The organism is Streptomyces sp. NPDC079020, from assembly GCF_044542225.1.
In the GTDB taxonomy this organism is placed as follows: domain Bacteria; phylum Actinomycetota; class Actinomycetes; order Streptomycetales; family Streptomycetaceae; genus Streptomyces.
This window is the reverse complement of sequence record NZ_JBITUB010000002.1, coordinates 1-115,343: the sequence shown is the minus strand read 5'-3', so window position 1 is coordinate 115,343 and position 115,343 is coordinate 1. Positions and strand designations below refer to the sequence as shown.

At 71.7% G+C, this 115,343-nt stretch carries 93 protein-coding genes, 2 pseudogenes and 1 riboswitch; of the genes and pseudogenes, 65 read left to right on the top strand and 30 right to left on the bottom strand.

All coding sequences use genetic code 11. From position 1 onward, the window contains the following. Window positions 1-62 precede the first annotated feature (62 nt). On the bottom strand, window positions 63-1,178 hold the full coding sequence (gene gcvT / locus ACIGJO_RS04525; protein ID WP_351863765.1) for a glycine cleavage system aminomethyltransferase GcvT: 1,116 nt from the start codon (window positions 1,176-1,178) through the stop codon (window positions 63-65). A gap of 156 nt (window positions 1,179-1,334) precedes the next feature. Continuing rightward, window positions 1,335-1,432, bottom strand: a riboswitch (glycine riboswitch). A gap of 158 nt (window positions 1,433-1,590) precedes the next feature. Here gcvT and ACIGJO_RS04520 point away from each other — a divergent pair. The 11 genes from ACIGJO_RS04520 (at window position 1,591) to ACIGJO_RS04470 (ending at window position 13,324) form a co-directional block, all read left to right on the top strand. Then, window positions 1,591-2,265, top strand: coding sequence for an AAA family ATPase (locus tag ACIGJO_RS04520; protein WP_399951998.1), 675 nt, complete (start codon window positions 1,591-1,593; stop codon window positions 2,263-2,265). 200 nt (window positions 2,266-2,465) lie between these two features. Then, window positions 2,466-3,236: an enhanced serine sensitivity protein SseB gene (locus tag ACIGJO_RS04515; RefSeq protein ID WP_399951995.1), complete on the top strand. Its 771-nt coding sequence runs from the start codon at window positions 2,466-2,468 to the stop codon at window positions 3,234-3,236. Window positions 3,237-3,465: 229 nt separating this feature from the next. Further along, a complete protein-coding gene (locus ACIGJO_RS04510) occupies window positions 3,466-4,209 on the top strand; it encodes an enhanced serine sensitivity protein SseB C-terminal domain-containing protein (RefSeq protein WP_399953188.1) in 744 nt (247 codons plus the stop codon). A gap of 217 nt (window positions 4,210-4,426) precedes the next feature. After that, window positions 4,427-6,097, top strand: coding sequence for an ABC transporter substrate-binding protein (locus tag ACIGJO_RS04505; protein WP_399951992.1), 1,671 nt, complete (start codon window positions 4,427-4,429; stop codon window positions 6,095-6,097). Between the two features lie 85 nt (window positions 6,098-6,182). Beyond that, the gene (locus ACIGJO_RS04500) at window positions 6,183-7,187 is read left to right on the top strand and encodes an ABC transporter permease (RefSeq protein ID WP_266924064.1); all 1,005 of its coding nucleotides are present in this window, start codon (window positions 6,183-6,185) and stop codon (window positions 7,185-7,187) included. 1 nt (window position 7,188) lies between these two features. Further along, the gene (locus tag ACIGJO_RS04495) at window positions 7,189-8,151 is read left to right on the top strand and encodes an ABC transporter permease (protein ID WP_399951988.1); all 963 of its coding nucleotides are present in this window, start codon (window positions 7,189-7,191) and stop codon (window positions 8,149-8,151) included. Window positions 8,152-8,157: 6 nt separating this feature from the next. Next, window positions 8,158-9,150: an ABC transporter ATP-binding protein gene (locus ACIGJO_RS04490; protein ID WP_399951986.1), complete on the top strand. Its 993-nt coding sequence runs from the start codon at window positions 8,158-8,160 to the stop codon at window positions 9,148-9,150. Beyond that, window positions 9,147-10,319 (top strand): ABC transporter ATP-binding protein, encoded by a 1,173-nt coding sequence (locus ACIGJO_RS04485; RefSeq protein ID WP_399951984.1) that lies wholly within the window; start codon window positions 9,147-9,149, stop codon window positions 10,317-10,319. The genes ACIGJO_RS04490 and ACIGJO_RS04485 overlap by 4 nt, the downstream gene beginning before the upstream one ends. Window positions 10,320-10,337: 18 nt before the next feature. Then, window positions 10,338-11,006, top strand: a complete 669-nt coding sequence (locus tag ACIGJO_RS04480; RefSeq protein ID WP_399951982.1) for a trimeric intracellular cation channel family protein — start codon at window positions 10,338-10,340, stop codon at window positions 11,004-11,006. A 55-nt stretch (window positions 11,007-11,061) separates the two neighbouring features. Next, window positions 11,062-11,937 carry a thioesterase family protein gene (locus ACIGJO_RS04475; protein ID WP_399951979.1) on the top strand — a complete coding sequence of 292 codons (876 nt, stop codon included), beginning with the start codon at window positions 11,062-11,064 and terminating at the stop codon, window positions 11,935-11,937. A gap of 217 nt (window positions 11,938-12,154) precedes the next feature. Beyond that, the gene (locus ACIGJO_RS04470; RefSeq protein WP_399951976.1) at window positions 12,155-13,324 is read left to right on the top strand and encodes a cysteine desulfurase family protein; all 1,170 of its coding nucleotides are present in this window, start codon (window positions 12,155-12,157) and stop codon (window positions 13,322-13,324) included. Between the two features lie 74 nt (window positions 13,325-13,398). On the opposite strand, the gene ACIGJO_RS04465 is transcribed toward ACIGJO_RS04470, so the two are convergent. Continuing rightward, window positions 13,399-14,112, bottom strand: coding sequence for an N-acetylmuramoyl-L-alanine amidase (locus tag ACIGJO_RS04465; RefSeq protein WP_399951973.1), 714 nt, complete (start codon window positions 14,110-14,112; stop codon window positions 13,399-13,401). 61 nt (window positions 14,113-14,173) lie between these two features. Between ACIGJO_RS04465 and mnmA the strand changes: the two genes are divergently transcribed. Continuing rightward, window positions 14,174-15,307, top strand: a complete 1,134-nt coding sequence (gene mnmA / locus ACIGJO_RS04460; protein WP_399951970.1) for a tRNA 2-thiouridine(34) synthase MnmA — start codon at window positions 14,174-14,176, stop codon at window positions 15,305-15,307. Between the two features lie 11 nt (window positions 15,308-15,318). Here the strand turns inward: mnmA and ACIGJO_RS04455 are convergent. Further along, a pseudogene (locus tag ACIGJO_RS04455) lies at window positions 15,319-15,516 on the bottom strand (alpha/beta hydrolase); the annotation flags it as partial. A gap of 251 nt (window positions 15,517-15,767) precedes the next feature. On the opposite strand from ACIGJO_RS04455, the gene ACIGJO_RS04450 reads away from it, so the two are divergent. Next, complete coding sequence (locus tag ACIGJO_RS04450; protein WP_399951968.1) at window positions 15,768-16,328, top strand: hypothetical protein; 561 nt, start codon at window positions 15,768-15,770, stop codon at window positions 16,326-16,328. A 250-nt stretch (window positions 16,329-16,578) separates the two neighbouring features. On the opposite strand, the gene ACIGJO_RS04445 is transcribed toward ACIGJO_RS04450, so the two are convergent. Beyond that, window positions 16,579-16,776, bottom strand: coding sequence for a hypothetical protein (locus ACIGJO_RS04445; protein WP_399951965.1), 198 nt, complete (start codon window positions 16,774-16,776; stop codon window positions 16,579-16,581). Window positions 16,777-16,960: 184 nt separating this feature from the next. Here ACIGJO_RS04445 and ACIGJO_RS04440 point away from each other — a divergent pair, with 184 nt between their 5' ends. Both ACIGJO_RS04440 and ACIGJO_RS04435 read left to right on the top strand, forming a co-directional pair. Then, window positions 16,961-17,695, top strand: coding sequence for a DUF6879 family protein (locus tag ACIGJO_RS04440; RefSeq protein WP_399953185.1), 735 nt, complete (start codon window positions 16,961-16,963; stop codon window positions 17,693-17,695). Window positions 17,696-17,724: 29 nt separating this feature from the next. Next, window positions 17,725-18,567, top strand: a complete 843-nt coding sequence (locus ACIGJO_RS04435; protein ID WP_399951962.1) for a helix-turn-helix domain-containing protein — start codon at window positions 17,725-17,727, stop codon at window positions 18,565-18,567. Here the strand turns inward: ACIGJO_RS04435 and ACIGJO_RS04430 are convergent. Next, entirely contained in the window at window positions 18,564-18,767 is a 204-nt protein-coding gene (locus ACIGJO_RS04430; protein ID WP_399951959.1) for a DUF397 domain-containing protein, read from the bottom strand. The two genes, ACIGJO_RS04435 and ACIGJO_RS04430, sit on opposite strands and share 4 nt — an antisense overlap. A 3-nt stretch (window positions 18,768-18,770) precedes the next feature. Then, the gene (locus ACIGJO_RS04425; protein WP_399951956.1) at window positions 18,771-19,625 is read right to left on the bottom strand and encodes a helix-turn-helix domain-containing protein; all 855 of its coding nucleotides are present in this window, start codon (window positions 19,623-19,625) and stop codon (window positions 18,771-18,773) included. 280 nt (window positions 19,626-19,905) lie between these two features. Between ACIGJO_RS04425 and ACIGJO_RS04420 the strand changes: the two genes are divergently transcribed. Next, a complete protein-coding gene (locus ACIGJO_RS04420) occupies window positions 19,906-20,370 on the top strand; it encodes an ATP-binding protein (RefSeq protein ID WP_399951953.1) in 465 nt (154 codons plus the stop codon). Window positions 20,371-20,687: 317 nt separating this feature from the next. Here the strand turns inward: ACIGJO_RS04420 and ACIGJO_RS04415 are convergent, their stop codons facing one another. After that, window positions 20,688-21,488, bottom strand: a complete 801-nt coding sequence (locus tag ACIGJO_RS04415; protein WP_399951950.1) for an alpha/beta fold hydrolase — start codon at window positions 21,486-21,488, stop codon at window positions 20,688-20,690. A 167-nt stretch (window positions 21,489-21,655) separates the two neighbouring features. Next, entirely contained in the window at window positions 21,656-21,991 is a 336-nt protein-coding gene (locus ACIGJO_RS04410; protein WP_399951947.1) for a DUF427 domain-containing protein, read from the bottom strand. Between the two features lie 77 nt (window positions 21,992-22,068). Between ACIGJO_RS04410 and ACIGJO_RS04405 the strand changes: the two genes are divergently transcribed. The 16 genes from ACIGJO_RS04405 to ACIGJO_RS04330 all read left to right on the top strand — a co-directional run bounded on the left by ACIGJO_RS04405 (window position 22,069) and on the right by ACIGJO_RS04330 (window position 43,100). Further along, window positions 22,069-22,608: a TIGR00730 family Rossman fold protein gene (locus ACIGJO_RS04405; protein ID WP_399951945.1), complete on the top strand. Its 540-nt coding sequence runs from the start codon at window positions 22,069-22,071 to the stop codon at window positions 22,606-22,608. Between the two features lie 46 nt (window positions 22,609-22,654). Next, window positions 22,655-23,344, top strand: a complete 690-nt coding sequence (locus tag ACIGJO_RS04400) for an SDR family oxidoreductase (protein WP_399951942.1) — start codon at window positions 22,655-22,657, stop codon at window positions 23,342-23,344. A gap of 25 nt (window positions 23,345-23,369) precedes the next feature. Continuing rightward, the gene (locus ACIGJO_RS04395) at window positions 23,370-24,395 is read left to right on the top strand and encodes a methionine synthase (RefSeq protein ID WP_399951939.1); all 1,026 of its coding nucleotides are present in this window, start codon (window positions 23,370-23,372) and stop codon (window positions 24,393-24,395) included. Between the two features lie 32 nt (window positions 24,396-24,427). After that, window positions 24,428-26,647, top strand: coding sequence for an NAD-dependent DNA ligase LigA (gene ligA / locus ACIGJO_RS04390; protein WP_399951936.1), 2,220 nt, complete (start codon window positions 24,428-24,430; stop codon window positions 26,645-26,647). Between the two features lie 422 nt (window positions 26,648-27,069). Beyond that, window positions 27,070-29,409, top strand: coding sequence for a putative bifunctional diguanylate cyclase/phosphodiesterase (locus tag ACIGJO_RS04385; protein ID WP_399951933.1), 2,340 nt, complete (start codon window positions 27,070-27,072; stop codon window positions 29,407-29,409). A 111-nt stretch (window positions 29,410-29,520) separates the two neighbouring features. Next, window positions 29,521-29,817: an Asp-tRNA(Asn)/Glu-tRNA(Gln) amidotransferase subunit GatC gene (gene gatC / locus ACIGJO_RS04380; RefSeq protein WP_003966094.1), complete on the top strand. Its 297-nt coding sequence runs from the start codon at window positions 29,521-29,523 to the stop codon at window positions 29,815-29,817. A gap of 6 nt (window positions 29,818-29,823) precedes the next feature. Continuing rightward, on the top strand, window positions 29,824-31,326 hold the full coding sequence (gatA, locus tag ACIGJO_RS04375) for an Asp-tRNA(Asn)/Glu-tRNA(Gln) amidotransferase subunit GatA (protein WP_399951930.1): 1,503 nt from the start codon (window positions 29,824-29,826) through the stop codon (window positions 31,324-31,326). Continuing rightward, window positions 31,323-31,562: a hypothetical protein gene (locus ACIGJO_RS04370; protein WP_266924111.1), complete on the top strand. Its 240-nt coding sequence runs from the start codon at window positions 31,323-31,325 to the stop codon at window positions 31,560-31,562. Before gatA ends, ACIGJO_RS04370 begins: the two co-directional genes overlap by 4 nt. A gap of 16 nt (window positions 31,563-31,578) precedes the next feature. Further along, complete coding sequence (gene gatB / locus ACIGJO_RS04365; protein ID WP_399951927.1) at window positions 31,579-33,087, top strand: Asp-tRNA(Asn)/Glu-tRNA(Gln) amidotransferase subunit GatB; 1,509 nt, start codon at window positions 31,579-31,581, stop codon at window positions 33,085-33,087. A gap of 36 nt (window positions 33,088-33,123) precedes the next feature. After that, entirely contained in the window at window positions 33,124-33,363 is a 240-nt protein-coding gene (locus ACIGJO_RS04360; RefSeq protein WP_399951925.1) for a hypothetical protein, read from the top strand. 166 nt (window positions 33,364-33,529) lie between these two features. Further along, entirely contained in the window at window positions 33,530-35,644 is a 2,115-nt protein-coding gene (locus ACIGJO_RS04355; RefSeq protein WP_399951922.1) for a phosphocholine-specific phospholipase C, read from the top strand. Between the two features lie 256 nt (window positions 35,645-35,900). Further along, the gene (locus ACIGJO_RS04350; protein ID WP_399951919.1) at window positions 35,901-38,171 is read left to right on the top strand and encodes an MMPL family transporter; all 2,271 of its coding nucleotides are present in this window, start codon (window positions 35,901-35,903) and stop codon (window positions 38,169-38,171) included. Further along, window positions 38,149-38,703, top strand: a complete 555-nt coding sequence (locus tag ACIGJO_RS04345) for a GNAT family N-acetyltransferase (protein WP_399951916.1) — start codon at window positions 38,149-38,151, stop codon at window positions 38,701-38,703. The genes ACIGJO_RS04350 and ACIGJO_RS04345 overlap by 23 nt, the downstream gene beginning before the upstream one ends. A gap of 61 nt (window positions 38,704-38,764) precedes the next feature. Next, on the top strand, window positions 38,765-39,466 hold the full coding sequence (locus tag ACIGJO_RS04340; protein WP_399951913.1) for a hypothetical protein: 702 nt from the start codon (window positions 38,765-38,767) through the stop codon (window positions 39,464-39,466). Between the two features lie 234 nt (window positions 39,467-39,700). After that, on the top strand, window positions 39,701-39,874 hold the full coding sequence (locus ACIGJO_RS04335) for a hypothetical protein (RefSeq protein ID WP_399951910.1): 174 nt from the start codon (window positions 39,701-39,703) through the stop codon (window positions 39,872-39,874). 106 nt (window positions 39,875-39,980) lie between these two features. Continuing rightward, window positions 39,981-43,100 (top strand): AAA family ATPase, encoded by a 3,120-nt coding sequence (locus ACIGJO_RS04330; RefSeq protein WP_399953182.1) that lies wholly within the window; start codon window positions 39,981-39,983, stop codon window positions 43,098-43,100. Here ACIGJO_RS04330 and ACIGJO_RS04325 read toward each other — a convergent pair. The 3 genes from ACIGJO_RS04325 to ACIGJO_RS04315 form a co-directional block, all read right to left on the bottom strand. Continuing rightward, window positions 43,076-43,381 carry a DUF6191 domain-containing protein gene (locus ACIGJO_RS04325; protein ID WP_399951907.1) on the bottom strand — a complete coding sequence of 102 codons (306 nt, stop codon included), beginning with the start codon at window positions 43,379-43,381 and terminating at the stop codon, window positions 43,076-43,078. The genes ACIGJO_RS04330 and ACIGJO_RS04325 overlap by 25 nt on opposite strands. A 36-nt stretch (window positions 43,382-43,417) precedes the next feature. After that, complete coding sequence (locus ACIGJO_RS04320) at window positions 43,418-44,635, bottom strand: PQQ-dependent sugar dehydrogenase (RefSeq protein WP_399951905.1); 1,218 nt, start codon at window positions 44,633-44,635, stop codon at window positions 43,418-43,420. Window positions 44,636-44,730: 95 nt separating this feature from the next. Next, window positions 44,731-45,687 (bottom strand): aldo/keto reductase, encoded by a 957-nt coding sequence (locus ACIGJO_RS04315; protein ID WP_399953179.1) that lies wholly within the window; start codon window positions 45,685-45,687, stop codon window positions 44,731-44,733. A 175-nt stretch (window positions 45,688-45,862) separates the two neighbouring features. On the opposite strand from ACIGJO_RS04315, the gene ACIGJO_RS04310 reads away from it, so the two are divergent. From ACIGJO_RS04310 to serA, 6 genes are all read left to right on the top strand, one after another. Continuing rightward, a complete protein-coding gene (locus tag ACIGJO_RS04310; protein ID WP_399951902.1) occupies window positions 45,863-46,813 on the top strand; it encodes a 2-hydroxyacid dehydrogenase in 951 nt (316 codons plus the stop codon). A 346-nt stretch (window positions 46,814-47,159) separates the two neighbouring features. Beyond that, complete coding sequence (locus ACIGJO_RS04305) at window positions 47,160-49,988, top strand: putative bifunctional diguanylate cyclase/phosphodiesterase (RefSeq protein ID WP_399951899.1); 2,829 nt, start codon at window positions 47,160-47,162, stop codon at window positions 49,986-49,988. Between the two features lie 216 nt (window positions 49,989-50,204). Beyond that, window positions 50,205-52,076, top strand: a complete 1,872-nt coding sequence (locus tag ACIGJO_RS04300) for an acetolactate synthase large subunit (protein ID WP_399951896.1) — start codon at window positions 50,205-50,207, stop codon at window positions 52,074-52,076. Window positions 52,077-52,098: 22 nt separating this feature from the next. After that, window positions 52,099-52,626, top strand: a complete 528-nt coding sequence (gene ilvN, locus ACIGJO_RS04295; RefSeq protein WP_073727039.1) for an acetolactate synthase small subunit — start codon at window positions 52,099-52,101, stop codon at window positions 52,624-52,626. 114 nt (window positions 52,627-52,740) lie between these two features. After that, window positions 52,741-53,742, top strand: a complete 1,002-nt coding sequence (gene ilvC / locus ACIGJO_RS04290) for a ketol-acid reductoisomerase (protein ID WP_399951894.1) — start codon at window positions 52,741-52,743, stop codon at window positions 53,740-53,742. A gap of 301 nt (window positions 53,743-54,043) precedes the next feature. Next, complete coding sequence (gene serA / locus ACIGJO_RS04285; RefSeq protein ID WP_399951891.1) at window positions 54,044-55,636, top strand: phosphoglycerate dehydrogenase; 1,593 nt, start codon at window positions 54,044-54,046, stop codon at window positions 55,634-55,636. 78 nt (window positions 55,637-55,714) lie between these two features. Here serA and ACIGJO_RS04280 read toward each other — a convergent pair whose 3' ends face one another. Beyond that, window positions 55,715-56,752 (bottom strand): helix-turn-helix domain-containing protein, encoded by a 1,038-nt coding sequence (locus ACIGJO_RS04280; RefSeq protein ID WP_399951888.1) that lies wholly within the window; start codon window positions 56,750-56,752, stop codon window positions 55,715-55,717. Between the two features lie 501 nt (window positions 56,753-57,253). Between ACIGJO_RS04280 and ACIGJO_RS04275 the strand changes: the two genes are divergently transcribed. The 4 genes from ACIGJO_RS04275 to ACIGJO_RS04260 all read left to right on the top strand — a co-directional run bounded on the left by ACIGJO_RS04275 (window position 57,254) and on the right by ACIGJO_RS04260 (window position 62,174). Then, a complete protein-coding gene (locus tag ACIGJO_RS04275; RefSeq protein ID WP_399951885.1) occupies window positions 57,254-59,740 on the top strand; it encodes a Tox-REase-5 domain-containing protein in 2,487 nt (828 codons plus the stop codon). Window positions 59,741-59,813: 73 nt separating this feature from the next. Continuing rightward, window positions 59,814-60,566: a hypothetical protein gene (locus tag ACIGJO_RS04270; RefSeq protein WP_399951882.1), complete on the top strand. Its 753-nt coding sequence runs from the start codon at window positions 59,814-59,816 to the stop codon at window positions 60,564-60,566. Next, window positions 60,563-61,099 (top strand): hypothetical protein, encoded by a 537-nt coding sequence (locus ACIGJO_RS04265; RefSeq protein WP_399951880.1) that lies wholly within the window; start codon window positions 60,563-60,565, stop codon window positions 61,097-61,099. Before ACIGJO_RS04270 ends, ACIGJO_RS04265 begins: the two co-directional genes overlap by 4 nt. 31 nt (window positions 61,100-61,130) lie before the next feature. Then, the gene (locus ACIGJO_RS04260; protein WP_399951877.1) at window positions 61,131-62,174 is read left to right on the top strand and encodes an FAD-dependent oxidoreductase; all 1,044 of its coding nucleotides are present in this window, start codon (window positions 61,131-61,133) and stop codon (window positions 62,172-62,174) included. Between the two features lie 64 nt (window positions 62,175-62,238). On the opposite strand, the gene ACIGJO_RS04255 is transcribed toward ACIGJO_RS04260, so the two are convergent. Next, complete coding sequence (locus tag ACIGJO_RS04255; RefSeq protein WP_399951874.1) at window positions 62,239-63,387, bottom strand: PucR family transcriptional regulator; 1,149 nt, start codon at window positions 63,385-63,387, stop codon at window positions 62,239-62,241. Window positions 63,388-63,568: 181 nt separating this feature from the next. On the opposite strand from ACIGJO_RS04255, the gene ACIGJO_RS04250 reads away from it, so the two are divergent. Together ACIGJO_RS04250 and pruA are read left to right on the top strand one after the other, a co-directional pair. Beyond that, the gene (locus tag ACIGJO_RS04250; protein WP_399951871.1) at window positions 63,569-64,495 is read left to right on the top strand and encodes a proline dehydrogenase family protein; all 927 of its coding nucleotides are present in this window, start codon (window positions 63,569-63,571) and stop codon (window positions 64,493-64,495) included. Window positions 64,496-64,546: 51 nt separating this feature from the next. Further along, entirely contained in the window at window positions 64,547-66,178 is a 1,632-nt protein-coding gene (pruA, locus tag ACIGJO_RS04245; RefSeq protein ID WP_399951868.1) for an L-glutamate gamma-semialdehyde dehydrogenase, read from the top strand. Between the two features lie 120 nt (window positions 66,179-66,298). Here pruA and ACIGJO_RS04240 read toward each other — a convergent pair whose 3' ends face one another. Next, window positions 66,299-67,000 carry a nitroreductase family protein gene (locus tag ACIGJO_RS04240; RefSeq protein WP_399953177.1) on the bottom strand — a complete coding sequence of 234 codons (702 nt, stop codon included), beginning with the start codon at window positions 66,998-67,000 and terminating at the stop codon, window positions 66,299-66,301. Between the two features lie 205 nt (window positions 67,001-67,205). On the opposite strand from ACIGJO_RS04240, the gene ACIGJO_RS04235 reads away from it, so the two are divergent. Further along, on the top strand, window positions 67,206-68,285 hold the full coding sequence (locus ACIGJO_RS04235; protein WP_399951865.1) for a S1 family peptidase: 1,080 nt from the start codon (window positions 67,206-67,208) through the stop codon (window positions 68,283-68,285). A 171-nt stretch (window positions 68,286-68,456) separates the two neighbouring features. On the opposite strand, the gene ACIGJO_RS04230 is transcribed toward ACIGJO_RS04235, so the two are convergent. From ACIGJO_RS04230 to ACIGJO_RS04220, 3 genes are read right to left on the bottom strand one after another with little or no spacing between them, the layout of a single operon-like run. After that, window positions 68,457-69,662, bottom strand: coding sequence for a 1-acyl-sn-glycerol-3-phosphate acyltransferase (locus ACIGJO_RS04230; RefSeq protein WP_399951862.1), 1,206 nt, complete (start codon window positions 69,660-69,662; stop codon window positions 68,457-68,459). Continuing rightward, the gene (locus ACIGJO_RS04225) at window positions 69,662-70,522 is read right to left on the bottom strand and encodes a phosphatidate cytidylyltransferase (RefSeq protein ID WP_399951859.1); all 861 of its coding nucleotides are present in this window, start codon (window positions 70,520-70,522) and stop codon (window positions 69,662-69,664) included. Before ACIGJO_RS04225 ends, ACIGJO_RS04230 begins: the two co-directional genes overlap by 1 nt. Beyond that, the gene (locus ACIGJO_RS04220; protein ID WP_399951857.1) at window positions 70,519-71,091 is read right to left on the bottom strand and encodes a CDP-alcohol phosphatidyltransferase family protein; all 573 of its coding nucleotides are present in this window, start codon (window positions 71,089-71,091) and stop codon (window positions 70,519-70,521) included. Before ACIGJO_RS04220 ends, ACIGJO_RS04225 begins: the two co-directional genes overlap by 4 nt. 414 nt (window positions 71,092-71,505) lie before the next feature. Here ACIGJO_RS04220 and ACIGJO_RS04215 point away from each other — a divergent pair, with 414 nt between their 5' ends. The 6 genes from ACIGJO_RS04215 to ACIGJO_RS04190 all read left to right on the top strand — a co-directional run bounded on the left by ACIGJO_RS04215 (window position 71,506) and on the right by ACIGJO_RS04190 (window position 80,291). Beyond that, window positions 71,506-71,637 (top strand): hypothetical protein, encoded by a 132-nt coding sequence (locus tag ACIGJO_RS04215; protein WP_329945885.1) that lies wholly within the window; start codon window positions 71,506-71,508, stop codon window positions 71,635-71,637. Between the two features lie 579 nt (window positions 71,638-72,216). Next, window positions 72,217-73,260, top strand: coding sequence for a 3-isopropylmalate dehydrogenase (locus ACIGJO_RS04210; RefSeq protein ID WP_399951853.1), 1,044 nt, complete (start codon window positions 72,217-72,219; stop codon window positions 73,258-73,260). A 255-nt stretch (window positions 73,261-73,515) separates the two neighbouring features. Next, window positions 73,516-74,619, top strand: a complete 1,104-nt coding sequence (locus ACIGJO_RS04205; RefSeq protein ID WP_399951850.1) for a branched-chain amino acid aminotransferase — start codon at window positions 73,516-73,518, stop codon at window positions 74,617-74,619. A gap of 650 nt (window positions 74,620-75,269) precedes the next feature. After that, entirely contained in the window at window positions 75,270-76,877 is a 1,608-nt protein-coding gene (gene cimA, locus ACIGJO_RS04200; RefSeq protein ID WP_399951847.1) for a citramalate synthase, read from the top strand. A 767-nt stretch (window positions 76,878-77,644) separates the two neighbouring features. Beyond that, complete coding sequence (locus ACIGJO_RS04195; RefSeq protein WP_399951844.1) at window positions 77,645-78,619, top strand: LacI family DNA-binding transcriptional regulator; 975 nt, start codon at window positions 77,645-77,647, stop codon at window positions 78,617-78,619. A 283-nt stretch (window positions 78,620-78,902) separates the two neighbouring features. Then, window positions 78,903-80,291 (top strand): hypothetical protein, encoded by a 1,389-nt coding sequence (locus ACIGJO_RS04190; RefSeq protein WP_399951841.1) that lies wholly within the window; start codon window positions 78,903-78,905, stop codon window positions 80,289-80,291. Window positions 80,292-80,492: 201 nt separating this feature from the next. Here the strand turns inward: ACIGJO_RS04190 and ACIGJO_RS04185 are convergent, their stop codons facing one another. Then, window positions 80,493-81,119 carry a hypothetical protein gene (locus tag ACIGJO_RS04185; RefSeq protein ID WP_399951838.1) on the bottom strand — a complete coding sequence of 209 codons (627 nt, stop codon included), beginning with the start codon at window positions 81,117-81,119 and terminating at the stop codon, window positions 80,493-80,495. A 271-nt stretch (window positions 81,120-81,390) separates the two neighbouring features. Between ACIGJO_RS04185 and ACIGJO_RS04180 the strand changes: the two genes are divergently transcribed. Both ACIGJO_RS04180 and ACIGJO_RS04175 read left to right on the top strand, forming a co-directional pair. Further along, window positions 81,391-82,206, top strand: coding sequence for a S1 family peptidase (locus tag ACIGJO_RS04180; protein WP_399951835.1), 816 nt, complete (start codon window positions 81,391-81,393; stop codon window positions 82,204-82,206). A gap of 97 nt (window positions 82,207-82,303) precedes the next feature. Continuing rightward, on the top strand, window positions 82,304-82,825 hold the full coding sequence (locus ACIGJO_RS04175) for an SMI1/KNR4 family protein (protein WP_399951833.1): 522 nt from the start codon (window positions 82,304-82,306) through the stop codon (window positions 82,823-82,825). Between the two features lie 220 nt (window positions 82,826-83,045). Here the strand turns inward: ACIGJO_RS04175 and ACIGJO_RS04170 are convergent, their stop codons facing one another. Further along, window positions 83,046-84,272 carry an MFS transporter gene (locus ACIGJO_RS04170; RefSeq protein ID WP_399951830.1) on the bottom strand — a complete coding sequence of 409 codons (1,227 nt, stop codon included), beginning with the start codon at window positions 84,270-84,272 and terminating at the stop codon, window positions 83,046-83,048. A 95-nt stretch (window positions 84,273-84,367) separates the two neighbouring features. Between ACIGJO_RS04170 and ACIGJO_RS04165 the strand changes: the two genes are divergently transcribed. The 3 genes from ACIGJO_RS04165 to ACIGJO_RS04155 all read left to right on the top strand — a co-directional run bounded on the left by ACIGJO_RS04165 (window position 84,368) and on the right by ACIGJO_RS04155 (window position 87,018). Beyond that, window positions 84,368-84,835, top strand: coding sequence for a winged helix-turn-helix transcriptional regulator (locus tag ACIGJO_RS04165; protein ID WP_399951827.1), 468 nt, complete (start codon window positions 84,368-84,370; stop codon window positions 84,833-84,835). A 157-nt stretch (window positions 84,836-84,992) separates the two neighbouring features. Then, window positions 84,993-86,006, top strand: coding sequence for an NAD(P)/FAD-dependent oxidoreductase (locus ACIGJO_RS04160; protein WP_399951824.1), 1,014 nt, complete (start codon window positions 84,993-84,995; stop codon window positions 86,004-86,006). 286 nt (window positions 86,007-86,292) lie between these two features. Next, window positions 86,293-87,018: a DJ-1/PfpI family protein gene (locus ACIGJO_RS04155; protein WP_399951821.1), complete on the top strand. Its 726-nt coding sequence runs from the start codon at window positions 86,293-86,295 to the stop codon at window positions 87,016-87,018. 320 nt (window positions 87,019-87,338) lie between these two features. Here the strand turns inward: ACIGJO_RS04155 and ACIGJO_RS04150 are convergent, their stop codons facing one another. Next, complete coding sequence (locus tag ACIGJO_RS04150; protein WP_399951818.1) at window positions 87,339-87,959, bottom strand: YceI family protein; 621 nt, start codon at window positions 87,957-87,959, stop codon at window positions 87,339-87,341. A 440-nt stretch (window positions 87,960-88,399) separates the two neighbouring features. On the opposite strand from ACIGJO_RS04150, the gene ACIGJO_RS04145 reads away from it, so the two are divergent. Further along, complete coding sequence (locus tag ACIGJO_RS04145) at window positions 88,400-88,933, top strand: hypothetical protein (RefSeq protein WP_399951815.1); 534 nt, start codon at window positions 88,400-88,402, stop codon at window positions 88,931-88,933. Window positions 88,934-89,015: 82 nt separating this feature from the next. On the opposite strand, the gene ACIGJO_RS04140 is transcribed toward ACIGJO_RS04145, so the two are convergent. After that, window positions 89,016-89,675: a peptidoglycan-binding protein gene (locus ACIGJO_RS04140; RefSeq protein WP_399951812.1), complete on the bottom strand. Its 660-nt coding sequence runs from the start codon at window positions 89,673-89,675 to the stop codon at window positions 89,016-89,018. Window positions 89,676-89,926: 251 nt separating this feature from the next. Between ACIGJO_RS04140 and ACIGJO_RS04135 the strand changes: the two genes are divergently transcribed. The 5 genes from ACIGJO_RS04135 to ACIGJO_RS04115 all read left to right on the top strand — a co-directional run bounded on the left by ACIGJO_RS04135 (window position 89,927) and on the right by ACIGJO_RS04115 (window position 96,535). Next, window positions 89,927-91,117, top strand: coding sequence for a DUF4185 domain-containing protein (locus ACIGJO_RS04135; RefSeq protein ID WP_399951809.1), 1,191 nt, complete (start codon window positions 89,927-89,929; stop codon window positions 91,115-91,117). Between the two features lie 366 nt (window positions 91,118-91,483). Continuing rightward, a complete protein-coding gene (locus ACIGJO_RS04130) occupies window positions 91,484-93,313 on the top strand; it encodes a hypothetical protein (RefSeq protein ID WP_399951806.1) in 1,830 nt (609 codons plus the stop codon). 51 nt (window positions 93,314-93,364) lie between these two features. Beyond that, window positions 93,365-94,168 (top strand): hypothetical protein, encoded by an 804-nt coding sequence (locus ACIGJO_RS04125; RefSeq protein ID WP_399951803.1) that lies wholly within the window; start codon window positions 93,365-93,367, stop codon window positions 94,166-94,168. Next, entirely contained in the window at window positions 94,161-95,483 is a 1,323-nt protein-coding gene (locus ACIGJO_RS04120) for a radical SAM protein (protein WP_399951800.1), read from the top strand. Before ACIGJO_RS04125 ends, ACIGJO_RS04120 begins: the two co-directional genes overlap by 8 nt. A gap of 2 nt (window positions 95,484-95,485) precedes the next feature. Further along, the gene (locus ACIGJO_RS04115) at window positions 95,486-96,535 is read left to right on the top strand and encodes an NAD(P)/FAD-dependent oxidoreductase (RefSeq protein ID WP_399953173.1); all 1,050 of its coding nucleotides are present in this window, start codon (window positions 95,486-95,488) and stop codon (window positions 96,533-96,535) included. 146 nt (window positions 96,536-96,681) lie between these two features. Here the strand turns inward: ACIGJO_RS04115 and ACIGJO_RS04110 are convergent, their stop codons facing one another. The 9 genes from ACIGJO_RS04110 to ACIGJO_RS04070 all read right to left on the bottom strand — a co-directional run bounded on the left by ACIGJO_RS04110 (window position 96,682) and on the right by ACIGJO_RS04070 (window position 108,017). After that, the gene (locus ACIGJO_RS04110; RefSeq protein ID WP_399951797.1) at window positions 96,682-97,575 is read right to left on the bottom strand and encodes a siderophore-interacting protein; all 894 of its coding nucleotides are present in this window, start codon (window positions 97,573-97,575) and stop codon (window positions 96,682-96,684) included. 102 nt (window positions 97,576-97,677) lie between these two features. Next, on the bottom strand, window positions 97,678-99,480 hold the full coding sequence (locus tag ACIGJO_RS04105) for an ABC transporter ATP-binding protein (protein ID WP_399951794.1): 1,803 nt from the start codon (window positions 99,478-99,480) through the stop codon (window positions 97,678-97,680). Further along, entirely contained in the window at window positions 99,477-101,213 is a 1,737-nt protein-coding gene (locus ACIGJO_RS04100) for an ABC transporter transmembrane domain-containing protein (RefSeq protein ID WP_399951791.1), read from the bottom strand. The genes ACIGJO_RS04105 and ACIGJO_RS04100 overlap by 4 nt, the downstream gene beginning before the upstream one ends. Next, window positions 101,210-102,037 (bottom strand): ABC transporter ATP-binding protein, encoded by an 828-nt coding sequence (locus tag ACIGJO_RS04095; RefSeq protein WP_399951788.1) that lies wholly within the window; start codon window positions 102,035-102,037, stop codon window positions 101,210-101,212. The genes ACIGJO_RS04100 and ACIGJO_RS04095 overlap by 4 nt, the downstream gene beginning before the upstream one ends. Window positions 102,038-102,173: 136 nt before the next feature. Continuing rightward, window positions 102,174-103,172, bottom strand: coding sequence for a FecCD family ABC transporter permease (locus ACIGJO_RS04090; RefSeq protein ID WP_399953170.1), 999 nt, complete (start codon window positions 103,170-103,172; stop codon window positions 102,174-102,176). A 77-nt stretch (window positions 103,173-103,249) separates the two neighbouring features. After that, entirely contained in the window at window positions 103,250-104,341 is a 1,092-nt protein-coding gene (locus ACIGJO_RS04085) for a FecCD family ABC transporter permease (RefSeq protein ID WP_399951785.1), read from the bottom strand. Window positions 104,342-104,388: 47 nt separating this feature from the next. Beyond that, window positions 104,389-105,480: an iron-siderophore ABC transporter substrate-binding protein gene (locus tag ACIGJO_RS04080; RefSeq protein ID WP_399951782.1), complete on the bottom strand. Its 1,092-nt coding sequence runs from the start codon at window positions 105,478-105,480 to the stop codon at window positions 104,389-104,391. Window positions 105,481-105,783: 303 nt separating this feature from the next. Further along, window positions 105,784-106,641: a helix-turn-helix domain-containing protein gene (locus ACIGJO_RS04075; protein WP_399951779.1), complete on the bottom strand. Its 858-nt coding sequence runs from the start codon at window positions 106,639-106,641 to the stop codon at window positions 105,784-105,786. A gap of 155 nt (window positions 106,642-106,796) precedes the next feature. Next, complete coding sequence (locus tag ACIGJO_RS04070; protein ID WP_399951776.1) at window positions 106,797-108,017, bottom strand: glycoside hydrolase family 64 protein; 1,221 nt, start codon at window positions 108,015-108,017, stop codon at window positions 106,797-106,799. A gap of 442 nt (window positions 108,018-108,459) precedes the next feature. On the opposite strand from ACIGJO_RS04070, the gene ACIGJO_RS04065 reads away from it, so the two are divergent. The 3 genes and pseudogenes from ACIGJO_RS04065 to ACIGJO_RS04055 form a co-directional block, all read left to right on the top strand. Continuing rightward, window positions 108,460-112,350: an endo-alpha-N-acetylgalactosaminidase family protein gene (locus ACIGJO_RS04065; protein ID WP_399951773.1), complete on the top strand. Its 3,891-nt coding sequence runs from the start codon at window positions 108,460-108,462 to the stop codon at window positions 112,348-112,350. 263 nt (window positions 112,351-112,613) lie between these two features. After that, entirely contained in the window at window positions 112,614-114,974 is a 2,361-nt protein-coding gene (locus tag ACIGJO_RS04060) for a polysaccharide lyase 8 family protein (protein WP_399951770.1), read from the top strand. Window positions 114,975-115,163: 189 nt separating this feature from the next. Further along, window positions 115,164-115,343 (top strand): annotated as a pseudogene (locus ACIGJO_RS04055) (methylmalonyl-CoA carboxyltransferase); the annotation flags it as partial.

Here is a 115,343-nt window from a genome sequence, read left to right as displayed (position 1 = left end):
CGGTGGTCTTACGGTGTGAGACGCGATTACGTCACTTCCGGGACGGCGCGATGCCCGGGATGTCACTTCTCGCGCTTGTAGAACGGCAGCGCGACGACCTCGTACGGCTCGTGCGTGCCGCGGATGTCCACGCCGACACCCTCGGTGCCGGGCGCGGCGAACGCCGCGTCCACGTACGCCATGGCGATCGGCCTGCCCAGGGTGGGCGACGGGGCGCCGGAGGTGACCTCGCCGATCACCTCACCGCCCGCGACGACCTGGAATCCGGCGCGCGGGACCCGGCGGCCCTCGGCGATCAGGCCGACGAGCTTGCGGGGCGGGGCGGTCTCGGCCCGCGCGGCGGCGGCCACGAGGGCCTCGCGCCCGACGAAGTCGCCCTCCTTCTCGAACTTCACGACCCGGCCCAGGCCCGCGTCGAACGGGGTCAGCGCGGTCGTCAGCTCGTGCCCGTACAGCGGCATGCCCGCCTCCAGGCGCAGCGTGTCGCGGCAGGAGAGCCCGCAGGGGATCAGGCCGTGCGCCGCACCGGCCTCGGTGAGTGCCCGCCACAGCTGCTCGGCGTGCTCGGGGGCCACGAACAGCTCGAAGCCGTCCTCGCCGGTGTAGCCGGTACGGGCGATCAGCGCGGGCACCCCGGCGACCGTGCCGGGCAGGCCCGCGTAGTACTTCAGCCCGTCCAGGTCGGCGTCCGTGACGGCCTTCATGATCGCGGGCGACTCCGGACCCTGCACGGCGAGCAGCGCGTACGCGTCACGGTCGTCACGCACCTCGGCGTCGAAACCGGCCACCCGGTCCCGCAGCGCGTCCAGCACGGTCTGCGCGTTGCCCGCGTTGGCGACGACCATGTACTCGGTCTCGCCCAGCCGGTAGACGATCAGGTCGTCCAGGATGCCGCCGTCGCTCCCGACGATCATCGTGTAGCGGGCGCGGCCGGCGCCGACGGTGGCGATGTTGCCCACCAGCGCGTAGCTGAGGAAGGCGGCGGCCTGCGGCCCGGTGACCGTGATCTCACCCATGTGGGACAGATCGAAGAGACCCGCCCGGGTGCGTACGGCGTTGTGCTCGTCGCGCTCGCTCGCGTACCGCAGCGGCATGTCCCAGCCGGCGAAGTCGGTCATGGTGGCGCCCAGCGAACGATGCAGGGCGTCCAGGGCGGTGAGACGGGGGGCGTTGCTCATGGATTCGGCTCCAGGGCATGACGACAGAGGACGATCCCTCCCCATCTGTCATCGGAACCTGAGAGGTTCGCCGAAAGGCCCTGAAGGGGTCAGCCCTCGCCGGGTTCGGCTTGCACCTTGGGTGGAGCCGCCGGGCGGCTCGCTTTTCAGATCTGCCTCATCCACGCGGTACGGGGCCTGAGAGATTCAAGGGAGGAACTTGCTCCTTCGGCGCCCGGCACACACAGTGACCGGAACTCTCCCGCGCGGATTCAAACGGCCGGTATGCAGTTGGCGGGGTCATCATCGCACGCCTTGCGGAAGAGTGGGGCGTCCGGTCTCCCACCGACACGGGCAGCGGGCCTGGTTGTGCCGCATTACCTTTTCTTTACACTTCTTGGGCAGGTGTGGGTGACCCGACAGGGGGAGGGCGATGGACTTGCAGCGGTACGCGACGACCGCGGGGGTCGCGCAGGGCGCGATGCCCGCACAGCCGGGCGCACCCGCCCGGGAAATGCTGGGCACGCACGCGCCGGTGGTGCGTGACCTCCGGGGGCGCGCCGGGCGCAGCCCGCACAGCCTGGACTTCGCGTCCGGCGATCTCGTGGTGGTCTCCGGGCTGCCCGGAAGCGGAAAGTCGACACTGATCCGGCGGGCCGTCACGGACCGCGCCATCGATTCCCAGGACACCCGGGACACCTGGGCCGGGGCCCTGCCCCGCTTACTCCCGTACGCCCTCTACCGCCCGCTGGTCCGGGTGGCCCACTACTACGGGCTGTGGCGGGCGCTCCGCTCCGGCGAGTCCGTCGTGGTGCACGACTGCGGCACCCAGGCCTGGGTGCGCCGCTGGCTGGCCCGGGACGCCCGGCGACGGGTCCGCACCCTCCACCTCGTCCTGCTCGACGTCACGCCCGAGGTGGCGCGGGAAGGGCAGCGCGAGCGCGGCCGGGGCGTCTCCGGTTACGCCTTCGCCCGGCACCGGCGCTCGGTCGGCCGGCTGCTGCACGACACGGAGCGGGGTCTGCTGCCCCCGGGATGTGCCTCGGCGGTGCTGCTGGACCGTGAGGCCGCGGGGGTGCTCGGCCGGATCTCGTTCGCGGACGAGTAGGGCTCGCGGGGCGTACGGGGAGAAGCGGGGCGGGCGTCACGCGCGCGCCCCGTTCGCAGACGCACAGCCACCGGGTGCCCGCCGGGATGTCCGGCCGCCGGACGCCGGACGGGCACACCGCCGGGCAGGCCGCCGGGCGGTCGACCCGGGAGGCTAGGGTTTCCGCCGGAACGCACGGTCGAGAGAGGGACACAGGGGCAGTGGACATTCCGGTACCGGCACAGACACATCCGCGCCAGGGATGGCCGGCCAATGAGCTCGAAGAGGTGCTCGCCGCCTCGATCGGAGTCCCGGAGGCGGGCGGCCGGATCGTCGAGGTGCTCGGCCGCAGCGCGCTCTGGGTGCCGCTGCCCAACGGGGGCAGCCCCGAAAGCCCCGATCTCGACCTGCCGATGATGGAGATCGACGGCGTCGCCCATGTCCCCGTGTTCAGCTCCGAATCGCAGTTTCTCAGCTGCGTCGGTACTCAGATGTCCTTCACCGTGGCGCCTGCCCGGGAATTCGCCCGCGGACTGCCGCCGCAGGTCGGAATAGCCGTGAACCCGGGCGGCGCGGTCGGTGTGCCACTGCCGCCCCCCGCCGTCGCCGAGCTCTGCCGGGCGGGCCGCACACCCCTGGACGGGCCCGCGAGCGGTGCCCGGGTCCGCCTGTTCGAGCCGGACTGGCAGGAGGAACCCGTCGACTTCCTCGCCGCGGTGGCCGGGGAGTTCCAGGAGAGCGGCGTGGTCAGCACCGCCCGCCGGACGCTCGCCAGCATCGAGGGCGGCGACCCCGTCCTCTTCATCGGCGTCGAGTTCGCCGACTGGGACGGCGCGGGACAGAGCGCCCCGATGGACGCGCTGGGCCGGGCGCTGGGCCGGGTCCAGGTGCCGTGGCCCGTCAACCTGGTCCTGCTCGATGTGGCCCAGGACCTCGTCGGCGACTGGATGCGGGAGAAGGTCCGGCCGTTCTACCGGCGTGAGGGGCACTGACCCCACCGCCGGAGAGGGTGCCGGCCGCACCCGGGGCCGGGGTCAACCGCCGTTGCCGGGTGGCGACGTCAACCCGTGGCGTCAAGTCGGTGTCAGTAGCGGCGCATAAGCTGGTTTGATGGCGGGGTCGCTCCCGTGTGCCCGGGAGCGGCGACGCGACACAGCGGATCGATGAGGGGCGGAACACAGGGTGAGTGCAGGCACTGCGGCGGCCGGACAGGTCGAGCACATGCTGCGCCAGGTGACCCCCGGGCGCTACGACGCCTACGAGGCGCTGCTGGCGGCCCTCGCCGATGGCCGGATCTGGATGCTCCTCTGGCACGGCACGGCCGGCTCGCCGGACGCCCAGTACGGGAACATGGAGATCGACGGCATGGGCTACGCCCCGTGCGTGACTTCCGCCCAGGAGCTCTCCGCCAGCGGGTGGAACCGGGCCCACGAGCTCGTCACCGGCCGTGACATCGCCCGCGCCCTGTTCCCCGACCGCTGGGGAATCTGGCTCAACCCGCATGCCCCGGGCGGCGGCGTCGGTATCCCCTGGCTGGATCTGCGCCGCATCGCCACCGGCCTGGACCGGCTGCCCGCCGGGCCCCTGCGGCTCTCCGACCCCGCCGTCGACATCCCCCAGTTCTACGCGCTGCTCACGCAGAACGCCCACCGCACCCCGGCGGTCCGCTCGCTGCGCCGCGCCTGGGTGCATCCCGCCGTCGGTGTTCCGTACCTCGCGATCGGTCTCGATCTCTACGACACGGGCCGCGCCTCCGTCGACTCGGTGCGCGAGATGATGCGGCAGTCGATCGGCGCGGTCCCCGAGGGGCTGCCCGTCTCCACCGTCGCCATGTCCGACGAGTACGACCCGGTCGCGATGTGGCTGCGCGCCAACTCCCGCCCGTTCTACGACCGCGAGGCGCACGCCCCGGGCCCGCCGCCCGCCGCCGTGCCCGGCTACGGATACCCGCCCCAGCCCCGTTGAACTGCGACGAGCGCGACGTCCGGTAAACGGACGTCGAACACCCCTCGATGTCCGGCCTGTTGACTGCCGACGTGAGGATGTCCCGGAACTGGACGGTTTGTTAACTGTCCGGGTCTCGACTAGGTCTCACCGTTATCCGGACTGTTCTCTTGCGGTGGGCACCGTCTGTAGTGTGCGGCCAACAAACCTCACCACAGGGCGAACCAGGGGTGGACCCATGCGAATATTCAAGTCCCGGGCTGTCCGGGCGATCACGGCAGCGGTCGCTGTCGGTCTGATCGCCACGGGCTGTTCCAGCGAGCGGGACGAGGGCGGCTCCAAGGGGGGCGACAAGGACACCTTCGTCTTCGCCGGAGCCGGTGACCCCAGTTCCCTCGACCCGGCGCTCGCGAGCGACGGCGAGACCTTCCGCGTCACCCGTCAGGCCTTCGAGGCGCTCCTGGAGCACGAGCCCGGTGGCAGCAAGCTCGTCGGCGGCCTCGCCGAGAAGTGGTCGAGCGACCCGGCCGGCAAGGTCTGGACGTTCAACCTTCGCCAGGGCGTGAAGTTCCACGACGGCGAGGCGTTCAACGCCGCCGCGGTCTGCGCGAACTACGACCACTGGTTCAACTGGAAGGGCACGTACCAGTCCAGCGCGGTCTCCTACTACTGGCAGACCATCATGGGTGGGTTCGCGAAGAACGAGGACGCCGAGGCGCCCAAGCCCAACTACAAGTCCTGCACCGCCAAGGACGACAACACGGCCGTCATCGAGGTGAACGAGCCCTCGGCGAACCTGCCGGGCGGGTTCTCCCTCCAGGCGCTGGCGATCCACTCGCCGAAGGCGATCAAGGAGTACGAGAAGCAGGACGCGTCCGCCAAGGGCGACGCGATCACGTACCCCAAGTACAGCCAGGAGGCCGGCACGGTCGCCGGCACCGGCCCGTACGAGATCGTGAAGTGGAACAAGGGCAACAAGGAGGTCTCCCTGAAGGCCTTCGACGGCTACTGGGGCAGCAAGGCCAAGGTGAAGAACCTGGTCTTCCGCACCATCTCCACCGAGGAGACCCGCCGCCAGGCGCTCCAGGCGGGTGACATCGACGGCTACGACCTGGTCGCGCCGGCCGATGTGACGACGCTGGAGAAGGAGGGTTACGAGGTCCCGACCCGTGACGTCTTCAACATCTTCTACCTCGGCATGAGCCAGTCGGCGAACCCGGCGCTGAAGAAGCCCGAGGTCCGTCAGGCGATCACGCACGCCATCGACCGCGAGAACCTCGTCAACACCCAGCTGCCCGAGGGCGGCAAGGTCGCGACCCAGTTCATGCCCGACACGGTCGCCGGCTTCTCGGACAAGGTGAAGACGTACCCGTTCGACACCGCCAAGGCGAAGGACCTCCTCAAGCAGGCCGGTGAGGAGAAGCTGAAGATCGACTTCTGCTACCCGACCGAGGTCACCCGCCCGTACATGCCTGCCCCGCAGGACATGTTCGAGCTGATGAAGGCCGACCTGGAGAAGGCCGGCATCACCATCGTCCCGAAGGCCATGAAGTGGGCCCCGGACTACCTGGACGCCACCGAGGCGGGCTCCTGCGCCCTGCACATGCTCGGCTGGACCGGTGACTTCAACGACGGCTACAACTTCATCGGCACCTGGTTCGCCGGGCCCGACAAGCAGTGGGGCTTCAAGGACCAGAAGGTCTTCGACGCCGTGAACGCCGCTTCCAAGGTCGTCGACCCGGCCGCCCGCACCGAGGCCTACAAGAAGGCCAACGAGGCGATCGCGGAGTACGTGCCGGGCGTGCCGGTCTCGTCGTCGCCGCCGGCCATCGCGTTCGCCAAGAACGTCAACCCGCCGAAGGTCTCCCCGCTGACGCAGGAGAACTTCGCCGAGGTCTCCTTCAAGTAATCGCACACCAGCGGGTCCGCCCGGCCACAGCAACCAGGTGGCCGGGCGGACCCGCATAGACGTACGTGAGAAAGGGGCATGCGGGGTGCTGCGACTCGTCGTCAGAAGACTTCTCCAGCTCATTCCCACCCTGCTCGGCCTGTCGGTCCTGCTGTTCCTCTGGCTGAACCGACTGCCCGGCGGACCCGCCTCAGCGATCCTGGGTGAGCGGGCGACCGAAGCCGAAGTAGCGAGAATCAACCGGGCACTCGGGCTCGACGAGCCGGTCCACGTCCAGTACTGGCGGTTCCTGAAGCGCATCTTCGAGCTCGACCTCGGAACCTCCACCCAGACCGGCCAGCCGGTGTGGGACGAATTCACCCTGCGCTTCCCGGCAACCGTGGAGCTCAGCGTCGCCGCGATCCTGATCGCCGTGGTCGTGGGCATCCCGATGGGTTACCTGGCGGCCAAGCACCGCGGTGGCTGGCTGGACGTCGCCTCCGTCTCCGGATCGCTGCTCGGCATCTGCATCCCGGTCTTCTTCCTGGCCATGCTGCTGCGCGGGATCTTCTCCGTGGAGCTGGGCTGGTTCCCGAGCCAGGGCCGGCTCACCACCGGACTCGACGCCACCGACATCACCGGGTTCTCCGTCCTGGACGGGTTGCTGACCGGCGAGTTCGACGCGAGCTGGGACGCGATCATGCACCTGATCCTGCCCGCCGTCGCGCTGGCCTCGATCCCGCTCGCCGTCATCGTCCGGATGACCCGCGCCAGCGTCCTGGAAGTGCTCGGCGAGGACTACATCCGCACCGCCGAGTCCAAGGGCCTGGACAAGCGCGTCGTGCGTGGCCGCCATGTGCTGCGCAACGCCCTGCTGCCCGTGATCACCGCGGTCGGCCTGCTGACCGGCAGCCTGCTGTCCGGTGCGGTGCTCACCGAGTCCGTCTTCGACTTCGGCGGCATCGGATCCTTCATCCGTACCGCGATCGACGGCCGCGACTACCCCGTCCTCGTCGGGTTCATTCTCTTCATCGCGATGGTGTACGTGCTGATCAACCTGCTGGTCGACCTCGCGTACAGCATCATTGACCCGAGAGTGCGGGTGCACTGACGTGACGATCCTGACCAACAAGGCAGACAAGATCGACCGCCTCGCCGAGCTGACCCAGAGCTCCGAGACGGTCGCCGGTACGAGCCTGTGGCGCGAGGCGTTCCGCCGGATGCGCTCCAGCAAGATGGCGATCATCGGCGCGGCGATCATCGCCACGTTCGTCCTCGTCGCCGTCGTCGGGCCGATGCTGGCCCCGCACGGCGCCACCGCGCAGAACTGGCGCAGCGAAGTCTTCCCCAACCAGGGCAAGTTCGTCGGCATGCGCGGCGAGAACTGGTTCGGGCTGGACCACCTGGGCCGGGACATGTTCTCCCGCTGGCTCGTCGGAGCCCGGCAGACGCTGCTCGTCGGTGTGGTCTCCATGCTCATCGGCCTGATCATCGGTGCGCTGGTCGGTGTGCTCTCCGGCGCCGCCGCCACGCTCGGCGGCAAGGCCGGGCAGCGCGTCGACACCGTGATCATGCGCTTCACCGACATCATGCTGTCGCTGCCGTCGCTGCTGCTCGCCGTCTCCATCGCCGCGGTCCTCGGCCAGTCGCTGACCACCGTGATGATCGCCGTGGGCGTCGTCCAGATCCCCATCTTCGCCCGCCTGCTGCGCGGTTCGATGCTGGTCCAGGGCGGCGCGGACTATGTGCTCGCCGCGAAGGCGGTCGGTATCCGGCGCAAGCGGATCGTGCTCACGCAGATCCTGCCGAACTCGCTGAGTCCCGTGATCGTCCAGGCCACCCTGAGTCTGGCCACCGCGATCATCGAGGCCGCGGCCCTGTCCTATCTGGGCCTCGGCAACCCCGACCCGGCCGTCCCCGAGTGGGGCGTGATGCTCTCCCAGGCGCAGCGCTTCTTCGACAACGAGCCGATGATGGCCGCCTATCCGGCCGTCGGGATCATCGTCACCGCTCTCGGCTTCACTCTGCTCGGCGAGGCCATGCGCGAAGCCCTCGACCCGAAGTTGCGAGGCTGAAGTCCCATGTCACTGCTCTCCGTTGAGGAACTCAGCGTCACCTTCACCGCCCGCGGCCGCAAGGACGCCACGGCCGTGGACGGCGTCTCCTTCGAGGTCGACCAGGGTCAGGTCGTGGGCCTGGTCGGCGAGTCGGGCTGCGGCAAGTCCGTCACCTCGCTCGCCCTGATGGGCCTGCTGCCCCGCAAGGGCGTGCGCGTCGGCGGCCGTGCGGAGTTCGACGGCCAGAACCTGCTGACCATGAACGAGCGCAAGCTCCGCGATCTGCGCGGCAGCCAGCTGGCGATGATCTTCCAGGACCCGCTCTCCTCGCTGAACCCGGTCGTCCCCATCGGGATCCAGGTCACAGAGATCCTTCAGCGCCACCGCGGGCTGAAGGGCGAGAAGGCCCGCAAGGAAGCCGCGTCCCTGCTCGACCGGGTCGGGATCCCCGACCCGGACCGGCGGCTCAAGGAGTACCCGCACCAGCTCTCCGGCGGTATGCGCCAGCGGGCGCTGATCGCCATGGCGGTCGCCTGCGCCCCCCGGATGCTGATCGCCGACGAGCCGACGACCGCCCTGGACGTGACCATCCAGGCGCAGATCCTGGAGCTCCTGAAGGAACTGGTCGACCAGGAGGGCACCGCCCTGCTGATGATCACGCACGACCTCGGTGTCGTCGCCGGTCTCTGCGACGAGGTCAACGTCCTGTACGCCGGACGGGCGGTGGAATCGGCGGGCCGCCGCGAGCTGTTCGCCCACCCCACCCACCCGTACGCGCACGGGCTCCTCGGCTCCATCCCGCGGCTGGACGCGCCGCGCGGCGAGCCGCTCAACCCGATCCGCGGGTCCATCAACGACAAGATCGCCTGGGCCGACGGCTGCGCGTTCGCACCCCGGTGCGACCACTACACGATGGAGTGCCTCACCGGCACCCCCGAACTGACCGAACCACGCACGTCCGGACACCAGGTGCGCTGCGTCAACCCGGTCCTGCCCAAGGCGGAGGTCCCGGCATGAGCCTTCTCGAACTGGACGGCGTCAAAGTCCACTTCCCGGTCAGGAAGGGCCTCCTCTTCGACCGTACGGTGGGCCATGTCTACGCGGTCGACGGCGTCTCGCTGAGCGTGGAGGCCGGCCAGACGTACGGGCTGGTGGGCGAGTCGGGCTGCGGCAAGACGACGCTCGGCCGCGCGGTCCTGCGGCTGAACGACATCACCGAGGGCGGGGTCGTCTTCGACGGCACCGACCTGGCGAAGCTGCCCTCCGAGGAGATGCGGGTCTTCCGCCGCCGGCTCCAGATGGTCTTCCAGGACCCGCTGGGCAGCCTCAACCCCCGGCAGAACATCGAGTCCATCCTGGCCGAGGGCATGGCCGCCCACGGCATCGGGAAGGACCGGGCGGAGCGCCGGGAGAAGATCGAGTCCATCCTCGCCAAGGTCGGCCTGCCGTCCAACGCGATGTCCCGCTACCCGCACGAGTTCTCCGGCGGCCAGCGCCAGCGCATCGGCATCGCGCGGGCACTGGTCCTGGAGCCGGACGTGATCATTTGCGACGAGCCGGTGTCCGCGCTGGACGTCTCGGTCCAGGCGCAGGTGATCAACCTGCTGGAGGAACTCCAGGAGTCGCTGGGCCTGACCTACCTGGTCATCGCGCACGACCTCGCCGTGGTCCGGCACATCTCGGACGTCATCGGGGTGATGTACCTCGGCGGGCTCGTCGAGGAGGCCCCGAGCGACGCGCTGTACGCGGGGCCCCGGCACCCGTACACCAAGGCGCTGATGTCGGCGGTCCCGGTGCCCGACCCCGAGGTCGAGGACCGCCGCGAGCGGATTCTGCTCCACGGCGACCTGCCCTCCCCGGCGAACCCGCCGGCCGGCTGCCGGTTCCACACCCGCTGCCCGTGGGTGCAGGACACCAAGTGCGCCACGGAGCGTCCGCCACTGCTGGACACCGGCGACGGGCACAAGGTGGCCTGCCACTTCACGGCGGAGATCGAGGCCGGGACGGTCAGGCAGACCCTGGCCACGGGCATCGAGGCGGTCGTCGGCACGGGAACGGTGGCGGCCGAAGCGGTGGAGACCGCGGAGGGCGACGCACCCGGGACCCCCGCGGAGAAGCCCGCGAAGGTGCCGGGGCAGGCCGACGCGCCTGCCGCCCGGCCGGCGGAGGACAGCCCGAAGGGGTAGTACCGGCACAATTGGCCGGTGCTCAACGAACTGTTCACGCCCTCCGTCCAGCACGCGCTCGACATCGCCGGGATCTTCGTCTTCGCGATCTCGGGCGCGCTGCTCGCCGTACGCAAGAACTTCGATGTCTTCGGCATCGCGGTGCTCGCCGAGGCGACCGCGCTGGGCGGGGGGCTGTTCCGTGACGTGATGATCGGCGCGATCCCGCCGGCCGCCTTCACGGATCTCGGCTATTTCACGACGCCGCTGCTCGCCGCCGTGCTGGTGTTCTTCCTGCACCCCCACGTCGAGCGGATCCAGGTCGGCGTCAACGTCTTCGACGCGGCGGGGCTCGGCCTGTTCTGCGTCAGCGGCACGGTCAAGGCGTACGACTACGGTCTCGGCCTCACCGCGTCGGCGGCGCTCGGCCTGGCCACCGCGGTCGGCGGCGGTGTGCTGCGGGACATGCTGGCCAACGAGGTGCCCTCGCTGCTGCGCTGGGACCGGGACCTGTACGCGGTGCCCGCGATCGTCGGCGCCGTCATGGTCGTGCTGTGCATCCGCTTCGACACCCTCAACGCGTTCACCAGCGGTACGGCGGTGATCACCGCGTTCGTCCTGCGGCTGCTGGCGATGCGTTTCCACTGGCGGGCCCCGCGCGCCTACAACCGGCGTTCGGCCACGGCCGAGGACAGCGGGGCGAGCTGACGGGCAGCCCAAGAAAGCTACCGCTCAGTAATGCGATCGGTGTACGGTGCATGGCATGGCACAGGCAGCAGCGCAGGCGGCGCGGAGCACACAGACCGCGCAGGCGACCATCGGGGACAGCGAGTTCGACCGCGACACCGCTGTCACACTCCGCGGGGAAGGCGTCTACGACGCCGAACTCTCCGCGGGCTGGACCATCATCCGCGCCGTCAATGGCGGCTATCTGCTGGCCCTGCTCGGCCGGGCCCTGGGTGACGCGCTGCCGCACCCGGACCCGTTCTCGGTCTCCGCGCACTACCTCACCGCCTCCGTGCCCGGCCCCGCGGTGATCAGGACCCAGGTCGTCCGGGCGGGCCGCGGCCTCTCCACCGGATCGGCCTCCCTCTTCCAGTTCGCGGACGACGGTACCGAGGTCGAGCGCATCCGGGTCCTCGCCACCTACGGCGATCTGGACGCCCTCTCCGACGAGGTCCGTACGTCGGCCCGGCCACCCGCCATGCCGCCCCGGGAGCACTGCCTCGGCCCGGCCGACGGCCCCGCCCCGATCCCCGGCAGCTCGGCCATCACCGAGCGCCTCGACATGAGGCTCGACCCGGCGACGGTCGGCTGGGCCGTCGGCGCACCGTCCGGCAAGGGCGAGATGCGCGGCTGGTTCGGCCTGGCGGACGGCCGTGACGCGGACCCGCTGTCCCTGCTGCTCACCGTCGACGCGCTGCCGCCGACCTCGTTCGAGCTGGGCCTGAAGGGCTGGACCCCGACCGTCGAGCTCACCGCCCACATCCGCTGCCGCCCGGCCCCGGGCCCGCTGCGGGTCTCCATCACCACGCGCAACCTCGCGGGGGGCTTCCTGGAGGAGGACGCGGAGGTCTGGGACAGCGCGGACCGTCTGGTGGCCCAGTCCCGTCAGCTGGCGAAGGCCTCGCGTGGCTGAGGTGCCGCGCCGGCCCGCTCCGGCGGTGTCAGCGCCCCCGGCGCCCCCCGGCCGTACCCTCCCGGCGCCACCGCCGTACCCGTCCGCGTGACGCGTCCGGGCGTCCCCTCGCGTGCTGTCCGCGCTCTTCGCGAACCGTCCGTGAACCGGGCGCGGACGCCGGGTGTGCGACGCACCGGCGTCCGTCCCGCCGGGGGCTCGTAGAATCGAGCCCACCATGGCCTACCTCGACCACGCAGCGACCACTCCGATGCTTCCGGAGGCGATCGCGGCGATGACCGCCCAGCTCGCCGTCACCGGCAACGCGTCCTCCCTGCACGCCGCCGGGCGCCGGGCCCGCCGCACCGTCGAGGAGTCCAGGGAGACCCTCGCCGACGCCCTCGGCGCACGCCCCAGCGAGGTGGTTCTCACCTCCGGCGGCACCGAGGCCGACAACCTCGCGGTGAAGGGCCTCTACTGGGCCCGCCGCGACGCCGACCCCCGGCGCACGAGGGTCCTCGCGGCCCCCGTCGAGCACCACGCCGTCCTGGACGCCGTCGACTGGCTCGCCGAGCACGAGGGGGCGGCCGTCGAATACCTCCCCGTCGACCGCCACGGGCGGGTGCACCCCGAGGACCTGCGCGAGGCCGTCCTGCGCAACCCGGACGACATCGCGATGATCACGGTGATGTGGGCCAACAACGAGATCGGCACCGTCATGCCGGTACGTGAACTGGCTGCCGTCGCCCGCGAGTTCGGCATCCCCATGCACGCCGACGCGGTACAGGCCTTCGGCCAGCTGGAGGTCGACTTCGCGCGGTCCGGGCTGTCCGCGATGACCGTCAGCGGACACAAGATCGGCGGCCCGTTCGGGATCGGCGCGCTGCTCCTGGGCCGCGAGTACACCCCCGTACCCGTGCTGCACGGCGGCGGGCAGGAGCGTCATGTGCGCTCCGGCACCCTGGACGTGCCCGCCGTCGCCGCGTTCGCCGTCGCCGGCCGGCTCGCGGCCGAGCGGCGCGAGGACTTCGCCCACCGCGTCGGCGCGCTCCGGGACGACCTGATCACCGCCGTGCGCCGGGCCGTACCGGACGCCGTGCTCGGCGGCGACCCGGACCCGGGCGGGCGCCTGCCGGCCAACGCCCACTTCGGCTTCCCCGGCTGCGAGGGCGACTCGCTCCTGCTGCTGCTGGACGCACAGGGCATCGAGTGCTCCACCGGTTCGGCCTGCACCGCAGGGATCGCCCAGCCCAGCCACGTCCTGCTGGCCACCGGCACCGACCCCGACCTGGCCCGGGGCACCTTGCGCTTCTCGCTCGGCCACACCACCACGCGGCAGGATGTCGAGGACCTCGCACGCGCCATCGGCCCGGCGGTGGAGCGCGCCAGGACCGCGGGACTCAGCTGAGGGCCGGGGCCGTTGCGCGGCCCCGCCCGGGATCACGCGCCCGGGATCACGCGCCCGGGATCACGCGCCCGGGATCACGCGGCTCCGGAGCCCGAGGGCTTCGCGGACTTCGCTGGCCCGGCCGTCGCGGCCCGCCGCACCAGCTTCAGATAGCGGTCCCAGTCCCAGTGCGGACCGGGGTCGGTGTGGTCCGTGCCGGGAACCTCCACATGCCCGATGATGTGTTCGCGGTCCAGCGGGATGCCGTACCGCCCGCATATCGCGGCCGTCAGCCGCGCCGACGACTCGTACATCTCCTTCGTGAGGTCCCCGGGGCGGTCCACGAAGCCCTCGTGCTCGATGCCGACGCTGCGTTCGTTGTACGACCTGTTCCCCGCGTGGTACGCCACGTCCAGCTCACGGATCATCTGCGCCACATGGCCGTCCTTGCGCACCACGTAGTGCGAGGCGGCGCCGTGGGCGGGGTCCTGGAAGACCCGGACCGCGCTGGCGAAGCTGCCCTGGGTCACATGGATGACCACACGGTCGATGCCGTAGTCGTCGGGGCGGTCCGCACGCCGCCAGTTCGCCTCGGAGGCCGCGACCCACCGGGCGTCCGCGTAGTCCAGCTCGCCCTGCCTGCGGGGCTTCTCCACGCCGGGCACCCGCCACCAGACGCGCCTGAGCTCGTCGCGGGCGAGCACGACGGCACCCGCCGCCGTCACTCCGCCGCCGATCATGAGGGCGCGCCTGCTGATGCCCGGCGCGGGCCCCTTCCGCGAAGCCCGGCCGTTTCCCTTGGTCCCCATGTGAGCGACAACGCATATCCGCGAGCGTTCGGTTCCCGGCGACCCGTACCCTGGAGAGGCTATGACTCAGACTTCCCAGCGCCCCCTCCGAGTGCTCGCCGCGATGTCGGGCGGTGTGGACTCCGCCGTCGCCGCGGCCCGCGCCGCCGAGGCGGGCCACGACGTGACCGGTGTGCACCTAGCCCTGTCCGCGAACCCGCAGTCCTTCCGTACCGGGGCGCGCGGCTGTTGCACGATCGAGGACTCCCGCGACGCCCGCCGCGCGGCGGACGTCATCGGCATCCCCTTCTACGTCTGGGACCTGGCGGAGCGCTTCCGCGAGGACGTCGTGGAGGACTTCGTCGCGGAGTACGAGGCGGGCCGCACCCCCAACCCGTGCCTGCGCTGCAACGAGAAGATCAAGTTCGCCGCGCTGCTGGACAAGGCGCTCGCGCTCGGCTTCGACGCCGTGTGCACCGGCCACTACGCCACGGTCGTGCTCACCGAGGACGGCAGCCGCGAGCTGCACCGCGCCTCCGACATGGCCAAGGACCAGAGCTACGTCCTCGGCGTCCTGGACGAGAAGCAGCTCGCCCACGCGATGTTCCCGCTCGGCGACACCCTCACCACCAAGGACGAGATCCGGGCCGAGGCCGAGGCCAGGGGCCTCGCCGTGGCCAAGAAGCCCGACAGCCACGACATCTGCTTCATCGCAGACGGCGACACCCAGGGCTTCCTGGCCGACCGTCTCGGCGGCCCGGCCGAGGGCGACATCCTGGACGAGTCCGGCACGAAGCTGGGCACCCACGACGGTGCCTTCGGCTTCACCATCGGCCAGCGCAAGGGCCTGCGGATCGGCCACCCCGCGGCGGACGGCAAGCCGCGCTACGTCCTGGACATCTCCCCGGTGAACAACACCGTCACCGTCGGCCCGGTGGAGGCCCTGGACGTCACGGCACTGACCGCCATCAAGCCCCGCTGGTGCGGCACGCCCCCGGTGGGCCCCGGCACCTACACCGTCCAGCTCCGCGCCCACGGCGGCGAGACCGAGGCCGGCGCCGAGCTCGTGGACGGCACACTGCACGTCACCTTCACCGAGCCGGTACGGGGCGTGGCCCCCGGCCAGGCGGTCGTGCTGTACGACGGCACCCGGGTGGTCGGCTCGGCCACGATTGCGACGACGGCGAGGCGCGAGCGGGTGTCCTCGCCCTCCTGAGCGGCCGGCGGCTACGCCCGGCAGGCGTACACGTCCTTGGCGAAGAAGGCCGCCAGCACCGGGGCGATGACCGGGGGTGCCACCTCGCGCGTCTGGCCCGTCAGGGTGCGGTGGCGGGCGCGGGGCAGCGCGTCCGCGAGGCTGCGGGCCGTGTCGCGGGCCTGGAGGGGGCTGAAGCCGCCGACGACGACCATCGTGCGTGCGGTGACACCTACGGCTTCGAGCTCTCGGACGACCGCGTCGAGGCGGAGTGGCTGCACGCCTACCCCAAGGGGACGCGCGAGAGCTGGTTCCCCGCAGCAGCGACCAACGACAGCTGTTCACCCATGCAGTGCATTCTGGCACCCGCCACCGACAACGCCGGTGCCCTCCGCGCACGTTGAAGCGGGCCACGCCCCCGGCCGAGACCTCAGCTGCAGTTACACTCTGTCGCCAGAGGAACACGGGGATGGGAGTCACAATGTTGGTCGAATTACTCGCGGGAGCTGTGTTCGGGTTCCTCGGCGGGCTGATGACAGCCTGGCGCATCGCAGCCAAGGGGGCCGTACTGGCATGGCTGGACGACCTCCGCGACATCGTCAAGGTACGCAAGACCGACCGCCGCAAGAAGCAGGCAGTCCGCCACACGAAGCTTGACCAACAACTGGTGGCAGATGCCTTGGCCAAGGAGGCAGAGCGAAAGAGGGTCCGCCGGGCGCACTCCGAGCTCAAGAAGGCCCTGCCCGTCGTGAACGAGGCCGTACGCACCTACACGGATAGCACCTTGGTCGACATGAAGGTGTTCATAAGCCAAACATTCCCGCGCGAGACGTCCGGAGCCGAAGCATCCGCCGAACTTGCGAAGTTTGAGCACCATCTCGTTGTGATCGAACAGTTGAGACAGCAGGTCGAATCTCTCTCCGGCCTGGGCGTCGACCTCGCCTGCCCGGTGAAAGATTGGAGCCGGGCGGACTTTACCCACCTCAGCGTCCTGGCAGGCAAGATCGACAAGGTAACCAAGGATTACGCCCTCAAGCTGTAGCGCTCCCCACCGTCAACGCCTGGTCACTCGACCCGGACAACCATCGCGAACGACGTACGCAGCCGCCGGAACGACTTGTGACCGCTCCGCCCGGTGTGACCCATGCACTCGACGTCGACCGGCTCCGCATCGGTCGAGGGCGTCGCCTGCCAGTCACACCACAAACACTCTGCCTCGAACGTGACTTCGGTGTCCGGGTGTTCAGTGATGCGGTGCAGGACGTACCGGTACGCGGCCCGAACCACCCCGGTCACGTGTGCCGGCCCGAACGGTGACGTCCGATCTCCACGTTGGCGTCGGTCACCTTCGACCAGTTGCCGACCCTCGCCGCTTCGGTTCGCTCACCGGCCAGCGCGCCACACACGTCACAGTTCCGGTCAGGTTTCGGCGGCTCGGGGGAGTCCACCAGGTACACCGGGGCCGCCATCGTCGTCTTCGCGTCGTCCATGGAACGCGACGCTAGAGAGCACGACCTGGGTACACCATCCAATGTTCTCGAATGTTCGCGCACACCAGCGGAATGTTCGCGCATGGTCCCACGTGGCGTCAGGAATCCTGTACTGGCGAAGAGGGGTACCGGCAATGATGTGCCGTACAGGCAGGAGCACGTGGACTGGAAGGACGTGGGGACAGTGGCGCGGAACCTCCGCTTCAACGGCACAGGCTCAGGTGGGGGCGGATGCCCTGCCGTACATGAGGACTTGGACAGCGGCGAGGTGATCGTTCACGGCACGCCCCTCACCGACCCCGAAGATGTCGCCCAGCTCCAGCACCTCAACACCGGAGAGGTACCGATCGTGGTGCCCCGGGAACTGCTGGTGGACTTCGCCCCGAAGACCCGGAGGCCGCGCATCATCGACCTGGACGCGTTCGGGAGACTGTTCGAGACGTTCGAGCACACGGCTTGGCGGCTGGAGACGCGCCGCCGGTTCGCGTCCGATGAAGCCACTGAGACGTACGCCCAGTTCGCTGCGGGGCAACCCGTTGAGTGGGACTACAACGACGGGTGGTGCCAGAACGTCCGGACACAGACGGGGCACGGCAAGCGGTTCGAGCGGGTCCGGGTCGTCGACGCTCCGCCGACTCCAGGGCAGCTGTACCTGCTCGACAACGCGAAGCGCAACTGCGCCGCCGGGGAGGACATCCGGAACCTCTGGCGCACCGATGCCGACCGGCTGCGCCTTCCCGCCGAAGACTTCTGGATCTTCGACTCACGGCTCGTGGCACTCCTCAACTTCGACGACGCCGACGACCTCGTCGATGTCGAGCTGATCACCGAGCCGGCTGAAGTGAACCGCTACGCCCAGGCCCGGGACGCGGCATGGCATCACGCGATCCGGTACGACGCCTTCGCAGCGGCTCTCTGACCGCCCTGCGCGGCAGTTAGCGTGGACCGGTGAGCACAGACTTTCAGAAGGCACGGGACGCCCTCGGGATACGTCTCCGGGAGCTTCGCACCACGGGCCCCCGGGGTCGGCTCACCGGTCCGCAACTGGGCGAACAGCTCGGCTGGCCCCACTCCAAGATCTACAAGCTGGAGAACGGGCGGCAGACCGCGAATGCCGAAGACCTCCGAGCGTGGGCGGAAGCCACCGGACGGCCTGACGCCGCTCCCGAACTCCTCTCCCGACTCAAAGGGCTTGAGTCCCACGTCCGTTCATGGCGGCGCCAACTCGCCACGGGACACCGGCCGGTTCAGGACGCGATCACCGCCGAGCACGCCCGAACCACCACCCTGTACATCTGGGAGAACGCTCTCATTCCAGGGATGGTCCAAACCCCCGACTACGCCCGCGCGGTGTTCACCCGGCACGCCCGGCTGATGCGTTCTCCCAGGGACACCGAAGAGGCTGTACGGGCCCGGGTTCGGCGTCAGGAAGCGTTGTACGACTCCGGGAAGCGACATCGGATCATCATGTGGGAAGGGGCGCTGCGCGCCCTCGTGTGCTCTCCTGCGGTGCTGGCCGCCCAGCTCGACCGGCTGTCCGGCCTCATGGGGCTCGACACGGTGGAGATGGGAATCGTCCCGTTCGCCGCGCCGCTGAAGATCCACCCGGCGAATGGATTCTGGATCTACGACGACAGGCTGGTCATCGCCGAGGACTGGCACGCGGAACTCTGGATCGACGACACCGACAGCATCGCCGTCTATCGGCGCACATGGAATCTGCTCCGTGAATCTGCCGTCTTCGGTGTTGATGCCCAGCGGATCATCACGGCAGCCGCTCGTCCCCGCTAGCTGAGGCCGGGCTTCTGAGCCTTCACCCTGAGCACAAGCGCGCGCAGCGCGGCCCGGTTGGTCCGCATGACGACCGCCGGGTTCTCGCTCTCGCGGATCGCGATGCTGTCCGCGCCTGCTGCGGCTACCTCGACGCAGTTGTTCCCTCCTGCGTCGGAGAACGATGATTTCACCCAGTGCAGGCCGGACACGTGAGGCACCTCTTACAGCTCCCTGACGACGGAGTGGATGAAATCTCTGGACTTGGTGGGAGTCAACGCCACCTTCTCGACCAAGTCCAGTCGCGTGCGGAAGTTGGCCAGTTGTGTGGGGGAGTCGATGAACACCGCGCCGGTCGGTGAGTCCATCTGCACCGTGTCCAGATGGTGATTGGGCGCCTCCGCGTACAAGACCGAAGAGTCGCCGAGGAGTGGGAACCCGCCGACCGCGAACGGGATGACCTGGAGCGTGACGTTGGCGCGCTCACTTGTGTCCAAGAGGTGCATGAGCTGGATGCGAGCAGCGTCGCGACCTCCGAGTTGCATCCTGATCGCGGCTTCATGGATCACGCCGGTGTACGGGGTTGGGTGGTCCTCCATGATCACGGATTGGCGGGCCAAGCGGTGTGCCACCCGCAGTTCGACTTCGAGTCGTGGCAGAGCCGGCAGGAAGAGCTGGAAGACGGCACGTGCGTGGTCTTCCGTGTGGAACAGACCAGGCAGGTGCGCTGTCTGGACTGTGCGCAGGCGTACGGCGTAGCGCTCCAGCGCTGACACATCCAGAAAGCCTGGCGGGATCTTGCCTCGGTATTCCTCCCACCAGCCCGTCCTGCGACCGCCGGTCAGCCCTGCCAACGCGTCGAGCAGGTCCGGATCACCGCATTCATAGATGCTGCCCAGGCGCCGTAGGCGCTCTTCGCTGATGCCGAACCGCCCAGCTTCCACGTTGGAGATGACTGTTCGGTCAGTGCCCAACAGGCCAGCGGCTTCCGGGGCCGTCATGCCTGCCGCCTCGCGGAGCCGCCGCAACTCGGTACCGAATCGGCGCTGGAGGATGGTGGGGGTATGCCGTGGTGCCATGTTTCCTCTCCTGGGTTCGCGCACAGTGTGTCCAGCTGGAGTCTCCCCGGCCCGGCGAATCCGAAGAGTTAACTCTTCGGAGTGACTTGGTAGCACGGTTATGAATCTGCCCCCTACTCTGTGATGAGCGCCACTCGCTCATCGTTACGGCGGAGTGCACCGGTCCACGCTGCCCACCCAGGAAGGCGGGCCCCGGACCGGCGTTGCCACCGTCCACCAGCGGCAACCACCCGTGGCGCACGTCCACTCGCCCCCACTCGCACGCACCCAGGAGGTGCCCGTGAGGACTGAACCAACTCCCTCCACCCCGTACATCCCCCACCCCGCCCCCATTCCGTTCGCCGCGCCCTGGAAGTACGAACTCGCCTTCCCCTGCGACCCACGCAGCCCCCGCATCGCCCGCACCGCCCTCCGTGCCATCCTCGGTGCCCACGAGTTGACCGAACTCAGTTACCGCGCCGAACTGTTGACGTCCGAGCTGACCACCAACTCCGTCCGGCACACCAAGGGCCCCGCTGCCGTACGGCTCCAGTGGCGGCACCCCGTACTGCGGATCAGCGTGTGGGACATGGGCCCGGACCTGCCCAAGCCGTACGTCACACCCGCCGATCCCCACGCGGAGGCCGGACGTGGCATGGCCATCCTTGAACTCGTCGCCGACCGCTGGGGCGGGTGCGCCATAGGAGAAGGGGAGTACGGGCCGGGCGGCAAGACCGTCTGGTTCGAGCTCGCACTCGGCGCCTGACCGGCCCTCGTGGTCAGCGCCTGGTCGAGTCGCCGCCCACCGGCAAGAGGCGAGCGGTGGGCCGCTCTGGATGCCGCAGTGAGCGGGTCATTGGGTACGCGGGCGTCGTGGCGCCCGCACCCGTCGCGGCATGGCGAGGCATTCCGCCGACAAGTGCGTCGGGTGCTGCCGACGCCGATCAGCGAGAGCGGCTGTTTGCCGACGCCGAGCACAGCTGTGGCGCGGTGCCTCCGGTGATCCCGGTGGCGTTTCCGCTTCTCCCGTACAGCCGAGGCTGTTCCTGATCACACGCGTCGTGATTCAGGACGCCCTACGGGCTACGCCGCCCGGCCGGCGTACACATCCTTGGCGAAGAAGGCCGCCAGTACCGGGGCGATCACCTGGGGTGCCACCTCGCGCGTCTGGCCCGTCAGGGTGCGGTGGCGGGCGCGTGGCAGTGCGTCCGCGAGGCTGCGGGCCGTGTCGCGGGCCTGGAGAGGGCTGAAGCCGCCGACGACGACCATCGTGCGTGCGGTGACGGACGCCAGCCGCTCGGCCGGGAGCGCGCCGTTGCCCAGGATGGCGTCGTCGTACGCGAGGGTGTGCGCCAGCGACTCCAGGCCGGGCCACATCGGTGCCCGCCGCATCCGGGCGATCATCCCGGCCGTGACGCCGGTGGTGGACAGGTGCAGCTCCACGGCGCCGCCGAGATCCCCGGCGGACAGTAACCGGTGCAGCCGGTCCGTGTGGCGGGCCTTGTGCACCAGGCCGGAAGGGCCCGGGGTGTACGGGGGTTCGTAGACCGCGAGCAGATCCACCGGCAGCCCCGCCGCCTGCGCCTCCAGGGCCAGGGCCCCGCCGGACAGCATGCCGAAGACCGAGACCCGCTCGCCCACCGCGCCCGCGACCGCGGCCAGGTCCTCGATCTCCCGCCGCACCGCGTACCGCCCGCCGTCACCGCTGGCGCCCCGGCCCCGGCGGTCGTACGTGACGACGGTGAAGTGCGGTGCCAGCAGGGCCGCGAGGGGCGCCTCGGTCGCCGCCGTGCTCAGCGCCCCGCCCACCAGGACCACGGGGGGACCGTCGCCCTGGCGGCGGTAGGCGAGCGGGGTGCCGTCGGCGGAGAGAGTCTTGTCCATGTGACGGCTGACTCCGGCGGCCGCGAGAACTCATCGCCGCCGCCGGAGAATTTCCGTGGGAAGTTTCCCAGGGGCGCCCCGGCGCACGGTTTCTGACACTCTGTCGGCCGCGTTCGCGGGCCGGCCGCCGCTCGCCGCACCGGGTCCCCGGCGGCCGTCCCGGGCTGTTACCCGGCCACCGGCTCGGTCGCGTAGAAGCAGAAGTGGTCCTTGATCGCCGCGACTTCGGGCTTCGGGTCGGGATAGGCCCAGACGAGATCGGCGGCACCCGGCACCGACCAGTAGGAGGCGTCGCCCTTGAACGGGCAGTGGGTGCTGGTGTCCGACGCCGTGAGCAGCTCGGTGCGGACGTCCTGGGGCGGCAGGTAGTAGCGGACCGGACAGCCCGTCTCGCGCAGCACGAGCGGGTGGCGGCTCTCGGCCAGCACCTGACCGTCGTGCACCGCCCGGACGTGCTCGGTGGCCGGCTCGACGGTGATGCGGTGTCCTGGAGTGGAAGTCATGTCTGTTGCAGCGGTCCGGTGGCCCGAATTCTTCCCCGGGCCCGGGGGCTGTCGGCGGCGGACCGTACGGTGGCTCCATGAACATCTGCGTCTTTCTCTCCGCCGCCGACCTCGACGACTGCTACACCGAGCCCGCCCGGGAGTTCGCCGAGCTGCTCGGCAGGGGCGGCCACACGCTGGTCTGGGGCGGTTCGGAGAGCGGGCTGATGAAGGTCGTCGCCGACGGGGTCCAGGAGGCGGGCGGGCGGCTCGTCGGGGTGTCGGTGGACTTCCTGGCCGACCGGGCCCGGACGAACGCCGACGAGATGGTGATCGCCCGCGATCTGGCCGAGCGCAAGGCGCTGCTCCTGGAGAAGGCGGACGCGGTCGTGATCATGGTCGGGGGGACCGGGACGCTCGACGAGGCCACCGAGATCCTGGAGCTCAAGAAGCACGGCAAGCACGCCAAGCCGGTCGTCCTGCTGAACACGGCGGGCTTCTACGACGGTCTGCGCCAGCAGTTCCAGCGCATGGAGGACGAGGGGTTCCTGCCGCTGCCCCTCACCGACCTGGTCTTCTTCGCCAAGGACGGTGTCGGCGCACTCGCCCACCTGGAGGAGTCCGCCGGGCGGCGGTGACCGGGCCGCCCCGCCCCGCCGGGGCCGGTGATGGGAGGATCGCCCCATGTCTACCCACCTCATCACCGGTGCCGGTTCCGGCATCGGAGCAGCCGTCGCCCGCCGTCTCCTGGAGCGCGGTGACGAGATCGTCCTGCTGGCCCGGGACGCGGGCCGGGCCAAGGAGCTCGCCGCCCTGTACCCCGGTGCCCGTACGCTCGTCGGGGATCTCGGCAACCCGGACCGGCTCTCCTGGGCGTTCGGCCAGCAGTCGGTGCCCGAGCGGATCGACACGCTGCTGCACATCGCGGGAGTCGTGGAACTCGGGCGTGTGGGTGAGCTCACCCCCAAGGCCTGGCACTTCCAGCTCAACGCCAATCTCGTCGCCCCCGCCGAGATCACCCGCCTCCTGCTGCCGCAACTGCGCGTCGCCCAGGGGCATGTGGTCTTCGTGAACTCGGGCGCCGGGCTCCAGGCGCACGCCGAGTGGGGCGCGTACGCCGCGAGCAAGCACGGCCTGAAGGCCCTCGCCGACTCGCTGCGCCACGAGGAGCACGGCAATGGGGTCCGGGTCACCTCCGTCTACCCCGGGCGCACCGCCGGCCCCATGCAGGCCAAGGTCCACCAGCAGGAGGGCAAGGAGTACGACGCCGCCCGGTGGATCGACCCGGAGTCCGTGGCGACCACGATCCTGATGGCGCTCGACCTCCCGCGCGACGCCGAGGTCAACGACCTCACCGTCCGCCCCGGACGCTGAGGTCCCGCACCCGTAGGCTTCCCGGGTGAGCGAGAAGAGCAAGTTCAGCGGGTGTCCGGCGACCGGGGTCGGGTCCATGCCCGGGGGAGACGCGCGGGAGGCGGCGAAGACCGTCACCGGTTCCTTCGCGGACGGTCAGGGGATGCCGCATCTGGCGGAGCTGCCGGCCCGCGGTCCGGGCGCGGACATGATCGGGCGGACCATCGGGATGCTCGTCGAGATGTACGGCCATGTCGAGCCGAGCGGCTGGCGGATCAGCGACCGGCCGGGCCGTGACACCAAACGGGCCCGGTCCTGGCTCGGCGAGGACCTGGACGCCCTGGAGGAGTTCACCCAGGGGTACGAGGGGCTGCTCAAGGTGCAGGCCGTCGGTCCGTGGACCCTGGCCGCGGCCCTGGAGCTGCGGGGCGGCGAGGCCATGCTCGGTGACCCCGGCGCCTGCCGCGACCTGGCCGGGTCGCTGGCCGAGGGGCTGCGCGCGCACCTGGCCGACGTACGCCGCCGGGTGCCCGGAGCCCAGGTCGTGCTCCAGCTCGACGAACCGTCCCTGACCGCCGTACTGCTGGGGCGGGTCCGGTCCGCGAGCGGCTACCGCACCTACCGGGCCGTGGACCGCCAGGTCGTCGAGGGCGCCCTGCGCGAGGTGCTCGCGGTGCGGGGCGACGGGCCGGGGACCGTCCACTCCTGCGCCCCCGAGGTGCCGTTCGCGCTGCTGCGCAGGGCCGGTGCCGACGGGATCTCCTTCGATTTCTCCCTGCTCACCGAGCGTGAGGAGGAGGCGATCGGGGAAGCGGTCGAGGGCGGCACCCAGCTGTTCCTCGGAGTGGTGCCCGGCACCGATGCGGGCTCGGCCGGATTGTCGGACCCGGGCGGTAGCGTCATGGGGGTCAGGACGCTGTGGAGCAGGTTGGGGCTGAATCCGGGGACTCTCACCCAGTCCGTCGTGATCACTCCGTCGTGCGGGCTCGCGGGGGCATCTCCCGCGTACGCCCGCGCCGCGCTCGCCCACTGCGCCAGGGCGGCGAGATCGCTCGCAGACAACCCTGAGTGATGGGGACGACGGGCCAACGGGAGGACGGGATGATGGCCGGCGAACACCGGGCAGAGCAGTCGGGCACCGTGCCGGCGGACGCGCGGGAGCAGCACGCGCAGCTGGCCGAGCAGGTCGAGGAGCACCGCTTCCGGTATTACGTGAACGACCAGCCGGTCGTCAGCGACGCGGAGTTCGACCGGATGATGCGCACACTGGAGGGTCTGGAGGACCAGTACCCCTCGCTGCGTACACCGGACTCCCCGACCCAGAAGGTCGCCGGCCCGTACCGCACGGAGTTCACCTCCGTGGAGCACCGGGAGCGCATGCTCTCCCTGGACAACGCGTTCGACGACGAGGAGCTGGCGGCCTGGGCCGAGCGCGTCGCCAAGGACGTCGGCACCACGGACCACCACTTCCTGTGCGAGCTCAAGATCGACGGGCTCGCCGTCAACCTCACCTACGAGAACGGCCTGCTGACCCGCGCGGCGACCCGCGGCGACGGCCGCACCGGCGAGGACATCACCCCCAACGTCCGGACGATCTCCGAGATCCCGCACCGGCTGAAGGGGGACCGGATCCCGGCCCTCGTCGAGATCAGGGGCGAGGTCTTCTTCCCGATGGAGGGCTTCGAGGAGCTCAACGCCCGTCTGGTGGCGGCCGAGGACAAGCCCTTCGCCAATCCGCGCAACGCGGCGGCGGGTTCCCTGCGCCAGAAGGACCCCAGAGTCACCGCGACCCGGCCGCTGCACATGGTGGTGCACGGCATCGGTGCCCGCGAGGGCTTCGGGATCGACCGCCTCTCGCACGCCTACGAGCTGCTGCGCGAATGGGGCCTGCCCACGGCCCGGCACAACAGGGTCGTGGACACGCTCGACGGCGTACGGGAGTTCATCGCGTACTTCGGCGAGAACCGGCACTCCGTGGAGCACGAGATCGACGGCGTGGTCGTCAAGCTCGACGAGATCCCGCTCCAGGGCCGGCTGGGCTCGACCTCGCGCGCCCCGCGCTGGGCGATCGCCTGGAAGTACGCCCCGGAGGAGGTCAACACCAAGCTGGTGAACATCCGGGTCGGCGTCGGCCGCACCGGCCGGGTCACCCCGTACGCCCAGGTCGAACCGGTCGAGGTGGCGGGCTCCGAGGTGGAGTTCGCCACCTTGCACAACCAGAACGTGGTCAGGGCGAAGGGCGTCCTGATCGGCGACACGGTGGTGCTCCGCAAGGCGGGCGATGTCATCCCGGAGATCCTCGGCCCGGTCGTCGATCTGCGCGACGGCACGGAGAAGGCGTTCGTGATGCCCTCCGAGTGTCCCGAGTGCGGCACGGAGCTGCGCCCCATGAAGGAGGCCGACATCGACCTCCGCTGCCCCAACGCGCGCTCCTGCCCCGCCCAGTTGCGGGAGCGGATCTTCTATCTGGCAGGCCGCAAGAGCCTGGACATCGACCACTTCGGGTACGTCGCGGCCGCCGCACTGACCAGACCGCTGGAGCCCGCCGAGCCGCCCCTGCTGGACGAGGGCGATCTCTTCGGGCTCACCGTGGACCGGCTGTTGCCGATCCGGGCCTATGTCCTCGACCAGGACAGCGGACTGCCCAAGCGCGACCCGAAGACCGGCGAGGAGAAGATCGCGACGGTCTTCGCCAACCAGCAGGGCGAGCCGAAGAAGAACGCCCTCGCGATGCTGGAGGGGATCGCCGCGGCGAAGCAGGCTCCGCTGGCCCGGATCCTGACGGGGCTCTCCATCCGTCATGTCGGCCCGGTGGCCGCCCAGGAGCTGGCCCGTCAGTTCCGTTCCATCGACCGGATCGACGAGGCCTCCGAGGAGGAGCTGGCCGCCGCCGACGGGGTCGGCCCCATCATCGCCGACTCGGTGAAACGGTGGTTCGCCGAGGACTGGCACCGCGAGATCCTGCGCAAGTGGCGGGAGGCCGGAGTCCGGATGGAGGACGAGGGCGCGGGACCGGACGAGGGTCCGCGGCCGCTCGAAGGGCTCACCGTCGTCGTCACCGGCACGCTGGCCTCGTACACCCGGGACGGCGCGAAGGAGGCGCTGCAGAGCCAGGGGGCGAAGGTCACCGGATCGGTCTCGAAGAAGACCGCCTTCGTGGTGGTGGGGGACAACCCCGGCTCGAAGTATGACAAAGCGGTGCAGCTCAAGGTGCCCGTGCTCGACGAGGACGGCTTCGCCGTGCTGCTCGGGCAGGGGCCGGAGGCGGCGAAGGAGGCCGCACTGCCCGGCGCGGAGGAGGCGGCACCGCCCGCCGGCGGGTGACCCGGACGGCGGGCGGGGCCGTACGGGTGGTCCGCGGTGGCCGCCCGTACGGGGCGGGCGGGGCGGAGGGATCGGTTCCGGGCATCTCGAACACGACAGCGATCGAGATGTCTTCGAGACGACATCGAGACACCTGACAGGCGTGGCGGCCGATCAGGGGGGAAGAAAACGGGCCAGAGGGGGCGAGTGGCGACGGGGAGGCCCGAATGGCCGACCGCTGCCACCCGTTCGGCGCATATCAGAAGGTGACGGGTGGTCGGCTCGCATTCGGGCAAGAGCTGTAGAGCGCTGCCCGTGGATGCCCTTCGCGGCCTACTGTTGAGACGTGCGCCTGCCGTGCACGGCCGCTCGACGGGCCGTGATGGGCACGAGAGCGGGGGCCATCGTGGGACATCGGCACCGCCGGCTGTGAGAGGGACGGAATGAAACCGACCGAGAGCGCCGCACCGGTGGCGCGGCTGCAAGGTTTCGTCGGCCTCACACCCAAAGTGGGTGCCGTCGTCGTGATGATCGCCGCCGTCCAGCTGGCGACCGGCTTCTACCGCACGGTGCGCGAGGGCCACGCGCTCTTCCCGGACGGCTCCGCGGGCTGGTCCCTCGCGCTGCTCACCGGGGTCGTCGTCGGCCACCTGGTCGCGCTGGGACGCGACCGCTGGTGGGGCGGCACCGGCTCCGGGGCCGCCCTGACCCTGGCCGTGCTGCTGCTCTACGGCTGGGTGGCCGCGGGCCTGGTCAGCACGGTCGTCGTGGTCCTCGTCGGGACGGCCCGGCGGCACCGCTGGTGGCAGGGGCTGCTGCACGGAGCGGTCGACATCCTGGGTATCGGCGCCGCCGCCCTCGTCCTCGCCGCCTTCGGCGAGGTCCCGACCGTCGAGAAGCCCTGGCAGCCACCCGACTGGGGCATCGACGCCGTTCCGGAAGTGCTCCTGGCCGCCTCCACGTATCTCCTCGTCACCCGGGTACTGCTGTGGTACGCGCGGGCACCGCAGTGCGGCGGGCTGCCCACCATCGCCCGGACCGCGCTCCTGCGCCAGGGCCTCGTCGCCGTCGCCCTGCTCGGTATCGCCCCGCTGATCTGCGTCGTCGCGATCGCCATGCCCGTACTGCTGCCGCTGTTCGCGGTTCCCCTGATCGCCCTGGACTCCACGCTCTGGATCGCCCGCGCGCGGGCCGAGGAGCAGCTGCGGGACCCGTTGACCGGGCTGCCCAACCGGCAGTGGCTGCTGGAGCGGACCTGGTCGGCGCTGGAGGACGCCGAGAGCGTGGGCACCAGGTCCGCGCTGGTCCTGATCGACCTCGACCGCTTCCGTGCCGTCAACGACACCCTCGGCCATCTGGCGGGGGACCGGCTGCTGCTGCAGATAGCGGACCGGCTGCGGCTGGCCCTGCCGCGCGGCGCGGAGGCCGCCCGCCTGGGCGGGGACGAGTTCGCCGTGCTGCTGCCCCAGGCCGACTCCACCACCAGCGCGCAGCGGGTGGCCCGCCACCTGGTCGCGGAGCTCTCCTCGCCGCTCGACCTCGACGGCCTCACACTGGTGCTGGAGGCGAGCGCCGGGGTCGCCGTCTACCCCGACCACGCGCTGGACGCCGAGGGACTGCTCAGGCGCGCGGACGTGGCCATGTACCAGGCCAAGCGGGACCGTACGGGTGTCGAGGTGTACGAGTCCAAGCGGGACAGCAACACCCCCGACCGGCTCGGCCTGCTGGGCGACCTGCGGCGCGCGCTGGACGCCGGCGAGGTGGAACTCCACTACCAGCCCAAGGTCCGCTTCGACGGGCAGGTCGCCGGCCTGGAGGCGCTGGTGCGCTGGGTGCATCCGGAGCGCGGCAGGGTCCCCCCGGACGAGTTCATCGCGATCGCGGAGTCGTCCGGCCTGATGCCCCACCTCACGGAGTACGTCCTGGAGACGGCGCTGGCCCAGGTCGCCAGGTGGCGGGCGCAGGGGCTCTTCGTCCCCGTCGCCGTCAACGTCTCCCCGCGCGATGTCCACACCCCGGGCTTCGCGGGCAGCGTCGCGGCCCGGCTGGCCCGGCACGGTGTCCCGGCCGGGGCGCTTCAGCTGGAGATAACGGAACACGTACTGCTGGAGGACCCGCAGCGCGCCGCCGACACGCTCGCCGGGCTGACCGGCCACGGCGTGAAGATGTCCCTCGACGACTTCGGCACCGGCTACTCCTCCCTGGTCCATCTGCGCAAGCTGCCGGTCAGCGAGCTCAAGATCGACCGGTCGTTCGTCGCCCGGCTGGCCATCGACCACGAGGACGCGGAGATCGTCCGCTGCACCATCGACCTGGCGCACTCCCTCGGCCTGCTCGTCGTCGCCGAGGGCGTCGAGGACGACGAGACCTGGGAGCGCCTGCGGGACCTGCGGTGCGACGCGGTGCAGGGCTGGCTGGTCGCGGCCGCGATGCCGCCGCAGGAGGCCACGGCCTGGCTGCGGGCCCGCGGAGAGCACGGCTGGCGGCGGCCCGCCGAGCTGGCGGCGGCCGCCGCGGCCGCGGCGGCGGCGAACGGCACGGCGGCGAACGGAACGATGACGAACGGCGCTGTGACGAACGGCGCGGTCAGCGGAGCCGTGAACGGGTCGGTGAACGGGTCGGTGAACGGGTCGGTCAACGGAGCCGCGCACGGGGCGGCCAACGGAGCCGCGGCGAGCGGGGCCGTGAACGGAGCGGCGAACGGCGCCGGGCTGAACGGTGCCGCGGAGGCCGAGCAGCGGCCGTCGGGCCGCGCGGTGAACACCGGACCGGCCACCGCCTGACGCACGGCGCGGACGTACGCCCGCCGGGGGAACGGGCGGGTGGGGGACCGGGCCGTGGGCGACCCCATAGGATTGGGCCAAAACCACACACCAACCCCTGAGGATCGCTGCATGCCTGGCATCACGCGCGAGGAGGTCGCCCACCTCGCCCGGCTGGCGCGTCTGGAGCTGAAGGGCGAAGAGCTCGATCACTTCGCCGGTCAGCTCGACGACATCATCGGCGCGGTCGCCCGCGTCTCCGAGGTCGCCGACCAAGACGTACCGCCGACCTCCCACCCGCTGCCGCTGACCAATGTCATGCGCGCGGACGAGGTCCGTCCGTCGCTCACCCCCGCGCAGGCACTCTCCGGCGCCCCGGCCCAGGAGCAGCAGCGTTTCAAGGTGCCGCAGATCCTGGGGGAGGACTAAACAGCCATGACGGACATCAGCACCATCATCAAGCTCACCGCCGCGCAGACCGCCGAGAAGATCGCCTCCGGTGAGCTCACGGCCGTCGAGGTCACCGAGGCCCACCTGGCCCGGATCGACGCCATCGACGAGAAGGTCCACGCGTTCCTGCACGTCGACCGGGACGGCGCACTCGCACAGGCCCGTGCCGTCGACGCGAAGCGGGCCGCGGGCGAGAAGCTCGGCCCGCTGGCCGGCGTACCGCTCGCGCTGAAGGACATCTTCACGACCAAGGACATGCCGACCACCGTCGGCTCGAAGATCCTTGAGGGCTGGGTCCCGCCGTACGACGCGACCCTCACGCAGCGGCTCCGGGAGGCCGACGTCGTCATCCTCGGCAAGACCAACATGGACGAGTTCGCCATGGGGTCCTCCACCGAGAACAGCGCCTACGGCCCGACCGGCAACCCGTGGGACCTCACCCGTATCCCGGGCGGCTCGGGCGGCGGCTCCGCGGCCGCGCTCGCCTCGTTCGAGGCCCCGCTCGCCATCGGCACGGACACCGGCGGTTCCATCCGCCAGCCCGCCGCCGTCACCGGGACCGTCGGCGTCAAGCCCACCTACGGCGGCGTCTCCCGCTACGGCATGGTCGCGTTCTCGTCCTCCCTGGACCAGGGCGGGCCCTGCGCCCGTACGGTCCTGGACGCGGCGCTGCTGCACGAGGCCATCGCCGGCCACGACCCGCTCGACTCGACGTCCATCGACGCCCCGGTCCCGCCGGTCGTCGAGGCCGCCCGCAACGGCTCCGTACAGGGCATGCGGGTCGGCGTCGTGAAGCAGTTCTCGGGCGAGGGCTACCAGGCAGGTGTCGTCCAGCGGTTCAACGAGTCGGTCGAGCTGCTGAAGTCGCTCGGTGCCACGGTCGTCGAGCTCGACTGCCCGTCCTTCGACCTGGCCCTGTCGGCGTACTACCTGATCGCGCCGTCCGAGTGCTCCTCGAACCTGGCCCGCTTCGACGCCATGCGCTACGGCCTGCGGGTCGGCGACGACGGCACCAAGTCCGCCGAGGAGGTCACCGCGCTCACCCGCGAGGCCGGCTTCGGCGACGAGGTCAAGCGCCGCGTCATCCTCGGTACGTACGCGCTCAGCTCCGGCTACTACGACGCGTACTACGGCTCGGCCCAGAAGGTCCGCACCCTCATCACCCGGGACTTCGAGAAGGCGTTCGAGCAGGTGGACGTCATCGTCTCCCCGACGACGCCCACCACCGCCTTCCCGATCGGCGAGCGCGCCGACGACCCGATGGCGATGTACCTCGCGGACCTGTGCACCATCCCGACCAACCTCGCAGGCAACTCCGCCATGTCGCTGCCCTGCGGCCTGGCCCCGGAGGACGGTCTGCCGGTCGGGCTCCAGATCATCGCCCCCGCCATGAAGGACGACCGTCTCTACAAGGTCGGAGCGGCCGTCGAGGCCGCATTCGTGGAAAAGTGGGGGCACCCGCTGCTGGAGGAGGCTCCGTCGCTGTGAGCGCACTGACCAAGGCCAAGGGCTTCAAGAAGTCCAAGACCGGTACGTACCTGTCCATCGGCACCACCGCTTTCGGCGCGGTCGGCGTCATCAAGCAGGCCAGGAAGGCCCGCTTCGAAGGCGACACGCTCCGGCTGATCGACGCCGTCGTCTCCGCCGCCGCCATCGCCACCGGTGTCGCCCTGCTGCTGCGCGAGCTGAAGCGCATCGGCGACGACGACGTTCTGCTGGGCTGAGAGGGAAAGTTTCACCGTGACTGTCACTGACCTGGTGTCGTACGAGGACGCCCTCGCGTCCTACGACCCCGTCATGGGCCTCGAAGTCCATGTCGAGCTCGGCACCAAGACCAAGATGTTCTGCGGCTGCTCCACGGAGCTCAAGCAGGACGCCAACTCCCAGACCTGTCCGGTCTGTCTCGGGCTGCCCGGCGCGCTGCCGGTCGTCAACGAGATCGGCGTCGAGTCCGCCATCAAGATCGGTCTCGCGCTGAACTGCGAGATCGCCGAGTGGTGCCGCTTCGCCCGGAAGAACTACTTCTATCCGGACATGCCGAAGAACTTCCAGACCTCCCAGTACGACGAGCCGATCGCCTTCAACGGCTATCTGGACGTCCAGCTGGAGGACGGCGAGATCTTCCGCGTGCAGATCGAGCGCGCCCACATGGAGGAGGACACCGGCAAGTCGACGCACGTCGGCGGTGCCACCGGCCGTATCCACGGCGCGTCCCACTCCCTGCTCGACTACAACCGCGCCGGCATCCCGCTGATCGAGATCGTCACCAAGCCGATCGAGGGAGCGGGCGCCCGCGCCCCCGAGGTGGCCAAGGCGTACGTCGCCGAGCTGCGCGAGCTCATCAAGGCGCTCGGCGTGTCCGAGGCCCGCATGGAGATGGGCCAGATGCGCTGCGACGTGAACCTGTCGCTGCGCCCCAACGGCACCGAGAAGTTCGGCACGCGCTCCGAGACGAAGAACGTGAACTCGCTGCGTTCGGTCGAGCGCGCCGCCCGCTTCGAGATCCAGCGGCACGCCGCCGTACTGAACTCCGGCGGCACGATCGTGCAGGAGACCCGGCACTTCCACGAGGAGGACGGCTCCACCACCGCCGGCCGCATCAAGGACAACGCCGAGGACTACCGCTACTTCCCGGAGCCCGACCTGGTGCCGGTCGCGCCGGCCCGCGAGTGGGTCGAGGAGCTCGGCCGGAACCTCCCCGAGCTGCCCCGGCTGCGCCGCGCGCGGCTCAAGGAGGAGTGGGGTGCCTCCGAGCACGACATGCAGTCCATCCTCAACGCGGGCGCGGTCGATCTGATCGTCGCCACGACGGAGGCCGGTGCCCCCTCGGACCAGGCCCGCAAGTGGTGGATGGGCGAGCTGGCCCGTAATGCCAACGAGACCGGCCGCGGCCTGGACGAGCTCCCCATCACCCCGGCGCAGGTCGCCCGGGTGGCCGAGCTCGTCACCGCGGGCGACCTCAATGACAAGCTGGCCCGCCAGGTCATCGAGGGTGTCCTCGCGGGCGAGGGCGACCCGGACACCGTCGTCGAGAAGCGCGGCCTGAAGGTCGTCTCCGACGAGGGCGCGCTGGGCACGGCCGTCGACGAGGCCATCGCCGCGAACGCGGCCATCGCGGACAAGATCCGCGGCGGCAAGGTCGCGGCGGCGGGCGCGCTCGTCGGCGCGGTCATGAAGGCCACCCGCGGCCAGGCGGACGCGGCCCGGGTGCGTGAGCTGATCCTGGAGAAGCTCGGCGTCGAGGGCTGAGCCCGTCCCGTACGTCCCTGTAGGGGCGGTGCACCCGTGATCCGGGACGCACCGCCCCTTTTGGCCGCTCCGGAGCACCCGCTGAACACCGTCATGGCCGGGATGTCCGCCGCGCTGCTGCTCGGGGTGCCGGCGTTCGCCGTCGTACGCCTGCACGTCCACGGGATGGAACCGGAACTCGGTCATTTCACCCGGCTCGGGCTGGTGGCGGTACCGGCGACGCCGGCGGTGTCGACGGTCGCGCCGTGGGGGTCGCTGCGGCTGATCGGGGTGTGAGGAACGGCGGCCGTGGGGCCGGTCAGCCGGCCGCGGCCCGGGGGCGGGCGCTTGGACTTTCCGGGGCCACCTCTTGGACGTTCACCGCCATGCCGTGCAGCGGCCTTCCCGCAGCCATCTGGCTTGACTAACTTCCCCGCCGTACCACCGGAATCGGGAGGCTCACTTGACCACGGACATTTCACGGCGTCGGCTCTTCGCGCTCGGCGGCGGCGCACTCGGCGCCGCGGCGGCCGGCTCCTTCCTGCCACCGTCGCTCCAGGCCGCGATAGCCGCCCAGCCCGCCGCTGCGGCGGGGGCGGGCCGTGACGGTCTGGGCGCCATCAAGCATGTGGTGATCCTGATGCAGGAGAACCGTTCCTTCGATCACTACTTCGGGACGCTGCGCGGGGTACGCGGCTTCGGCGACCGCAATGCGATCGAACTCCCCTCGGGCAGGCCCGTCTTCGAGCAGCCGGGCCCGCTGGGCACCACCGTGCTGCCGTTCCCGGTGCGTGGGGCCGCCGAGACCCAGAAGAAGGACCTCCAGTACATCGGGGCCCTGGACCACTCCTGGAACGGTGGCTCCAAGGCCTGGGCCGGTGGCTGGATGAACGGCTGGATCACCGCGAAGACGGCCGCCACGATGGCGTACTACGACCGCCGCGACATCCCGCTGCACTACGAACTCGCCGACACCTTCACGGTCTGCGACGCCTACCACTCCTCGATCCACACGTCGACCAGCCCCAACCGCAACCACCTGTGGAGCGGGAAGACGGGCAACGAGCCGAACGGCAAGCGGGCCGTCGGCAACGACGCGTACAACGAGGGCACACACCCCGGCTACGACTGGAGCACGTACGCGGAGCGGCTGGAGAAGGCCGGGCGCAGCTGGCGGACGTACACCGAGTGGGAGAACTTCACCGACAACCAGATCGAGTTCTTCGCCACCTTCAAGGCCGTCGCCCGCAAGGCGCTGGCGAGGACCGGCGGGCACACGTACATGGAGTCCTTCTACGCCGCCGTCCGGGACACGGACGACGCCGGCGAGCGGGAACGGCTGCTGGGGCTCCTGGAGGAAGGGGTCGCCACGCTGACGAAGTCCGAGCGCAGCCTCTTCGAACGGGCGCTGCGCCGGGTCGAGACCGGCACCCTGGCCGACGAGTTCGCCAAGGACGTGGCGGCCGGGACGCTGCCCGAGGTCTCCTATCTGGTGCCCTCCGCGATCGACTCCGAGCACCCGAGCGTCTCCTCGCCGGTGCACAGCGCCACGATCGTCTACAAGGTCCTGGACGCGCTCGGCAAGCACCCCGACGTCTGGCGGCACACCGCCGTGCTCATCAACTACGACGAGAACGACGGCTTCTTCGACCATGTGCCGCCGCCGGTCGCCCCTCCGGAGGTGACCGAGGAGCAGTGGGAGGGCAGGCCGACCGGACTCGGGGTGCGGGTGCCGCTGCTGGTCGTCTCGCCGTGGACCGTGGGCGGATACGTCTGCTCCGAGGTCTTCGACCACACCTCCGTGATCCGCTTCCTGGAGCGCTGGACGGGGGTGCGCGAGCCGAACATCAGCGACTGGCGGCGCCAGGTCACCGGGGACCTCACCTCGGCCTTCGACTTCAAGCGGGCCCGCCGGCAGCCGGAGATGGCCCACCCCGCCGCCATTCCGCCCTTCAGCGGCCGCTGGCAGCCCAAGCCGCCCGCCGTCCAGCAGCGGCCCGTGCAGGAGCCGGGTGCCCGCCCGGCCAGGGCCCTGCCGTACCAGCCCGACGCCCAGGTGCGCCGGGTGGACGGACAGCTGCGGGTGGCCCTCAGCAACACCGGCCGGTCCTCCGCGCACTTCGCGCTGTATCCGTACGCGGCGGAGTTCCCCGCTCCGCAGCACCGCGATGTCCGGGGCACCGCGCAGTGGACGGTGCCCCTGACCGGCGAGGCGTACCGGTTCACGGTGACCGGGCCGAACGGCTTCCGGCGGGAGTTCGAGGGGCCGGCCGAGGGCACCGCCGAGGTCGCGTCCCGGATCGACGCCCATGAGCGCGATCTGCACCTCACCCTGCGCAACACCGGCAGGCGGACGCTGACCTTCACGGTGCGGCCCCTGGCGTACGTCGACGAGGACGACCTCCGGGACTGGACCCGGAAGGTCCGGGTCAAGCCGGGACGCAGCCGTACGGTCGTGCACTCCGCGGCCGATGCCCACGGCTGGTACGACCTCGATGTGACGGCCGAGGGGGAGGGCACCTTCCGGCGCCGGCTGATGGGTCACATCGAGAACGGCCGGGCGAGCGTCTCCGGCTGAGAGGGCGGGGCCCGGGAGGGCAACGGCGAGCGGCGATCCGGAGGGCGGGCCCGTGGCGTACGGAGGGCGGGCCCGCGGCGTACGGAGGGCGGGCCCGCGGCGTGCAGGGATGAGATCAAGCCCTGTGACCATGGCCACGAAAGGGGCAAATGATCACAGTTGGCTGTCAGAGTGACGGTTGTCAGGTGATGCGACGTTTACCGGAAGTTCCTGCTGTATCCGGATAAGGGTCCACGAACCCGCAGGGAGCCGTCCGTTGGCCGCCATCGCTCGCTGGTGCATCAGGCACCGCCTCGTCACCGTTCTCATCTGGCTGCTCGCCCTCGGCGGCGCCGCCACCGCGGCGGGCTTCGCGGGTTCCGCGTACTCCAACGACTACGAGGCACCCGGCACCGAGTCCGGCCGGGCCACCGAGCTCCTGCGGCACGGCTTCACGGACCTGGGCGGCGACACCGACACCGTCGTCTGGCACACCACCGGCTCCACGGTCCGGGCCGCCGACGTCGAGCAGACGATGACCCGGACCCTGCACGCTATCGAGGACCTGCCCGGCATCGGGGACGTCACCGGGCCGTACGGGGCCTCCGGCAGCGGACAGATCAGCGAGGACGGCCACACCGCCTACGCCGCGGTCACCTTCGACCACCAGGCCGACGACATCCCGAAGGAACAGGCACAGGCGCTCGTCGACACCGCGAAGGCGGCCGAGGGCGACGGGCTCCAGGTCGAACTGGGCGGCACCGCCGTCGCTCTCACCGAAGCACCCGCCCTCCACCTCGGGGAGGCCGTCGGGGTGGCCGTCGCGGGGGTCGTCCTCTTCCTGGCGTTCGGCTCGCTCGCGGCCAGCATGCTGCCCCTCGCCACCGCGCTCGTCTCCGTGGGCACGGCCTACGCGGGCATCGTGCTCCTCGGCCATGTGATGACCGTCGCCGACTTCGCGCCGATGCTGGGCATGCTCATCGGGCTCGGCGTCGGCATCGACTACGCGCTGTTCATCGTCACCCGGCACCGCCAGGGGCTCAAGCGCGGGATGACAGTCTCCGAGGCGGCGCGGAACGCTGTCACGACGACCGGACGCGCGGTCGTCTTCGCCGGGGCGACGGTCTGTATCGCCCTGCTCGGCATGCTGATCCTGCGGCTCGGCTTCCTCAATGGCGTCGCGATAGCCGCCTCGCTCACCGTCGTGCTGACCGTGGCCGCCTCGGTGACCCTGCTGCCCGCGCTGCTCTCCTTCACCGGCATGCGGGCACTGAGCCGGCGCGAGCGCAGGCAGCTCGCCGAACGCGGGCCGCAGCCCGAGCCGCCCACCGGCTTCGCCGCCCGCTGGTCCGCGTTCGTCGAACGGCACCCCAAACTGCTCGGAGCGGTCGCCGCCGCGATCATGCTGGTCCTCGCCCTGCCCACCACCGCGCTCCACCTGGGCACCTCCGACCAGGGCAGCAACCCCGCCACCTCCACCACCCGGCAGGCGTACGACCTGCTGGCCGACGGCTTCGGGCCCGGCGTCAACGGGCCGCTGACGATCGCCGCGCAGCTCGACGGTGCCGACGACCGGCTCGCGCTGGACGGGCTGCCCGCCGCGCTGCGGGCCACCGAGGGCGTCGCGTCGGTCGGACCCGTCGTCCACAACAACGCCGGCGACACGGCGTTCCTCACCGTCGTCCCCACCTCGGCACCGCAGTCGAAGCAGACCAGCGAGCTGGTCGACCGGATCCGGGACGACGTCCTGCCGCCGGTGACGGACGGCACCTCGCTGCGGGCCCATGTGGGCGGGGTGACGGCGAGCTATGACGACTTCGCCGAGGTCGTCATCGGCAAGCTGCCCCTCTTCGTCGGCGTGGTCGTCGCCCTCGGCTCCCTCCTGCTGCTCCTCGCCTTCCGGTCCATCGGCATCCCGCTGAAGGCCGCCGTGATGAACGTGGCCGCCGTGGCCTCGTCCTTCGGCGTCGTTGTCGCGGTCTTCCAGTGGGGGTGGGGGAGCGAACTGCTGGGACTGGGCAGCGCGGGGCCCATCGAGCCGTTCCTGCCGGTGATCATGGTCTCGGTGCTCTTCGGTCTCTCGATGGACTACCAGGTCTTCCTGGTGGGGCGGATGTACGAGGAGTGGCTGGCGACCGGGGACAACCGGCGGGCGGTCCGGGTCGGCCTCGCCGAGACCGGCCGGGTGATCAACTCGGCCGCGGTGATCATGATCTCGGTCTTTCTCGCCTTCGTGCTCAGCGGCGACCGGGTCATCTCCATGTTCGGCATCGCACTGGCCGTCGCCGTCGCCCTGGACGCGTTCGTCCTGCGCACCCTGCTGGTGCCCGCGCTGATGCACCTGCTCGGCGGGGCGAACTGGTGGCTGCCCCGCCGGCTGGACCGGTGGCTGCCGCGGATCAGCATCGAGCCGCCGGACTGCCGGGCACCGCATGCGAAAATCCCCGGGGCACGCGTGAACGAGAATGCCGGACCGGTCGGACGGCGCGCCCTCCAAGAACAGCCGTACGAGAAGGAGCACCACCATGTTCGCCGTATCCCTGGGTGACGACGGAGCCGAACTGCGCCCGCTGGAGGTCTGGCAGGCACCGGAGTTCCTGGCCCACATGGACCGGGCGCGCGTCGTGGTCGACCCGTGGATCCCGTTCGCGGCCGCCGCCACCGACCTCGCCTCGGCGCGTGCCCTGCTCCAGCGGTACGCGGACAAGCAGGCGGCCGACACGGGGCGGCTCTACGGCATCTGGCGCGACGGCACGCTCCTGGGCGGTGTCCTGTTCCGGATCTTCGACGCGGAGTCCGGCAACTGCGAGGTCGGCTGCTGGCTGGAGCCGGCCGGACAGGGGAGCGGTCTGATCACCCGCGCGATGCGGCACCTGATCGACTGGGCCGTCGACGTCCGTGGAATACACCGGGTCGAGTGGGACGCCTCCGCCGCCAACACCGCCAGCATCGCCGTGGCCAAGCGGCTCGGCATGAAGCGCGACGGCGTGCTGCGCGAGAACTACCTGTACCGCGGGACGCGGCACGACTCGGAGATCTGGTCCGTCCTGGCACCGGAATGGCGCGCTCAGCGGGGCTGAGGGACGACGGTGCGCCGCAACGTTAAGAAGGTTCTCATCCGGGCCCCCTAGCGTGCGGCGCATGAACACCACCCCCTCCAAGACCTCCACCGCCCCCGACACCGCCGACGGCCGCGAGGAGAAGACGGCCACGGAGCCGGACGCCGTGCGGGACACCCCGGGCACGGACGGCGACCGTGACGCACCGGCGAAGGACGACGCGCCGCGCGGGAGCGACGCGGCCGAAGCGGCGGAGAAGAGCGACGCGGCCGGCACCGTGGCGAAGGACGAGGCGGCCGACGCCGAGGACCTGGACGGCGACGCCCAGGACGACGAGGACCTGGAGCCCGACGCCTTCGCCGAGGCGTCCCGGGGCGTCGGCGCGGGCGCGGCGGCCGTCGTCGCCGCCGCACTCGGCGTCGTCTCCCTGACCGGCGCCTGGAGCGGCCGCGTCGCCGCCGAGCGCGAAACCCTGCTCGGCCAGATCCAGATGTCCGGCGGCGGCAGCGCCGCCCAGCAGATCAACGAGATCTACGGGGACGCCTGGCACACCACCGCCTTCGTCAACGGCCTGTTCGCGCTGCTCGCGCTGCTCGTCGGCGTCATCGTCCTCGTACGCCCGGCCTTCGGCGCCCCCTCCGACCGCCCGCAGCCCGGCTGGATCCGTGCCGTCGCGCTGGCCGGTGTCGCGCTCGGCGTACTCGGCGTCATCATCTCCGCCGGGATGTACCTCGACCTGTTCGTCGCCCTGCCCGACGCGCCCACCGCGACCACCGGAGGCTGAGCCTCCCACCGGCCCCGGGGCATGTACGGCGGCCCGAGTGCCCCGGGCCCGCTTCCCTAAGGCATCCCTCCCCGCGCCTAAGGCCCCCCGCCCGCGCGGATACGGAACTCGCCCGATGCGGCGGCACACCCTCCCGGACGACAGTGGGAGCACAGCGGACAGAGCGGGAACAGTGCCCCGGCCGACCGGCCGGAGAGCCCCGTCCGCCGCGCGCCGTCATCGGGGAGAAGCACCATGTACGAGTACGAGCTCCACCAGGTCAACGCCGCCGAGCTGATCCGCCGGGCCGACGCTCAGCGCACCGTCCGCCGGGCCCTGGCCGCCCGCCGGGCAGCCCGCCGCTCCGGACCCGAGGATCCCGAGGGGCGGGTGACCACCGACCAGGACCGCTTCGCGCACGCCGCCTAGGCAGGACCGGGCCGTGGGAGCCCCGGGCGCAGCCGTACCGGAAGCGGGCGCGCAGGTGCCGCGGGCCGGTGACGTACCGGAAGCGGACGAGCCGGACTTGTGTGCGATGCTCGGCGACGTGGAGACCAGGTCCGTCAGCCCCGTGTTCGTCGGCCGAGCCGAGGAACTCGCCTCGCTCACCGATGCGCTCGCCCGCGCCGCCGCGGGCGAGCCGCAGGCGTTGCTGATCGGTGGCGAGGCGGGCGTGGGCAAGACCCGCCTGGTCGAGGAATTCCTCACCGCGGCCCACCGCCGCGAGGCGGTCGTCGCCGTCGGCGGCTGTGTGGAGATCGGCGCCGACGGACTCCCCTTCGCCCCCTTCTCCACGGCCCTGCGCGCCCTGCGCCGCACCCTGCCCGAGGAGATGGCCGCGGCCTGCTCCGGACAGGAGGGCGAGCTGGCCCGGCTGCTGCCCGAGCTCGGCGAGGCGGACCGGGACGCGACCGACGAGCACAGCACCGCCCGACTCTTCGAACTCACCGCACGGCTCCTGGAGCGCATCTCCGCCGACCGTACGGCCGTCCTCGTCCTGGAGGACCTGCACTGGGCCGACGCCTCCACCCGGCATCTGCTCGCCTATCTCTTCCGCACCCTGCGCAGTGGCCGGCTCGTCGTGATCGGCACCTACCGCGCCGACGACATCCACCGCCGCCACCCCCTGCGCCCGCTGCTGGCGGAGCTGGACCGGCTGCGCACCGTACGCCGGGTCGAACTGGCCCGGTTCAGCCATGCCGAGGTGCGCCGCCAGCTCACCGGCATCCTCTCCGTGGCACCCGAGGCGGACCTGGTCGACGACATCTTCGAGCGTTCCGACGGCAACGCCTTCTTCGTGGAGGAACTGGCCCGCAGCCTGGAGTGCTGCGGCGACAGTTCCGGCCTCTCCGATTCGCTGCGCGACCTGCTCCTGGTCCGTGTAGAAGCCCTCCCCGACGACGCCCAGAAGGTCGCCAGGATCGTCGCCGAGGGCGGCTCCACCGTCGAGCACGCACTGCTGGCGGCGGTGGCCGGGCTCGCCGAGGACGACCTCATCGAGGCCCTGCGCGCCGCCGTGGGCGCCAACCTGCTGCAGCCCGCACCGGACTTCGACGGCTACCGCTTCCGTCACTCGCTGGTCCGCGAGGCCGTCAGCGACGACCTGCTGCCCGGTGAGCGCTCGCGCCTCAACCGCCGCTGCGCCGAGGCCCTGGAGGCCGACCCCGCACTCGTGCGGGCCGACGAACGCGCCACCCGCCTCGCCAGCTACTGGTACGCCGCACACGACCCGGCCAAGGCCCTGCCCGCCGTACTGAAGGCATCCGTCGAGGCCCGCCGCCGGTTCGCCCACTCCGAGCAACTGCGGCTGCTGGAGCGGGCCATGGAGCTGTGGGACGAGGTACCCGGCGAGGTACGCCGCACCCTGCGCCCCATTGACTACGCCGAGGTCTACCCGGGCTGCGGCGGCGACCCCGACAGCACCCCGCTGCGCTATCTCGACCTGATGGCCGAAGCCACCGTCGCCGCACGCTTCGGCGGGGACCGCGAACGGGCCCTGGCCATCTCCAAGAAGGCCATGCGGGTCGTGGACGCGGAGGGCGACCCGTTGCGCGCCGCCTGGTTCTGGGTACAGCGCTCGCGGCTCATGCAGGACCTCACCCGGGGCGACGGATGGGAGGAACTGGCCACGGCCCAGGAACTGGTCCGCGGACTGCCCCCGTCCGCCGTGCACGCCGACGTCCTCACCAATGTGGCGAGCTGGAGCGCCCTGCACCGCCCGGGGCCGCAGACGCTCGCCGACGCCGACCGGGCGGTGGAGTACGCCGGGCTCATCGGCGACGAGTACATCGAACTGCACGCGCGGCTCACCCGGGGAATGCTCATCGCCGACGCGGGCGGCATCGACGAAGGGATCGCGGAGATGTACGCGGTCCGCGACCGCGCCGACGAACTGCAGCTCGTCCATCTGATGGGCCGGGCCGGTATCAACCTCCCCTCGTCGCTGGAATCCATGGGCCGCTCCCTGGAGGCCGTCGCCGCCGCCGACCACGGCATCGAGGTCTGCCACCACCACGGCCTCGCCGACACGGAGGCCTGGGTCCGCTCCAACCAGGCCCAGTCCTGCTTCTCGCTCGGCCACTGGGCGGAGAGCCGGGCGGCCGCCGACGCGGCGGGTCTCCTGGCCCAGTCCCGCAAGTCCCGCGGGCTTGTCGCCGCCCGCCGCACCGAACTGGCCCTGGCTGAGGGCGACCTGGCCGAGGCGGAGGAGCAACTGGTTCTGGCGCGGCGCATGTTCGGTCAGTACGACCCGCAGCCCCAGCATCTGATCACCCCCGTCCGGCACGCCATGGCCATCGCCGCCCGGCAGGGCCGTCTCGTCGAGGCGCGGGCCGTGTTCGAGGGCCTGACCGAGCGCGCCTTCGCGCCCGGTACCCAGCGCTACACCCTGCCGCTGCTCCATACCGCCGCGTCGATCGAGGCGGACGCCCGCGGACTGCCCGCGGCCGACGCCGGCCGCCCCGCCGTCCTCGAAACCATCCGCGGCCATCTCAAGAAGCTGCCGATGCTCGTTCCGGTCTGGGCGGCCCACGGGGTGCTGATCGAAGCCGAACTGGCCCGCGCCGAGGGCACCGACACCCCTGCCCACTGGTCCCGTGCCGCCGAGGCGTTCGCCCCGCTCCACCGGCCGTACGAGCTGGCGCAGGTACAGCTCCGCTGGGCCGAGGCGCTCCTGATCGCCCCCGGTGACCGGAGCGCCGCGACGGCCCTGCTGCGCCAGGCGCACTCCACCGCCGGGCGGCTGGGCGCCCGGCCGCTGGCCGAGAGCGTGGAACTGCTCGCCGGCCGCGCGCGGATCGCGCTGGACGCTCCCGGCCGGAGCGGTGAGTCCGAGATCCACCCCGCGGTCCTGGTCCCGTCGAACGCCCCGGGAGGGGCCGTCCGGGACGGCGGCGGGCACCCGGGCGCGGGGGAACCGGACCCGGCGGTGGCCGCCGTGGAGTCCTTCGGCCTGACCCCGCGCGAACAGGATGTGCACCGGCTGGTCGCTGCCGGGTACACCAACCGCCGGATCGCCGAGGAGCTGTACATCTCGCCGAAGACGGCGAGCGTGCACGTCTCCAACATCCTGGCCAAGCTCGGCGTCTCCAGCCGAGGGGAGGCGGCCGCGCTCGCACACCGGCTGCGGCTCTACCCGGTACGGGACAGCTCCTGAGGTCTGTCCTCCGGATCGGCGGGACCGGTGTCCGTGGCGCCCGTGTCCGCCGTGCCCGCGCCCGCCGCGCCGTCCGTGGTCGCGCCGTCCGTGGTCGCGCCGTCCGTCTCCCGGGCTTCCGTGCCGGGGGCGCGTACCGTCACCTTTCCGGAGGCCAGGTCTATCGGCCCCCGCCCCGGATCGCCCACACCGAGGTCGACGCGGCTCAGCTCCAGCCGCTTCTGCTCCTCGGACGTGTGCTTACGCCCCGGGGCGAACAGCTCCTCGAAGAAATTGAACACCGGCCATGCTCCCTCCGACACACCCCGCACCAGGCGTCAGCCGACCTCCAGCAGCAGGATCCGGTCGTCCCCCGGCTTCGGGGTCCCGCGCCCGTCCGTGTTGCTGGTGACCAGCCACAGCTTGTCGCCGCCCGCGCTCACCACCGTGCGCAGACGGCCGTACTTCCCCTCCAGGAACGACTGGGGCGGCGCCAATGGTTCCTTGTCCGCCGTCCCGGACAGCGGGATCCGCCAGAGCCGCTCGCCGCGCAGGCCCGCCATCCACACCGAGCCCGCGGTGAACGCGATTCCGCTCGGCGAGGCCTCGGAGGTCTTCCACTGGGCCACCGGGTCGACGAACCCCGGCTTGCCCTTCCTGCCCTCGGCCTCGGGCCAGCCGTAGTTGCGGCCGGGCTCGATCCGGTTCAGCTCGTCCCAGGTGTCCTGGCCGAACTCGGACGCCCACAGCTGCTTGTGCCCGTCCCAGGCCAGCCCCTGCACATTGCGGTGCCCGTACGAGTACACCACCGAGTCCGCCGAGGGATTGCCGTGCACCGGCTCCCCGTCGGGGGTCATCCGCAGGATCTTGCCCGCCGGCGACTCCTGGTCCTGGGCCAGTGCGGTGTCCCCGGTCTCGCCCGTGCCCGCGTACAGCATGCGGTCCGGGCCGAACGCGATCCGGCCGCCGTTGTGGACGGCGCCCTTCGGGATGCCCCGCAGGATGGTGTCGGGTGCGCCCAGCTGCTGACCGGCCGGGCGCTGTTCGTCGTACTGCATCCGCGCGATGCGGTTGTCGGACTCGGTGGTGAAGTAGGCGTACACCAGATGGTCCGCACCGTACGTGGCGGATACCGCGAGCCCCAGCAGCCCGCCCTCGCCGGCCGGGGACACCCCCGGGACGGAGCCCAGCAGGGTCTGCTTCCCGCTCTTCCCGTCGATCCGCCGGATCGTGGCCGCGTCGCGCGAGGAGACCAGCAGATCACCACCCGGAAGAGCCGCCAGCCCCCAGGGCGACGTGAGCCCCTCGGTGAGTGTCGACAGCACCTTCACCGACCCCTTGGCCGGGGGCAGGCCGGGCGACGGGGTGGCCGGGGACGGGGAAGCGGAACCCGTCCTCGCCGAGGGGGAGGCATCACCGTCCCGTCCCTTCGTGCCCGCCGTCCCGTCCGTGGACGAACACGCGGCGCAGAACAGCAGCGAGGCCGTGGCCAGCAGGGCCACCACCCCCCTGCGCACCGCAGGGACTTGCACAGACCCGAACACCGCACCGCGCACAGCACCGATCCTTTCCGAGGGCCGCCTGACCACTGTTCATACACCGTGGGCCCGCCCGGGGGCCCCGATGCCGCCCATTCTCTCCGGCCGCCCGCTCAGTCCCACGACTCGCGGGCACGCGGCAGGGCGGCGATCTCGGCCAGATCCCGGTCCAGGAGCCTCAGTTCCGCGGCTCCCGCGTTCTCCACGGCCCACCGCTCCCGCTTCGCACCCGGCACGGCCACCACATGCGGCCCCTGCCGCAGCACCCAGGCCAGCGCCACCTGCGCCACCGTCGCCCCGTGCCGCTCCGCGATCCGGCGCAGCCCGGCGACCACCGGCTGGTTCGCGGCCATCATCTCCGCCGTGAACCGGGGGTGCCTGGCGCGCGGATCGTCCGGCTCGAAGCCCTGCCCCGGCTTCAGCGTCCCCGTCAGATAGCCGCTGCCCAGCGGCATCGCGGCCAGCAGGCCCACGCCTCGCGCCGCGCACCAGGGCAGCAGCCTCTCCAGCGCCTCGGGCGACCAGACGGAGAGCTCCGCCTCGACGGCGCTGACCGGAAAGACCTGCTGGACCCGCTCCAGCTGCCGGATCGTTCCGTCATGCATTCCCGCACCGGACCTGCGCGGGGCCCGCGCCCCCACCGCGCACAGGCCCAGCGCCCGTACCTTGCCCGCGGTCACCAGATCGGCCATCGCGCCCCAGGTCTCCTCCACCGGGACCTCGGGATCCGCCCGGTGCAGCTGGTAGAGGTCGATCACGTCGGTCTGCAGCCGCCGGAGCGAGGCGTCGCAGGCCCGCCGCACATAGCCGGGCCGCCCGTTGGCCACGATGTGCTGATCCCCCACCAGCAGCCCGCACTTGGTCGAGACGAACGCCTGTGAGCGGCGCCCCTTCAGCGCGCGGCCGACAAGCAGCTCATTGGTGAACGGGCCGTACATGTCCGCGGTGTCGAGCAGCCGGACACCCGCGTCGAGCGCGGCGTGCACGGTTCGCAACGAACGGTCACCGAGCCGCTGCGACGCGCTGTACCCCCAGCTCATCGGCATACAGCCCAGCCCCACCGCGCCCACGGCGAGCCCTGCCGCACCGATAGTCCTGCGCTCCAACTCCCCGAACCCTCCCTCGGTCCCGCCGATGCGGGACCACACCGGACCCCAAAGTAACCTCTGCCGCCGCGCGGACTCCGGGCAGCCGCCGCGGATCCGCCCGTGAGCGCTCGTACACCTGTCGCATAGCCTCCTGACCATGACTTCTGCGACCAATGCCGATGTATGGCTGCCTTTTCCGGCAGAGGAGATCGACGGGCTCCCCGAGGGCCTCGGCTACCGTCTCTGGGACGGCGGACGGGACTACCCCGCCGACCCCGCGGACTGTGCCTTCTACGTCGTCCCGTACATGAAGGGTCCCGAGGTCGCGGTCCGACCGCTCGCCTCCATGCGGGCGGTCCAGGTCGTGCAGACGCTCTCCGCGGGGATCGACCATGTGGAACCGGCCCTCGGCCTGCTGCGCCCCGGGGTGCGGCTGTGCAACGCCAGGGGTGTGCACGAGGCGTCCACGGCGGAACTCGCCCTGGCCCTGGTCCTGGCCTCCCTGCGCGGCTTCCCCGGCTTCGTCCACGGCCAGGACAACGAGGAGTGGCGCTCCGGGTTCTATCCCGCACTCGCGGACAAGTCCGTCCTCATCGTGGGATACGGATCCATCGGTTCGGCGATCGAGGACCGGCTCGAACCCTTCGAGTGCGCGCGGGTGGTGCGCGTCGCACGCTCGGCCAGGACAACGGAGCGCGGTCCCGTGCACGCGCTCGACGACCTGCCCGCACTGCTGCCGGAGGCCGATGTCGTCATTCTGTCCACCCCGCTGAACCCCTCCTCGCAGGGCCTGGTGGACGCCCGTTTCCTCGCCGCCATGCCGGACGGCGCCCTGCTCGTGAACGTCGCACGCGGCGGTGTCGTCCGTACGGAGGCCCTGCTGTCCGAACTGGAGTCGGGCCGGCTGCGGGCGGCTCTCGACGTGACCGACCCGGAACCGCTGCCGGCGGGCCATCGCCTCTGGCATGCTCCGAATGTCCTCATCACTCCTCATGTGGGCGGCAGTACCTCGGCGTTCGAGCCCCGGGCCAAGCGCCTGCTGGCCGCTCAGCTCACCCGGTTCGCCGCGGGGGAGCCGGTGCGCAACGTCGTCCGCACCACCGGCTGAGCGGCGCTCCGCGACGCTGCGGAGCGGTCCGGATGCTCCGGGTACCGACGAAACCGCAGGTCGTCACGGAGAGTAGAGAAGCTATGGCCCTGAGTGACGAGTCTGGTGTATCGTCCAGTCCGGGGGGGCTGCGCCGTGGAAGGACGGCGCGGGGGGAGCACCGGAACGCGAGGGGGCGACGGGCGATGTGCTGGCCATGGAAAGACGATCCGACGCGGGGCGGGCGACGGCGGTCATCGGCGCCACCGGAGCGCGGACACGGCCCCCGCCCGCGGACGGGTTCCCGGACAGGCCCGGCGCCGGGCCCGAAGCCGGGGGTGCCGGGCCCGATCCGGGGAGCCCTCCGGTGAGCGCCCTCGGGGCCCTGCTCACCCGGCCGCAGGTCGCCGGCGGCCGGACGGGACTGCTGTCCCAGATCCTGCTGGCCATCGTCTGCGCGGGGTACGGCGTGGGTGCGGCAACCGGCTGGGGCTCACCGGAACTGGCCCTGGTCATGGGCGACTTCGGCCTCAGCATCGCCGCGATGATCGCCGCGGTCTCCTGCTTCCTCTACGCACGCGCGAGCGTCAGCCGACTGCGGCCGGCCTGGCTGCTGTTCTCGGTGTCCTCGCTGATGGCCGCCGGGGGCAACGCGATCTGGGGCTGGTACGAGGTGGTGCTGGGGCTCCCGGTGCCCACCCCGTCCCTGGCCGATCTCTTCTTCCTCTGCTTCGCGCCGCCCGCCATCGTGGGGCTGCTCGTCCTCGCCAAGCGCCCGGTCACCCGGGCCGGCTGGGTCTGCCTGGCGCTGGACTCCTGGCTGATCGGCGGCTCGCTGCTGACGCTCTCCTGGAGCCTCGCCCTCGCCCACACCGCCCAGGTGGCCCACGTCGAGGACGTCAGCGTGGCCCGCGCGGCCCTCTCGCTGGCCTACCCGCTGCTCGACATCGTGCTGGTCTCCATGGTGCTCGCGCTGCACTTCCGCCGGGCCAACGCCAACCGCTCCGCGGTGAACACGGCCATCGCCGCGCTCGCCCTGACCGTTCTGAGCGACGCGGTGTTCACCTCACCGCTGCTCCGCTCCACCTACCGGTCCGGCGAGCTGCTCGACGCGGGCTGGTTCGCCGGATCGCTGCTCCTGGCCTACGCCCCCTGGGGCGCCCGGCGCAGCGCACGCAACGCGGAGCGGTCCGACGGCCAGCCGCGGGCCACCACGAGCCGCCCGATCGCCGGGTCCCTGGCCGCGCTGACGCCGTATCTGGCCGCCGCCGTCTGCACCCTCGGCATCCTGTACAACGTGGTCGAGGGCCGCCGGGTGGACCAGGTGGTGGTCCTCACCGGCTGTACGGTCGTCCTGGCCCTGGTCGTCCGGCAGGGGATCATGCTCCTGGACAACATCTCCCTCACCCAGGAGCTGGCCCAGAAGGAGAACCACTTCCGCTCCCTGGTGCAGGGCTCCAGCGATGTCATCATGATCGCCGCGCCCACCGGCATACTCCGCTACGTCAGCCCCGCGGCCGCCGGGGTGTACGGGCGGGACGCGGAGGACCTCGTCGGCTGCGAGCTGGCCTCGATCATCCACCCCGACGACCTCGGGCGGGTGGTCCACGAGGTGCGCCGGTTCCTCGCCGCCCCGCCCCACGAGGAGCCCACCACCCGGATCGAGTGCCGGTTCAGATCCGGCACCGGCGACTGGCTGAATGTCGAGTCCACCGTCAACCGGCACCAGGGCGGGCTTCTCCTGAACAGCCGGGACGTCACCGAGCGGGTCCGCCTCCAGGCCCAGTTGCAGCACAACGCCGAGCACGACCCGCTCACCGACCTGCCCAACCGGGCCCTGTTCACCGCCCGGGTGCGCCAGGCGCTCGGCGGCCGCCGCTCCGGCGACCCGGGCACCGCCGTGCTGTTCATCGACCTCGACGGCTTCAAGGCGGTCAACGACAGCATCGGCCACCAGGCGGGCGACGAGCTCCTCATCCAGGCCGCCCGCCGGCTGGCGGACTCCGTACGGGCCGCGGACACCGCGGCCCGGCTCGGCGGCGACGAGTTCGCCGCGCTCATCATCGGCGACGGCACCCGCGACCAGGGCGCCCGGGAGTACCAGGTCCACGAGATCGCCGACCGGCTGCGGCTCACGCTCTCCCAGCCGTACCGCATCGGCACCAGCGAGGTCAGGGTGGCGGCCTCCATCGGCGTCGCCTTCGCCGAGCCGGCCATCACCCCCACCGACCTCATGCGTAACGCGGACCTCGCGATGTACCGCGCCAAGGCGGGCGGCAAGGACCGCGTCGAGCTGTACGCCCCGCAGATGCAGGCCGATGTCGTCCGCCGCTCCGAGCTGGCCGCACGGCTGCGGACCGCCCTGCGCGACGGGGAGTTCGCCCTGCTGCACCAGCCCGTCGTCCACCTCGCCAGCGGGTCCGTCGCCGCCGTCGCCGCCCAGGCCCGCTGGCGCTCCGCACAGGGCATCCTGTTCACGCCGGCCGAATTCCTGCGCGTCCCCGACGACAGCGACCGCACCGCCGAGCTGGGCCGCTGGCTGCTCGAAGAGGCAGTCGAGCAGGCCGCCGAGCGGGCCAGGGCCGGGCACCCCGTCTCGGTCTCCGTACGGCTGTCCGCCGGGCGGCTCCTGGACAAGGCCCTGCCCTTCGGCTCCATCGAGGCGCTTCTCACCCGGCACGGCCTGCCGTCCGGAGCGCTGATGATCGAGGTCGCCGACAGTGACCCGCGGGTCTCCTTCGACGACCTGGAGCAGCGGCTGGTCGCGCTGCGCCGGCTCGGCGTACGCATCGCGCTCGACGGCTTCGGCAGCGGTTACGCCGCGATCAACGCCTTGCGCCGGCTCCCCATCGACGTACTGAAACTGGACCGCGGTCTGGTCGAAGGAGTGGTGGAGTCCGCCCGGCTCCACAAGATCACGAGCGGGTTACTCCGGATCGCCTGTGACCTCGGCATGCAGTCCGTGGCCGACGGGGTGGACGTACCGGAGCAGGTCCTCGCCCTGCGCGCCATGGGGTGTACGCACGGGCAGGGAATGGCCTTCTCCGGCCCGCTGGACGAGTACCGGCTGCGCCGTGTGCTGGTCCGCGGACACTTCCCGGTGCCCAGTGCTCCCGCCGCCAGGCCCGTCCTGGCGGGCGGCTCGATTCCGCTGCTCGCCGGATCACATGCTGAGACGCCCGTCCCACCCACTTGACACGTCATGCGTGCCGGAGAGAGGGTCAATGCCATGCGCACCCGAATTCTCGTACTTGGAAAGCGCGTCGGCTGAAGCAGGGTCACTCCATGACACTCTGCAGACCGCACCGGCGCGCTCCCCTCGCTTGCCTCACGGCACGAGGGGTTTTTTGTTGCACCGACACCCCGCAAAACGCTGCAAAACACCCGTGAAAACCTCAGCTTCGAGAAGAGAATGCCGATGACCGAGCAGGCCACCGGGGCCCACCACCCGCAGCCGCGCGCCCGTAACGGCGGACCGTCGTCCGTCACCGTTGAGCACGTCACGGGCGCGCAGTCCCTCATCCGTTCTCTCGAGGAAGTCGGCGCCGACACGGTATTCGGCATTCCCGGCGGCGCCATCCTGCCCGCGTACGACCCGATGATGGACTCCACCCGGGTCCGTCACGTCCTGGTCCGCCACGAGCAGGGCGCGGGTCACGCCGCCACCGGGTACGCGCAGGCCACCGGCAAGGTCGGGGTCTGCATGGCCACCTCCGGACCGGGCGCCACCAACCTGGTCACCCCGATCGCCGACGCGCACATGGACTCGGTCCCGCTGGTCGCGATCACCGGGCAGGTCGCCTCCAAGGCCATCGGCACGGACGCCTTTCAGGAAGCCGACATCTGCGGCATCACGATGCCGGTGACCAAGCACAACTTCCTGGTCACCAAGGCCGAGGACATCCCGCACACCATCGCCGAGGCCTTCCACATCGCCTCCACCGGCCGCCCCGGACCGGTCCTCGTCGACATCGCCAAGGACGCCCTCCAGGCGCGTACGACGTTCAGCTGGCCGCCCACCCTGGACCTGCCGGGCTACCGTCCGGTCACCAAGCCGCACGCCAAGCAGATCCGTGAGGCCGCCAAGCTCATCACCCAGGCCAAGCGCCCGGTGCTGTACGTCGGCGGCGGTGTCATCAAGGCGGGGGCCACCGCCGAGCTGAAGGTCCTCGCGGAGCTGACCGGAGCGCCCGTCACCACCACGCTGATGGCGCTCGGCGCATTCCCCGACAGCCACCCGCTGCACGTCGGAATGCCGGGCATGCACGGTGCGGTCACCGCCGTCACCGCGCTGCAGAAGGCCGACCTGATCGTCGCCCTCGGAGCCCGCTTCGACGACCGCGTCACCGGCAAGCTGGACAGCTTCGCCCCGTACGCCAAGATCATCCACGCCGACATCGATCCGGCCGAGATCGGCAAGAACCGTGCCGCCGACGTGCCGATCGTGGGCGACGCCCGCGAGGTCCTGGCCGACCTGGTCCAGGCGGTCCAGGCCGAGCACACCGAGGGCCACACCGGCGAGGCCGCCCGAACGGGATACGCGTCCTGGTGGAAGGACCTCAACCGCTGGCGCGACACCTACCCGCTCGGCTACGACCTGCCCGAGGACGGCAGCCTCTCCCCCCAGCAGGTCATCCAGCGCATCGGCAAGCTCGCCCCCGAGGGCACGATCTTCGCGGCGGGCGTCGGCCAGCACCAGATGTGGGCCTCCCACTTCATCGACTACGAGGAGCCCGCCACCTGGCTGAACTCCGGCGGCGCGGGGACGATGGGGTACGCGGTCCCGGCCGCGATGGGCGCCAAGGCCGGCATGCCCGACCGCACCGTCTGGGCCATCGACGGCGACGGCTGCTTCCAGATGACCAACCAGGAACTCACCACCTGCGCGCTCAACAACATCCCGATCAAGGTCGCCATCATCAACAACGGCGCACTCGGGATGGTCCGCCAGTGGCAGACCCTGTTCTACAACCAGCGCTACTCCAACACCGTGCTGCACTCCGGCGCCGACACGGACGGAGTCCCGGCGAAGGGCACCCGGGTGCCGGACTTCGTCAAGCTGTCCGAGGCCATGGGCTGTTACGCGATCCGCTGCGAGGACCCGGCCGACCTGGACAAGGCCATCGAAGAGGCCAACTCCATCAACGACCGCCCCGTCGTGATTGACTTCATCGTCCACGAGGACGCCATGGTGTGGCCGATGGTCGCCGCCGGCACCTCCAACGACGAGGTCATGGCCGCCCGCGGTGTCCGCCCCGACTTCGGCGACAACGAAGACGACTGAGAGACAGAGAGAGACCGACTCCATGTCCAGCAAGCACACGCTCTCCGTCCTGGTCGAGAACAAGCCCGGTGTCCTCGCCCGGATCACCGCCCTGTTCTCCCGGCGCGGCTTCAATATCGACTCGCTCGCGGTCGGTACCACCGAACACCCCGACATCTCCCGCATCACCATCGTCGTGAATGTCGAGGACCTGCCTCTGGAGCAGGTGACCAAACAGCTCAACAAGCTGGTCAACGTCCTGAAGATCGTCGAACTCGAGCCCTCCGCTGCGATCCAGCGCGAGCTCGTCCTGGTGAAGGTCCGCGCCGACAGCGAGACCCGGTCCCAGATCGTCGAAATCGTCCAGCTGTTCCGCGCCAAGACCGTGGACGTCTCCCCGGAGGCCGTCACGATCGAGGCGACCGGAGGGGCCGACAAGCTGGAGGCCATGCTCAAGATGCTGGAGCAGTACGGCATCAAGGAGCTGGTCCAGTCCGGCACCATCGCCATAGGGCGCGGCGCGCGCTCGATCACCGACCGGTCCCTGCGCGCACTCGACCGCACGGCGTAGCCGGCCGGCGGTTCCGGCCGCCGGTCCGCCGCTCGCATGGCGAGACCCGAGAACGAATACGACGCACCCGCCGTACGGTGGGACGCAACACCTGCACACCAAGGAGAAGACCCAGTGGCCGAGCTGTTCTACGACGACGATGCCGACCTGTCCATCATCCAGGGCCGCAAGGTCGCGGTCATCGGCTACGGCAGCCAGGGCCACGCCCACGCGCTGTCGCTCCGTGACTCCGGCGTCGACGTCCGTGTCGGTCTGCACGAGGGCTCGAAGTCCAAGACCAAGGCCGAGGAGCAGGGCCTGCGCGTGGTGACCCCGGCCGAGGCCGCCGCCGAGGCCGACGTCATCATGATCCTCGTCCCGGACCCGATCCAGGCCCAGGTCTACGAGGAGTCCATCAAGGACAACCTCAAGGACGGCGACGCGCTGTTCTTCGGCCACGGCCTGAACATCCGCTTCGGCTTCATCAAGCCTCCGGCCGGTGTCGACGTCTGCATGGTCGCCCCGAAGGGCCCCGGCCACCTGGTCCGCCGCCAGTACGAGGAGGGCCGCGGCGTTCCGTGCATCGTGGCCGTCGAGCAGGACGCCTCCGGCAGCGGTCTGGCGCTCGCCCTCTCGTACGCCAAGGGCATCGGCGGCACCCGCGCCGGCGTCATCAAGACGACCTTCACCGAGGAGACCGAGACCGACCTGTTCGGTGAGCAGGCCGTCCTCTGCGGTGGCACCGCCGCCCTGGTCAAGGCCGGTTTCGAGACCCTGACCGAGGCCGGCTACCAGCCGGAGATCGCGTACTTCGAGTGCCTGCACGAGCTGAAGCTCATCGTGGACCTCATGTACGAGGGCGGCCTGGAGAAGATGCGCTGGTCCATCTCGGAGACCGCCGAGTGGGGCGACTACATCACCGGCCCGCGGATCATCACGGACGCCACCAAGGCCGAGATGAAGAAGGTCCTCGCCGAGATCCAGGACGGCACCTTCGCCAAGGCCTGGATGGCCGAGTACCACAACGGTCTGCCCAAGTACAACGAGTACAAGAAGGCCGACAGCGACCACCTCCTGGAGACCACCGGCCGTGAGCTGCGCAAGCTCATGAGCTGGGTGAACGACGAGGAAGCGTAGGTCCTCCGCCGCGGGGCGGGCCCCACCGGGCCCGCCCCGCGGCAGCACCGTCCGCCTCACCACCCCCGTGTCACTGCGGGAAGAGGCGGTGGGGAGGGGCGGCACCGCACGTGTGTACACCATGTCCACCCTCGTGCGGGTGATCCTTCCACCGGGGCGCAGTATGCGCTCCGCCGCATGACTACACTTCTCCCCATACACGCGTCAGGGCCCACAGTGTCGTGCGTCTACCACGCGGCTAGCCCCTCCACCGCCTGCGGCCGTCGGGACGGCCGTCCGCACTGGACTTGTGAGGACTCACGTGAGCTCGAAACCTGTCGTACTCATCGCTGAAGAGCTGTCGCCCGCAACGGTCGACGCCCTGGGTCCGGATTTCGAGATCCGGCACTGCAACGGCGCGGACCGCGCCCAGCTCCTCCCCGCGATCGTTGATGTCGACGCCATCCTGGTGCGCTCCGCCACCAAGGTCGACGCCGAGGCCATCGCCGCCGCGAAGAAGCTCCGGGTCGTCGCACGGGCCGGCGTCGGTCTGGACAACGTCGACGTCTCCTCGGCCACCAAGGCCGGCGTGATGGTCGTCAACGCCCCGACCTCCAACATCGTCACCGCGGCCGAGCTGGCCTGCGGCCTGCTCGTCGCCACCGCGCGCAACATCCCGCAGGCCAACACCGCCCTGAAGAACGGCGAGTGGAAGCGCTCCAAGTACACGGGCGTCGAGCTCAGCGAGAAGGTCCTCGGCGTCGTCGGCCTCGGCCGGATCGGTGTGCTGGTCGCCCAGCGCATGTCGGCCTTCGGCATGAAGATCGTCGCGTACGACCCCTATGTGCAGCCGGCCCGTGCCGCGCAGATGGGCGTCAAGCTCCTCAGCCTGGACGAGCTGCTGGAGGTCGCCGACTTCATCACCGTCCACCTGCCCAAGACCCCCGAGACGCTCGGCCTGATCGGTGACGAGGCGCTGCACAAGGTGAAGCCCTCGGTGCGCATCGTCAACGCCGCGCGCGGCGGCATCGTCGACGAGGAGGCGCTGGCCTCCGCCCTCAAGGAGGGCCGCGTCGCGGGTGCCGGTCTGGACGTGTACACCAAGGAGCCCTGCACGGACTCCCCGCTGTTCCAGTTCGACCAGGTCGTCTGCACCCCGCACCTCGGCGCCTCCACCGACGAGGCCCAGGAGAAGGCGGGCATCGCGGTCGCCAGGTCCGTGCGTCTCGCCCTCGCCGGTGAGCTGGTGCCGGACGCGGTCAACGTCCAGGGCGGTGTGATCGCCGAGGACGTACGCCCCGGACTGCCGCTCGCCGAGAAGCTCGGCCGCATCTTCACCGCCCTCGCGGGCGAGGTGGCGGCCCGTCTCGACGTCGAGGTGTACGGCGAGATCACCCAGCACGATGTGAAGGTGCTGGAACTCTCCGCGCTCAAGGGCGTCTTCGAGGACGTCGTCGACGAGACCGTGAGCTACGTCAACGCCCCGCTCTTCGCGCAGGAGCGCGGTGTCGAGGTCCGCCTCACCACCAGCTCCGAGTCGCCCGACCACCGCAATGTGGTGACGGTCCGCGGCACGCTGTCGAGCGGCGAGGAGGTCGCGGTCTCCGGCACGCTGGCCGGCCCGAAGAACCTCCAGAAGATCGTGGCCATCGGCGAGCACGATGTCGACCTGGCGTTGGCCGACCACATGGTCGTGCTGCGCTACCAGGACCGTCCCGGGGTCGTCGGCGCGGTCGGCAAGATCCTCGGCGAGGCCGGGCTGAACATCGCGGGCATGCAGGTCTCGCGGGCCGACGTGGGCGGCGAGGCGCTCGTCGTGCTCACCGTCGACGACAACGTCCCGCAGTCCGTGCTGAACGAGATCTCCGTGGAGATCGGCGCCTCCTCGGCCCGTTCGGTGAACCTCACCGACTGACCGCCGTACGTCGGCCGGACACCGTACCCGGCAGGTGGACGAACGCCCCGCGCGCGTCCACCTGCCGGGTACGGTGCGTCAGGGGGCCGGGGCGGTGTCCGCGGGACGGGGCCCCGTGCCCGCGGCCGGACCGGGAGCGGTGGCCGGGCCGGGTTCCGGAGCCGTCACCCACCCCATGTCCCGTGCGTACCAGCCGAGTTGGAAGCGGGTCGTCGCCCCGGCCCGGTCCATCAGACGCTTGATCCGGCGCTGCACCGTACGCGCCGACGCGCCCAGACGCTGCGCGATCGCCTCGTCGGTGAGCCCGCCGAGCATCAGCCCGAGCACCGCCGTGTCGTCCTCGCCGCGCCACTCGGCCGGCAGCGGACGGGACCGGGCCCACGCCTGATCGAAGAGCCCGGCCAGGGCCGCGACGATGCCCGAGGCATGGACGATGACCGCCCGGTCGTGCAGCCGGGCCGGGTCGGCCAGCAGGGGCAGCAGCGCCATTCTGCGGTCCACCACCAGGAGTTTGGTCGGCAGCTCGTCCGCCACCCGGATCTCCATGCCGTGACTGATGCCCTCGCGCAGGTTGTCCGGCATGGCTTCCAGCGCGTCCTTCGACACCAGCAGCCGGGCCCGTACCCCACGGGCCATCGCGATGCCGTCGCCCGGATTGTCCTGGCCCGTCACGGCCACCGGGAGACCCTTGCTGAAGCAGAGCAGTTCGCTGCGCGCCCCCTGCTGCATCTGGATGAAGCGGTGTGCGATGGTGTCGCGTCCGTGCAGGATCTCGATGGCCCCGCTCTCGCCCCGGTGCCCGCCGGACTCCCGGTACGTTCCGTCGAGTTCGGTGATCTCGCCGGCCAGTGAGCGCAGCTCGTCCTGATGGATCGCGAGCAGGGCGCCGAGGGCCAGTGCGGGAGGCGCCGGCTCCCACAGTTCGCCGACGTTCCCGCCGAGCCCGGTCCGGGCCGAGACCAGGCCCGACTCGCGCAGCGAGGCCAGCACCCGCTCGGTCCGCTCCCGCCCGGTCCCGCAGAGCCGCGCCGCGTCGGCGGCGGTGAGAGGGCCGTGTGCGACGAGCGCGCGATACAGCTCCTCGTCCTGCGGAGACATGCCCAGCCTGCCCAGCACGGTGTCCACCCCTTCTGTACCGGTCCCGGCGCGACTGCCGGCAACTGCTCGCCGTCGTCGTGGTGTCGAGTTCCTGCCAATGGCGTGGACCCGCCGGGAATGCCCATTGTCGCAGCCCTGTCACAACGGCAGACATCGGGCGACATCGGCGACGTACGCCGTGCGGACAACGTCACCGTCGGTGCGGGCGGTGCGGGCGGTGCGGGCGGTGCGGGCGGTGCGGGCGGTGCGGGCGGTGCGGGCGGTGCGGGCGGTGCGGGTGCAACCGGCGGCATGGGCGGCAGGCGCGGCAGGGACGGCAGGGACGGCCGGTGCCAGGCCGGCCCCGCCGCACCGGCCGGGCCGGGTCCGTCACCGCGATGGACCCGGCCCGTGCCGCGTGGGGCAACGGGGCGGGATGGGCCCGGGGTTGGGCCCTGGGACCCACGACGCGGCAGGGGCCCCGGCCCTAGCGTGGGCGGTTGTCATGTCGCTCACTGACAGCGGGGGTTGGGGGCACGTATGTCTGCGATCGGTGGCATACCCATGTCAGGAGCGGCCGCTCCGGCACACGGGCCGGCGCGGCGTGAGCTGCCCCGCCCGCTCGCCACGGCACGCGTCCTGCTCGTCGTGCTGTTCGGTGCGACGGTCATCGGCGGACTCGGGCTGTTCGGCTCGGCGCTCTCCGCCGACGCGATGGGCGCGCAGGTACTCGGCGTCCTGCTGTACGCCTCCGCTCCCGGGGCCCTCGCCCTGCTGCTGGCCCGGCACGTCCGGACCGGTGGCAAGCGGGTGTGGTGGGGGCTGACGGCCCTCCAGGTGTGGCTGGTCCTGGGCGGCGTGGCCAACATCGGTGACGGATCGGCGCACGGCTTCACCCAGTTGTTCCTCCCGGTACTGATCCTGGTGTTCCTCACCCGGAAGCAGAGCCGCGCGTGGTTCCTGCTGCCGCAGGGCCAGCGGGGGGAGAAGCCCAGGTTCTCGCTCCCGCACATGATCACCTGGCGGCGGGACCGGGGGCAGTCGGCCCTGGAGTACCTGGGCCTGGTCCTGATCGTCGTCGCCCTCATCGGGGCGATGACGGTGGGCGGCCTCGGCGGCCGTATCACCGAGGGCCTCCAGTCGGCGATCTGCTCGCTCACCGGTTCGTCGTGCCCGGTGTCCGGGGGCGGATCGGTGGAGGCCGGCGGCGGTACGGAGGGTGCCACCGGAGGTACGGAGGGCGGCTCCGCCGAGGGCGCGGACGGCGGCTCCACCGGGGGTACGGAGGGCTCGACCATCACGGGCGGCACCGGCTCCACCGGGGGCACGGACGGCGCCACCGGCGGCTCGTCCGGCGGCTCCTCCGGCAGCACGGAGGGCGGCTCCACGGGCGGTACGGGCGGCGACACGTCCGGCACCGGTACGGGCGGCGGTGAGGCGACCGGCGGTTCGTCCGGCGGTACGGGCGGCCCCGACGACGACGGCCGTCCGGGCACCGGTGAGGACACCTTCCCCGAGGGCGGCGAGGAGCCGGAGGCCGACTACGACCGGCCCGTGGCCTCCGAGGGCGACGACGAGGCCGGGAACGGCGGCGGCGACCAGGCCGGGGAGAAGGAGGACTGCGGCGGCTGGGGCTTCTTCGGATGCGCCTGGGACCGGACGACCCAGGTGGTCAAGGGCGTCGCGGTCGACGGTATCTGGGGCGATGTCACCGGCATCATCGATCTCTTCAAGCCGGAGACCTGGTCCGGCATCGCCGACTACGGCAGCCAGCTCGGCGACCAGTGGATGCAGGACTCCAAGGGCGCCGGCGCCAAGTGGGACGACGGCGACTACCTCGGCGCCATCTGGGACTGGACCACGGCCTCCGGCAACACCGTGGGCAAGGTCGCCGACGACGTGTTCGTCGGCGACGAGGTCCGCGAGCGCTGGAACAACGGTGAGAAGACCCGGGCCGTCACGGACGTCGTCTGGAACATCGGTTCCCTGTTCATCCCCGGCTACGACGTCGCGAAGGTCGTCGGCAAGGTCGGCAAGCTCGGCAAACTGGGCAAGATCGCCGAGCAGGTGGCCGAGGCCGCCGGGGACGCGGGCGCCGCCGCGCGCCGCGCCCGCAAGGCCGCCGACCTCGGGGACCTCGACGGGGTCCGCAAGGCGGCGAAGGAGGCCGACGACGCCGCCGACGCGGCCGAGGACGCGGCCCGCAGGACCGGCTGTGTCATCGCGTCCGGGCCGCCCCTGGTGCGGTACGGCGGCTCCACCGGAGGCGGCGGCCCCACCGGGGTCGCCGGTGCCGGCACCGGCGTACTGGCCTCCGGATCCACCGGCCGCGTCGTCCTCGCGGACGGCGGGTGCGACGAGGCGGCCAAGGCCAAGGCCAAGGAGGCCCGCGACCAGGAACGCGCCGCCCACCTGGACCAGAAGCGGCTGGAGGAACCGGAGCGGGCGCGCAAGGCCGAGCTGGAGAAGAAGCAGTACCCCGAGGCCAACCGCAACGACACCTCCGACCCGCGCAACTACAACCCGCCCTCCTGGGCCGACGACCTGAAGGACCGCACGCTCGGCGACGCGGACCTCGGCGACGGCTACTGGGCCAGCCGCGACCGCAACCCGGCGCCCAACTGGAAGAACGAGTCCTGGCTCCGCTACCAGGAGCAGGTCACCGGGACCAACCGCGGCCAGGAGTACGTCGTACCGCACCCCAAGGAGGGCAAGCCCGCCGTGGAGTACGACGGCTGGGACTCCGGCCGGCAGACCTTCCTGGAGGCCAAGAACGGCTACGGCAGCTACCTCTCGAAGACGGACAGCGGCACCCTCACCCAGTCGGGCCGGGACAAGTTCGTCACCGAGGCGCGGTCCCAGGTCGAGGCGTCCGGCGGACGCGCCGTCGAGTGGCACTTCTCCGACCCGGACGTCGCCAAGGCGGCCCGCAAGGCGTTCCGTGACGAGGGGCTGCCGATCAAGGTCGTCTACAGCAAGCCGAAGCCGAACGACAGCACCAGGAAACCGGGTGCCTTCGACGAGTAGCCTGCTCGGCGTGGTGCCCCGGCCCGGCCGGGGGCCACGTCCGACGGACGACGGTCGACGGAGGAAAAAGCGGATGCGACGGGTAGTGCGGGGTTTCTGGGGGCCCAGGCCGGAGTCGGCCCGGGCGCTGGCGGGACGCTGGAAGCGCGTGCTGGACGAGCTCACGGAGCTGCTCCCGGCGGCCGGTCCGCCGGCCGGCGCGGGCCGGGAAGGCACGGATCGGGAAGGCGCGGGTCGGGCGGGTGGGTGGCGGCAGATCCACCCGTCCGGACCCGGCACGGAGATCCCGGCGACGGAGGACGCCCTGCTCGCGGCCCTGCTCACGGCACAGACGGCCGACGACTGGTCCGATGTCACCGGTACCGGACTGCGGCTCGCCCGCACGGGCGGCCCCGGCTGGCGGACCGAGATCAGCGGCTTGGCGGGCGGCGCCCCCGAGTTCCTGCTCCAGTCGTTCGTGATCACCCTCCATGCGCCGGACGACGCGGCGGTCCCCGAGGCCGCGCTGCTGGCCGCGCTCGCCCGGGTGTGGGAGCCGGACTTCGGCGATGTGAGCGACGACGATCTGCTCGACGCGCTGGAGGACGACGCGGACCACTCGGTGGGCGACCCCCTGGTCGGCCGGATCGGCCAGCTCTCCCCGGGCCGCGCCGCGCTGGTGCCGGACGAACTGAAGGCGTCCCGCGAGGAACTGCCCGGCGGCGGTGTGCTCCTGCGCATCGCGGAGCCCGGCGACACCGACGCGGTGGTCCGCGCCTACGAGCGGCTGCGCGAGGCCGGGGCACTGCGCCCGCTGCCCCGCCCGATGGACCGGGCCACGCTGTGAGCGCCCGCTCCGGCGAGCCGTTCGACACGGCACGGGCCGTCCGCGACATCGAGGACCTGCTGGCGGGCCCCGTACCGGCCACCGGGCCCACGGCGGGGGAGGGCGACCCGGACACCGGCGAGTGGACGGCGACCGGCGGCGCGGGCTTCCGGATCGTCCCGCTCTGGGAGGGCGACCCGCTCACCGGGGTGTACGCCCCCGAGTGGAACGACGCCGAGGAGGCGTCCGAGGCCCACCTCGCCGCCCTCGTCATGGAGCTGGACGCCCGGTGGGGCGCGCACCGGTCGGTGCCGATGCATGTGCCGCTGTTCCGGAAGCAGGACGGCGCGCCCCTGCCGCCGCTGTTCGACGCGCTGCTCGGTGAGGACCTCTACGGCGACCTGGCCGTATGGGGCCCGGTGCCGGTGCCCGCAGGTGTGCCGGACCGCTGGATCGGGGTGAGCGTCGGGCACAGTGACGGGGACGCGCCGCTGGTGATGGCGGCCCTCGTCAGTGACCGGCCGGTCACGGAACTGCCCGACGCGGCGCACTGAGCCGCCGGGACGGATGGGCTGGGAGGCCGCAATGACCGGAACGGCAGTGGTCGTCGGAGCGGGAATCGGCGGGCTGACGACGGCGATCGGACTGCGCCGCGCGGGGTGGTCGGTCTCGGTCGTCGAGCGGCGGACGGAGACGGCGCGCTACGGCACCGCGCTCGGCATCCACCCCACCGCGCAGTCCGCGCTCGAACGCCTGGGCGTGGACGCGGCGTTCGGCGGCCGGGCGGTCCCCTACCGGGAAGCGCGGATCCGCACCCCGGACGGCAGAGTGCTGGCGAGCCTCCCGCTGGAGCGGATCGAGCGGCAGGCCGGCCGCCCCGAGCTGCTGATCTCGCGGCCCCATCTGATCGACGCCCTGCTGGCCGCGCTGGACGCCTTCGGGGACGTACCGCTCACGTACGGGGAGAACGTCTTCGACGTCGAGGCGCTGGTGGCCGGCCATGACCTGGTGGTGGGCGCCGACGGCATCCACAGCGTCGTGCGCGCCGCGTACTTCGGTGAGCGCAGCGGCCCGCGCGATGTGGGGACCGTCGCCTGGATCGGTACCGCCGGCTTCGAGAGCGGCATCCACGGCGAGACCTGGGGCAGCGGCCGCTTCTTCGGCATGACGCCGGTCGAGCCCGGCCGCACCAACTGGTACGCCACCGTCCCCGGGACCGTCCCCGCCGGGGAACTGCGGGCGTACTTCGAGGGCTGGCACGACCCCATCCCGCGCATCCTGTCCGGGACCGACCCGGCCGGCTGGATCAGTTACCGGATGCGGCACCTGTTCCCGGCCCTGCCCGCCTTCGTCCGCGCCGGGAAGGTCGCGCTGGTCGGCGACGCCGCGCACGCCATGACGCCCAACCTGGGCCAGGGCGCGTGCACGGCGATCCTCGACGCGGAGGCCCTGGCCCGGAACGTCGCCCGGCACGGCAGGGCCGCACTGCCCGCCGCCCTGCGCGGCTACGACGCGGAACGCCGCCGCAGCGCCCAGCGGGTCGCGTTCGGCTCCCGCGGCCTGCACCGCTTCATGACCACCGGCCGCACCGGCCTGCGCGACTCGCTGGTCCGCCTGCTGCCGGGCTGAGCGGGCACGGACCCGGCCCCGCCGCGCCGCTCACAGCCGCGGCGTACCCGGCTCCGCCCGCCGCTCACAGCCGGGCCCCCTTGAGCGCCATGTGCAGCAGGAGCCGGTCCTCGCCGTCGTTCAGGTCGAGGCCGGTGAGCTGCTGGACCCGCGAGAGGCGGTAGTAGAGGGTCTGGCGGTGGATGCCCAGCTCCGCCGCCGTCCGGCTCGCCTGGCCCGCGCAGTCGAGGAACACCTCGGCGGTCCTGGCCAGTTCCGTGTGCGGCGGGGTCAGCAGCGTGACGACCGCCGGGTCAGGGGTGCTGTCCGGGGTCCGGGGGAGCGCGGTCAGCAGGCGGTACGGGCCGATGGCCGACCACTCGGCGACCGGGCCGAAACGATTCTCTGCCGTCGCCGCGCGGGCCGCCGACGCCGCCTCGTGCCAGGAGCCGGCCAGCTCGGCCAGGCCGTGCCGCGGCCGGGCGATGCCACCCGCGGCGGACGCGCCCGCCGCGCTGCGGAGCCGGTCGGCGGCGCTCGTGGCCGGGTCCAGGTGACCGGCGGAGCGCAGCCGTACCAGGGCCGCCAGGGAGAGGGTGCCCGCACCGGACGGGGAGGGCACCGCCGCGAGGGCCGCCGCCGAGGGGACCGTACGTACCGAGGGGGTGTCGTCCGCCCACGGCGTCACACACACCACGGTGTGCAGGCCGTCCGCGTCCGGGCCGAGCGCCTCGCGCAGTGCGGCCACGGCCATGTCGCGCTGCCAGCCGCGTTCCGCCGTGAGGACCGCGCCGAACTCCCGCGACAGGTCCGTGCCCGCCCGCGCCTCGTCGGAGAGCAGCGCCCCGATCCGGGCCGCCACGTCCATCGCGGCGCCCAGCTGCTCGTCGGTCGGACCGGGGTCCGTGTCGAGCAGCCAGACATAGCCGAGCACGACACCCCGATGGCGTACCGGGAGGCAGATCCGGCTCCGGAACACCCCGGCCTCCGGCGCGGCCGGAATCCGCACCGGCCCGGTCGCCCGGGTGATGCCGAAGCCCTCGAACCAGGCCCGGACCGCCGGGGTGGAGCGCCGGGTCAGGATCGAGCGCGTCCGGACGGGGTCCATGGCCGTGTCGTCGTCGCTGTCGTGCGCGCCGAAGGCGACCAGGGCGAAGTCCCGGTCCTCCAGGGTGGCCGGGGCATCGAGCAGGGTGGAGATCTCGTCGACCAGTTCCTGGTAATCGCCCTTCACCCGGCCATTCTCGCACCCCTTCAGACAGATGTCTGAGGTCGTGGCCACAGATGCGTGACAGCTGTCGATGGCACAGGATCGGAGAGATCCCTAGATTTCACGGTGGTTCTCCGTGTCGTACCGCTTCGGTTCTCTTCGTCCCGGTACGGCCGTTCGTACGTACTTTCCGTGGAGGTGCCCCGTGCTGGGTCCCGTGATTCTCGCCGCGTCGCGCAGCGACAGGATGCGCCGGTTCATCTCGGCCGCGCCCGGCACCAAGCAGGTCGTCGACCGCTTCATCGCCGGTGAGACCGTCGACCAGGTCGTCCCGATCATCCAGGATGCCGCGGGCAAGGGCCTTGAGGTCACGCTGGACGTGGTGGGCGAGGACATCACCACCCCCGGGCAGGCCACCGACGCGCGTGACGCGTACCTGGAGCTGGTCGGCCGCCTCAAGGAGCTCGGCCTGGGCACCAGGGCCGAGATGTCCGTGAAGCTGTCCATGTTCGGCCAGGCGCTGGAGGGCGGCCACGAGCTGGCCCTCGCCAATGTCCGCCCGGTCGTCGAGGCCGCCGCCGCGATCGGCACCACGGTTACCCTGGACGCAGAGGACCACACCACCCTCGACTCGATGTTCGCCATCCACGAGGAGCTGCGGAAGGACTTCCCGCAGACCGGATGCGTGATCCAGTCCTACCTGTTCCGCACGGAGGACGACGCCCGTCGCCTGGCCGCCGCCGGCAGCCGGGTCCGCATCGTGAAGGGCGCCTACAAGGAGCCCGCCTCCGTGGCGTACCAGGACAAGGCCGAGATCGACAAGGCGTACGTCCGCATCGTGAAGATCCTCATGGAGGGCGAGGGCTACCCGATGATCGGGTCCCACGACCCGCGGCTCATCGCCATCAGCCAGGAGCTGGGCCGCAAGGCGGGGCGCAAACTCGATGAGTACGAGTTCCAGATGCTGTACGGCATCCGCAGCGACGAGCACGTCCGGCTCGCGGCCGAGGGCCACCGGATGCGGGTCTACACGGCCTACGGCACCGACTGGTACGGATACTTCATGCGCCGCCTCGCGGAGAAGCCGGCCAATCTGCTCTTCTTCGCCCGCTCCGTCCTCACCAAGGGCTGACCCACCCCCCGGCCGAACCCCATCCCGCCGAACCAAGGAGACAAGGCACTCATGGACGCTGTGACCCAGGTCCCCGCGCCGGTCAACGAGCCGGTCCGCTCCTACGCCCCGGGCTCCCCCGAGCGCGCCCGCCTCGAAGTGAAGCTCAAGGAGCTCTCCGAGAACCCGATCGACCTGCCGATGACCATCGACGGCGAGAAGCGGATGGGTGGCGGCGAGCGCTTCGACGTCGTACAGCCGCACAACCACAAGGCCGTCATCGGCACGTTCGCCGGTGCCACGCAGCAGGACGCGCAGGACGCGATCGACGCCGCGCTGGCCGCCGCCCCGGCGTGGCGCGCGATGTCCTTCGACGACCGCGCCGCGATCATCCTGCGCGCCGCCGAGCTGCTCGCGGGCCCCTGGCGCGAGACGCTGGCCGCGTCCACGATGCTCGGCCAGTCCAAGACCGCCCAGCAGGCCGAGATCGACACCCCCTGCGAGCTCGTCGACTTCTGGCGCTTCAACGTGCACTACGCGCGCCAGATCCTCGCCGAGCAGCCCCCGGCCAACTCCCCGGGCGTGTGGAACCGTATGGACCACCGCCCGCTGGAGGGCTTCGTCTACGCGATCACGCCGTTCAACTTCACGGCCATCGCGGGCAACCTGCCCACCGCCCCGGCCCTCATGGGCAACGTCGTGGTGTGGAAGCCGTCCCCGACGCAGACCCACGCCGCGGTGCTGCTGATGCAGCTGCTGGAGGAGGCCGGGCTGCCCAAGGGCGTCATCAACCTGGTGACCGGTGACGGCATCGCCGTGTCCGAGGTGGCCCTGAACCACCGGGACCTGGCCGGAATCCACTTCACCGGCTCCACCCCGACCTTCCAGCACCTGTGGAAGACGGTCGGCAACAACATCGCCAACTACCGGACGTACCCGCGTCTGGTCGGCGAGACCGGCGGCAAGGACTTCGTCGTCGCGCACCCCAGCGCCGACCGCGCCGTGCTGAAGACCGCGCTGACCCGTGGTTCCTTCGAGTACCAGGGCCAGAAGTGCTCGGCCTCCTCGCGGGCCTACGTGCCGGCCTCCATCTGGAACTCCGGTTTCCAGGAGGAGTTCGCGGCCGAGGTCGACGGCATCAGGATGGGTGACGTCACCGACCTGACGAACTTCATCGGCGCCGTCATCGACGAGCGTTCGTTCGCCAAGAACAAGGCTGCGATCGACCGGGCCAAGTCCGACCCGACCTGCACGGTCGTCGCGGGCGGCACGTACGACGACTCGGTCGGCTACTTCGTCCGTCCGACGGTCATCGTCTGCACCGACCCGGCCAACGAGGTCTTCACGACCGAGTACTTCGGCCCGATCCTGGCGATCCACGTCTACGAGGACGAGAAGTACGACGCCATGCTGGAGCAGATGGAGTCGGCCTCCGACTACGCGCTGACCGGTGCGGTCATCTCCAACGACCGTGCGGCGGCCGCGTACACGATGGAGAAGTTGCGGTACGCCGCGGGCAACTTCTACATCAACGACAAGTCGACCGGCGCCGTCGTCGGCCAGCAGCCCTTCGGCGGCGGCCGTGCCTCGGGCACCAACGACAAGGCGGGCGCCCCGCAGAACCTCCAGCGCTGGACGCTCACCCGCGCCATCAAGGAGACGCTGGTCCCGCCGACCGACTACACCTACCCCCACCAGGGCTGAACCGCCCTCCCGGGGCGCCGCAGCACGGCGCCCCGGGCCCTGAGTCCCGCCTCCCGACCGGCCCCCCTGCCGGCCGGGGGGCGGTTTCCATGTCCGGGCCCGTGACCGGGTCCGCGCGGCTCAGACCTCCACGATCACCTGGTCCAGTGACTTGCGCACCAGGTCCGGCACATCGCAGTCCTCGGCCGGATATCCCACCGGGATCACCGCGAACGCCTTCTCGTTCTCCGGGCGCTCCAGCACCTCGCGCAGGAAGCGCATCGGGCTCGGGGTGTGGATCAGGGCCGCCAGCCCCGACAGATGCAGGGCCGACAGCAGCATCCCGACCGCGATGCCGACGGACTCGTCGACGTAGTAGTGCTTGTGCCTCGTGCCGTCCTCGCCCAGCCAGTACCGCTGCTGGAACACGACGATCAGGGCCGGCGCGTCCGTCATATGGGCCTTCACGGCGTCGGTGCCCAGCGGGCGGAGCGCCTCCAGCCACTCCTCGCCCAGCCTGCCGTCGTAGCTGATCTTCTCCTCGTGCTCGGCGGCCTCCCGGATCCGGCGCCGCACCTCGGGGTCCTTCACCAGGACGAAGGTCCACGGCTGCTGGTGCGCGCCGGAGGGGGCGGTCGCCGCGCAGGCGATGGCGTCCCGCAGGACCTGTCCGGGCACCGGATCCGTGGAGAACCGGCGTACGGTCCTGCGTTCGTCCATCCGCCGCCGAAGCCGCTCGGCATGGGCCAGCGACTCCTCCGCGGCCATGCGCTCGGGGCGGTAGGGGACGGGTCGGTACGGGGTGCCGTGGAGCGGGGTCCACCGCTGGGGCGCGTCTGTCATGTTCTCGGGCATGGCGGCAGTGTGAGGCGTGAACCGGGCGGGGAACAGGGGGCCTTCGGACAACGGAACCGTCCGTCCCGGTCAGTGTCCGCAGAACGTGCCCGGTGCGCGTCCCCCGGGTAACGCGCTCTTGCGGATTAGGTAATGGGCATGTCAAATTCCTTGCTCGGTGCGTCCCCACGCGTCCCCCGAGAAGGAGCCCTCCATGAGACGCACCACCCGTGCCCGCGTCGGCGTTTCCCTTCTGCTCGTCATCGGCACCCTCGGCCTTGGTGCGACTCCCTCCGGAGCCGCCGCTGTTCCCGCCGGAACCCCCGCCGCCGGCCCCGCCCCCGCCCCCACCCCCGCCGCGTACGCCCTCGACGCCGCCCTGGAGCAGCGGCTCGGGGACGCCGGCGCCGGGAGCTACCTCGACCGCAGGACCGGTGACCTCGTCGTCACCGTCACCACCGACCGCGCCGCCGAACAGGCCAGGGCGGCCGGGGCCACCGTGCGCCGGGTGACGCGCGGCGCCGCTGAGCTGCGTGCCGCGATGGACGCCCTGGAGGCCGAGGCGAAGATCACCGGCACCTCCTGGGGCATCGACCCCCGGACCAACCAGGTCGCGGTGGAGGCCGATCAGTCGGTCTCCGCACGGGACATGGCCCGTCTCGGAGCCGTCGCGGCCCGGCTGGACGGCGCCGTACGCATCGCCAGGGTGCCCGGCGTCTTCCACCGGGAGGTCCTGGGCGGCGGCGCCATCTACGGCGGCGGGAGCCGCTGCTCGGCCGCCTTCAACGTCACCAAGGGCGGGGCGCGCTACTTCGTCACCGCCGGACACTGCACCAACATCTCCGCCAACTGGTCGGCCAGTTCCGGCGGGGCGGTCATCGGGGTCCGCGAGGGCACCAGCTTCCCGACCAACGACTACGGCATCGTGCGGTACACGGACGGCTCCTCGCCCGCCGGAAGCGTGGACCTGTACAACGGCAGCTCCCAGGACATCGGTTCGGCCGCCGACGCCGTGGTGGGGCAGTCCCTCAGCAAGAGCGGGTCCACCACCAAGGTGACCAGCGGCACCGTCACCGCCGTCAATGTCACCGTCAACTACGGTGACGGACCCGTCTACAACATGGTCCGCACCACCGCCTGCTCCGCGGGCGGCGACAGCGGCGGCGCCCACTTCGCCGGCTCCGTCGCCCTCGGCATCCACTCCGGCAGCTCCGGCTGCACCGGCACCAGCGGATCCGCCATCCACCAGCCGGTCAAGGAGGCCCTGGCTGCCTACGGTGTGACCGTGTACTGACGGTCCCGCACCTCCGAACCGGGCCGAACCAGGCAGACCCGGGCCGACGCGGGCCGAATCGGTACGCCCCGTCCGCCTCGTCCGCCCCGTTCCCCCTGTCCACCTCGTTCACCCCGCCGTCCTCCCCGTCCTCCCCGTCCGCCCCGGGCCGCGCCGCCCGGGGCGGGCGGCTCAGGCCCACCCGCGCACGATCAGTGAGAGCCCCGCCGTGAAGCCGCCGCCCAGCAGCACCAGATAGCGCCCGTAGTGCCTGCGGTAGCGCCGCATCAGCAGCCCGAACGCCGCGAAGCCCAGTCCCACCGACAGCGTCCGCGCCCCGCGCGCCGTCGTGGACGCGAGGAGCCAGTCACCGGCCGGTACTCCGGTGCGGCCCGCCTCGGCGCCGTACACCTTGAACGGGATGCCGTTCCACGGCTGCTGCCGCACCGCCGAAGCCCCCTGGAGCGCCAGTCCCAGACGGACCTCCGCGCGCATCCGCTCCGTGGTCAGCGGCGCGGGCAACTGCACGCCCGCCGAAGCCAGTTGGAGGGCCAGCAGACCGCCGGCCACACTGCCCGCCAGTGCTCCCAGCGACATCCTCCACGCCGCGCGCGGCACCGCCACGCACACCACCCCGAGCAGCAGCTCCGGCATCAGCGGCCAGCTCAGCGCCTCCGCCAGGGCCCAGACGAAGGGCAGCGCCACACCCCACCGGGAGGTGACGACCGAGGCCACCCGGCGGCGCGCCGCCGAGTCCGCGAGCGGCTCGGCGACGGTACGGGAGTGCAGCGCCACGACCGCGTCCCGGGCCCCTTCCGGGGAGACGGCCGCGGGCAGCGGCTCCCCGATCGTCACCCGTACCAGGGCCGAGCGCAGCCGCCCGTGCTTGGGCAGCAGCCGGTCCGTACCCGCGATGCCGACCGGCACCACCGGCACCCCCGCACGCTCCGCCAGCACCAGCGCCCCGCGGTGGAAGGAGCCCAGCTCACCGTTCCCGCCCCGGGTGCCCTCGGGGAACAGCACGACCGCCCGGCCCGCCCGCAGCCCGTCCTCCATCGCGAGCAGATCGCCCATGCCGCCCCCGCCGCGCCGCACCGGGAACCCGGCCGCGAGCCTGCGGCAGATCCGGCGCCTCCACGGCGAGGCGAACCAGTAGTCCGCGGCCGCCCCGATGGCCGGGGAGTGCCGGGCGTCCAGCGCCGCGAGAAGGGCGGCGGTGTCGGCGTGCGAGGAGTGGTTCGCGACGACGACACAGCCGCCGCGCGGCAGCCGCCCGCGCCGCTCCACCCCGCCCGTCAGGCTCAGCACCGCCCACCACAGGCCCCGGCGCAGCGTGGCGGCGAAGCGGGAGCGCGCGGGGAGTTCCACCCGGCCGGGCGCGGGGTTCAGGGTCGTCATCACGTCATCACCATCGCCAGGAGAAGGGCCACGAGCAGGGAGTCGATCCGGTCCAGGAGGCCGCCGAACCCGGGCAGCCAGCTCCCCGCGTCCTTCACCCCCGACTCGCGCTTGACCATCGATTCGATGAGGTCGCCGAGCACACAGCCGCCGAGCACCGCGGCCCACAGCCCCAGCGAGAACTCCCCGAGCGCGAGCAGGAGCACCGCCGTGGCGAGAGCCGCGCCCAGCACCCCCGCCCAGGTCTTGTTGGGGGAGAGCGGGGAGAGCCGCCGGGCGAGCGGACCCCGACGCCCCAGCGCCGTTCCCCCGCACCAGGCACCGACATCGCCGAGCGCCACCGCGAGGCCCACCGCCACCGCCGTCTCGCCCAGCGTCACCAGTCCGGTCAGCGCGACCGGGATCCACAGCAGCCCGAAGGCCGTCCGGGCACCGCGGGTGAATCCGCTCCCGTCGTCGCCCGACAGCACCGGGGGCAGCGCCGCCGCGAGCGGCAGCAGGGCCGCCGCCCGCACATCCAGGAGCTCCGGAGCCAGCCACGCCAGGGCGGGCACCCCCACCGCCGCCGCGATCAGCACCGCGTGGTCGCCCCGCCGCAGCCCGGCCATCCGGGCGAACTCGGTCACCGCGACGGCCCCGAGCCCGGCGGCCAGCGCGAACGTACCGCCGGCGCCCAGGAAGTACGCCCCCAGGAAGACCGGCGCCACCATGGCCCAGGTCCGCCACCGTCTGCGCAGCTCGGCCCGCATCCGGACCTTCGACGGCAGTACGGCCACGGCCACCCCGCCCGCCCCCAGCACACCCGCGACCAGCGGAACGGCGCGGGCCGCCGCCTCCTCGGCGATCAGTACGGCGCTCATGCCAGCTCCCGCCGGAGGCCGGCCAGCCGGAGCACCGCGGTCAGCAGCGAACCGGCGGCGATCACGATGAGCACCGGGACGGCCCAGCCGCTCGCCGCCGCGACGACGGCCAGCAGACAGCGCTCGGTCTTGCCGACCGGGCCGCCGTTGAGCCGGGGCGCCCCGGCCGCCGCGCCCGCCAGCGACACCCAGGACGGCAGCGTCGCCGCCAGCGCGGCCACCGCCACCAGCCACAGCGGGGCGAGCGCCAGGAACCCGGCGAGCACGAGCAGATCGGCCACGCGGTCGCCCAGCTCGTTGAGGACCGCGCCGCGCCGGGTGGTCCGGCCGGTGTCACGGGCCAGCGCCCCGTCGAGGTTGGCGAACGCGAGCCGCGCCGCGAGCAGTACGGCGACCGGCAGGGCGGCGGGTCCGGCGGGCAGCCAGGCCAGCGCGGCGGCCCCGCCGGCCGCCGCGGCCACGCCCGCCGCGGTGAGGGTGTCGGGCGACACCTCACGGCGGACGAGAGTGGCGCGGACACCGGCGAGCCGGTTCGCGTACCAGGGCTTGAGAGCGTAGAGGCCGTTCATGGAGGCAACTCTCGTGCGACGCACAGTTCTTCGAAACGGCCCGGATACTCAACCGGCCGCTGAGTACCGGGGGCGGGCGGCGGCCCCGGCCTGGGTAGGGCCTGGGTACATCACCGCCGCGGCCACCCGCACCCCGCCCGTGCTTTCCGGTGACGACGGGGCAGCCGTCTCAGATAGTAGGAAGTCCGAGTAATTGTGGAGACAGAGCGGCCCGGCTGTCCTAGCTTTGTAGGAGCCGAACGACTCGCTCGATCCAGCGACGGGTGTTGGCGAGCGCGCCACGGAGCAGGCAACCCCTGCGGCGTACGCTCCCCGCCCTTCCGGCGCCTCGGAATCCCGCTTCCGACTGCCGGTCTCCGCCTTCCCCCGGATCCCGGAACCGGCATTCACGCGATCTCAAGGAGTCGATCCATCATGGCCGAGACGACTGTCCGCCGCCGCGTCCGTCACACCCCCCGCCCGACCGAGTCGGAGCGCAAGAACGCCGCCGCCGCTCTGCAGCGCGCCCTGGACCGCAGGGACAACGGCGGCTCCACCGGTCACTGAGCCCACCGGCATCCGGCCCCGGCGGCCCCCGGGCGATCCCGACGCGGCCGACGCGTTCGCCCGGCCCGGCGAGCGCCGTGGCCCGCATCCGGGCGTGCCGCCCCGGCCGCACCTCCACCGCCGGGAACGAGAAGCCGCTGGAAGGCGGCCGGGGCCACGCCGCGGTCCCGGCCGCCTTCCAGCGCGGCGCCCTGCCCGCGCCACCCGCCGTGACGTACAACGATGCCGTCCCGCATCGGACCGGTGCGCTCGCCGACCGGCACCGTGCGGGCGGCCGCGTCGGACCGGTGTGCTCGCCAGCCGGCACCGTACGGGCGACCGCGTCGGACCGGTGCGCTCGCCGACCGGCACCGTGCGGGCGACCGCGTCGCGCCGGGCCGCGCCGGCGCGCTCGTGGTCAGGGTCGTGCCCGCCGATGACCAGGTCCGGCCGGTCCTTCTCGGCGTCGTGACCGGGGAACCCGTCCACCCGGGCGGCGGTCCGCCGTGCACGCAGGCGAACGGTGTGCGTACGGCTTCCCCGCGTCCACATGGTGGACATCAGATGTCATGGGATGGGACGCGTGGTTAGGCTGGCGTCATGTCTCGCAGCATCGATCTCGCAGTGATCCCCGGTGACGGAATCGGCCAGGAAGTCGTGGCCCAGGGCCTCAAGGTCCTCAACGCTGTCCTCCCGCAGGATGTGAAGCTGGAGACCAAGGAGTACGACCTCGGCGCCCAGCGCTGGCACCGCACCGGTGAGACCCTCCCGGACGCGGAGCTCGACGCGCTGAAGAACCACGACGCCATCCTGCTCGGTGCGATCGGTGACCCGTCCGTGCCCTCCGGCGTCCTGGAGCGGGGGCTGCTGCTGAAGCTGCGTTTCGCCTTCGACCACTTCATCAACCTGAGGCCGTCGAAGCTCTTCCCGAACACCGCGACGCCGCTGGCCGGCCGTCCCGACATCGACTTCGTCGTCGTCCGCGAGGGCACCGAAGGCCCCTACACGGGCAACGGCGGCTCGCTGCGCACCGGCACCCCCGCCGAGGTCGCCACCGAGGTCAGCGTCAACACGGCGTACGGCGTCGAGCGCGTCGTCCGTGACGCCTTCGAGCGGGCGAACGCCCGTCCGCGCAGGAAGCTGACGCTGGTCCACAAGAACAACGTCCTCGTCTACGCCGGGCACCTGTGGAAGAACACCTTCGACCGGGTCGCGGCCGAGTACCCCGAGGTCAGCACCGACTATCTGCACGTCGACGCCGCGACGATCTTCTTCGTCACCCAGCCGGAGCGCTTCGACGTCATCGTCACCGACAACCTCTTCGGTGACATCCTCACCGACCTCGCCGCTGCCGTGACCGGCGGCATCGGCCTGGCCGCGTCCGGCAACATCAACCCGACGGGCACCTTCCCATCGATGTTCGAGCCGGTCCACGGCTCTGCCCCCGACATCGCGGGCCAGGGCAAGGCCGACCCGACCGCCACGATCCTCTCCGTCGCCCTCCTGCTGCGCCACCTCGGCCACGAGACCGAGGCCGCTCGGATCGAGGACGCCGTCTCCGCCGACCTCGCGGAGCGCGACGGGAGCACCACCCGTACCACCGACGAGATCGGCGACGCCCTCGCGGTACGGGTAGCGAGCTGACCCGACGACTCCACTTCGAAGCCGCCGGGTCGCTACCGCACCCGGCGGCTTCACCTGTGCGGCCTCCGGATGCCACCATCGACCACTGGACCGCATTCGCGCCATTTCGTCCACGGCCACCCGCGAGCGATAATCGAACGCGGGGCCGTGGCTTGCGGTAAAGCTCGGACGTCCTAGGACCTGACCGGAAACAGTCGGGACAGGCGGGCGTGAGCGCGGTCCATCACACACAAGACCGGTGAAGGACACGCACTCATGACGACGCCCACGATCGAGCTCAAGCCCTCCTCGAACCCGCTGTCCGACGCGGAGCGCGAGGCGATCCTGGTCAACCCCGGATTCGGCCGCCACTTCACCGATCACATGGTGACCATCCGGTGGACCGAGGGCCGCGGCTGGCACGACGCCCAGCTCGTGCCCTACGGCCCGCTGTCGATGGACCCGGCCAATATGACGCTGCACTACGCGCAGGAGATCTTCGAGGGCCTCAAGGCCTACCGTCAGTCCGACGGTTCGGTCGCCACCTTCCGGCCCGAGGCCAACGCCGAGCGCTTCCAGCGTTCCGCCGCGCGGCTCGCGATGCCGCAGCTGCCGGTGGAGACGTTCATCGAGGCCTGTGACGCCCTGGTCCGGCAGGACAAGGCATGGGTTCCGGCGCACGGCGGCGAGGAGTCCCTCTACCTGCGCCCGTTCATGATCGCGGCCGAGGTCGGCCTCGGGGTGCGGCCCGCCAACGAATACCTTTTCCTGGTCATCGCCTCGCCCGCCGGCGCCTACTTCCCCGGTGGCGTCAAGCCCGTCTCGATCTGGCTCTCCGAGAACCGCGTCCGCGCCGTCCCCGGCGGCATGGGCGACGCCAAGACCGGCGGCAACTACGCAGCCTCCCTGCTCGCCCAGGCCGAGGCGGCCGCCCAGGGCTGCGACCAGGTCGCTTACCTCGACGCCGTGGAGCACAAGTGGGTCGAGGAACTCGGCGGGATGAACCTCTACTTCGTGTACGGGCAGGAGGACGGCTCGAAGCGGATCGTCACCCCGGCACTCACGGGCTCCCTGCTCGCGGGTGTCACCCGGGACTCGCTCCTCAAGGTCGCCCGTGACCTCGGCCACACCTCCGAGGAGGGCCGCGTCTCCATCGGCCAGTGGCGCGACGACACCGCGAACGGCACGCTCACCGAGGTCTTCGCCTGCGGCACCGCCGCCGTCATCACGCCCGTCGGCACCGTCAAGTCCGCGGGCGGCGAGTGGACCCAGGGCGACGGCACGCCCGGCGAGGTCACGATGAAGCTGCGCGAGCGCCTGCTGGACATCCAGCGCGGAGTGGTCGAGGACACGCACGGCTGGATGCACCCGCTCGGCTAGGGCTGTCCCGCAATTCCCGGCGGGTGCGCGACGACAGCTACGGCACCTCGCGGCGTTGTCGGAACGTCCGCATACATCCAGTATGCGGACGTCCCTCCGCCTTGCGATGCACCGCATCCGACGCCGCGCACTGATCCACCACGAACTGCGGGACACCCCTTGGGGCTGTCCCCGTGAGCGGCGCCGGGCGGTGCTTACGGCTCCTGCCCCAGGGCCCTCGCCCGGCCGGGACTCCTCGTCCGGTCCGGAACAGGCCGCGCCCCGGCTCCCCGCCGGGCGCGGCCCTTCACGCCCAGGCGTGGGAGCGCCGGTCCCCTCCCCGCCCCGTCATGAACGGCGTGTGACGTTCCGCGCCCACCGCCCGCATCCTGAGACGGGCGGGGGCGCGGGAGCGGCGGTGTGCCAGACTGCTTCCGTGTCCTCGTTCGTCATGATTATTGGCAACAGGCGCGCCGGTCCGCAGTGACCGTTCCGTACCACCACGTACGGCACGGGCACCGTGCCCCAGACCCGCGCGCAGACCTCTCGCACCCGCGAGGGGTTTTTTCGTTTTCCGGCCCTCACCTCGGCCGGGACGGGGCGCGCGGGATGATGGGGGCAAGTGGAGCCAGATCGTCCGGATCCACTCATCCGACAGGAGTCAGATCAGCATGACCACCAAGGCCAAGGCCACCGACGACAGCTTCCATGTCTTCGACACCACACTGCGCGACGGTGCACAGCGTGAAGGCATCAACCTGACGGTCGCGGACAAGCTGACCATTGCCCGGCACCTGGACAACTTCGGCGTGGGATTCATCGAGGGCGGCTGGCCGGGCGCCAACCCCCGCGACACGGAGTTCTTCTCCCGTGCCCAGCAGGAGATCGAGTTCCAGCACGCGCAGCTCGTCGCGTTCGGCGCGACCCGGAGGGCCGGCGGCAAGGCCTCCGAGGACCCGCAGGTCAAGGCGCTCCTGGAGTCGGGTGCCCCGGTGATCACGCTGGTCGCCAAGTCCCACGACCGCCATGTGGAACTGGCCCTGCGCACCACCCTGGAGGAGAACCTGGAGATGGTCCGCGACACCGTCTCCCACCTCCGCGAACAGGGCCGCCGGGTCTTCGTCGACTGCGAGCACTTCTTCGACGGCTACCGTGCCAATCCCGAGTACGCCAAGGCCGTGGTCCGGGCCGCCCACGAGTCCGGCGCCGATGTCGTCATCCTCTGCGACACCAACGGGGGCATGCTCCCCGCCCAGGTGCAGGCCGTCGTCGGCACCGTCCTGGCCGACACCGGAGCCCGGCTCGGCATCCACGCCCAGGACGACACCGGCTGCGCCGTCGCCAACACCCTGGCCGCCGTGGACGCGGGCGCCACCCATGTCCAGTGCACCGCCAACGGGTACGGCGAGCGGGTCGGCAACGCCAACCTCTTCCCCGTCGTCGCCGCCCTGGAACTGAAGTACGGAAAGACCGTGCTGCCCGAGGGCGCGCTCGCCGACATGACCCGGATCTCGCACGCCATCGCCGAGGTCGTCAACCTCACGCCCTCCACCCACCAGCCCTACGTCGGGGTCTCCGCCTTCGCCCACAAGGCCGGACTCCACGCCTCCGCGATCAAGGTCGACCCCGACCTGTACCAGCACATCGCCCCGGAGCTGGTCGGCAACAGCATGCGGATGCTGGTCTCCGACATGGCGGGCCGCGCCTCCATCGAGCTGAAGGGCAAGGAGCTCGGCATCGACCTCGGGGGCGACCGCGAGCTCATCGGCCGCGTCGTCGAGCGGGTCAAGGAGCGCGAGCTCAAGGGCTACACCTACGAGGCCGCCGACGCCTCCTTCGAGCTGCTGCTGCGCGGCGAGGTCGAGGGCCGGGCCCGCCGCTACTTCCGCACCGAGTCCTGGCGCGCCATCGTCGAGAACCGCCCCGACGGCACACACGCCAACGAGGCGACCGTGAAGCTCTGGGCCAAGGGCGAGCGGATCGTCGCCACCGCCGAGGGCAACGGCCCGGTCAACGCCCTGGACCGGGCCCTGCGCGTCGCCCTGGAGCGGTTCTACCCGCAGCTCGCCAAGCTGGAGCTGGTCGACTACAAGGTCCGCATCCTGGAGGGCCGTACCGGCACCGAGTCCACCACCCGGGTGCTGATCACCACGGGTGACGGATCCGGTGACTGGGCGACCGTGGGGGTCGCGGAGAACGTCATCGCCGCGTCCTGGCAGGCGCTGGAGGACGCGTACACCTTCGGTCTGCTGCGGGCCGGGATCGAGCCGGCCGAGTAGCCGCCCCGCTGCCGGAGCCGCCGCCCCCGGTCGACGGTTCCGGCGCATGCGTTGCAGATGTACATGCGGACCTTCGCTCCGTGCGCCCCCGGACCGGCTCAGGTCCGGGGGCTGCTCAGGTTCGGGACAGGCCCAGTACCCGGACCGGCCCAGTACCCGGACCGGCCCAGTACCCGGACCGGGCTCAGGCCCCGGACCGGATGCCCGGCCAGGTGACCGCCGCCGAGGTGCGGTGCCGGCTGTGGCGCGGTCCACGGTGAGGCCGCCGTGGTGAGCTCCCTGGCCCGCCTGGCCCGCCTGGCCCGCCTGGCCCGCCTGGCCCGCCCGGCCCCGGCCTGCCGGGAGGGCGGCAGCACATCCCGCGGATCATGTGCGATCGAGAACGCCTTGAGCGCCGCACGTGTACGGCCCCGCCGGTTCGGACCATGGGCTGCCGCCCCTCTCGGCCGGGTGTGTGGGGGTGATGCCGTCGATCGAGGCGTGAGTGAACCGCTGTCGCGGACTCACGTCAAGAGGGGGCGCGTTCAGAACTTGAACGCATAACTCGCCCTGCCTGGTGGCGAGATGGGTACGGACCAATTTCGGTGTGAAGTATTGACGGCTGTATTCCGGCGGGGTTAACTCCAGCCGCAACGCCGGTACCGGTTCCGGGACCGGTTGCGGAACCGGTTGCGGAACCGGTACTGGCGATCGATGGCCACGGCCTTCCGCGCCTCGTCCGCTTCACCTCGCTCTGCCCTGCTCAGCCCTGTCACTGGAGACCTCTGATGCGTGTCACCATCGCCGATGTCGCCCGTGAGGCCGGCGTCAGCAAGACGACCGTGTCCCGGGTCGTCAACCTCAAGGGCGAAGTGGACGGCTCCACGGCCTCCCGTGTTCGTGAAGTGATCGCACAGCTCGGCTATGTGCCCAGTTCGGGTGCCGTCGGACTGGCCCGCGGCAGCAGCCGTAGGGTCGGGATGCTGGTGCCCTCGCTGACCTGGCCGTGGATGGGTGAACTGCTCCAGGGCGTCGTCGACACCGTCGAGGCCGCCGACTACGGACTGCTGCTCTTCACCTGCAACCGCGGCGCGGAGTCCGTACAGCGCTTCACCGCCCAGGTGTCGGCGCGTGCCTTCGACGGACTCGTCGTCGTGGAGCCGGAGAACACGCTCGACCATCTGACCGCGCTGTACCGCAAGGGTCTGCCGATCGTCCTCATCGACGACCGCGGCCACCACCCCGAATTCCCCTCCGTCGTGACCACCAATCACGAGGGAGGTGCCTCGGCGGCCCGTCATCTGCTGGCCTCGGGGCGCACCCGGCCGCTGGTCCTCACGGGTCCGCAGCACTTCGGCTGCGTACGTGACCGGCTCAGCGGTTTCCGTTCGGTCCTGCCCACCGACCTGGTCGCGGACGGGGACTTCACCGAACGGGGCGGCCGCCTCGCGGTCGAGGAACTCCTCGCGGCCGGCGTGGAGTTCGACTCGGTCTTCGCGCACAACGACATCAGCGCGACGGGCGTGCTGCGAGCCCTGCGGGCCGCCGGACGCCGCGTTCCGGACGACATCGCGGTGGTCGGCTTCGACGACATCCCGATGGCCGAGCACACCGCCCCGCCCCTGACCACCGTGCGCCAGCCCACCCGGCGGATGGGTGAGACGGCGGCGCGGATGCTGCTGTCCCACCTCGGTGGCACGGCCGTACCGGACGAACCGGCCGTGCTGCCCACCGAACTGGTCGTGCGCCACTCGGCGCCGTAACGGGCCCGGCCGCGCCGGACACCCGCCCGCATCCCCGACCGTCGCCCCACCCGCACGCCCCGCAACACCCGGCGCCACCCGCATCTTCCGCAACACCCGCACGCCCTGCACCACCCACACGGTCCGCAACACCCGGCGCCACCTGTGCCGCCCACACGGCCCGCAACACCCGCACGCCCGGCCCCGTGGCTCCGGGCCGTATGGACCCCGGGCCGCGGGGACGGTCCCGAGGCGCACCCGGACGGGCAGCGGCGCGCGCTGCCCGTCTGGAGTAGCGTGAAGTATGAGGAAAAGGCTTTTTCCCACGCTCATGGCGGGCCTGCTGCTCATGCTGGCAGCGGTGGTCTTCGCCCTGGTCCCGGCTGCGTCCGCCGCCCCCGCCGCCCCCGCCGCCACCATCAACGATGCCGCGCAGGAACTGCGGAAGGACCCGGTCTACGTCGACCCCGGTGCCCGTGACCAGCTCTCCACCAGCCAGGAGAAGGCCCTGGAGAACAAGATCACGGACGCCGACAAACCGGTGTTCGTGGCCGTCCTCCCGGCCACCCCGGCCTTCCCCGCGGAGGGCCTGCTCCAGACCCTGCGCGCCGAGACCGGTATCACCGGCGTCTACGCGGTACGCCTGGGCGACGGGTTCAACGCGGGCGCGGACCCGCAGGTCATGCCCACCCGGGCGGTCCAGAACCTCTCGGCGGCCGTGAAGGCACCGGCCACCGACACCGGCACGGCGGCCCAGCTCAACGCCTTCGTCGACAGCGCGGTGGAACAGGCCCGGGGCAGCGCCCCCGCCTCCTGGTCCGGCGGCGGCACGGACAACGGCGGGTTCCCGGCCGGCGGCCTGATCGCCCTCGGCGCGGTCGCCGTGGCCGGCGGCGCGGGCGCGTACGCGATCGCCCGCCGCAACCGGCGCCGCAAGGAGGAGGAGGAACGGGCCGCCCTCGACAAGCTCCGGGTCGTCGTCGACGAGGACATCACCGCGTACGGCGAAACCCTGGAGCGCCTGGACTTCCACCCGGCGGAGAAGGGCGCGGACGACGCCATGCGGGCCGACTACGAACGGGCCCTGGACTCCTACGAGAGCGCCAAGTTCCGGATGGAGCAGGCCCGGCACCCCTCCGACGTCCGTCCGGTCACCCAGTCCCTGGAGGACGGGCGCTTCTCCCTCGCCGTCCTGGACGCCCGCCGCACCGGCAAGCCCCTCCCGGCCCGCCGCCCGCCCTGCTTCTTCGACCCGCGCCACGGCCCCTCGGTCGCGGACGTGCTGTGGACCCCGTCCGGCGGAACGGCCCGCGAGGTGCCCGTCTGCGGCGCCGACGAGGTACGGCTGCGCGAGGGCGAGGACCCGATGAGCCGCACGGTCGACGTCGGCGACGGCCGCCGCCGCCCCTACTGGGAGGCGGGCCCGGCCTACGGACCATGGGCGGGCGGCTACTTCGGCGGCGGCCTGCTGCCGGGCCTCCTGGTCGGCACGATGCTCGGCTCCATGCTCGCCACCCCGGCGTACGCGGGGGAGTACGGCGGCGGTGACTTCGGCACGGGCGCCGGAGGCGACTGGGGCGGCGGCGACTTCTCCGGCTCCGACTTCGGCTCCTCCGGCTTCGGCGGCGGAGGCTTCGGGGACGGCGGGGGTTTCGGCGGGGGCGGCGGAGGCTTCGACGGCGGCGGGTTCTGAGTCCGGCCCGGGGTCCCGGGGCTACGGACCACGGTCCGGGCGCCGGGGGTCCCCGGGCCGGACGCGGGTGAACCTCCATGCGGGCGAACGCCGTCTGCGGATGTCTGCGATCCACCGCAGTGGGATCCGCAGTGCCTCAGAGCTCCGCGCCAGGCGTGACGGGGCAGGCCGCAGCCGGAGGGCGGTGGGAAGCGAGGAGACTCAGGGGCGCAGCTTCGGCAGGAGGTGCTTGGCCGTCGCTTCCATGGCCGCGAAGGCGATGTCCGTGTCCTGCTCGTTCATCGGGTGCCCGCTCTGGGTGTGGAACTCGCAGTCGAGGTTGCTCTCCCGGACCACCAGCCGGAGGTCGGCCTTCCAGGGGCCGTCCTCCGAGGAGACATAGCGGTACGCCTGGTTGCCGAGCCCCTTGACGTCGGTCAGGGAGGAGTCCGCGACCTCGGCGGTCTCCCTGCTGTGCCGGTGCGCGCCGATCGCCTTGCCGATCTCCTTCCAGGCACTGCACAGGGCGACGGCACGTGCGTGCACCGTCGTGCCGTTGCTGAGCGACTGCTTGCACTCCGAGCCGCTGGACACCGCCGGATCGCCCCCGGTCTCGCGGCCCTGCGGTGCGCTCGCGAAGGGAGCGACGGCGGTCGCGAGTTCGGAGAAGTCGACCAGATCGCAGAGGCGGTCCGGTGCCGGGTAGGTGCCGGGCCCGGTGGTGCGTTCGGCGGAGGACGGGGGTGCCGATGCGCCGGACGGGCCGTCCCCGCCGCAGCCGGTCGCTGCGGCGGACAGCGCCGTGATGACCAGGACCATGCCTGTGCTGCTCCGACGTGTACGCATCATGACGTCCCCCTCGACCCCGACCGGCGCAGTCCTGGGGGAAGGCTAGCGGACCCCGCCACGCGTGGTTGCTGCTTGGGTTCGGAGACGAACTGGCCTTTCTCTGAAGGGAGTCCGGGCCCCTGGCCGGTGTGGGCGGCCATCGGCGGGGCGGGGCAGCCGGCACGGCGGGGGGTGCAGGTTACACCCCCATCAGGCCTGCTGCCCGGATGGTCCGGCGGATCCTGAGCAAGCAGGCTGAACACGTCCGGTTCTCCTAGGTAAGGAACTCTCAGTGTTCAGCTTGAAGTCGGTGCGCAGCAGCGCGGTACGCACCACTGCCGTCGGCGCCCTCGCCGTCGCGGCCTGCGCCACCCTGATGACCGGCAGCGCCGGGGCGATCGTCAACGGGTCCGATGCCACCGAGCGCTACCCGTTCATGGCGACGATCCCGGAGTCGGCCCCTGACCACGGCCTGTACGACGGCAACTGCGGGGCATCACTGATCGACCGGCAGTGGGTGCTGACGGCGGCCCACTGCGTCCAGGGCGACGGCCTTGAGCTGGACGGCATCGTCCGGATCGGCAGCCCGGACCGGAAGTCCGGCGGAACCGTCCGGGCCATCGAGCGGACCGTCGTCCACCCCGGCTATGTGAACGGCGGCGGGAAGGCCGCCAACAAGGACGACGTCGCGCTGGTCCGCCTCGACCGTCCCGTCGCCGAGAAGCCCATCCGTATCGCCGAGCGCGCCGCACGGCCCGGCACCCCGACCCGGATCCTGGGATTCGGCACGACCGTCAACACCGAGCTGAAGTTCGCGGAGCGGCTGCAGGAGCTCGACACGCGCCGGGGCTCCACTGCCGAGTGCGCCCCCGGCTACGCGGACCGGACCCGGTTGTGCACGATCAGCCGCGTTCCCGAGGCCATGGCGTGCTTCGGGGACTCCGGGGGGCCGCAGCTCCAGAAGGGCCGGCACGGACGGTGGGAGCTGATGGGCGTCACATCGGGCCCCGGCGCCCCGAACGTCGCCTGCTCGGACGGGCCCGGCCTCTACAGCAGCGTGCCCGCCTACGCGAACTGGATCCGGAAGACCATCAAGCACCACGCCTGACCGTGTACGGGCGGCCGGGGCGTCGAGGAGACTGTCTCCCGTACCGTGCTCAGTTCCAGGACCGGCACCGGTCCGACGTGCTCGAAGGAATCCAGTGGTGGCGACGCTTCCAGAGATAACAGCCCTGTTGGGCGAACCCCGGTTCAACTGGTCGGATCCGGCTCCGTGGAGGGAGCTGGAGCGGGAGTTCGGTATCGGGTTCCCGGCGGATTTCCGCGGGATCGTGGATGCCTACGGTTCGATCCAGATCAACAAGCAGCTGTATCTGAAGCACCCCGCCACCCATCTTCTGCACAGTCTGGGCAGGGAGATCAGGGGCGATCTCGAACTCTGGCGCGAGGAGGACATGGCGGAGTACCTGCCGAGTCCGGTGGGAGCGAACCCCGGGGAGCTGATGCCGGTGGCGACGGCCACCACGGGCGAGGCGGTCTTCCTCCGCAGTCCCGACACCCCCTCGTCGCCCTGGCGCGTCGTGGTCCAGGAGTTCGACAGCCCGGCCTGGACCCTCTACGAGATGACGTTCGGTGAGTGGTTTCTGGACTATCTCAAGGGCTATGACGTGACGTTGTGCTCCCGCAACTTCGCGCCCGACGGCCCGTTCTACGAATTCCTGAACTGAAAACGTGGTCGCACGGACCGGATCGGCGGGCATCAGGCGTTCGATCCGGTCCTGTGACGATCCGCTTCCCGCTCTTGGCCGCGTGCGGGGAACGGCTCTCCCCATGCCGAGACCCGGACGACCCTCGGAGGTCGTACAGATCCGTTGCACGGCCTCCCGCGCACCGGTACACACCAGCGGCTCCGGGTGACCACGGCGTGGGCGGACCGACTCAACTCCCTTACTCCGTATGCCTCGTGAGCACCCACAGCAGGAACGCGACGCCGCTGAACCCGGCGCCCAGTACGCACACGGCGCCCCACCCGGCCGCCGCGTACAGGGAGGTCGCGGCGAGGGCGCCGGTGGCGCTGCCGACCGCGTAGAAGATCATGTATCCGCCGATCAGCCGGCCGCCCGCGTCCGGGTGCAGCGCGTAGATCAGGGTCTGGTTGGTGACATGGACCGCCTGTACCGCCAGGTCGAGGACGATCACGCCGACGACCAGCGCCCAGAGTGAGCTGCGCGTGAGGGCCAGGGGCAGCCACGAAGCGGCGAGCAGCGCCAGGCCGATGCCCGTCGTCCGCCGGGAGAGCCCCCGGTCGTTCAGACGGCCCGCTCCGGCTGCGGCGAGCGCGCCCACGGCTCCCACCAGCCCGAATGCGCCGATGGCGGTGTGGGAGAGGGAGTACGGGGGCTCGCTGAGCGGCAGCGCGATGCTGCTCCACAAGGTGCTGAACGCGGCGAAGATCAGCAGGCCGAACGCGGCCCGGAGGCGGAGGAGCCGCTCCCGCGCGAACAGGGTGACCGTGGAACGCAGGAGCTGCCCGTAGCGCAGGGGGGTGGCCGGCGGTACGCCGCCGTGGCGCGGCAGCACCCGGTGCAGGACCAGGGCGAGTGCGGCGATGAGCGCCGCAGAGGCGAGGTAGACGGAGCGCCAGCCCGCGAGGTCGGCCAGGAGGCCGGAGACGGTGCGGGCGAGCAGGATGCCGATGACCACGCCGCCGGTCACCAGTCCGACGACCCGTCCGCGCTCGGCGGGAGGGGCCAGCGACGCGGCGAAGACCACCAGTGTCTGGGTCACCACGGCGAGCAGCCCCACCGCGCCCATGCCCGCGAGCAGGACGGCCGCGCTGTGTGCGGTGCCGACCACGGCCAACGCCACGACCAGCAACAGCAGTTGGGCCACGATGATCCGGCGGCGGTCGGCCACGTCCCCCAGCGGCACGAGGAGGAAGAGCCCCAGCCCGTATCCGATGTGCGTGAGCGTGACGACGCTGCCGACGAGAGCCGGGCTCATCCCGAGGTCGTGGCCCAGCGTCACCAGGAGCGGCTGCGCGAAGTAGACGTTGGAGACGGCGGCCCCGCAGGCGACGGCGAACAGCATGACGATGCCGCGGGACAGGGCGAACGGCGCACCCCCGTCGCGCGCCATGGTCCTCGGTACCGTCGCCGCGCCGTCGCCGCTCATGGAGTGCCCTTCGCAGTTGGTTTCATCTTGCTACCAGTAGGGACGGTAATCATTTTGGTAGCATGTTGCAACCAGTCAGGGAAAAGGAGGACCTCATGGTGAACCGGACACGTTTCGACGACAGCGACTGTCCCGTCGCGCGATCGGTCGACGCGATCGGTGACTGGTGGTCCCTGCTGATCGTGCGGGACGCCTTCGACGGAAGCCGCCGCTTCGGGGAGTTCCAGCGCAGTCTGGGCGTGGCGAAGAACATCCTTACCGCCCGCCTGCGTTCCCTGGTCGCCGGAGGTGTCCTCGAAACCGTCCCCGCCTCGGACGGCAGTGCCTACCGCGAATACGTGCTGACCCCGAAGGGCGAGTCCCTCTTCCCCGTCATCGTGGCCCTGCGGCAGTGGGGCGAGCGGAACTTCTTCGCGCCCGGCGAACCGCACTCCGAGCTGGTCGACCGGCAGCGGGGCGGCCGCCTGCGTGCGCTGGAAGTCCGGTCGGAGGACGGGCGGCTGCTGAACCCGGGCGACACCACCGTGCACAAGGTCGCCGGGGCGGGCCCGTCCGGCGCCTGACCTGCGGCGACAGCGACGACGGCGGGGTCCGGGCGGCGAGGGGTGCGCGGGGGGCCGGACTGGTCGATGCCACTCCTGGGGTTTGCTGTCCCGGCAAGTAGATTTGTCGTTCCGGCTGTGCTGCGCGCACTCTCTCCCGTAACAGGAGGTGTTTCGCATGAGCGGCATGAACAGCGTGATCAGCGTGAACGGCAGCGAGCAGCGGTACGACGTGGTGGTCGTCGGAGGCGGGGCGGCCGGGCTGGCAGGGGCCCTCGCCCTGTCGCGGGCGCGGCGTTCGGTGCTGGTGATCGACGCGGGCGACCCGCGCAACGCACCCGCCTCGCACGTGCACAACTACCTGGGCCGTGAAGGCGCCCCGCCCTCGGAACTGCTGGCGACCGGCCGGGCGGAGGTCGCCGGGTACGGGGGTGGGATCGTGCGGGGCGGCGTGGTGTCGGCGGAGCGGCTGCCGGGCGACGAGGGGTTCCGGGTCGTGACGGAGGACGGGTCCGCCCATGTCGCCCGGCGGCTGCTCGTGGCCACCGGGATCGTCGACGAGCTGCCCCCGGTGCCGGGTCTGGCCGAGCGGTGGGGGCGTGATGTGCTGCACTGCCCCTACTGCCACGGCTCGGAGGTCGCGGACCGTCCGATCGGCGTGCTCTCGGCCGGCCCGCTCGCCGCGCACCAGGCGCTGATGTGGCGGCAGTGGAGCCGGGACGTCACCCTCTTCCGCCACACCGGGCCGGAGTTCGGCGACGAGGAGTACGAGCAGCTGGCGGCCAGGGGCATCGCCGTCGTGGACGGTGCGGTGACCGGCCTGGAGATCACGGACGACCGGCTCACCGGGCTCCGTCTGGCCGGGGGCCGGGTGGTCGCGCGCGAGGTCGTGGTGGTCCAGCCCCGCTTCACCGCCCGGTCCGCCGTTCTGGAGAGCCTGGGGCTGGTCCCGGTCGCCCAGGAGACGGCCGGGCAGGTGATCGGGTCGTCCATCGCTGCCGGCCCGTCCGGGGCGACGGAGGTCCCCGGCGTCTGGGCGGCGGGCAATGTGGTCAACCTGATGGAGACGGTGATCGGCGCGGCCGACACGGGAATGCGGGCGGCCATGGCCATCAACGCCGACCTGATCGCCGACGACACCCGCCGCGCGGTCGAGGCGCGCCGGGCGGGGGCGGGAGTGGTCATCGGCTGATGCCGGTGGTTCCGGTGGTTCCGGTGGCGTCGGTGGTCCCTCGTACGCCGCGGGGATGCTGGGGACGCCGCCGTGGTCGCTGTTGCCGCGGACGGCCGCTACGACCCCGGCGCACCCGCCCACCCGTGCACGCCGGTGGCCGGCGCGACGACGTCCGAAGGCTCCGCCCCCGCCCCCTGTGTGACCGCCGCCCGCGGAAACCCGGACCGGACGGGAACTCCGGTGGCGAGGAGCCCGACAACTGGAGGAGAGCGTCCCGGACCGAACAGGAGCCCCAGTGAAACCCGTGAACCGACGCGATGCCCTCCGTACCTCCACCGCGCTGGGCGCCACCGGCGCGCTGGCGGGCGTCGCGAGCTCAGCGACAGCGGCGGAGGAGCGGAGAGCGCCGAGGAAACCGGCCGGTCCCTTCCGGGTCCAGGTCGTCATGTACGAAGGGGTGGAGGAACTCGACTTCGCCGCACCGTACGAGGTCTTCTCCGCCGCGAAGTTCTTCACCTCGCGGCCGGTGACGGTCGACTATGTCAGGGCCTCCGGACCGGCCGGCGTCACCGCCGCCTACGGCACGCGCCTGCGCGACATCGGCCCCTGGGAGCCCGGCAGGGCCGATGTGCTGGTCGTACCCGGCGGCGGCTACGCCCGGCGGGACAGCCCGGGGGTGTGGGCCGAGATCAACAGAGGCACCCTGCCGCGCGCGCTGGCGGCGGCGGTACGCCCCGGGCTCACCATCGGCGCGCTGTGCACGGGGGTCATGCTCTGCTCGGCCGCCGGCCTGACCCGTGGGCGCCCCTGCACCACCCATCAGCGCGCCCGTGCGGACCTGGAGCAGCAGGGCGGCGTACTGAAGAACGCCCGCGTCGTCGACGACGGCGATCTGGTGACCGCGGGCGGCATCACCTCGGGCCTGGAGCTCGCGCTGTGGATCGTCCGCCGTGAGCTCGGCCCGGACGCCGCGACCGGGATCGAGAGCATGCTGGAGTACGAGGCGCGGGGCACGGTCTGGTCGTCCTGACGCCGGGCCGCCGTATCCGCGCAGTCCGGCGAGGGCGGGTGATCCGCCGACGCGCACGGAGGGCCGGTGATCCGCCGACCCTCACGGGAGGGGCGGTGGTCCGCGGCCGCGCACCGGAGGGGCGGTGTTCGGCCGATCGCGCACGGAGGGCCGGGTCCGCCGACGCGCACGGGGAGTGGGCCGGTGATCCGCCGACCCTCGCGGGAGGGGCGGTGGTCCGCGGCCGCGCACCGGTCCCGCACGCCGAGCGCCCGCCTCCCACCCCCTGAGGGGAAGGGAAGGCGGGCGCGCTCGTTCCGGGGCGTGGCACCCGGGGAGGATCAGGCCTGCGGTGCGGCGGCCTTGATCGCGGAGATGTCGAAGTTCAGCTTGACCTTGTCGCCGACCATCACGCCGCCGGTCTCCAGCGCCGCGTTCCAGGTCAGTCCCCAGTCGGAGCGCAGGATGTCCGCGCTGCCCTCGAAGCCGACGCGCTCGTTGCCGTAGACGTCGGTGGCCGAACCGTTGAACTCCAGGTCGATGGCGAGGGGACGCGTGACGTCCTTGATGGTGAGGTCGCCGGTGACGCGGTACTTGTCGCCGCCGAGCTGCTCCGCCCGCGTGGAGCGGAACGTCATGAGGGGGAACTTCTCGGCGTCGAAGAAGTCACCGCTGACCAGGTGGCCGTCACGGTCCGCGATGCCGGTGTCGACGCTGGCGATCCTGACGTCGATGGAGGCCGCGGAGTTGGCCGGGTCGGACCCGTCCAGCTTCAGGGAACCCTCGTGCTCACCGAAGGAGCCCCGCACATTGGTGACCATGGCGTGACGCACGGTGAAGCCGATGCTGCTGTGGGCCGGGTCGATCGTGTAGTCGCCGGTCAGGGCGGCGAGCGCGGGGTCCACCGCGGGGATCTCGGTGGCGGTCGGGGTGGCAGTGGACTTGCGGTTGAACAGAGCCATGGCTCCTCCTCGGGGGACGTTTCGAGCGGCCGGGTACTGATGCCGGAGTTGTTGTTTAACCTTCAACGAGATTCACTGTAGAGCAATCTAGTTCAATGTTCAACATCGAGAGGTTCGGGTGCCCGCCACCGGTCGCCGGTCGCCGGCGGCCGGTCCTTGGTCACCGGTTGCCGTCCGGGCGCCTCGTGGTCGAGGGGTCGCCGGGCCGTGAGCCGGATCGCGCGCCAGCCGTGCGCCAGTCGTGCGTCGGCCGTACGGCAGCCGTGTGCCGGCCGTGTGCGGGACCGCGCGCCGGGCCGGGTGTCGCGATGTTCACCGCATGGCAACATGCCGACCTCTGGCGGACGCGCGTAGAACTCGGGCACTATCTCCCTGCCCGGTGTGTGCGTTCCGCGCGCCCGGCCACCCCGCAAATTGTCATGAGCAGGAGGAATCCCCCCATGGTGCCCCAGGCGACCCGCCCGAGAATCCGCTCCGCCCTCACCGCCCTGGCCCTTGTCCTCGGCGCGCTCTTCGTCCCCGGTATCGGCGCGCTCGGCAGCGGCGCCACCCAGGCGCACGCCGACACCAAGCTGACCCACGCGCAGGCGACCTCCCGGTTCAGCTCGTCCGGGGTCACCTGGTCGTCGTCGGGCGGCTGCTCCGACCGGAACGTGCCCACCTGCACGTCCTTCGACCAGTTGAACCTGGCGACCGCCCAGGGAGCCCAGACCCTGAAGAGCGCCACGGGCTGTGCGCTCAACATCACCGGCGGCACCGAGACCGGGCACGCCGGCGGTACGTACTCCCACTGGAACGGCTACAAGCTCGACTTCGCCAAGAGCACCTGCGTCACCAACTACGTCAAGGGTGTCTTCACCTACATAGGCGTGAGGGGTGACGGTGCGCCCCAGTACCAGTCCGGCTCCGGCAACATCTACGCGGACGAGGGCAACCACTGGGACGTGACGTTCTACAACTGCGGCGGCTGCTGACCGCGCCTCCCGCGAACGTACGGGTGCCCCCGTCCCGCCGGACGGGGGCACCCGCGTGTGTGGAGGCGCCGGGCCTCATCCGTCAGTAGATGGGGTCGACCGAGGGGCCTTCCGTCGCGAGCAGGTCGCGGGCGAACTGCTCCCACTGCGCGTACCGGTCGGGATAGGCGGAACGCTGCACCGCCTGGCACACCTCACCGGGCGCCATGGATTCCCAGCCGGCGATCTGGATCAGCCCGGGGTTGTTGCCGAACGGGGCCACCCCGTAGAAGGACTTGGACGAGGTGGCGACATCCGTGATCTGCTCCGGAGTGCCCCAGCCCATACTGGGCCGCTGCTGGAAGATGCCCAGCGAGTCATGGTCCACGGGGACCGTGTAATTGACGAACTTCGACTCCTGCATGGCCGTCATCAGGGCGATGACCTGACCCTGCTCCGGTATCTGCGCGCCCTTCCCGACGCCGATGACGGTGCGGGCGTTGGCGAGTTCCTCCGGCCCGAGATCGGACGGCACGGTGAAGACCGTACGCAATTCGCTGTCCGGGGCGGCGTCGAGCAGCCGTGCGGTGGCGGCGTCCACGGAGCCGGTGGGGCGGAGTCCGTGGTTCGCCTGGAACGCGCGCAGGCCATGGGATGTCGGGTCGGGGGTGGGCGAGGCATGGGCGGTGGCCGGAAGGGCGAGCAGAATTCCGGCAGCGGCCAGGCTTGCGAACATGCGGTGGGGGGTTCTGTTCTTTCGCATACAGCACGGTGTCGCGCACGGTAATCCAAAGTCAAGACCGTTGCAGGAAAGGCGAGTTGGGCTTTCGGAAGATGCCCCGTCCGGCGGCACTTCTTTCAGCGGTCGGACCAATGGCAGCCAATTCGCGCCGGTCAACACCACCTGTCGCGCGCCGACTTGGCGCCCTACGCTCCGGGAGGTGAAGCGGCGCGGCCGAAATGGGCGGCCGTATCGCATCGCCCGCAGCGAACCCCTCCCCACAGGAGCTGTCCATGCAGCAATCCCCCCAACCGCAGGGACCCCGTCCGCGAAACCTGGAACCACAGAGCCTGGATCCGCAGAGCCTGGATCCGCAGAGCCTGGATCCGCAGAGCCTGGACCCGCGGGGCTCCCGCTCCCTGAGCCGCCGTTCCCTCCTGAGGGCCGGTACGGGCGCCGCCCTCGCCGCGGCGGGCATCGCCGCGGGCACCGCACAGGCGGCCGCCACCGAGCGCGGCGCGAGGCTGATCACCGGTGCCAGGATCCGCAACCTCACCGGTCCCGCGGAGACCGGCCGCTTCGCCGCTCCCTGGACCGACCTGGGCATTCCCGCCCGCTGCCCCGACGGCACCATGCTCCTCGTCGGTGGCGACACCTTCGACGGCGGCGGCGTCGGCGGACCCGACTGGCGGGCCCCGGTGGGCCTGCGTGCCCGCAACCCGTCCCTCGGCTCGCTCGTCATCGACGACAGCGTCGGAGGCGCCCACGCCGAGAGCCTGGTTCCCGAAGGACACGCCGGCGGCACCACCGCCATCCCCTCCGATGTGTTCACCATCGGCGACACCATGTACATGCACCTGATGCGCGGGGTGATCTACCAGACGCACCACTCCGACTTCTGGCGCTCCCGGGACAGCGGGGAAACCTGGGAATACCTCTGCCAATGGCCGGGCGACCAGTACAACGGGCAGTTCCAGCAGAAGACGTACGCGGTGGCGGACGACGGGTATTGCTACGTCCTTTCCACGGTCTTCAACCGCGATGTGACATCGGACCTGCTGCTCCACCGGGTGCCGCAGGACGCCCTGGGAAATCCCGCGGCCTATGAACCCTGGGGATACGCCAATGGGGTCTGGGCCTGGGGAAATTACCCGACCTCGGTCACCGGGCCGCGCCGCTGGGGCGAGATCTGTTTCCGGGCCATGGACGGGAAGTACGCCCTCACCTGGCTCAACATGGCCCCGCTCGACATGCGCGCGCAGATCTTCCCGCTGCCCACCTCCAACCTGTTCGCCGCACCGGAACAGACGATCATCGTGCCCACCGTGCCCGGACTGGAATTCGGCAACGCGGTGGCGAGCCCGTACGGCGGGTTCATCATCCCGGGCTCGACCTTCGGCGACTTCCACATCGCGGTCAGCCAGTGGTACGACGACCAGAACTATCGGGTGATGCAGTACCGCATCAACGGGCTGAGCGTGTAGCGGCAGCACAGGCACGGGGCGCTCTTCCGGTCCGCGGCCGGGATCCGGCCGGGATCCGGCCGGAAGGCGCCCCGTGCCCCGGGGCTGTCCCGCCCTTGGCCGCCCCACCGCTCTCACCGAGGCGGCGGGGGAGAGCCGGCGGACGGCTCTGATCAGCCGGCGCCCCCTCGCGGAGCGCCGGCTGCGCGCGTTTCACCGCCGGAACGCGGAACCACACGATTGGCAGGTCAGGGCCGGGCGCGCGGGGAAGTCCTGGACAAAGGAGGTGACCAGGACCGCGGTACAGCGAGGGAGCAGAGTCTTCCCCCCTGTCCGTGAATCCGCACTTCGCGTTGAGGGGGCAGCCGACGCAGGAAATGAGGACCCATGAATTCCCCTCGCCGGGTACGTCGGGACGAGCCGCTGGGTGCACGGGAGAGACCTGAGGGCACAACGGCGGCGGACGACGCCGAAGAGCCGCGGCCGGTGCGGGACACCGAGAGCCGACCGGTGCCCGACGCCCGGCCGGCCGGAAGCGGCATCACGGAACTGCGGATCCTCCCGCCACTGGCCATCGGCCGCTTCGGGTCCTCCGACGAGCCGATGGACAACTACCACGCCGTGGTCCGCGAACCGACCGGATACCGCGAGCTGCAGCCCGCGCCGACCTTGCGCGTCGACCCCGACAGCGGAGCGGTCACGCAGGAGACACAGCCGGCCGAGGTCCGGTTCCGGGACAGCGCGGGCCGGGTCCGTCCGGTGGCGCCCTTCCTGGAGCTGTGGGCCCGCTTCGGCACCGGCGACCTGGAACCCCTGACCACCGCACGCCTCGAAGCCGTCGGGCTGACCCCCGCCGACCTCCGCTGGCGGGTTGCGGTGGCCAACCTCAAGGCCGCGCGGCGCACCGGGGACGCGAAGGACGGGATCCACGCGGACACCGGGACGTTCAGCGACCACGCCGAGCATCCGCTCGCCGGTCGCGCCGACAATTTCAAGGCGGGCAAGTCGATTTCGCTCGGCACGGTCCGCTTCATCAAACCGACCGATGAGTTCCCCGAGATCCGGATGCGTTTCGTGCCCGCCCGGGGCGCGGTGTTCGGGGCACGGCCGGGGGATCCGCAGGTCAGCGACGATGTGTACGACCCCGACGTGGGGCGCTGGGACGACCACTTCGACGGCGACCCGGCCGCGCCCCTGGTGACCTTCCCGGCCCAGACCTACGAGGGCACGCTCGACCAGCAGGGGCAGCGCTACATCTCCAAGGGCTACGTCGACGACTCCTGTGACGGAATCGTGGGCGTCGAGGCCACGGTCGGTGGCCAGGTGCTCAGCGCGTCGGCCCGGATCTGCTCCGGAGTGCCCGACTTCGCGCCGGACAGTTTCCACGTCCGCACGCTGCAGGACGATCTCGTTCAGGCGCTGTTCGGTCCCGTCGTGTCCGGTGAGCTGGACCGGGACGAGGTGGAGGACACCCTGCGCCGCGCCCTGGAGACGGTGCGCCTGATGAACACGATGGCCATGAACGCGGACCAGGGGATCGGCGGCGTCGCGACGAACGCCACCAACCAGGCGAGGCACGAGGCCGCCGAGTACGAGCGCGCCTTCGAACCCGTCTTCGGCCAGGGCAAGGCCCCCTATCACCAGGTCCTGGCGATTCACGAGCAGCTCATGACGAGCTGGCAGGACGGCGTACTGCCCATCCCGCGTGATCTGATCCGTTCCTACGACGAAGCCGGTGATTTCTCGACCATGGCACGCCAGAAGATGCCGGCGCTCATGCGCGGCAGCGACACCCTGGAGCTGGCGCTCACCCGCCGTCAGATCGAGCTCCTGCGTCGTGCTGCCCTGGAGACGCAGGCCACGACCGAGCCCGAGCGCATGATGCTCCGCCTCGTGGAGTTCTTCCGCGCGATGGCTCCCCTCCATGAGCACATTCCCACGGAGTCCGGTCCGCTGTCGGACCTCTTCGTACATCCCCTGAACCTGCTGGATCACCTCCGTACGGCGAATGCCCAGGGGCCGCTCGCGGGAGCGGAGGCCGGGCAGCGCCTGGTGACCCCGGGCGACGTGGAGGCCTCGGCGTTCGTACGCCTGCTGCGCCGCGAGGACCACCCCATGCACGGACCGTTCAGCCGCACCGTGCCCGGCACCGACAAGACCGGCCTGGAGATCGTCGAGGCCTGGATCGCCGCGATGCCGCCGGACGGGGAAGCGTGAGAACCGCCATCAACGCCGCCGGCACCGACATCGCAGAGCCCAGGAGTAGCCGTGGAACCGATCGCACCCCGGAACCTGACCGCCCAGCTCGCGTACCGGGCGCGTGGCAACCCTCCCGGTACGACCCCGGCGTCCTCCGTCGGCAACTTCTACCCCGGGCTTGAACTGGACCTGCGCAACCTGTGGCGCCGTCTCTTCGCCGGAATCCAGCTGCACGAGGCGGTCGCCCTGGTCCTGGCCGCCGACGACGACGCGCCCGAGGAGGTGCGGGGGCTTGTCGGCGAGATCCTCCTCGCCGTCGACGGGCATCCGATCTGGATCGAGCTCGCCGGCCCGCGGGCACCCGGAGGGGCCAGCGAGAGTCTGGGCAACTGGTCCCTGGAATGGTCGAACGCCCTCGCCGACGTCGCGCAGAAGGCAGGGCAGGAAGTCCGGTGCACCTTCACCAAGGGCGACGACGACCAGCAGGAGGTCTCACTGACGGTCCAGAAGATCTTCGAGGACGCCGGGCCCGAGGGCGGGGAGGACGCCCGCACCGCGATGCTCAGCCGCCGGCTCGCCCAGCCCGGGGAGCTGACGCAGAGCCTCTGCTCCCCGTGGCAGAACGACTTCGTCGGCTGCGGGTGCTACTACTGGGCCGCCAGCCGGCCCGACTACGTCAACGTCGAGGCGGACGAGGCCGACGGCAGCCGGGGCCACAACTGGCTGCAGCGCGATCGGACCCCCACCACGCCCAAGGTCTACACGCTTCGTCAGTCGGACCTGCTCCAGCACGAGGACATCATCGCCAGTTGGGAGGACAAGCTGAGCTTCGTCCTCGAGGGAAAGGACAACGATGAACGCGACGGTGACTGAGCCTCGGGTCCGCAGCTATCACCTGTTCGACGGAGGGAGCGGCCCGCACATCCTCGTCTCCGCCGGTTCGCTCGTCTACGCGATTCCGCCGGACGCCCGGGAGCTCTTCGAGGACGCGGCCGAGGCCCGGGACGAGGCCGCCGCGAGCGCCCTGCTCGCCCGGTTCGGACTGGATGTCCCCGTAGCGCTCGACGAGGTCCCCGCCGAGGTCCCCCTGCGCTCCATCTCCCTCGCCGTCGCGCAGACCTGCAACCTGGGCTGCACCTACTGCTATGCGGAGCAGGGCGACTTCGGCGGTGCCTCCAAGCTCATGTCCGAGCAGGTCGCCCACCGGTCGGTCGACCGCCTGGTGGAGGAGGCGGCTGCCGGGGAGCAGATCACCATCGCGTTCCTCGGCGGCGAGCCGCTCGCCAATCGCCGTGTCGTGCGGTCCGCCACCGAGTACGCCGCCGCGCGCGCCGCAGAGCGCGGAGTCCGCGTCGGATACTCGATCACGACGAACGGAACCCTGGTCAGGCCCGACGACGCCGAGTTCTTCGCACGGCACGGATTCGCCGTCACGGTCAGCCTCGACGGCGTGGGCGCCGTCCATGACCGCCTGCGCCCCTCGCGGAACGGACGGCCCACCTACGAACGGGTGCTCAGGCGTCTGGAGCCGCTGCTGAGAGGCCGGCCGCGGACCATGAACGTCTCCGCCCGCGTCACCGTGACACCGCGGAACCTGTCCCTTCCGGAGACGCTGGAGGAGTTCATCTCGCTGGGGTTCGACAGCGTCGGGTTCTCGCCGATGCTCAGCTCGCCCACGGGCGCCGACGAGATGGCCGGGTCCGACCTGTCCGTCATGCTCGAACAGATGACTGCCTGCGCCGAGCGTTTCGAGAAGCGGGTCGAGAACGGCGAGCCGTATCCGTTCCTCAACGCCGTCAACGCGCTGCGGGAGATCCATCGGGGTACCCACCGCCCGTACCCGTGCGGTGCCGGAGCGGGGTATCTCGGCGCGTCCGCCGACGGTGAACTGTTCGCCTGCCACCGTTTCGTCGGGGACGACGAGCGCAGGATGGGCGACGTCCTCACCGGGGTGGATCCGGCGCGCCAGCTGAAATGGCTGGAGGACCGGCATGTGCATCGCCAGCAGCCGTGCTCCGACTGCTGGGCGCGGTACCTGTGCGGCGGGGGATGCCATCACGAGGTGATCGGGCGTGGCCGCCCGGCCTGTGACTACATCCGGGGCTGGCTCCACCATTGCCTGGGCATGTACGCGCGGCTGACGGAGAAGCGGCCGGACTACCTCGACCTGATCGGACCCGGCCGGTGACGATGCCCGACCGGGCGGACATCTGTGTGATCGGCGGCGGGCCCGCGGGCTCGACCGCCGCCCGCCAGCTCGCCCTGCTGGGGCATTCCGTCCACCTCGTGGAACGTGCGGTGTTCCCCCGTCGCCGGCTCGGTGACTGTCTGGCGCTGGGGATCTCCCAGGTGCTGGGCGCCCTGGGCCATTCCGACCCCTCCGGTCTGCGCCCCGCGGAGCTGCTCGCGCGGTGGGCGGGCGCCGAGCACCGCTCACCGACGTTCGTGGCCGACCGCGGTGTCTTCGACGCATTCCTGCTGGACGCGGCGCGGACGGCCGGAGTGAGGGTGTCGCAGCCCGCCCTCGCCCGCCGCCCGCGCCGGCACGACGACGGCTGGCGCATCGAGGTGCGGCAGGCCGGCCGGTGCTTCGATCTGGACTGCAGGTTCCTCATCGACGCCGGCGGGCGGGCGGGCCTGCTCCGCAGGAACCGCCGCCGCGCCGGGGCGCGTACCACCGCTCTCTACGGATACTGGCGGCCGGGGGTGCGGGACGGGCCCGGCGTCCGTGTCGAGGCGGGTCACGACGAATGGCTCTGCGCCGCGCTGCTGCCGGACGACACGATCAACGCGATGGTCTTCGTCGAGCGCGCCCGGTGCGCCGCGCTGGACGGGGACGCGCGGCGGCGGCTCTACCGTTCGACGCTGTCCGCCTCGGACCTGATCGGTCCCTGGCTGGGCACACAGCTCACCGGAACGTTCGCCTGCGATGCCACGAGCTCGATCGCCGAGGGCACCGTCGGCCGTGACTGGATCAAGATCGGTGAGGCGGCGCTGACCCTGGACCCCCTGTCCGCGCAAGGAGTTCAGACCGCGATGACCACCGCCATGCAGGGCAGTATGGCCGCCCACAGCATCCTCCGGCGCCCTGGCACCGCCGCCGCGGCCGCCTCCTTCTACCAGGCGCACCTGCGGCGCCTCGCCCGTCATCACGACGGGCTGGCGGCCGAGCACTACAGACGTCAGTACCAGGTGCAGGACCGGCAGTTCTGGATCCCACGAGCCGTCGCACCGTCCTGAGAACACCTGACCCGACCCGGGAGGTCCGTGCGTCCGCGCCGGCCCCGGAACGGTTCACCGCCGGGCTGCACCACGCCGCGGCCCTGCCCATCGGCGAAGGGGATGACGGCAGTCCTGAGGGCTGAACGCGCCAGGGCCGCCCCGGGTCACAGACCGAGGGTGCTGAGGCGGTCCTCGTACCGGATGGCGAGGTCCTCGGGCTCGTCGGCGGGGTTGTCCCACATGCTGTCCAGCTCGGCGCGGACGGCGGCGGGCAGCGCTTCGTAGCGTTCGGTCCACACGTCGCCGTCCGGCATCCAGTAGCCGACGACCTTGAAGCGGTCGGCGGGGAGCTTCAGGTCCTTGCGCAGGTAGCGGCGTACGGCGCGCAGGGCGTCCGTCCGGCCCGCGACCCAGACATAGCCGCCGGTCAGGTCCGTGCCGGGCGGGATCGCGGCGGCTACCAGCTCGGCCAGGCGGCTGGGGCCGCGGCCGTTGCCGCCGTAGGTCCAGGCCGCCCGGACGCCGGGCCGGTCGGTGAGGGGCTGCACACAGGAGGCGTCGGGCACTTCCAGGACCGCCCGGGTCGTGACGTGGTCCGGGGCGCCCTCGACGATGCGGCCGACGGCGGGCAGACCGCTCAGGTCGGAGACCAGGACCTGCCAGGCGAGGTCGGCCGGGGGACTGTAGAGGCCGGTGGGGGAGTTGAGACCGATCACATCACCGGGCGCGGCGGCGGCGGCCCAGCCCGACGCCGTGCCGTGGCCGTGCAGCACGAAGTCGATGTCGATCTCGCCCGTCTCCGGGCGGACGGACCGGACGGTGTACGTCCGTACGGGCGCCTCGGGCTGCCCTTCGGGGGTCTGCCAGCCGCCGTTCTCCGTCGTGTCGGGCAGGGAGACGTCCGTGCGGTCGGGGCCGTGGGGGAAGAACAGCCGGACGTACTCGTCGCCGACGCCCGTGGACGTGAACGCGGCGAGACCCTCGCCGTGGAACGTGACGCGGGCCATGGACGGGGTGAGCTGCCGGACGCGGGCCACCACGGCGCGGTGAATGGTCATGGGTGCTGCTCCTTCGTGTGCGGGATCGGATCGGGGGTGCGTGCCGCGGAGGGGGTGGGGAACGCGGGGTCGGCGGCGGGGACGTGTGCGGGGCGGCGGTCCTCAGGGCCGCCGGGCGCCGTCGGTACCGGCGGCCGTGGCGGTGTACGCCTGCCAGAGCGCGGCGTACTCGCCCTCGGCGGCCAGCAGTTCGCTGTGCGTGCCGTGCTCGGCGACCTCGCCGTGGCGGAGGGTCAGGATGTGGTCCGCGTCGCGCGCCTGTTCCAGACGGTGCGCCACGATGACACTGGTGCGTCCGCGGGTGACACGTTCGAGAGCCGTCCGGAGAAGCGTGCGGGTCTGCGGACCCGACTGTGCGGTGGCCTCGTCGAGGATGACGACGTCCGGGTCGGCGAGCAGCGCGCGGGCCAGTGCGAGGTGCTGGACCGATCCGTCGTCGAGCGGGGTGCCACCGGCGCCGAGGACGGTGCCGAGCCCCGATTCCGTCTCCAGCGCCCAGTCGGCTCCGGCCTCGCGCAGGGCACCGCGGAGTTCGTCGTCGGTGGCGGTGGGCCGGGCGATCCGCAGGTTGTCGGCCAGGGTGCCGCCGAACAGATGGATCTCCTGGGTGACCAGATACCGGGTGGGGGCGTGAACGCCCTCCGTGTCCCCGGTGCTGATCTCGCCGCGGTCCGGTTCGCCCAGGCCGGCGATCAGATGGGCCAGCGTGCTCTTGCCCGAGCCGCTGGCGCCGACGAGCGCGAGGCTGGTGCCCGGGGGCACGTGGAGCGAGACATCACGCAGGGCGGGGCGCGTTCCGTCGTACGAGAACGAGACCCCCTTCACGTCGATGGCCGGGCGGCGGCACGTATCCGCATCGCCGTCCCGCCCGTCGCCTTCTCCGGTGCCGGTGCCGACACCGGTGCTGTCGCCCCCGCGGCCCAGGTCGGTGATGCCCACGAGCCGGGACAGCCCCGCCGTCGCGCGCTGGATGTCGTCCAGGCTCCCCAGCAGCGCCCCGACCGGACCGAAGAGACGGTGGAAGTACAGGGCGGCGGCCGTGGCGGCGCCCACCGTGATGGCCCCGGAGTCCAGCAGCACGAAGCCCGTGACCAGCACGGCGGCCAGGCCGATGAACTCCGCCGCGTTGAGCAGGCCCGTGAACCGGTTGCGCAGCCGTACGCCGTCGCGTTGCCGTGCGATGGCCAGTTCACTGTGTCCGGCCAGCTCGCCGAGGTGCTGGTCCTGGGTCCGGTACGTACGGATGGTCTCGGCGCCGTGCACCGCCTCGATGACGGACTGGCCGCGCGTGGACTCCAGCCGGCGGATGTCCCCGTACACGACGTGCGAGCGGGAGAGGAACTGCCGGGTGGCGAACACATGGACGGGCAGGCAGATCACGCCGGCGAGGGCCAGACGGAGGTCGAGGACCGCGAGGCCCACCAGGCTGAGGCCGATCGTGAAGCTCGCGTCGGTGACATCGGGAAGCACGTCCGAGGCCGCTTCGGAGACCGCTTCGACATCACGGGTCACCCGGGAGACGACATCGGAACTGTCCGAGGACTCCAGCGTGCTCGCCGGAAGGTGGACCGCGGTCTCGAACACGTCCTCGCGCAGGGCGGCGAGGACACCCTGGACGAGGACCACCAGCATCCGGCCGCCCGCGTAGGCGAGCGCGGCCCCGGCGACGGCGACGAGCACGAGGACGGCGCCGAGCACCGTGATACGGCCCCGGCCCGCCCCGTCCGCGACGGCGTCCACGATGTCACCGAGGACCTGGGGGGTGGCGAGGGTGACGGCCGTACCGCCCAGCAGGGTGAGCAGCGACACGGCCAGCCGGCCGCGGTGCGTGCCGAGCCGGTGGACGAGCTCCTTGCGGGTGCGGCGGGGGTCGGCGATGGGCAGGGTGCCTTTCGCGGGGGTCACCTGGGGGTTCCGTTCGGTTCGGGGTGGGCGCCGCCGAGGTCGAGGACCCGGTCGCAGGCGGAGAGCAGGATCCGGCTGGTGGTGATCAGGAGCGTCGTCGCGGGCAGGCCGCGCAGGCCTTCGGCGATGCGCTGTTCGGTCACCGGGTCGACCGCGGTGGTCGGTTCGTCGAGGACGACGAGGTCGGCGTCGCTGTGCAGCGCACGGGCGAGCAGCAGACGCTGACGCTGGCCGCCGGAGAGCCTGCGGCCGTGCTCGCCGACCTCGGCCCGGTCGCCCCCGATCAGTTCGAGTACGTCGTCGAGCATCGCGGCCCGGAGTACGGCCGGGTCGCTCTCGCCGCCTCGGGGGGTGAGGTTGGAGCGCAGGGTGCCGGAGAACACCGCACCGTGGTGGGGCGGTGCCGCGATCCGGGCGCGCACCGCGTCCGGGCCGAGGTCGACGGCGTCGACCCCGTCGACCAGGAGTTCGCCGCGGCGGAGCGGGACGCGGTAGCCGAGCCGGTCGCTGAGTTCCCTCGCGTGCCCGGGGTCACCGGGGACGACACCGACGAGCTCGCCGGGCCGCAGATCGAGGGGCTCGCCGTGCTCGGACGGATGCCACCGCAGCGCGGGACCGGATACAGGACCGGCGGAGGTGGCGGATGCGGATGCTGATCCGGTGGCGGTGGCGGTGGCGGTGGTGGCGGGCGTGCCGGTCGCTTCGGCGGGGCCGATCAGGGGCGGCTCGTCCAGCAGATCGCCCAGCCGCCGCGCGGAGGCACGCTTGTGGATCCAGTTGGAGGCGAACGTACCGACATGGGCCAGCGAGCCCTGGAGGAACTGGGCGAGCCCGAGGACGGTGACCAGCTGGCCGACCGTGATGCCGCCGTCCAGGGCGAGGTACCCCGACGCCGTCGCGAGCGCCGCGAGGAACACCCCCGACAGCAGCAGGCTGAGACTGCCGTACGCGAGCATCGAGCGCGAGGTGGCCACGGCACCGCGCCGCGAGTCCTCGCTCGCGGTGCGGTAGCGCCGGGCGGCCTCCGAACGGGCGTTCATGCCGACGACCACCCGGAGTCCGGTGATCATGTCGGTGGCCACGTCGCCGGCCCGCGCCGCCGAACTCTGCTCGGCCAGTCCCCGCGCCTCCAGCGGCATCGAGACCCGGCGCATCACGACGAGCACCAGGACCGTGCTGGCGATGACCCCCAGGCCCAGGGGTACGGAGATCAGGAGCAGCGCCGTCGACGCGGTGAGGATCGCGGTGACGGTCGAGGCCTGCTGCACGACGCTCCAGGAGACCCCGGCGACCCGGTAGGTGTCGGACGAGACCAGGGAGAGCGCCTCTCCCGGACCGGGCCGGCGGCGCAGGGAGCGCGGGTCCAGCAGCCGGGTCATCGCGCGCTGGCGCAGCTCGTGCTCGCCGTATCCGTAGACGTCCACCATGGCCGTCGAGGCGCGCTGGTAGGACAGCGACAGCACGACGAAGACCACGCCGAGCACGGTGAGCCACCAGAACAGGGCGGAGCGGTCCGAGGGAGCCAGCGCCCGGTCGATGACGACGCCGATGAGGACCGGCACCAGCGCCTCGCACAGCTGGTGGACCATGAACGCCAGGGCGGTGAGGGTCAGCCGGCGGCCGCGGCCGTCACGCAGGAGCGCGACCCGGAACAGTGCCGGGACGGAGTTCGGCCCGTCGGCGCCCTCGCGCGTACGGTGCCCGCCGGTGCGGGCGGTTCCGGTCGCGTTCACCGGGGGTCCCGCTGCCGGGCCAGAGGGATGATCATGGGCGTGCCGGTGACCGGGTCGGGGACGACCTGGCAGGGCAGATCGAACACTTCCTTCACGAGTGAGGCGGTCACGACCTCCTCCGGGGTGCCCTCGGCGATGACCCGGCCGTCGCGCATGGCGATGAGATGGGTCGCGTACCGGGCCGCGTGGTTCAGGTCGTGGAGTACGGCGACGAGCGTGTGCCCGGCGCGGTGCAGATCGGTGAACAGCTCCAGCAGATCGATCTGGTGGGCGATGTCGAGGAACGTGGTCGGTTCGTCCAGCAGCAGGATCGGGGTCTGCTGGGCGAGGACCATCGCCACCCAGACGCGCTGGCGCTGGCCGCCGGAGAGTTCGTCGACCGGCCGGTCGGACAGCTCCGTGACGGAGGTGGCCGCCATGGCGTCCAGTACGGCCTTCTCGTCCCGCGCGGTCCACTGGCGCATCAGCTTCTGGTGCGGGTGGCGGCCCCGGGCGATCAGATCGGCGACGGTGATCCCGTCGGGCGCCAGGGAGGTCTGCGGCAGCAGTCCGAGGGTCCGTGCCACCTCCCTGGAGCGGTACTCCGCGATGGACCGGCCGTCGAGGACGACCCGTCCGGCGCTGGGCTTCAGCAGCCGGGACACGGCGCGCAGCAGGGTCGACTTGCCACAGGCGTTGGGGCCGATGATGACGGTGAAGGACTCGTCCGGGATACGGACGTCCAGGTGCTCCGAGATGGGCCGCCGGCCGTAGCCGATGGTCGCGTCGAGCACCTCCAGCCGGGCCGGGACCGGGGTCCGGGTGCGCTGCGTCGTGATGGTCACGGGTACTCCTCGCGGATGGGCGGCCGGAGCGGCGGGTGCGACCGGGCGGGCGGATGCGGCGGGGCGGACAGGGGCGTCGGGACATGCCGGAGCGGCGGGGTGGGCAGGGGCGACGGGTGGGGCGGGGCCGGTACGGTCATGCGCGCCGTCCCGCGTACTGGCGGGCGAGCAGCCAGGCCAGATAGGCCCCGCCGACGCACAGCGTGACCACGCCCACGGGCAGGTTGATGCGCTGGGCGAGGAAGTCGGCGCCGACCAGGACCGCCGCGCCGGTCAGCGCCGCCGGGGCGATCCGTACCGTGGTGGGACTCCGCGTCAGCCGCTGGGCGATCTGCGGTGCGGCGAGCGCGATGAAGGAGATCGGGCCGACAGCCGCCGTCACGAGCGCCGTGAGCGCGACCCCGACGAGGGTGGCCGCGAGCCGTGCGCGCTGCGCGTTGACCCCGAGGGCCACGGCCGCGTCGTCGCCCAGCTCCAGATGGACCAGGGGCCGCACCACGGCCGCCGAGCAGATCAGCAGCACGGCGAAGACGACCGCCGTCGCCCGCAGCTGCTCGAAGCCGAGCCCGCTGAGGGAGCCCGCTCCCCAGGTGGCCGCCAGCATCGCCTGCTGCGGGTTGACGGAGAGGAGCAGCATCGAGGTGAAGGAGCTGAGGAAGGCGCCGACGGCGATCCCGACGATGATGAGACGGAAGGGGGCCAGCCCGCCTCGGTAGGCGAGCAGATACACCAGGAGCGCGGTGCCCGCTCCGCCGATCAGTGAACCCGTGGCGACGGCGAGGTAGTTGGCGGTGCCGAGCAGCAGCATGACGACGCTCGCGCCCGCGTACGAACCGGAGGCGAAGCCGATCACGTCGGGGGAGCCCAGCGGGTTCTTGGTGAGCGACTGGAAGAGCGCGCCGCTGATGGCGAGCGCCGCTCCGCAGACGATCGCGAACAGCAGCCGGGGCAGCCGCCAGGTCACGACGACCAGCCGGTCCCGGGGGTCGGCGTCCGGGTCGAACAGGGCGGACAGCACCTGCCCCGGGGTGAGAGAGATGGACCCGGTGCCCAGGGTGAGGATGCCCAGGGCGGCCACGCTGAGGGCCAGGGCGGCGCAGACGAGGACGGAGCGCCGCTCGACGCGCAGCGCCATTCCGTTCCGGCGCCAGGCCCAGAGGGTCCGTCCGAAGTCGACCCGGTCCGGTACGGCGCGCTTCGTTGTTCCGGTGGTCACAGGGTGCTCACCTTCCGGCGCCGGACGAGCGCGACGAGGACGGGCGCGCCGACGAGCGCGGTGACGAGGCCGACCCGCATCTCGCCGGACGGCAGGACCACCCGTCCGATGATGTCGGCGGCCAGCAGGAAGGCGGGCGCGACGACGACCGTGACGGGCAGGATCCAGCGCTGGTCGGGTCCCACGAACCAGCGCACGATGTGGGGCACCATCAGCCCGACGAACGAGATCGGCCCGGCGACGGCCACGGAGGCTCCGGCCAGCAGGGTGACGGCGAGGACCAGGACCACCCGGGTCACCGCGAGACGGGTGCCCAGCGACCGGGCGAAGTCGTCGCCCAGCGCGAGGGCGTTGAGCGAGCCCGCGCTGCACAGTCCGAGCAGAAGGCCGGCGCCGATCAGCGGCAGGGCGATGGGGAGGATGTCGAGCGACCGGCCGCCGATTGACCCGACACCCCAGAACCGCATGACGTCGAACGTGGTCGTGCTCTTGAGCGCCACGGCGGAGGTGAAGCCGCCGCACACGGCGGTGAACGCGACTCCCGCGAGGGTGAGTTTCACCGGGCTGCCACGGTCGGCGCCGATGGAGCCGAGCGTGTAGACGAGCACGGTGAGCCCGAGGGCCCCCGCCAGCGCGAACCAGATGAACTGGCCGGCAGCGGTGTACCCCAGCACGGCGACCGCGAACGTCACCGCGAGGCTCGCGCCCGCGTTCACACCGAGGATGCCGGGATCGGCCAGGGGGTTACGGGTGAACGCCTGGATCAGGGCGCCGCTGAGGCCGAGGGCCGCACCCACCACCAGCCCGATCACGGTGCGCGGCACGCGCAGTTCGCGCACCATCACGTGCTCGTCGGAGTCGTCGAAATGGAACAGCGCGTCCCAGACGGTGCCGGGAGCGATGGAGCGGGCGCCGACCATCACGCTGAGCACGGTGACGGCGAGCAGCAGCGCGACGGCGGCCAGCAGGACCAGCAGGCGGTAGCGGTGCCGGTGGCGCGGGGCGGCCGGGCCCGCGCCGTTGCGAGGGCCCGGCACATCGCGCGCCGTACCGGTGGTGAGGTCACCCGTGGGTGGGGCGGTCGTCATGGTTGTCCTTGGGAGAGGGCGTCACCTGGGGGAGCGGCGGACGGAGGTCAGGAGCCCTCGCCGGTGTTGCCCTTGCCCGAGACGGCGTCGGCGAGCATCGGTACGTAGCGCTCCATCGCCCAGGGGATGGAGAGCACCGACGGTCCGCTGGTGGCCATGCCCAGGGCGGCGTCCTGCACGAACGCGTAGTTCTTCCCGGCGATCGGCTTCCAGCGAGAGAACAGCGGGTCCTTGAGGCTGTAGGGGACCTCGGCCGAGCCGTTGGCCCAGCCGACGAAGATGTCGGCCTCGATCGTGTCGAGCTTCTCCAGGCTGATCCCGCCGTACCAGTTGGTGCCCTTCACCGTGGAGGCGATCGTCTCCATCGACGGGGTGTTCTTGAAGCCCATCTCGGTGAGCAGCCGGACGCGGGCGTCGTAGTTGAGGTACAGACCGACGTCCGTCGACCCGGGGGTGAGGGCGACTCCGTAGGCGAAGGTCTTGTCCGTGAACTCCGGGTGCTCCTCGGCCACGGTGGCCAGCCGGCCCTCGACATCGGTGACGATGCCCTCGGCCTTCTCGGTCTCGCCCATCGCCTTGGCGATCGTGCGGGTCATCTCCTGCCAGGTCCCGCCGTCCCAGGGCTTCTCCAGGTACGGGACGGTGGGAGCGATCTCGGAGAGGCGCTTGTAGTCGACATCGGTGATGCCGGAGTACAGGCCGACGATGAGGTCCGGCTTCAGCGAGAGGATCTGCTCGAAGTCGGTCTCGCCCGCGTCGCCGTAGTTCAGCGTCTCGGGCAGCGGACCGCCGAGCTTCTCGACCGTGCTGCGGAACCACGGGGTGTGGCCCTGCTTGTCGCCGCCCCACTGCTCGTCCACGCCGACCGGGACCGTCCCCAGGGCCGCGACCACATCCAGCGACATCCAGCTGACCGCCACGATGCGCTTGGGCTTCTCCTTGACCGTGGTGGTCCCGTGGCCGTGCTTGATGCTCACCGGGAAGCTGTCCGAAGCGGCTCCGGCCTTCGCCGCCTTCGCCGTGGCCGGTTCGGACGTGCCGCTGCCGCAGCCCGCCAGCACGACGACGGCGGCGATCACCAGCGCCACGAGGCGGGCCACGGCGCCCGGTCCGCGTCCGGCCGGGATGGATATGGACATGCTTCTCCTCGGATCTGTGCACCGCGCGGTGATGCGACGGCGGTTGGACGGGGAGGGGACCGCGGCGGGGCGACACGCTTACGAGCGGACCCGCACCTCTACTTAGGTAACCCTCACCTAAGTGAACGCTAGGGAATCGGGTCGCGGGCAGGGGGCGCGAAGTGGCCATGGTGTGTCGAGAATCGGCCATGTGTCCCGGAGCTGCGGCTTACCGGGCGGGGTGCCCCGGTGCGGCGAAGGGCCCCCGCCGCGGCGGGGGCCCTTCGGGCGGCAGGAGGGGGTGTCCGGCGGGAGGGGAAGCGCTCAGTGGCCGACGGGCGCCGGTACGGTCTGCTCGCGCAGATACTCGGTCGGGCTGGCTCCGGTCACCCGTCGGAACGCGGCGGAGAAGGCGCTCGTCGTGGAGTAGCCGCAGCGGTGCGCGACCAGATTGACCGGACGGCCCTGCGCCAGCAGGGCGGTCGCCGCGGACATCCGTACCAGTGAACGCCACCGGGCGAAGGACATGCCGACATCGTGGCCGAACGCCCGGGTGACGGTGCGTACGCTCAGCGCGTGCCGTGCCGCCCATGCCTCCAGCGAGAGATCGCTCTCCGGGTCGCGCATGACGTCGTCGGCCAGGGCACGGATCCGCGCGTCCTCGGGGACGGGGACGTCGATGGCGGGATGCGGGTCCTCCTCCAGCAGGTCGATGACGACGCGCTGGGTCCGCAGTCGCAGGTCGTCGGGCATCGGGGTGGTGTCGAGGTGGAGCAGCATCTCCTGGAGGGCGCGCCGTACGCGCAGCGGGCGCGGGGCGGACCAGTGCGGCGGAATCGCCGCCCGGGTCACATAGGTGTAGCAGCTCACGCTGCCCGGGTCGGGGGAGGACTGGTGCGGGGTCCCGGGCGGCAGCCAGATCCCCTGGCCGGGTACGAGCCGGCGCATCGTGTGACGCGTGTGCAGGGTCAGTGAACCGTGGTGCGGCCAGACCAGGAGCGCGTCGGTGTGCGTGTGCACCCCTCCGGTGGCCGCGGACGTGGGCGCGGAGCCGTCGAAGACCGCGGTGGTCAGCAGATAGGGGGCGGACACCAGGGCGCCGCCCGGCGACGGCTCGGCCCATCGGGGCGCGACCGCCGGGGGCGCCTCGCCGCGCTCGCGGCCCGGGACTGTAGCCAGCATGAACTTAGGTTAACCTAACCTGCCGCTCGCCCGGGAGGCCCCGGAGGTGTACGGCCTACCCCGGGCGCCCCGCGCCGCGACGCGCGACGCCCCCGCCCCGGAGGGCGGGGGAGCCACGGAACCCCGGGCCGACTCCGGCCCTGTGGGGGGAGGGTTCAGGAGCCCACGCTCACCGTGAAGCGGCGTGGGTTGCCGTCGTGGGCCGCGCCCGAGACGTCCGGCCGGCCGTCGGGGCGTACGTCGTCGTAGGGGAACGCGTAGCCGATCGGGCTGTTGGCGTGGACGACGCGGGACCAGTGGTTGGTCACCGTTCCCTTGTAGTAGTCCGCCACCGTGGTGCCGTTCGGCTGGTCCGGGTGGCTGAGCATGATCGAGCGGTTGAAGCCCGCCGCCAGCCGGGCCAGGATCGCCTTCTTGTCGTCGGAGTCGCCGGGGTTGTTGGTGAACGGCCCGTGGTTGCAGGTGAAGATGTCCTTCGACACCGGCTTGCCGAAGGTGTGGCCGCCCGCGAAGGTCAGGGTGTCACCGCTGACCCGCCCGGCGAGCGTGCCCCGGCCGCCCTGGAGGTCGATGCGCAGATCGGTGGAGCGGTACTTGTTCCACACCTCGTCGATCTGTGCCGTGAACAGATCCCGGAACGGCATCTGGTCCGGCCGGTCGAAGAACGGGGCCATCAGGTTCTGCGGCGAGATCACCCGCAGCACACCGCCGTCCGGCCCCCGGGTGACCAGCCTGTCCCAGGGCTGCCCGTCGGCGGCGGCCTGCGCCGTGAGGCCGTCGGCGATCCGCCGCACCGCGCCGTCCGGCAGCGGGGCGACGGTGTGCGTGGCGTCGCCCTCCAGCCTCAGCCCGATCGGCAGCGAGGTCACCAGGTCGACGTAGCTGATGTTCGCGAACAACTGCTGCGGGTTGAAGGTGAACTCGCAGAACGACCAGGTCCGCCCGTAGTTCGGGTCGGTGGGCGTGGCGAAGGCCGGCTCCACCAGGGAGGGGCCGGGGTTCAGATAGAAGTCCAGCTTGCCGTCGCGTACGAAGTAGACCCGGGCGCCGAACATCTGAGGAAGCGTCAGTACGACCGGACCGGCCCCGGCGCCCTTCAGCGGGATGGCGCAGTCGACCGGCAGCGGGGTCTGCGGCGCCCCGGGGGACTCCGGGCGGTAGACGCCGCCGTCCGGGCGCAGGAGCACCCAGCGGCCGGTGCCCTGCTCGTGGCCGGTGACGTAGGCGTGCACCGTGCCGGGCAGCGAGCGGTTCTCCAGGGCCAGTTCGCAGGTCGCGGGCGCCGCGGCGGCGCGGGGGCTCAGCGCGCTTCCCCAGAGGGGATAGCTCAGCGCCGCGGCCGAGGTGCCCGTCACGAACGTTCTGCGCGAAATCACGAGGGACTCCCGAGGTGTGTGTGGGGGACCGCGGACGGTGGATCGCGGGGGCGGTGAGGGGGAGTGGCGAGGGGCAGGAGCGAGAGCGGTGGTGAAGGGAGGCGGCCGGGGGGGGTGGGGGGACGGGCCCCGGAGCGTCCGCGGTGCGCACCACTCTCGCGACGCCCGGGGTGAGCGTCAAGACGTGTGACTGAGAGCGCTCTCAGAAGTGCGGAGTCTTCACAACTTGTCGCACACACACCTCACTTGGCGGGCTCCGTCCGGAAAGGGGGCGGGCGGGGCAGGGTGGATCGGCGGGCCCGGTGATCAAGAGGTGAATGCGCCGGCCCGTCCGGTACGAGCCCGTCCCACTTGGACTAACGCGTGGCGGTTGTTGGACTGCGACGGCCCATGGCGGCGTACGTCGTTGACGGTGTCCGGACACGAGGACTACTCAGGGGCCATGTCGCGAAGATTCACTTCGGCCGGCGCCGTCGCCGCCGCCTCAGCAGCCGTCCTGGCGCTCGTGGGGACCAGCCTCCCCGCCGCAGCCGCCGACCCGCTCCCCGCCGCGGCCGAGGAGGCCGGCCCCGGCGGCTCCGCCGTCATCGGATCCGCGCAGCTCTCCGTCGCCGTCGCCGACGACTTCCCGCGCGTCCTGTCGTACACCGACCGGGCCGGCGGGAAGCAGCTCCTCGGCAGTACGCGGCCGGTCACCACCATCACCCTCAACGGCACCGCCCACCCGGTGAAGCTCAAGGGCGCGCCCGGGATCACCGCGTCCACCGCCCGCTACACCCTCACCCTCACCGACCTGCCCGGCGTGGAGATCGACGCCACGCTCTCCGTCGCGGGACGCGTCACCACGTTCAAGGTGACCGCCGTCCGCGACACCGAGGCCTTCCGCGTCTCCACCATCGACATACCCGGGCACGACCTGGTCTCCGTGGGCTCCGCGGAGCCCGGCGCGGCGACCGCGTTCACCACGCTCGACCCGGACTCCACGCGCACCGCCGACGTCTTCGCGGAGGTCACCGCCGCGACCGCCCCCGACAGCAAGCCCGTCGGCGCCACGTACGCCCTGGTGAACACGGGCGCGCTCGCGGCGGCCGTCGAGTCCAACTCCTCGTACGACAAGCCCGCGGGCGCCACCGGCGGCGACGACGCCCGCTTCTGGCACCAGGCCCGCAAGGCCGGGGACGGCAGCGTACGGGTCGGCCTCTGGTCCGGCCAGTGGACCTACCGGGGCGAGGGCGCGCCGAAGCCCGCGAGCGGCGCGGACCTCCCCTGGGCGAAGGTCGTCATCACCCCCGACGCCAACGGCGACAAGGCCGTCGACTGGCAGGACGGCGCCAACGCGTTCCGTACGATCGGCATCGCCGCGCCCGGCGCGCAGGACACCCCGGACCGGGTGATCACCCACATCCCGTTCAACTTCGCCAGCCAGGCCACCCACCCCTTCCTGCGCACGCTCGACGACGTCAAGCGGATCTCGCAGGCCACGGACGGCCTCGGCCAGCTCGCCGTCCTCAAGGGATACGGCTCCGAGGGCCACGACTCGGCCCACCCCGACTACGGCGGCAACTACAACAAGCGCGCCGGCGGGCTCAAGGACCTCAACGAACTGCTCAAGGACGGGAAGAAGTGGGGCGCCACCTTCGGCGTCCATGTGAACGCCACCGAGTCCTACCCCGAGGCCAAGGCCTTCGACGAGAAGCTCGTGGACAGGACCAGGCCCGGCTGGAACTGGCTCAACCAGAGCTACTACATCGACCAGCGCCGCGACATCAACAGCGGTGACCTGGCCCGGCGCTTCCAGCAGCTGCGCGACGAGACCGACAAGAACCTCAGCCTGCTCTACATCGACGTCTACTACTCGCACGGCTGGATCGCCGACAGCACCCTGCGGGCCGTACAGCGGCAGGGCTGGAACGTCGGCACCGAGTGGGCCGACAAGTTCGAGCGCGGCTCCCTGTGGTCGCACTGGGCGAACGACCTGAACTACGGCGGGGCCACCAACAAGGGCCTCAACTCGCGGATCATCCGCTTCATCCGCAACGGCGAGAAGGACATCTGGAACAACGACCCGGTCCTCGGCCAGACCGCCATCGAGGAGTTCGAGGGCTGGACCGGCGAGAGCGACTGGAACGCCTTCTACGCCAACATCTGGCAGAAGAACCTGCCCGCGAAGTACCTCCAGCAGCAGCGGATCACCCGCTGGAAGGGCCAGGACATCACCTTCACCGGTGGGGTGCGCGGCACGGTCGAGGACAAGAAGCGCACGTTCTACGACCACGGCCGCAAGGTTCTCAGCGGCACCGACTACCTGCTGCCCTGGGACGGCGGGAAGAAGCTCTACCACTACAGCGAGAAGGGCGGCAGCAGCAGTTGGGCGGTGCCCGGCAAGGGCCCGTACACCGTCTACCGGCTCACCGACAACGGCCGGGAGAAGGTCACCACCGTCCGCCCCGCCGACGGGCGGATCACGCTGAAGGCCACCGCCGGACAGCCGTACGTGCTCTACCCGGACCGTGCTCCCCGTGCCGCCGACCCCCGCTGGGGCGAGGGCACCCCGGTCGGCGACCCCGGCTTCAACGACAGCGGGCTCGACGACTGGACCCGGACCGGCACCGTCACCCGTGACACCGACGGCCGGGGGCGCAACAGCGCCGCGCTCTCCGGCGCCGCCCCCGCCGCCGTCTCCCAGCGGATCACCGGCCTCGAACCCGGCAGGCGCTACACCGCCTCCGCCCTCATCGAGGTCGAACCCGGCCGGAGCCGGCACACCACCCTCACGGCGGGCGGAAAGTCCGTCGCCGTGGACCGCTCCACCGCGAAGGACCAGGTCGCCGCCTCCGACTGGAACGGCACCTACTTCCAGCGGGCCAAGGTCAACTTCACCGCCCCCGCGAACGGCCGCACCACACTGCGCGTCGAAGCGGCGAAGGACGGCACCGGCGGCAGCACCGGCGCCGCCACGGTCCGCGCCGATGATGTCCGTATCGTCGAGAACGCGCCCACGACCAGGAAGAACACGGTCGTGTACGAGGACTTCGAGGACGTCGACCAGGGCTGGGGGCCGTTCCTCAAGGGCGACGCGGGCGGCTCCACCGACCCCCGCACCAGCATCTCCCAGCTGCACGCCCCGTACACCCGGGCGGGCTGGAACGGGAAGCTCGTCGACGACGTGCTCGGCGGCAAGGAGTCGCTCAAGGCCCATGAGGAGAACGCCGGCCTCGTCTACCGCACGGCCCCCTGGACCGTGCCCATGACCGAGGGCCGCAGCTACCGGATCGAGTACGACTACCAGTCCAGCCACGCCGGGGCCTACGAATGGGCCGACGGCTACGACCGGACCGGTACGGACGGCACCCCCGTCACCACACAGACCCGGACCACCCCCATCGGTGAGCAGCGCACCACCGGCCACTTCAGCCGGACACTCACCGCGGGCTGCGGCGACACCTGGACCGGGCTGCGCAAGCGCGCGGACGCCCCGGACGGCGCCGACTTCGTCCTGGACGGCTTCACCGTGACCGACCTCGGCCCCACCCCCGCCGGACAGGAGGCCGCCTGCGGCACGCTCGCCGTCGCCGCCGAGGCGGAGACGCTGGTGCCCGGCGAGGCCAACACGGTGAGGGCCACGTTCAGCAACCACGAGACCGCGGCCGCGGCCGGCGTCGAGGTGGCGCTGACCGTGCCCGGGGGCTGGAGCGCCGAGCCCGTGGGCGCCGTCGCCTTCGACTCGGTCGCCCCGGGCGCGAAGGTCACCGGAACGTGGCGGGTCACCCCGCCGCCGGCCGCCGAGTACCGGACGTACCAGCTGGGTTCGCAGGCCGTGTACACGGTCGGCGGTGCCGGGCGGAAGCTGGCCGCGCAGACCTCCGTACGGACCCTGCCGCCGCCGCCCACCGCGGACAGCTGGGCCAGTGACCTGGACTGGACGGCCTCCGAGAACGGCTGGGGACCGGTCGAGCGGGACATGTCCAACGGTGAGACGGGCACCGGTGACGGCTCCCCGCTGAAGATCGGGGGAGTCACGTACGCCAAGGGCATCGGCACCCACGCCCCGGCCAGGGTCCGCTACTACCTGGGCGGGAAGTGCACCTCCTTCACCGCCGACGTGGGCGTGGACGACGTCCAGGCCTCGCGCGGCAGCGTGCGGTTCTCCGTCACCGCCGACGGCACCGGGAAGGTGAAGTCGCCGGTGCTCGGGGCGGCCGACGCCGCCTGGCCGCTCACCGCCGATGTCACCGGCGCGGCGTACGTCGAGCTGGTCGTCGACGACGGCGGCGACAGCAATGGCAACGACCACGCGGATTGGGGCAACGCCCGCTTCCACTGCGGAAGCTGACGGTCCGACGGGGTGCGGCCGGGATGCCGGCCGCACCCCTCGGAGCCCCTGATCCGGCCCGGCCGCCCGCCCCGTCCACCGCACCCCGCCCACCCCGTCACTTCCGTCCCGCCCCGGGCCCGTGCCGACGCCGCGAGCGTGCGTGCTGGGCGGCGCGGCGGGGTAGAGGCTGCCGGGAGAGGGGCGCTGGACCGGCGGGCGCCCGGCGCACACCGTTCGGGGCCCGGCCGGGTGGCCGGACCCCCGCCCCTGGAGGTTCTTCCGTGCCGCTCACATCCGCCGCCTGGTCGCGCCGCGCCTTCCTGGCCACCGGCGGGGCCACCGCCCTCGGTGCCGCCCTGTCCGGACCGGCGCATGCCGCCGGCCCGCGGGAAGCCCCCGCCGACGAGGAGTTCGACTCCCTCCGCCTGCGCTGGACCGGCCTCGCGCTCGGCACCGGCTACGACGCCGCCGCCGAGCCCTACGCCTCCCGCCTCGCCGCGACCGGGCAACGCGCCGCCGGATTCGCCGCGTCGATGAGCCCGGCCCCCGGCTCCCTCTGGCCCGACCGGACCTTCGACCCGCCGTCCGGCATCACCCAGAGCTACAGCCGCCTGTGGACCATGACCCAGGCGTACGCCCAGCCCGGCACCGGCCACACGGGCGACACCGCTCTCCTCGCCACCGTCGTACGCGGCCTCGACCACCTCTCCGCCACGGTCTACAACCCGTCCACCACCCGCTACGGCAACTGGTGGGAGTGGCAGATCGGCAGCCCCCGCCTCCTCATGGACATCGTCGCCGTCCTGCACGACCACCTCACCCAGGAGCAGCGGCAGGCCGCCTGCGCCGCCGTCGACCACTTCATCCCGGATGCCGTGCTCCGCGACTACAGCGGCACCTCCACCGGCGCCAACCGGGTCGACCTCTGCCGTTCCGTCGCCCTGCGCGGCATCCTCGGCCGGGACCCCGCCAAGACCGCGCTGGCCCGGGACGCCCTCTCGCCGGTCTTCCCGCACGTGACGAAGGGCGACGGGCTCTACGCCGACGGCTCCTTCGTCCAGCACACCTGGGTCGCCTACTCGGGGACGTACGGGCAGGTCATGCTCGACGGCCTCGGCCGGCTCCTCGCGCTGCTGGCCGGGTCCTCCTGGGCGGTCACCGACCCCGCCCGGCAGACCGTCCTCGACAGCGTGGAGCACGCCTACGCGCCCCTGATCTACAACGGCCTGGCGATGGACAGCGTCAACGGCCGCGCGATCAGCCGGGGCCTGCTCAAGAGCGACGAACGCCGGGTGCTGCGCGGCGACCACTTCCACGGCCAGGGCCTGATCGCGGCCATCGCCCTGCTCGCGGGCGGGGCGTCCGCCGCCGAGCGCGACTGGTGGAACGCCATGATCAAGGGATGGATCGAGCGGGACACCACCTCCCCGGTCCTGACCGCCCCGCAGTTCGACGTCGCCGACCTCGCCCGGCTGCACGCCGCCGCGGCGGCCCCCGTCCCCGCCGCTCCCGAGCCGGTCGGCCACACCCTGTTCGCGGCCATGGACCGGGCCGTGCACCGCCGCCCCGGCTGGGCCGCGAACATCTCCATGTCCTCGGAACGCATCAGCTCCTACGAGTGCGGCAACGGCGAGAACCCGCGCGGCTGGCACACCGGGGCGGGGATGCTCTACTGGTGGCCGGGGGCCGAGCGGGGCGACCAGTACACCGACTGGTTCTGGCCGACCGTCGACTGGTACCGCCTGCCCGGCATCACCGTCTCCACCAAGCGCCTCCCCGACCGGGCGGGCGGCGAATGGGGCGAGCCCCGGCCCGCGGCGCGCTGGACCGGCGGCGCGCACGACGGGGAGTTCGCCGCGGTCGGGCAGCACGTCAAGGGCCTCGGCTCCACCCTGGAGGCCCGCAAGTCCTGGTTCTGCGCCGCCGACGCGGTCATCTGCCTGGGCGCGGGCATCACCGCCACCGACGGGGTGCCCGTCGAGACGGTCGTCGACAACCGCAACCTCGGCCCGGACGGCGCCGCCCACCCCTTCACGCTCGACGACCGGGAGCGCCCGCGCTGGGCCCACCTGGAAGGACACGGCGGCTGGGTCCTGCCAGGCGGCGCCGCACTGCGCACGCTGCGCGAGGCCAGGACCGGTGCCTGGGCCGACATCAACACCACCAGCTCGACCGCCCGTGAGACCCGCCACTGGCAGACGCTCTGGCTCGACCACGGCACCGACCCGGCCGACGCCGGATACGTCTATCTGCTGATGCCGGGCGCGGACCGGCGCACGGTGGCCGCCCGGGGAGCCGACCGCGGCTGGCTGAAGGTGCTGGCCAACACATCCGCGGCGCAGGCCGTCGCCGTGCGCTCACTGGGCCTGACCGCCGCCAATTTCTGGCAGGCCGGTGCGGCGGGACCGCTCTCCGTCACGGCCCCGGCGAGCGTGCTTGTCAGACGGGGCCCGCGCTCCACTACGCTCTGTGTCAGCGGACCCGACCGGTCCGGCACCCCGGTGGACGTGATCTGGGACCGGCCGGTACGTACGGTGGTCCGCGCCGACGCGGGAATCGAGGTCCTGGCCACCTGGAACCGGCTCGTCCTGCGCGCCGGACCCGGCACCGAAGGCGCCGTGCTGCGCTGCGAGGTGCGCTGACGGCGCGCCCCTGCCTGTGCCGCGCACCACACGCTCCGCTTTGTGGAGGCCCCACAAGGCGGAGCCCCGTGGGGCTGGTGGTTCGGCTGCATCGGGGCGGGGTTCTGTTCACACCCACCACGAAACGGGTCAGGAGACTGTTCGGAGTCGACGGCACGATTTCTGGGTCGGGGTTCGTAGGGTCGATACATGACCGTTGTGGAGGAAACCCCGGGTGAGCCGACCGACACCCGTGGCCGGGTGGCCGAACTGCTGGCCCTGCGTGAGCAGGCGATGCGTGGACCGAGTGACCGGGCGACCGAGGCGCAGCATGCCAAGGGGAAGCTGACGGCGCGTGAGCGTATCGGGCTGTTGCTGGATCCGGGTTCG

What these genes read in the sequence shown, in the direction of transcription:
- ACIGJO_RS04115 (WP_399953173.1), top strand. Translation starts at nt 95,486, where the DNA reads ATGCCCGACCGGGCGGACATCTGTGTGATCGGCGGCGGGCCCGCGGGC.
- ACIGJO_RS04165 (WP_399951827.1), top strand. Translation starts at nt 84,368, where the DNA reads ATGGTGAACCGGACACGTTTCGACGACAGCGACTGTCCCGTCGCGCGA.
- ACIGJO_RS04140 (WP_399951812.1), bottom strand. Translation starts at nt 89,675, where the DNA reads ATGCGAAAGAACAGAACCCCCCACCGCATGTTCGCAAGCCTGGCCGCT.
- ACIGJO_RS04145 (WP_399951815.1), top strand. Translation starts at nt 88,400, where the DNA reads ATGGTGCCCCAGGCGACCCGCCCGAGAATCCGCTCCGCCCTCACCGCC.
- ACIGJO_RS04075 (WP_399951779.1), bottom strand. Translation starts at nt 106,641, where the DNA reads ATGCTGGCTACAGTCCCGGGCCGCGAGCGCGGCGAGGCGCCCCCGGCG.
- ACIGJO_RS04425 (WP_399951956.1), bottom strand. Translation starts at nt 19,625, where the DNA reads ATGGCACCACGGCATACCCCCACCATCCTCCAGCGCCGATTCGGTACC.
- ACIGJO_RS04335 (WP_399951910.1), top strand. Translation starts at nt 39,701, where the DNA reads ATGTACGAGTACGAGCTCCACCAGGTCAACGCCGCCGAGCTGATCCGC.
- ACIGJO_RS04510 (WP_399953188.1), top strand. Translation starts at nt 3,466, where the DNA reads ATGCTGCGCCAGGTGACCCCCGGGCGCTACGACGCCTACGAGGCGCTG.
- ACIGJO_RS04225 (WP_399951859.1), bottom strand. Translation starts at nt 70,522, where the DNA reads ATGAGCGCCGTACTGATCGCCGAGGAGGCGGCGGCCCGCGCCGTTCCG.
- pruA (WP_399951868.1), top strand. Translation starts at nt 64,547, where the DNA reads ATGGACGCTGTGACCCAGGTCCCCGCGCCGGTCAACGAGCCGGTCCGC.
- ACIGJO_RS04130 (WP_399951806.1), top strand. Translation starts at nt 91,484, where the DNA reads ATGAATTCCCCTCGCCGGGTACGTCGGGACGAGCCGCTGGGTGCACGG.
- ligA (WP_399951936.1), top strand. Translation starts at nt 24,428, where the DNA reads ATGGCCGGCGAACACCGGGCAGAGCAGTCGGGCACCGTGCCGGCGGAC.
- ACIGJO_RS04345 (WP_399951916.1), top strand. Translation starts at nt 38,149, where the DNA reads ATGTTCGCCGTATCCCTGGGTGACGACGGAGCCGAACTGCGCCCGCTG.
- ACIGJO_RS04275 (WP_399951885.1), top strand. Translation starts at nt 57,254, where the DNA reads ATGTCTGCGATCGGTGGCATACCCATGTCAGGAGCGGCCGCTCCGGCA.
- ACIGJO_RS04410 (WP_399951947.1), bottom strand. Translation starts at nt 21,991, where the DNA reads ATGACTTCCACTCCAGGACACCGCATCACCGTCGAGCCGGCCACCGAG.
- ilvN (WP_073727039.1), top strand. Translation starts at nt 52,099, where the DNA reads ATGTCCAGCAAGCACACGCTCTCCGTCCTGGTCGAGAACAAGCCCGGT.
- ACIGJO_RS04400 (WP_399951942.1), top strand. Translation starts at nt 22,655, where the DNA reads ATGTCTACCCACCTCATCACCGGTGCCGGTTCCGGCATCGGAGCAGCC.
- ACIGJO_RS04210 (WP_399951853.1), top strand. Translation starts at nt 72,217, where the DNA reads ATGTCTCGCAGCATCGATCTCGCAGTGATCCCCGGTGACGGAATCGGC.
- ACIGJO_RS04485 (WP_399951984.1), top strand. Translation starts at nt 9,147, where the DNA reads ATGAGCCTTCTCGAACTGGACGGCGTCAAAGTCCACTTCCCGGTCAGG.
- ACIGJO_RS04190 (WP_399951841.1), top strand. Translation starts at nt 78,903, where the DNA reads ATGAGGAAAAGGCTTTTTCCCACGCTCATGGCGGGCCTGCTGCTCATG.
- ACIGJO_RS04235 (WP_399951865.1), top strand. Translation starts at nt 67,206, where the DNA reads ATGAGACGCACCACCCGTGCCCGCGTCGGCGTTTCCCTTCTGCTCGTC.
- ACIGJO_RS04520 (WP_399951998.1), top strand. Translation starts at nt 1,591, where the DNA reads ATGGACTTGCAGCGGTACGCGACGACCGCGGGGGTCGCGCAGGGCGCG.
- ACIGJO_RS04090 (WP_399953170.1), bottom strand. Translation starts at nt 103,172, where the DNA reads ATGGCGCTGCGCGTCGAGCGGCGCTCCGTCCTCGTCTGCGCCGCCCTG.
- ACIGJO_RS04240 (WP_399953177.1), bottom strand. Translation starts at nt 67,000, where the DNA reads ATGACAGACGCGCCCCAGCGGTGGACCCCGCTCCACGGCACCCCGTAC.
- ACIGJO_RS04505 (WP_399951992.1), top strand. Translation starts at nt 4,427, where the DNA reads ATGCGAATATTCAAGTCCCGGGCTGTCCGGGCGATCACGGCAGCGGTC.
- ACIGJO_RS04195 (WP_399951844.1), top strand. Translation starts at nt 77,645, where the DNA reads ATGCGTGTCACCATCGCCGATGTCGCCCGTGAGGCCGGCGTCAGCAAG.
- ACIGJO_RS04300 (WP_399951896.1), top strand. Translation starts at nt 50,205, where the DNA reads ATGCCGATGACCGAGCAGGCCACCGGGGCCCACCACCCGCAGCCGCGC.
- ACIGJO_RS04470 (WP_399951976.1), top strand. Translation starts at nt 12,155, where the DNA reads ATGGCCTACCTCGACCACGCAGCGACCACTCCGATGCTTCCGGAGGCG.
- ACIGJO_RS04185 (WP_399951838.1), bottom strand. Translation starts at nt 81,119, where the DNA reads ATGATGCGTACACGTCGGAGCAGCACAGGCATGGTCCTGGTCATCACG.
- ACIGJO_RS04220 (WP_399951857.1), bottom strand. Translation starts at nt 71,091, where the DNA reads ATGAACGGCCTCTACGCTCTCAAGCCCTGGTACGCGAACCGGCTCGCC.
- ACIGJO_RS04270 (WP_399951882.1), top strand. Translation starts at nt 59,814, where the DNA reads ATGCGACGGGTAGTGCGGGGTTTCTGGGGGCCCAGGCCGGAGTCGGCC.
- ACIGJO_RS04340 (WP_399951913.1), top strand. Translation starts at nt 38,765, where the DNA reads ATGAACACCACCCCCTCCAAGACCTCCACCGCCCCCGACACCGCCGAC.
- ACIGJO_RS04475 (WP_399951979.1), top strand. Translation starts at nt 11,062, where the DNA reads ATGGCACAGGCAGCAGCGCAGGCGGCGCGGAGCACACAGACCGCGCAG.
- ACIGJO_RS04415 (WP_399951950.1), bottom strand. Translation starts at nt 21,488, where the DNA reads ATGGACAAGACTCTCTCCGCCGACGGCACCCCGCTCGCCTACCGCCGC.
- ACIGJO_RS04205 (WP_399951850.1), top strand. Translation starts at nt 73,516, where the DNA reads ATGACGACGCCCACGATCGAGCTCAAGCCCTCCTCGAACCCGCTGTCC.
- gatC (WP_003966094.1), top strand. Translation starts at nt 29,521, where the DNA reads ATGCCTGGCATCACGCGCGAGGAGGTCGCCCACCTCGCCCGGCTGGCG.
- ACIGJO_RS04260 (WP_399951877.1), top strand. Translation starts at nt 61,131, where the DNA reads ATGACCGGAACGGCAGTGGTCGTCGGAGCGGGAATCGGCGGGCTGACG.
- ACIGJO_RS04330 (WP_399953182.1), top strand. Translation starts at nt 39,981, where the DNA reads ATGCTCGGCGACGTGGAGACCAGGTCCGTCAGCCCCGTGTTCGTCGGC.
- ACIGJO_RS04215 (WP_329945885.1), top strand. Translation starts at nt 71,506, where the DNA reads ATGGCCGAGACGACTGTCCGCCGCCGCGTCCGTCACACCCCCCGCCCG.
- ACIGJO_RS04080 (WP_399951782.1), bottom strand. Translation starts at nt 105,480, where the DNA reads ATGTCCATATCCATCCCGGCCGGACGCGGACCGGGCGCCGTGGCCCGC.
- ACIGJO_RS04445 (WP_399951965.1), bottom strand. Translation starts at nt 16,776, where the DNA reads ATGGACGACGCGAAGACGACGATGGCGGCCCCGGTGTACCTGGTGGAC.
- mnmA (WP_399951970.1), top strand. Translation starts at nt 14,174, where the DNA reads ATGACTCAGACTTCCCAGCGCCCCCTCCGAGTGCTCGCCGCGATGTCG.
- cimA (WP_399951847.1), top strand. Translation starts at nt 75,270, where the DNA reads ATGACCACCAAGGCCAAGGCCACCGACGACAGCTTCCATGTCTTCGAC.
- ACIGJO_RS04110 (WP_399951797.1), bottom strand. Translation starts at nt 97,575, where the DNA reads ATGACCATTCACCGCGCCGTGGTGGCCCGCGTCCGGCAGCTCACCCCG.
- gatA (WP_399951930.1), top strand. Translation starts at nt 29,824, where the DNA reads ATGACGGACATCAGCACCATCATCAAGCTCACCGCCGCGCAGACCGCC.
- ACIGJO_RS04085 (WP_399951785.1), bottom strand. Translation starts at nt 104,341, where the DNA reads ATGACGACCGCCCCACCCACGGGTGACCTCACCACCGGTACGGCGCGC.
- ACIGJO_RS04065 (WP_399951773.1), top strand. Translation starts at nt 108,460, where the DNA reads ATGTCGCGAAGATTCACTTCGGCCGGCGCCGTCGCCGCCGCCTCAGCA.
- ACIGJO_RS04450 (WP_399951968.1), top strand. Translation starts at nt 15,768, where the DNA reads ATGTTGGTCGAATTACTCGCGGGAGCTGTGTTCGGGTTCCTCGGCGGG.
- ACIGJO_RS04490 (WP_399951986.1), top strand. Translation starts at nt 8,158, where the DNA reads ATGTCACTGCTCTCCGTTGAGGAACTCAGCGTCACCTTCACCGCCCGC.
- gcvT (WP_351863765.1), bottom strand. Translation starts at nt 1,178, where the DNA reads ATGAGCAACGCCCCCCGTCTCACCGCCCTGGACGCCCTGCATCGTTCG.
- ACIGJO_RS04135 (WP_399951809.1), top strand. Translation starts at nt 89,927, where the DNA reads ATGCAGCAATCCCCCCAACCGCAGGGACCCCGTCCGCGAAACCTGGAA.
- ACIGJO_RS04160 (WP_399951824.1), top strand. Translation starts at nt 84,993, where the DNA reads ATGAGCGGCATGAACAGCGTGATCAGCGTGAACGGCAGCGAGCAGCGG.
- ACIGJO_RS04310 (WP_399951902.1), top strand. Translation starts at nt 45,863, where the DNA reads ATGACTTCTGCGACCAATGCCGATGTATGGCTGCCTTTTCCGGCAGAG.
- ACIGJO_RS04465 (WP_399951973.1), bottom strand. Translation starts at nt 14,112, where the DNA reads ATGGGGACCAAGGGAAACGGCCGGGCTTCGCGGAAGGGGCCCGCGCCG.
- ACIGJO_RS04405 (WP_399951945.1), top strand. Translation starts at nt 22,069, where the DNA reads ATGAACATCTGCGTCTTTCTCTCCGCCGCCGACCTCGACGACTGCTAC.
- ACIGJO_RS04150 (WP_399951818.1), bottom strand. Translation starts at nt 87,959, where the DNA reads ATGGCTCTGTTCAACCGCAAGTCCACTGCCACCCCGACCGCCACCGAG.
- ACIGJO_RS04170 (WP_399951830.1), bottom strand. Translation starts at nt 84,272, where the DNA reads ATGAGCGGCGACGGCGCGGCGACGGTACCGAGGACCATGGCGCGCGAC.
- ACIGJO_RS04230 (WP_399951862.1), bottom strand. Translation starts at nt 69,662, where the DNA reads ATGACGACCCTGAACCCCGCGCCCGGCCGGGTGGAACTCCCCGCGCGC.
- ACIGJO_RS04385 (WP_399951933.1), top strand. Translation starts at nt 27,070, where the DNA reads ATGAAACCGACCGAGAGCGCCGCACCGGTGGCGCGGCTGCAAGGTTTC.